Annotated in this window: 109 protein-coding genes and 3 pseudogenes (2 of these 112 running past the window's edge); 65 read left to right on the top strand and 47 right to left on the bottom strand. The window is 70.6% G+C overall.

The features are described 5' to 3' along the window. Positions 1-101, top strand: partial view of a MerR family transcriptional regulator gene (locus tag ACQP09_RS13325; RefSeq protein WP_433398802.1) — the 3' portion only. It extends 631 nt beyond the left edge of the window; the window shows 101 of its 732 coding nt (coding positions 632-732); its start codon lies beyond the left edge, outside the window; the stop codon is at positions 99-101. A 226-nt stretch (positions 102-327) separates the two neighbouring features. Here the strand turns inward: ACQP09_RS13325 and ACQP09_RS13320 are convergent, their stop codons facing one another. The 4 genes from ACQP09_RS13320 to ACQP09_RS13305 form a co-directional block, all read right to left on the bottom strand. Continuing rightward, positions 328-1419, bottom strand: coding sequence for an ImmA/IrrE family metallo-endopeptidase (locus ACQP09_RS13320; protein WP_433398799.1), 1092 nt, complete (start codon positions 1417-1419; stop codon positions 328-330). 69 nt (positions 1420-1488) lie between these two features. Then, a complete protein-coding gene (locus ACQP09_RS13315; RefSeq protein ID WP_433398796.1) occupies positions 1489-2154 on the bottom strand; it encodes a hypothetical protein in 666 nt (221 codons plus the stop codon). A 293-nt stretch (positions 2155-2447) separates the two neighbouring features. Then, positions 2448-3737: an IS256 family transposase gene (locus ACQP09_RS13310; protein ID WP_433398793.1), complete on the bottom strand. Its 1290-nt coding sequence runs from the start codon at positions 3735-3737 to the stop codon at positions 2448-2450. 317 nt (positions 3738-4054) lie between these two features. Then, positions 4055-4288: a sigma-70 family RNA polymerase sigma factor gene (locus ACQP09_RS13305; RefSeq protein WP_433398791.1), complete on the bottom strand. Its 234-nt coding sequence runs from the start codon at positions 4286-4288 to the stop codon at positions 4055-4057. A gap of 239 nt (positions 4289-4527) precedes the next feature. Here ACQP09_RS13305 and ACQP09_RS13300 point away from each other — a divergent pair, with 239 nt between their 5' ends. Beyond that, positions 4528-5277 carry a transposase family protein gene (locus tag ACQP09_RS13300; RefSeq protein WP_433406578.1) on the top strand — a complete coding sequence of 250 codons (750 nt, stop codon included), beginning with the start codon at positions 4528-4530 and terminating at the stop codon, positions 5275-5277. Between the two features lie 183 nt (positions 5278-5460). On the opposite strand, the gene ACQP09_RS13295 is transcribed toward ACQP09_RS13300, so the two are convergent. Continuing rightward, positions 5461-5829, bottom strand: coding sequence for a hypothetical protein (locus tag ACQP09_RS13295; RefSeq protein ID WP_433398788.1), 369 nt, complete (start codon positions 5827-5829; stop codon positions 5461-5463). 26 nt (positions 5830-5855) lie between these two features. Then, positions 5856-6380 carry a hypothetical protein gene (locus ACQP09_RS13290; RefSeq protein WP_433398785.1) on the bottom strand — a complete coding sequence of 175 codons (525 nt, stop codon included), beginning with the start codon at positions 6378-6380 and terminating at the stop codon, positions 5856-5858. 986 nt (positions 6381-7366) lie between these two features. Between ACQP09_RS13290 and ACQP09_RS13285 the strand changes: the two genes are divergently transcribed. From ACQP09_RS13285 to ACQP09_RS13270, 4 genes are all read left to right on the top strand, one after another. Then, a complete protein-coding gene (locus ACQP09_RS13285) occupies positions 7367-7780 on the top strand; it encodes a hypothetical protein (protein ID WP_433398782.1) in 414 nt (137 codons plus the stop codon). After that, positions 7777-8223, top strand: a complete 447-nt coding sequence (locus tag ACQP09_RS13280; protein WP_433398779.1) for a hypothetical protein — start codon at positions 7777-7779, stop codon at positions 8221-8223. Before ACQP09_RS13285 ends, ACQP09_RS13280 begins: the two co-directional genes overlap by 4 nt. Positions 8224-8376: 153 nt before the next feature. Beyond that, the gene (locus ACQP09_RS13275; protein WP_433398776.1) at positions 8377-8943 is read left to right on the top strand and encodes a helix-turn-helix domain-containing protein; all 567 of its coding nucleotides are present in this window, start codon (positions 8377-8379) and stop codon (positions 8941-8943) included. Between the two features lie 75 nt (positions 8944-9018). After that, positions 9019-9153: a hypothetical protein gene (locus ACQP09_RS13270; protein ID WP_433398773.1), complete on the top strand. Its 135-nt coding sequence runs from the start codon at positions 9019-9021 to the stop codon at positions 9151-9153. 27 nt (positions 9154-9180) lie between these two features. Here the strand turns inward: ACQP09_RS13270 and ACQP09_RS13265 are convergent, their stop codons facing one another. Further along, positions 9181-9594, bottom strand: coding sequence for a GNAT family N-acetyltransferase (locus tag ACQP09_RS13265; RefSeq protein ID WP_433398770.1), 414 nt, complete (start codon positions 9592-9594; stop codon positions 9181-9183). A 103-nt stretch (positions 9595-9697) separates the two neighbouring features. Here ACQP09_RS13265 and ACQP09_RS13260 point away from each other — a divergent pair, with 103 nt between their 5' ends. Beyond that, complete coding sequence (locus tag ACQP09_RS13260; RefSeq protein ID WP_433398767.1) at positions 9698-10117, top strand: Imm10 family immunity protein; 420 nt, start codon at positions 9698-9700, stop codon at positions 10115-10117. A gap of 91 nt (positions 10118-10208) precedes the next feature. Here ACQP09_RS13260 and ACQP09_RS13255 read toward each other — a convergent pair whose 3' ends face one another. Then, complete coding sequence (locus ACQP09_RS13255; protein ID WP_433398764.1) at positions 10209-11051, bottom strand: IS5 family transposase; 843 nt, start codon at positions 11049-11051, stop codon at positions 10209-10211. A 455-nt stretch (positions 11052-11506) separates the two neighbouring features. Here ACQP09_RS13255 and ACQP09_RS13250 point away from each other — a divergent pair, with 455 nt between their 5' ends. Then, positions 11507-12376 carry an IS5 family transposase gene (locus ACQP09_RS13250; protein WP_433398761.1) on the top strand — a complete coding sequence of 290 codons (870 nt, stop codon included), beginning with the start codon at positions 11507-11509 and terminating at the stop codon, positions 12374-12376. Positions 12377-12568: 192 nt separating this feature from the next. On the opposite strand, the gene ACQP09_RS13245 is transcribed toward ACQP09_RS13250, so the two are convergent. Next, positions 12569-12724 carry a hypothetical protein gene (locus ACQP09_RS13245; RefSeq protein ID WP_433398758.1) on the bottom strand — a complete coding sequence of 52 codons (156 nt, stop codon included), beginning with the start codon at positions 12722-12724 and terminating at the stop codon, positions 12569-12571. Between the two features lie 581 nt (positions 12725-13305). On the opposite strand from ACQP09_RS13245, the gene ACQP09_RS13240 reads away from it, so the two are divergent. Then, positions 13306-13884, top strand: a complete 579-nt coding sequence (locus tag ACQP09_RS13240; RefSeq protein WP_433398755.1) for a DUF4352 domain-containing protein — start codon at positions 13306-13308, stop codon at positions 13882-13884. Positions 13885-14065: 181 nt separating this feature from the next. Here the strand turns inward: ACQP09_RS13240 and ACQP09_RS13235 are convergent, their stop codons facing one another. After that, positions 14066-14479 carry a hypothetical protein gene (locus ACQP09_RS13235; RefSeq protein ID WP_433398752.1) on the bottom strand — a complete coding sequence of 138 codons (414 nt, stop codon included), beginning with the start codon at positions 14477-14479 and terminating at the stop codon, positions 14066-14068. Between the two features lie 1343 nt (positions 14480-15822). Between ACQP09_RS13235 and ACQP09_RS13230 the strand changes: the two genes are divergently transcribed. Continuing rightward, positions 15823-16047, top strand: a complete 225-nt coding sequence (locus ACQP09_RS13230; protein WP_433398749.1) for an STAS domain-containing protein — start codon at positions 15823-15825, stop codon at positions 16045-16047. 59 nt (positions 16048-16106) lie between these two features. Beyond that, positions 16107-16518: pseudogene (locus tag ACQP09_RS13225) on the top strand (PucR family transcriptional regulator); the annotation flags it as partial. Positions 16519-16664: 146 nt separating this feature from the next. On the opposite strand, the gene ACQP09_RS13220 reads toward ACQP09_RS13225, so the two are convergent. Further along, positions 16665-18317, bottom strand: coding sequence for an ABC transporter permease (locus ACQP09_RS13220; protein ID WP_433398747.1), 1653 nt, complete (start codon positions 18315-18317; stop codon positions 16665-16667). Then, the gene (locus tag ACQP09_RS13215; RefSeq protein ID WP_433398744.1) at positions 18314-19303 is read right to left on the bottom strand and encodes an ABC transporter ATP-binding protein; all 990 of its coding nucleotides are present in this window, start codon (positions 19301-19303) and stop codon (positions 18314-18316) included. The genes ACQP09_RS13220 and ACQP09_RS13215 overlap by 4 nt, the downstream gene beginning before the upstream one ends. Before the next feature lie 123 nt (positions 19304-19426). Between ACQP09_RS13215 and ACQP09_RS13210 the strand changes: the two genes are divergently transcribed. After that, positions 19427-19957, top strand: a complete 531-nt coding sequence (locus ACQP09_RS13210) for a GbsR/MarR family transcriptional regulator (RefSeq protein ID WP_433398741.1) — start codon at positions 19427-19429, stop codon at positions 19955-19957. A 51-nt stretch (positions 19958-20008) separates the two neighbouring features. Here the strand turns inward: ACQP09_RS13210 and ACQP09_RS13205 are convergent. Further along, positions 20009-20490 (bottom strand): annotated as a pseudogene (locus tag ACQP09_RS13205) (HAD-IC family P-type ATPase); the annotation flags it as partial. A gap of 301 nt (positions 20491-20791) precedes the next feature. Further along, a complete protein-coding gene (locus ACQP09_RS13200) occupies positions 20792-22144 on the bottom strand; it encodes an FAD-dependent oxidoreductase (RefSeq protein ID WP_433398738.1) in 1353 nt (450 codons plus the stop codon). Between the two features lie 145 nt (positions 22145-22289). Here ACQP09_RS13200 and ACQP09_RS13195 point away from each other — a divergent pair, with 145 nt between their 5' ends. From ACQP09_RS13195 to ACQP09_RS13185, 3 genes are all read left to right on the top strand, one after another. Beyond that, complete coding sequence (locus ACQP09_RS13195) at positions 22290-22655, top strand: ArsR/SmtB family transcription factor (RefSeq protein WP_151511022.1); 366 nt, start codon at positions 22290-22292, stop codon at positions 22653-22655. Positions 22656-22698: 43 nt separating this feature from the next. Next, positions 22699-23079 (top strand): hypothetical protein, encoded by a 381-nt coding sequence (locus tag ACQP09_RS13190; RefSeq protein ID WP_433398735.1) that lies wholly within the window; start codon positions 22699-22701, stop codon positions 23077-23079. 164 nt (positions 23080-23243) lie between these two features. Beyond that, the gene (locus tag ACQP09_RS13185; protein ID WP_433398732.1) at positions 23244-23552 is read left to right on the top strand and encodes a PadR family transcriptional regulator; all 309 of its coding nucleotides are present in this window, start codon (positions 23244-23246) and stop codon (positions 23550-23552) included. 57 nt (positions 23553-23609) lie between these two features. Here ACQP09_RS13185 and ACQP09_RS13180 read toward each other — a convergent pair whose 3' ends face one another. The 4 genes and pseudogenes from ACQP09_RS13180 to ACQP09_RS13165 all read right to left on the bottom strand — a co-directional run bounded on the left by ACQP09_RS13180 (position 23610) and on the right by ACQP09_RS13165 (position 27183). Further along, positions 23610-24887 carry an APC family permease gene (locus tag ACQP09_RS13180; protein WP_433398729.1) on the bottom strand — a complete coding sequence of 426 codons (1278 nt, stop codon included), beginning with the start codon at positions 24885-24887 and terminating at the stop codon, positions 23610-23612. An 80-nt stretch (positions 24888-24967) separates the two neighbouring features. Beyond that, a pseudogene (locus tag ACQP09_RS13175) lies at positions 24968-25716 on the bottom strand (NAD(P)-binding domain-containing protein). Positions 25717-25789: 73 nt separating this feature from the next. Then, positions 25790-26878 (bottom strand): ACR3 family arsenite efflux transporter, encoded by a 1089-nt coding sequence (gene arsB / locus ACQP09_RS13170; protein WP_433398726.1) that lies wholly within the window; start codon positions 26876-26878, stop codon positions 25790-25792. Then, a complete protein-coding gene (locus ACQP09_RS13165; RefSeq protein ID WP_433398723.1) occupies positions 26875-27183 on the bottom strand; it encodes an ArsR/SmtB family transcription factor in 309 nt (102 codons plus the stop codon). Before ACQP09_RS13165 ends, arsB begins: the two co-directional genes overlap by 4 nt. Before the next feature lie 91 nt (positions 27184-27274). On the opposite strand from ACQP09_RS13165, the gene ACQP09_RS13160 reads away from it, so the two are divergent. Beyond that, complete coding sequence (locus tag ACQP09_RS13160) at positions 27275-27697, top strand: arsenate reductase ArsC (RefSeq protein ID WP_433398720.1); 423 nt, start codon at positions 27275-27277, stop codon at positions 27695-27697. Beyond that, on the top strand, positions 27694-28662 hold the full coding sequence (trxB, locus tag ACQP09_RS13155) for a thioredoxin-disulfide reductase (RefSeq protein ID WP_433398717.1): 969 nt from the start codon (positions 27694-27696) through the stop codon (positions 28660-28662). Before ACQP09_RS13160 ends, trxB begins: the two co-directional genes overlap by 4 nt. Positions 28663-29209: 547 nt before the next feature. On the opposite strand, the gene ACQP09_RS13150 is transcribed toward trxB, so the two are convergent. After that, positions 29210-30076 (bottom strand): YwqG family protein, encoded by an 867-nt coding sequence (locus ACQP09_RS13150; protein ID WP_433398714.1) that lies wholly within the window; start codon positions 30074-30076, stop codon positions 29210-29212. 332 nt (positions 30077-30408) lie between these two features. Between ACQP09_RS13150 and ACQP09_RS13145 the strand changes: the two genes are divergently transcribed. Next, positions 30409-31614, top strand: a complete 1206-nt coding sequence (locus ACQP09_RS13145) for a S1 family peptidase (RefSeq protein WP_433398711.1) — start codon at positions 30409-30411, stop codon at positions 31612-31614. A gap of 99 nt (positions 31615-31713) precedes the next feature. On the opposite strand, the gene ACQP09_RS13140 is transcribed toward ACQP09_RS13145, so the two are convergent. Continuing rightward, on the bottom strand, positions 31714-32856 hold the full coding sequence (locus ACQP09_RS13140; RefSeq protein WP_433398708.1) for a helix-turn-helix domain-containing protein: 1143 nt from the start codon (positions 32854-32856) through the stop codon (positions 31714-31716). Between the two features lie 166 nt (positions 32857-33022). Between ACQP09_RS13140 and ACQP09_RS13135 the strand changes: the two genes are divergently transcribed. Then, the gene (locus tag ACQP09_RS13135; protein ID WP_433398705.1) at positions 33023-34507 is read left to right on the top strand and encodes a sigma-70 family RNA polymerase sigma factor; all 1485 of its coding nucleotides are present in this window, start codon (positions 33023-33025) and stop codon (positions 34505-34507) included. A 26-nt stretch (positions 34508-34533) separates the two neighbouring features. On the opposite strand, the gene ACQP09_RS13130 is transcribed toward ACQP09_RS13135, so the two are convergent. Continuing rightward, positions 34534-35022: a GNAT family N-acetyltransferase gene (locus ACQP09_RS13130; RefSeq protein WP_433398702.1), complete on the bottom strand. Its 489-nt coding sequence runs from the start codon at positions 35020-35022 to the stop codon at positions 34534-34536. Positions 35023-35071: 49 nt separating this feature from the next. Here ACQP09_RS13130 and ACQP09_RS13125 point away from each other — a divergent pair, with 49 nt between their 5' ends. Continuing rightward, positions 35072-35887, top strand: a complete 816-nt coding sequence (locus ACQP09_RS13125; RefSeq protein ID WP_433398699.1) for an exodeoxyribonuclease III — start codon at positions 35072-35074, stop codon at positions 35885-35887. Between the two features lie 18 nt (positions 35888-35905). Here ACQP09_RS13125 and ACQP09_RS13120 read toward each other — a convergent pair whose 3' ends face one another. After that, positions 35906-36547 (bottom strand): MerR family transcriptional regulator, encoded by a 642-nt coding sequence (locus ACQP09_RS13120; protein WP_404069441.1) that lies wholly within the window; start codon positions 36545-36547, stop codon positions 35906-35908. Between the two features lie 168 nt (positions 36548-36715). Between ACQP09_RS13120 and ACQP09_RS13115 the strand changes: the two genes are divergently transcribed. The 7 genes from ACQP09_RS13115 to ACQP09_RS13085 all read left to right on the top strand — a co-directional run bounded on the left by ACQP09_RS13115 (position 36716) and on the right by ACQP09_RS13085 (position 44020). After that, on the top strand, positions 36716-38287 hold the full coding sequence (locus tag ACQP09_RS13115; RefSeq protein ID WP_433398696.1) for a flavin-containing monooxygenase: 1572 nt from the start codon (positions 36716-36718) through the stop codon (positions 38285-38287). Positions 38288-38390: 103 nt separating this feature from the next. Then, on the top strand, positions 38391-39338 hold the full coding sequence (locus ACQP09_RS13110) for an alpha/beta fold hydrolase (protein WP_433398693.1): 948 nt from the start codon (positions 38391-38393) through the stop codon (positions 39336-39338). Further along, positions 39335-40228 (top strand): SDR family oxidoreductase, encoded by an 894-nt coding sequence (locus ACQP09_RS13105; RefSeq protein ID WP_433398690.1) that lies wholly within the window; start codon positions 39335-39337, stop codon positions 40226-40228. The genes ACQP09_RS13110 and ACQP09_RS13105 overlap by 4 nt, the downstream gene beginning before the upstream one ends. A gap of 125 nt (positions 40229-40353) precedes the next feature. Next, complete coding sequence (locus ACQP09_RS13100) at positions 40354-40566, top strand: hypothetical protein (RefSeq protein ID WP_433398688.1); 213 nt, start codon at positions 40354-40356, stop codon at positions 40564-40566. Between the two features lie 235 nt (positions 40567-40801). Further along, entirely contained in the window at positions 40802-42259 is a 1458-nt protein-coding gene (locus ACQP09_RS13095) for a glycosyltransferase family 39 protein (RefSeq protein ID WP_433398685.1), read from the top strand. 170 nt (positions 42260-42429) lie between these two features. Further along, positions 42430-43035, top strand: a complete 606-nt coding sequence (locus tag ACQP09_RS13090; RefSeq protein ID WP_433398682.1) for a cysteine hydrolase family protein — start codon at positions 42430-42432, stop codon at positions 43033-43035. Positions 43036-43111: 76 nt separating this feature from the next. Then, entirely contained in the window at positions 43112-44020 is a 909-nt protein-coding gene (locus tag ACQP09_RS13085; protein WP_433398679.1) for a GlxA family transcriptional regulator, read from the top strand. A gap of 43 nt (positions 44021-44063) precedes the next feature. On the opposite strand, the gene ACQP09_RS13080 is transcribed toward ACQP09_RS13085, so the two are convergent. Beyond that, positions 44064-47447: a S41 family peptidase gene (locus ACQP09_RS13080; protein WP_433398676.1), complete on the bottom strand. Its 3384-nt coding sequence runs from the start codon at positions 47445-47447 to the stop codon at positions 44064-44066. A gap of 171 nt (positions 47448-47618) precedes the next feature. Between ACQP09_RS13080 and ACQP09_RS13075 the strand changes: the two genes are divergently transcribed. Both ACQP09_RS13075 and ACQP09_RS13070 read left to right on the top strand, forming a co-directional pair. Further along, on the top strand, positions 47619-48191 hold the full coding sequence (locus ACQP09_RS13075; protein WP_164240392.1) for a TetR/AcrR family transcriptional regulator: 573 nt from the start codon (positions 47619-47621) through the stop codon (positions 48189-48191). 129 nt (positions 48192-48320) lie between these two features. Beyond that, entirely contained in the window at positions 48321-50546 is a 2226-nt protein-coding gene (locus tag ACQP09_RS13070) for an MMPL family transporter (protein ID WP_433398672.1), read from the top strand. A gap of 218 nt (positions 50547-50764) precedes the next feature. On the opposite strand, the gene ACQP09_RS13065 is transcribed toward ACQP09_RS13070, so the two are convergent. Then, complete coding sequence (locus ACQP09_RS13065; protein WP_433398669.1) at positions 50765-51208, bottom strand: SsgA family sporulation/cell division regulator; 444 nt, start codon at positions 51206-51208, stop codon at positions 50765-50767. Between the two features lie 262 nt (positions 51209-51470). Between ACQP09_RS13065 and ACQP09_RS13060 the strand changes: the two genes are divergently transcribed. The 9 genes from ACQP09_RS13060 to hemC all read left to right on the top strand — a co-directional run bounded on the left by ACQP09_RS13060 (position 51471) and on the right by hemC (position 59310). Then, the gene (locus ACQP09_RS13060) at positions 51471-52541 is read left to right on the top strand and encodes an energy-coupling factor ABC transporter permease (RefSeq protein ID WP_433398666.1); all 1071 of its coding nucleotides are present in this window, start codon (positions 51471-51473) and stop codon (positions 52539-52541) included. 1 nt (position 52542) lies between these two features. Next, entirely contained in the window at positions 52543-53304 is a 762-nt protein-coding gene (gene cbiQ, locus ACQP09_RS13055) for a cobalt ECF transporter T component CbiQ (protein ID WP_433398664.1), read from the top strand. After that, complete coding sequence (locus tag ACQP09_RS13050) at positions 53292-54080, top strand: energy-coupling factor ABC transporter ATP-binding protein (protein WP_433398661.1); 789 nt, start codon at positions 53292-53294, stop codon at positions 54078-54080. Before cbiQ ends, ACQP09_RS13050 begins: the two co-directional genes overlap by 13 nt. 145 nt (positions 54081-54225) lie before the next feature. Further along, positions 54226-55392: a serine hydrolase domain-containing protein gene (locus tag ACQP09_RS13045; protein ID WP_433406577.1), complete on the top strand. Its 1167-nt coding sequence runs from the start codon at positions 54226-54228 to the stop codon at positions 55390-55392. Continuing rightward, entirely contained in the window at positions 55389-56174 is a 786-nt protein-coding gene (locus ACQP09_RS13040; protein ID WP_433398658.1) for an SDR family NAD(P)-dependent oxidoreductase, read from the top strand. The genes ACQP09_RS13045 and ACQP09_RS13040 overlap by 4 nt, the downstream gene beginning before the upstream one ends. Before the next feature lie 41 nt (positions 56175-56215). After that, on the top strand, positions 56216-56689 hold the full coding sequence (locus tag ACQP09_RS13035) for a GNAT family N-acetyltransferase (protein ID WP_433398655.1): 474 nt from the start codon (positions 56216-56218) through the stop codon (positions 56687-56689). A 121-nt stretch (positions 56690-56810) separates the two neighbouring features. After that, positions 56811-57791 carry a hypothetical protein gene (locus ACQP09_RS13030; RefSeq protein WP_433398653.1) on the top strand — a complete coding sequence of 327 codons (981 nt, stop codon included), beginning with the start codon at positions 56811-56813 and terminating at the stop codon, positions 57789-57791. After that, a complete protein-coding gene (locus ACQP09_RS13025) occupies positions 57784-58359 on the top strand; it encodes an O-methyltransferase (RefSeq protein WP_433398650.1) in 576 nt (191 codons plus the stop codon). The genes ACQP09_RS13030 and ACQP09_RS13025 overlap by 8 nt, the downstream gene beginning before the upstream one ends. Positions 58360-58377: 18 nt before the next feature. Further along, entirely contained in the window at positions 58378-59310 is a 933-nt protein-coding gene (gene hemC / locus ACQP09_RS13020; RefSeq protein ID WP_433398647.1) for a hydroxymethylbilane synthase, read from the top strand. 15 nt (positions 59311-59325) lie between these two features. Here the strand turns inward: hemC and ACQP09_RS13015 are convergent, their stop codons facing one another. The 3 genes from ACQP09_RS13015 to ACQP09_RS13005 form a co-directional block, all read right to left on the bottom strand. Then, positions 59326-59763, bottom strand: a complete 438-nt coding sequence (locus ACQP09_RS13015; RefSeq protein ID WP_433398644.1) for a GNAT family N-acetyltransferase — start codon at positions 59761-59763, stop codon at positions 59326-59328. A 31-nt stretch (positions 59764-59794) separates the two neighbouring features. Beyond that, entirely contained in the window at positions 59795-60811 is a 1017-nt protein-coding gene (locus ACQP09_RS13010; protein ID WP_433398641.1) for a hypothetical protein, read from the bottom strand. A gap of 335 nt (positions 60812-61146) precedes the next feature. Beyond that, positions 61147-61584 carry an ATP-binding protein gene (locus ACQP09_RS13005; RefSeq protein WP_433398638.1) on the bottom strand — a complete coding sequence of 146 codons (438 nt, stop codon included), beginning with the start codon at positions 61582-61584 and terminating at the stop codon, positions 61147-61149. A gap of 164 nt (positions 61585-61748) precedes the next feature. On the opposite strand from ACQP09_RS13005, the gene ACQP09_RS13000 reads away from it, so the two are divergent. The 6 genes from ACQP09_RS13000 to ACQP09_RS12975 all read left to right on the top strand — a co-directional run bounded on the left by ACQP09_RS13000 (position 61749) and on the right by ACQP09_RS12975 (position 67636). Continuing rightward, entirely contained in the window at positions 61749-62627 is an 879-nt protein-coding gene (locus ACQP09_RS13000; RefSeq protein ID WP_433398635.1) for a helix-turn-helix domain-containing protein, read from the top strand. Further along, entirely contained in the window at positions 62624-62833 is a 210-nt protein-coding gene (locus tag ACQP09_RS12995; RefSeq protein ID WP_433398632.1) for a DUF397 domain-containing protein, read from the top strand. Before ACQP09_RS13000 ends, ACQP09_RS12995 begins: the two co-directional genes overlap by 4 nt. 305 nt (positions 62834-63138) lie before the next feature. Next, positions 63139-64146, top strand: coding sequence for a PucR family transcriptional regulator (locus tag ACQP09_RS12990; protein WP_433398629.1), 1008 nt, complete (start codon positions 63139-63141; stop codon positions 64144-64146). Between the two features lie 179 nt (positions 64147-64325). Continuing rightward, entirely contained in the window at positions 64326-65072 is a 747-nt protein-coding gene (locus ACQP09_RS12985; protein ID WP_433398627.1) for an alpha/beta fold hydrolase, read from the top strand. Positions 65073-65471: 399 nt separating this feature from the next. Then, entirely contained in the window at positions 65472-67013 is a 1542-nt protein-coding gene (locus ACQP09_RS12980) for an alanine/glycine:cation symporter family protein (protein WP_433398624.1), read from the top strand. A 236-nt stretch (positions 67014-67249) separates the two neighbouring features. Beyond that, the gene (locus ACQP09_RS12975) at positions 67250-67636 is read left to right on the top strand and encodes a hypothetical protein (protein ID WP_433398621.1); all 387 of its coding nucleotides are present in this window, start codon (positions 67250-67252) and stop codon (positions 67634-67636) included. Positions 67637-67673: 37 nt separating this feature from the next. Here ACQP09_RS12975 and ACQP09_RS12970 read toward each other — a convergent pair whose 3' ends face one another. Both ACQP09_RS12970 and ACQP09_RS12965 read right to left on the bottom strand, forming a co-directional pair. Beyond that, positions 67674-68525 (bottom strand): EamA family transporter, encoded by an 852-nt coding sequence (locus ACQP09_RS12970; protein ID WP_433398618.1) that lies wholly within the window; start codon positions 68523-68525, stop codon positions 67674-67676. Beyond that, entirely contained in the window at positions 68522-69043 is a 522-nt protein-coding gene (locus tag ACQP09_RS12965; RefSeq protein WP_433398616.1) for a YbaK/EbsC family protein, read from the bottom strand. Before ACQP09_RS12965 ends, ACQP09_RS12970 begins: the two co-directional genes overlap by 4 nt. Positions 69044-69257: 214 nt before the next feature. Between ACQP09_RS12965 and ACQP09_RS12960 the strand changes: the two genes are divergently transcribed. Together ACQP09_RS12960 and ACQP09_RS12955 are read left to right on the top strand one after the other, a co-directional pair. Further along, positions 69258-70496, top strand: coding sequence for a helix-turn-helix domain-containing protein (locus tag ACQP09_RS12960; protein ID WP_433398613.1), 1239 nt, complete (start codon positions 69258-69260; stop codon positions 70494-70496). A 286-nt stretch (positions 70497-70782) separates the two neighbouring features. Continuing rightward, positions 70783-71172 carry a hypothetical protein gene (locus ACQP09_RS12955; RefSeq protein WP_433398610.1) on the top strand — a complete coding sequence of 130 codons (390 nt, stop codon included), beginning with the start codon at positions 70783-70785 and terminating at the stop codon, positions 71170-71172. A 116-nt stretch (positions 71173-71288) separates the two neighbouring features. Here ACQP09_RS12955 and ACQP09_RS12950 read toward each other — a convergent pair whose 3' ends face one another. Beyond that, complete coding sequence (locus ACQP09_RS12950; protein WP_433398607.1) at positions 71289-72935, bottom strand: penicillin-binding transpeptidase domain-containing protein; 1647 nt, start codon at positions 72933-72935, stop codon at positions 71289-71291. A gap of 361 nt (positions 72936-73296) precedes the next feature. Between ACQP09_RS12950 and ACQP09_RS12945 the strand changes: the two genes are divergently transcribed. Next, complete coding sequence (locus tag ACQP09_RS12945) at positions 73297-73452, top strand: hypothetical protein (protein ID WP_433398604.1); 156 nt, start codon at positions 73297-73299, stop codon at positions 73450-73452. Between the two features lie 217 nt (positions 73453-73669). Here the strand turns inward: ACQP09_RS12945 and ACQP09_RS12940 are convergent, their stop codons facing one another. Beyond that, positions 73670-75175: a Cys-Gln thioester bond-forming surface protein gene (locus ACQP09_RS12940; protein WP_433398601.1), complete on the bottom strand. Its 1506-nt coding sequence runs from the start codon at positions 75173-75175 to the stop codon at positions 73670-73672. Between the two features lie 239 nt (positions 75176-75414). After that, positions 75415-77181: a dolichyl-phosphate-mannose--protein mannosyltransferase gene (locus ACQP09_RS12935; RefSeq protein WP_433398598.1), complete on the bottom strand. Its 1767-nt coding sequence runs from the start codon at positions 77179-77181 to the stop codon at positions 75415-75417. Positions 77182-77234: 53 nt separating this feature from the next. Between ACQP09_RS12935 and rsmI the strand changes: the two genes are divergently transcribed. Beyond that, positions 77235-78125, top strand: a complete 891-nt coding sequence (rsmI, locus tag ACQP09_RS12930; protein WP_432151578.1) for a 16S rRNA (cytidine(1402)-2'-O)-methyltransferase — start codon at positions 77235-77237, stop codon at positions 78123-78125. 128 nt (positions 78126-78253) lie between these two features. Further along, on the top strand, positions 78254-78634 hold the full coding sequence (locus ACQP09_RS12925) for a DUF4267 domain-containing protein (protein ID WP_433398595.1): 381 nt from the start codon (positions 78254-78256) through the stop codon (positions 78632-78634). A gap of 73 nt (positions 78635-78707) precedes the next feature. On the opposite strand, the gene ACQP09_RS12920 is transcribed toward ACQP09_RS12925, so the two are convergent. The 8 genes from ACQP09_RS12920 to ACQP09_RS12885 all read right to left on the bottom strand — a co-directional run bounded on the left by ACQP09_RS12920 (position 78708) and on the right by ACQP09_RS12885 (position 87176). Further along, a complete protein-coding gene (locus ACQP09_RS12920) occupies positions 78708-78896 on the bottom strand; it encodes a hypothetical protein (protein WP_433398592.1) in 189 nt (62 codons plus the stop codon). 62 nt (positions 78897-78958) lie between these two features. Further along, the gene (locus tag ACQP09_RS12915; RefSeq protein WP_433398589.1) at positions 78959-82219 is read right to left on the bottom strand and encodes an RHS repeat-associated core domain-containing protein; all 3261 of its coding nucleotides are present in this window, start codon (positions 82217-82219) and stop codon (positions 78959-78961) included. A 133-nt stretch (positions 82220-82352) separates the two neighbouring features. Then, positions 82353-82871, bottom strand: a complete 519-nt coding sequence (locus tag ACQP09_RS12910) for a hypothetical protein (protein ID WP_433398587.1) — start codon at positions 82869-82871, stop codon at positions 82353-82355. A gap of 392 nt (positions 82872-83263) precedes the next feature. Further along, positions 83264-84319 carry a serine hydrolase domain-containing protein gene (locus tag ACQP09_RS12905; protein WP_433398584.1) on the bottom strand — a complete coding sequence of 352 codons (1056 nt, stop codon included), beginning with the start codon at positions 84317-84319 and terminating at the stop codon, positions 83264-83266. Next, positions 84316-85254 (bottom strand): DUF6895 family protein, encoded by a 939-nt coding sequence (locus ACQP09_RS12900; protein ID WP_433398581.1) that lies wholly within the window; start codon positions 85252-85254, stop codon positions 84316-84318. Before ACQP09_RS12900 ends, ACQP09_RS12905 begins: the two co-directional genes overlap by 4 nt. Continuing rightward, the gene (locus ACQP09_RS12895; protein WP_433398578.1) at positions 85251-86285 is read right to left on the bottom strand and encodes a DUF6895 family protein; all 1035 of its coding nucleotides are present in this window, start codon (positions 86283-86285) and stop codon (positions 85251-85253) included. Before ACQP09_RS12895 ends, ACQP09_RS12900 begins: the two co-directional genes overlap by 4 nt. After that, positions 86282-86989, bottom strand: a complete 708-nt coding sequence (locus ACQP09_RS12890; RefSeq protein ID WP_433398575.1) for a hypothetical protein — start codon at positions 86987-86989, stop codon at positions 86282-86284. The genes ACQP09_RS12895 and ACQP09_RS12890 overlap by 4 nt, the downstream gene beginning before the upstream one ends. 10 nt (positions 86990-86999) lie before the next feature. Then, complete coding sequence (locus ACQP09_RS12885; protein ID WP_404068970.1) at positions 87000-87176, bottom strand: hypothetical protein; 177 nt, start codon at positions 87174-87176, stop codon at positions 87000-87002. 511 nt (positions 87177-87687) lie between these two features. On the opposite strand from ACQP09_RS12885, the gene ACQP09_RS12880 reads away from it, so the two are divergent. The 5 genes from ACQP09_RS12880 to ACQP09_RS12860 all read left to right on the top strand — a co-directional run bounded on the left by ACQP09_RS12880 (position 87688) and on the right by ACQP09_RS12860 (position 92219). Beyond that, positions 87688-88044, top strand: a complete 357-nt coding sequence (locus ACQP09_RS12880) for a hypothetical protein (RefSeq protein WP_433398573.1) — start codon at positions 87688-87690, stop codon at positions 88042-88044. 102 nt (positions 88045-88146) lie between these two features. Next, a complete protein-coding gene (locus tag ACQP09_RS12875; protein WP_433398570.1) occupies positions 88147-89013 on the top strand; it encodes a TatD family hydrolase in 867 nt (288 codons plus the stop codon). A 109-nt stretch (positions 89014-89122) separates the two neighbouring features. Further along, on the top strand, positions 89123-90448 hold the full coding sequence (locus ACQP09_RS12870) for a ubiquitin-like domain-containing protein (RefSeq protein WP_433398567.1): 1326 nt from the start codon (positions 89123-89125) through the stop codon (positions 90446-90448). After that, on the top strand, positions 90445-91317 hold the full coding sequence (gene rsmA / locus ACQP09_RS12865; protein ID WP_432151566.1) for a 16S rRNA (adenine(1518)-N(6)/adenine(1519)-N(6))-dimethyltransferase RsmA: 873 nt from the start codon (positions 90445-90447) through the stop codon (positions 91315-91317). The genes ACQP09_RS12870 and rsmA overlap by 4 nt, the downstream gene beginning before the upstream one ends. After that, entirely contained in the window at positions 91314-92219 is a 906-nt protein-coding gene (locus tag ACQP09_RS12860; RefSeq protein WP_433398563.1) for a 4-(cytidine 5'-diphospho)-2-C-methyl-D-erythritol kinase, read from the top strand. Before rsmA ends, ACQP09_RS12860 begins: the two co-directional genes overlap by 4 nt. A 21-nt stretch (positions 92220-92240) precedes the next feature. On the opposite strand, the gene ACQP09_RS12855 is transcribed toward ACQP09_RS12860, so the two are convergent. From ACQP09_RS12855 to ACQP09_RS12845, 3 genes are all read right to left on the bottom strand, one after another. Continuing rightward, positions 92241-92744 carry a DinB family protein gene (locus tag ACQP09_RS12855; RefSeq protein ID WP_433398560.1) on the bottom strand — a complete coding sequence of 168 codons (504 nt, stop codon included), beginning with the start codon at positions 92742-92744 and terminating at the stop codon, positions 92241-92243. 25 nt (positions 92745-92769) lie between these two features. Beyond that, a complete protein-coding gene (locus ACQP09_RS12850) occupies positions 92770-93417 on the bottom strand; it encodes a class I SAM-dependent methyltransferase (RefSeq protein ID WP_433398557.1) in 648 nt (215 codons plus the stop codon). 112 nt (positions 93418-93529) lie between these two features. Beyond that, positions 93530-93808 carry a PASTA domain-containing protein gene (locus ACQP09_RS12845; RefSeq protein WP_433398554.1) on the bottom strand — a complete coding sequence of 93 codons (279 nt, stop codon included), beginning with the start codon at positions 93806-93808 and terminating at the stop codon, positions 93530-93532. 498 nt (positions 93809-94306) lie between these two features. Between ACQP09_RS12845 and ACQP09_RS12840 the strand changes: the two genes are divergently transcribed. The 6 genes from ACQP09_RS12840 to ACQP09_RS12815 all read left to right on the top strand — a co-directional run bounded on the left by ACQP09_RS12840 (position 94307) and on the right by ACQP09_RS12815 (position 104519). Then, on the top strand, positions 94307-95653 hold the full coding sequence (locus tag ACQP09_RS12840) for an acyltransferase family protein (protein ID WP_433398551.1): 1347 nt from the start codon (positions 94307-94309) through the stop codon (positions 95651-95653). Positions 95654-95742: 89 nt separating this feature from the next. Beyond that, complete coding sequence (locus ACQP09_RS12835) at positions 95743-97560, top strand: ABC-F family ATP-binding cassette domain-containing protein (RefSeq protein WP_433398548.1); 1818 nt, start codon at positions 95743-95745, stop codon at positions 97558-97560. A 45-nt stretch (positions 97561-97605) separates the two neighbouring features. After that, on the top strand, positions 97606-99255 hold the full coding sequence (locus ACQP09_RS12830; protein ID WP_433398545.1) for a PQQ-binding-like beta-propeller repeat protein: 1650 nt from the start codon (positions 97606-97608) through the stop codon (positions 99253-99255). A gap of 237 nt (positions 99256-99492) precedes the next feature. Continuing rightward, entirely contained in the window at positions 99493-101502 is a 2010-nt protein-coding gene (locus tag ACQP09_RS12825) for a PQQ-binding-like beta-propeller repeat protein (protein WP_433398542.1), read from the top strand. A 61-nt stretch (positions 101503-101563) separates the two neighbouring features. After that, positions 101564-103543, top strand: coding sequence for a PQQ-binding-like beta-propeller repeat protein (locus ACQP09_RS12820; protein ID WP_433398539.1), 1980 nt, complete (start codon positions 101564-101566; stop codon positions 103541-103543). Positions 103544-103772: 229 nt separating this feature from the next. Further along, positions 103773-104519: a helix-turn-helix transcriptional regulator gene (locus tag ACQP09_RS12815; protein ID WP_433398536.1), complete on the top strand. Its 747-nt coding sequence runs from the start codon at positions 103773-103775 to the stop codon at positions 104517-104519. Between the two features lie 34 nt (positions 104520-104553). Here ACQP09_RS12815 and ACQP09_RS12810 read toward each other — a convergent pair whose 3' ends face one another. Beyond that, complete coding sequence (locus ACQP09_RS12810) at positions 104554-104844, bottom strand: hypothetical protein (protein WP_433398533.1); 291 nt, start codon at positions 104842-104844, stop codon at positions 104554-104556. A 26-nt stretch (positions 104845-104870) separates the two neighbouring features. Beyond that, a complete protein-coding gene (locus ACQP09_RS12805; RefSeq protein ID WP_433398531.1) occupies positions 104871-106541 on the bottom strand; it encodes a sodium:solute symporter family protein in 1671 nt (556 codons plus the stop codon). Between the two features lie 248 nt (positions 106542-106789). Here ACQP09_RS12805 and galT point away from each other — a divergent pair, with 248 nt between their 5' ends. The 3 genes from galT to galK are packed head-to-tail and all read left to right on the top strand — an operon-like array spanning position 106790 to position 110006. Next, a complete protein-coding gene (gene galT, locus ACQP09_RS12800) occupies positions 106790-107833 on the top strand; it encodes a galactose-1-phosphate uridylyltransferase (protein ID WP_433398528.1) in 1044 nt (347 codons plus the stop codon). Continuing rightward, positions 107830-108807 carry a UDP-glucose 4-epimerase GalE gene (galE, locus tag ACQP09_RS12795; RefSeq protein WP_433398525.1) on the top strand — a complete coding sequence of 326 codons (978 nt, stop codon included), beginning with the start codon at positions 107830-107832 and terminating at the stop codon, positions 108805-108807. Before galT ends, galE begins: the two co-directional genes overlap by 4 nt. Beyond that, positions 108804-110006 (top strand): galactokinase, encoded by a 1203-nt coding sequence (gene galK, locus ACQP09_RS12790; protein WP_433398523.1) that lies wholly within the window; start codon positions 108804-108806, stop codon positions 110004-110006. The genes galE and galK overlap by 4 nt, the downstream gene beginning before the upstream one ends. A gap of 23 nt (positions 110007-110029) precedes the next feature. On the opposite strand, the gene ACQP09_RS12785 is transcribed toward galK, so the two are convergent. Continuing rightward, on the bottom strand, positions 110030-110470 hold the full coding sequence (locus ACQP09_RS12785; RefSeq protein ID WP_433398521.1) for a GNAT family N-acetyltransferase: 441 nt from the start codon (positions 110468-110470) through the stop codon (positions 110030-110032). A gap of 280 nt (positions 110471-110750) precedes the next feature. Here ACQP09_RS12785 and ACQP09_RS12780 point away from each other — a divergent pair, with 280 nt between their 5' ends. Further along, entirely contained in the window at positions 110751-111536 is a 786-nt protein-coding gene (locus tag ACQP09_RS12780) for a LuxR C-terminal-related transcriptional regulator (RefSeq protein WP_433398519.1), read from the top strand. Here ACQP09_RS12780 and ACQP09_RS12775 read toward each other — a convergent pair. Continuing rightward, positions 111495-111992 carry a MarR family winged helix-turn-helix transcriptional regulator gene (locus tag ACQP09_RS12775; RefSeq protein ID WP_404068908.1) on the bottom strand — a complete coding sequence of 166 codons (498 nt, stop codon included), beginning with the start codon at positions 111990-111992 and terminating at the stop codon, positions 111495-111497. The two genes, ACQP09_RS12780 and ACQP09_RS12775, sit on opposite strands and share 42 nt — an antisense overlap. Before the next feature lie 89 nt (positions 111993-112081). On the opposite strand from ACQP09_RS12775, the gene ACQP09_RS12770 reads away from it, so the two are divergent. Further along, positions 112082-112178, top strand: the 5' portion of a protein-coding gene (locus ACQP09_RS12770) for a trans-aconitate 2-methyltransferase (protein ID WP_433398517.1). The gene runs 710 nt beyond the window's last position; 97 of the gene's 807 nt are visible here — the first part of the coding sequence; the start codon lies at positions 112082-112084; the stop codon falls past the right edge of the window.

Genomic DNA, 112178 nt, shown 5'->3' with positions numbered 1-112178 from the left:
CGGCCTCTGATATTCCCGCACTGATACAGGGCACGGTCAGCGCTTCGTCGCCGGCGTGGCAGCGACTCGACGAACTCGTCCGCGCTCAGCTGGCTGAGTGACACGACGCCGCGGGCGGGTGGCCCCTGTGTGCGGACGGCAGCCCAAGGGCGGCCGGCGAACCGCAGGGCAAGCAGGGCTGCTGTGGGGCTGTGTCACCGGTCGTGACTCGGGCCCTCCGCGATCCCCGGGAGGACTTCGAGAGCTTTCACACAGCTTGCCTGCAGGACCGGCGTCGTCCTTCGAGCCCGCCTGGGGCCGAGGCATCGAGCGTGAAGGGAGAGGAGTTCACGGCACGAGCGACAGTGTGCGTCGCTGAGCGTCGCCCTTCCCATGCTTGTCTCCACCGTCGGCGATCGCCGCGGTGAGGCCGAAGAGCATCTTGTTCATCTCCTCGACGGTCAGTCCCAGTTCGGCTGCGACCGCCGACGGGCGTGTGCCGTTGGCCCACAAGGCCTGGAAGACCTTGGTGAGGATCTGGGAGGTCTCCCGCTTCTTCATCCCCTGCGGTTCGCCGGTGCGGTAGCCCCGCTTGCTCAGTTCGGTGCAGGCGGAGCGGTACTGCCAGTCGGTGAGCAGTCCCAGGTCGTGCATCCGGTAGGTCAGAGCCATGGCGGAGACCTTCCAGATGGTTCTTCCCTTGATGATCTGGTCGACGTGGGCGCCGCGCGGCATGTGGCCGAGGACGCCGGCGGCCGGCATGAGGAAGGCGCTGGCGAAGTCGTTGGCCTGGCGCTCGGCCTCGGGGCCCGAGCATTCGCGGTCACTCCCGTGCATGACGAGGTGACCGAGTTCGTGGGCCGCGTCGAACCGGCCGCGCTCAGCGGACTTCATCGTGTTGAGGAAGACGAACGGGGTGCCGTTGCGCCATACGGCGAAGGCGTCCACCTCGGCGTAGTCCGGTGACAGAGAGAAGACGCGGACTCCGTGGGCCTCGAGGAGGTGCACCATGTTGGGGGCGGGCGCGGCCCCGAGGTCCCACCGGGTACGGACCATGCCGGCCACCGTCTCCGGGTCCGGCTTGGTGAACGAGGGGATGTCGGCCGCGGGGAGTCGGAAGCGGCGGTCGATCCAGTCGTAGAGCACGGCCCCGATGGTTCCGGCCGCACGTGCGGCGTCCAGTGTGCGCGCCGATGTCTTGCTGCGCGCCCTCCAGGAGATGCCGTCGGCCGGCAACTCGTCCAGATCCGGTCCTTCGAAGAAGACTTCCGGGTAGCTGAGGGCCTTCGCGATGCGGCCCATCGTGGCCCGCCGGGGCACTGTGCGGCCCGTCTCGTAGTTGGACAGGCTCTGCAGCGAGACCTTGGCGTCCTTGGACAGATCGGCGAGTGTCATGCCCCGGCGCTTGCGGGCGAGCGTGATGCGGGACGGGGTCACCATGGTGAGACTGCCTCGGGATCGGTGGTGCGCGGCGGGGCGGCGTACGGTCCACCGTCCCGGCCGGGAGCGTCAGCGGAAGTCGACGGGGATGTCGATCTCCTCTTGCCCATCTTCGTCCGGAGGCTCGATTCCGTCCATTTCGAGGACGGGCAGAGGAATGCGACGCTTCCACTTGACGACGAACCCGCGCTCCACCCGGGCCGGCAGCGAAAGCTCACTGTGGATGTGTACGGAATCTCCGGTCCGGACGCGGTAAGACACGAGGAACCAGACCTGCAGCGCTTCGGCCTCGTCGTTACTGAGCACTGCCTCGTCCGGCTCCGGCGAGGACAGGAACAGCTCCAGCTGCACGGTGTTGCGCTCGGCGGCCCGGGCCGTCGCGGCGCCCCGCTTGTGCAAGTTGGTGGGGTGGTGACGACGGTTGCCGGTTGCTGCGTCGCCGATCATGACGCCGATCGCGATCGCCTTCTCCGGGTTGTAGACGAGCTCCAGGTGATCGTGCAGGAGCCGCTGCCATCCCTCGTTGCGGATGTGCTCTTCCCGGAGGACCCGAACATGCTCCTGATAGGCCCGGGTGCCCGCCGCGTTCGCCGGGTGATTGGGAGTGGCCGTCCGCCGCGCCGCCTCACCCGCGTACAGGGCGGGGTGCAGGTACTCCCATTTCGTCCCCAGAGCGGCCAGCTGGACGGCTGAGCCTCCGGGTTCAGGAGCAGCCGCGACAAGGGGCGGGGTCATGGAACCTCCGGCGATCGGAAAGAACTTATAAGAACCCTACCGCAAATGCGGCCGGAAAATTATAAGAGACTTGCGAAGGTCGCGACTGGGGTGAGATCCAGGTGCGGCCCTCCTTGTCGGGCGGCTCTGAAGATTTCAGTACCGCAAGATTCATTTCAGTAGAGACTTCAGTAGCGTACGAAAGATTGCAGTGCGATCACTGAGGGTCATGAGCGGGTACCCCCGAGAGCTTGGAGGGTGCTGGCTGTCGTAGGGTGTGTCCAGTAGACGGCTGATCCAGTTCTTGTAAGGGGTCAGTGGGCGGCCGGGGTGAGCCGGCCTTCGAAGGCGATCTGGAAGGCATTCAGGGGTGCCTTCCAGCGCATGGTCCACCGCTTGCGGCCCTTGCCGGTCGGGTCCAGGCTCATCAGCGCCATGTAGACGCACTTGAGGGCCGCGGCCTCGTTGGGGAAGTGCCCGCGGGCCCGGACGGCCTTGCGGATGCGGGCGTTGACGGACTCGATCGCGTTCGTCGAGCAGATGACCTTGCGGATCTCGACGTCGAAGGAGAGGAAGGGAACGAACTCGGCCCAGGCGTTCTCCCAGAGCCGGATGACCGCCGGGTACTTCTTGCCCCAGGCTTCCTGGAACTCGCTGAACCGCTCGGTCGCGGCGGCCTCGTTCGGTGCCGTGTAGACGGGCTTGAGCACCTTGGCGATCTTGTCCCAGTCCTGGCGGGCCGCGTGCCGGAAGCTGTTCCTCAGCAGGTGAACGACACAGGTCTGGACAATCGTTCGAGGCCAGACCGTCTCCACGGCTTCGGGCAGGCCCTTCAGCCCATCGCAGACCAGCATCAGGACATCGTCGACGCCCCGATTCTTGAGATCCGTGAACACGCTCAGCCAGTACTTCGCGCCCTCGCCGCCGTCACCGGCCCAGATCCCCAGGATGTCGCGATGACCCTCGGCGGTCACGGCCATGACGACGTAGACCGGACGGTTTGCCACCTGCCCGTCCCTGATCTTCACGTTGATCGCGTCCACGAACAGCACCGGATAGACGCGGTCCAGCGGGCGGTTGGACCATTCCGCCATCCCGTCCATCACCTTGTCGGTGATCGTGGAGATGGTCGCCTTGGACACGCTCGCGCCGTAGACCTCGGCCAGGTGGGCGGAGATCTCGCCGTGGGTCAGCCCCTTCGCCGACAGCGACAGCACCATTTCGTCCACGCCGGACAGGCGCCGCTGCCGCTTCTTGACGATGGCCGGCTCGAACGTGCCCGCCACGTCGCGGGGGACCTTGACCTCGACCGGGCCGACATCGGTCAGCACCGTCTTCGCCCGCGTCCCGTTGCGGGAGTTGCCACTGCCCCGGCCCTCGGCGTCATGCTTCTCGTATCGGAGGTGATCGGTGATCTCGCCCTCCAGGGCGGACTCCAACACCCGCTTGGTCAGCTGCTGCAGCAGCCCGCCCTCCCCAGTCAGCTGCAGACCCTCCGACCGGGCCCGGTCCACGAGCATCGCGACCAGCTGCTCGTCACTCGCCGCCACCGCCCCCGCCGTCGGCTCGCTGCCCGGTATCTGTTCGATGGTGGTGTCGCTCATCTGGCGTCTCCTTGATCATCGGATCCGCCGATCATTGAACACTCCCCCGCGTCGGGCGGACAGCCATCGACCCCTTCACCGGTCGGAGAACGTGACGGAGCAGGCCTCGCACGTGAACGTGCGCGAACGGGCCGTGAACGGCACGGGCGCATCGTGGGCGCACCGCCGCGTGCGGGCCGGGCCGCAGCGGCGGCAGATCCGGGGGGTGAAGGTGTTGCCGCATCCCAGGCAGGCCCAGTCCCCTCGTCCTGCCTCGCGCATGGTCTCCGGGCTTCCGCACCACGTGCAGAACGCGTCCATAGGTTCCCTGGACGGCATCAGTCGATCACCGTGTGCGTCCGCAGCCGCTGGAGGCCGCGGCGCTGGTGGCTCTTGACGGTTCCCAGCGGCATGCCGAGTTGTTCGGCGATCTGTGTCTGAGTGAGGTCGTGGTGGTAGGCGAGATACAGCACCGTGCGCTGCTCAGGCGGCAGCACGGCCATCGCGCGGCCCAGCTCCAGCCGGTTGGTGACCTGCTCGGTGGACGTGTCCAGCAGGGGACGGGCTGCCATCGCGAAGCTCCTGGCAGACATGGGTGATCTTGGTCGAGAACCCGTCTACCAAGAGCTTCGTCGTCCCGTACAGCCCTTACACGTCAACACCCCGACCCAGCCGTCAGGTTGGAAAGGGCTCAGTGAGCTTCTTCGAGATGGTCACCGATCGGGTGATGGCCTGCGCAGCGCAACGAACACGACCCCCGAGCTGTTGATCGAGATATCTGACGTCTCAACAACACTGCTCGGGGGCCCCGCTGGTCATCTATCCTGCCTCACTCGACCTGCCGCATGCGCTCGTGGAGTGGGTGACCATGCTCGTCGTCACCCGTGAGGGTGACCGGCGCTGCAAACTCCGTCCGTCTCAGCGTGCGATGGCGGCACTGGTGTACCTGCGGGAGCACACCACCCTGGCGAAGATCGCTGCCGGGTTCGGGATCAGCGAGTCCACCGCCCACGCCTACACCAGCGCGGTCATCGACCTGCTCGCCGAACGCGCTCCGGGCCTGCTGAAGGTTCTGCGCGAGACCGATCCCGATTGCGCCCTGCTGGACGGCACGCTCGCCGAGTGCGACCGGGTCGGCGACGGCCGGGCCGACTACTCCCACAAGCACCGCCGCCACGGTGTGAACGTGCAGGTGGCCACCGATCCGCAGGGCCGGCTGCTGTGGCTGTCACCCGCGCTGCCGGGCCGCACCCACGACCTGACCGCCGCCCGCACCCACCGGATCATCCGCATCTGTGAGCGCCAGGGCGTCCCCATCCTGGCCGATCTCGCCTACCAGGGCGGCGGCCCCTGGGTGACCACGGGGATCAAACGCAGACCCCTGCAGGACCTCACCTCCATCGAGAAGACCCTCAACCGGGCCCTGGCCGAAGCACGGGCGCCGGTCGAACGCGGTGTCGCACGACTGAAGTCCTGGCGCATCTTTCGCAGGTCCCGATGCAGCCCGAACCACATGACGTCAATCGCCAAAGCCATCCTCACCCTGGAGCGTCGCCGCTGAAGAAGCTCAGTGAAGGACGTTGCCTTGTCCTCGCGCAAAATGCGGCTGAGCGGGAATGGGCGGAAAAGCACGTGAAGCCCCTGACAGACACGGTGACCTTAGTTTGAGATCCCGGCTGTCAGGAGCTTCATCATTGTGTAGGGCTGTTCCCCCTGCGGCTACCACCGCAAGGTTAGAGAGAGCTCATTGCCCAACCGGGGAAACAGGCTCGACTTCGGCAACCTCGACTTTGTTGCCGTTCTCGTCTACCTCAACCCAGCGCTTCTTGACTCGACCCTCATCACCAGACCTGCCTGATGGCGCGTCCGGATGGAAGTCATTGCGCTCCCGGACCTCGTTTCCGTTCTCATCCAGGACCGGCTTTCCGTCCGATCCCATAACAGGGAAGGAGTCAGGTATTTTGCTCTTGTCAACGCTGCCGTCTGGCTTTACCCACTCCGGGCGCGGCGGAGCGGGTGGTATGTCGCTGTTGCTGGCCGACGCCGTGAGGGCCGTTCCGCCTATCAGTATCGCGCTGGCAAGAACGATCGCACCGGTCACGAGTTTGGACATTTGGACTCCTTCTCCGCAGGTGCGCGTTAGGGCTCGATGTAGTGTTGGCCGGACCAGACTGGAACGTCTCTCGCCAGCCACTCACCACCGTAGAAAGTGCCCGAGTACCCGATCGTGCCGTAGTAGCCCCCACCGCACGGCGGAGCCACCCCAAAGTCCCAGGAAACCGTGTAGATACCTGTCGAGGTCTTACTGAAAACCCCGTCACCACTGAGGAGCATTCGACAGGTGTACCACTTCGCGCCATCCCACTTCTGATAGCGGTAACCTGCGGCAAGTTCGCCAGCCGGACGCACCCACGGGAAGATGCAACCCCCGGGGCCAGTATTTTGACCAGTGTGCGCCTGCGATTTGGTGTATCCGCCACGACTGCCGTGTGAAACCTCGGCATAGTTGTACAGGCACTTACTGCTGTCCGCGTTTGCCCAGACTTCCTCGTTTTCGTACACGTAGTGGGCACTAGCCGAGGTGGTGGTGCTCAGCGCAATAGCCAATGCCGCGGCGACCACTCCGAGCGAGCGCATAATATCCCTTTTGGGTCCGATCTTCAATCAAATCCCCCCTAGTTCCGCAATCTTCGATGAGGCATTTACGCGAGTAAGGCTAGACCGAAGGCCTGCCGCCGACCAAGGCTTTCGCTAAGCGGACCCGCGCCGTAACATCATTTAGTCGTGAAGATGGCCGATATGCGCGCCGATCGAGTCCCGCATAGCCGCTGGTGAGCAGGCCGGACGGCGCCTGAAGATCAGACGGGCACCCTACTTTTAAGCCAACATGGGGGAGTGGGAAGAAGGTGCATTATCGGAAAATATTTGGCTCAAAAACCATCCGTCAGCCCTCGGTCAATTCAGTATCAAGTCTGCAGAAAAACGGACCAAAGGAACGTTAGGTCACCAATCGGCAGAATGGCGGAAATGACCGAAGAGATAGTTCAGGCATTACGGTTCTCGCCTCGATGCGACCAGTGCGAGCGCGGCTGGCAGTGTGAACAAGGCGAGCATGATGGGAGCGCTAGAGCGAGCCGCCGTCAGGGCATGCTCGTAAGATCCGTGGACAATGATCAATGACGTCCCCGCGACCGTCCATGCTGCAGCCATCAGCACTACTACCCAGCACGCGGACCGCAGCGCTCGTGTTCCGCCGTGACGGTACGCCGACCCGAGCATCGTCATTGCGCAAGCGGCGACAGGGGCGGCCATAAAAACTGAACCCCCATTTTCCACCGTCAGTACATACGCGCAAAAAAGGTACCAAGCCCCGGTTGCAGCGGCCACAATTCGCATGGTTTAAATCTCCAAGTCCGGCAATTGTTATGGTCTGTGAGATCGACGCTACCGCGAGGATGCTGGAGCTTCGCTGTAACAGCCGTACTGCGACGCGGAGTTCGGCATCAGCCGCGCCCAGGCGTACCGGCTGTTCAACGTCGCCCGCGCCCTGGCCGCAATCCACGACGCCGTCGCCGCCGGCCCCGGGACGTCTCGCACGCGAGACAGCGGCCCGGCCGCCACGGCCGCGCTCGACTACGGCGTGGTACCAGGTGTGCGCCCGCAGCGCGTTCGGCTTCACCTACACACCCCTGTTCCTCACCGCCCTGAAGAACCCCGACGCCTTCACCCCCGACCGCCTCCTGCGCCTTCCCCACCCCGACGTCGTCGCCCAGCTCCACCAGGCCGCGAACGGCCCCCTGGCAGACCTGCGCGCCCGCACCCGCCCCGCGGACTGCACCCCCGGCCCCACGCTCCCCGGCGCGCGCGTCACCGCCGACGCCGACCTCATCGCCGACGGCCTCCTCATCGACTTCAAGAGCGCCCGCAACCCGCGCGGCCTGCCCCAGGAAGATGCCTGGCAGCTCCTCGACTACCTCCTCCTCGACGACGCCGACCGCTACACGATCGACACCGTCGGCTTCTACCTCACCCGCTCCTTCCACTCGCTGAGCAGGGCTTTGTGATCCGGCTGACGGTCCGGCGCTTCATCTGCGGGTCGGCGCACTGCCCGCGCCGGACGTTTGCCGAGCCGTTCTCTCAGCTGGCCGCTCCGCACGCGCGGTTCACTACTCGGCTCAACCGCGCCCTGGAGCGAGTGGGGCTCGCGCTGGCCGGGCGAGCAGGCGCCCGTCTGGCCGCCCAGTTGGGATTCGGAGCCGACCGGATGACCTTGTTGCGCAGGGTCATGGCATTGCCCGATCCGCAGTTCAGCACGCCACGTGTGCTGGGCGTGTACGACTTCGCGATCCGCCGAGGCCAGACCTACTCCACCGTCCTGACCAGCGTCGAAGACCACCGTGTGGTCGACGTACTCCCGACTCGTGAAGCCGGGCCGCTGGCCGCCTGGCTGATCCGCCACCCCGGCGTGGAGATCATCTGCCGGGACCGGGCCGGCGCCTACGCCTAAGGTGCCCGGCGCGGTGCGCCCGGTGCTCTGCAGGTCGCCGATCGGTTTCATTTGTGGCAGGGCCTCGGCCGAGGCGTGGAGACTTGCGTCGCCGCCCACCGCGACTGCCTGCGCAACCCGTCGCCCACCGGCATACTGTCCGAGGCCACCCGAATGTCTTCCAGTCGGCCGCCGGACGGCGAGGAGCCCGTCGGCCGGCGAGCCGAGCGGAAGAAGGCCGCATATGCCCTGGTCCAAGAGCTCCTTGCCCAAGGCCACTCACGCCGGGCGATCGCCCGGCACCTGGGCTGGGGCCTCAACACCGTGCTCCGGTACGCGAACGCCGGCCGTTGGCAGGACACCATCCGCGAGAACCGGCCCCGTCCCAGCAGGCTGGACCCCTACAAGCCCCACCTGGAGCGGCGATTCGCCGACGGATGCACCAGCGTCACCCGACTGCACAGCGAATTGGTTGCCGAACACGCTCCCGTCACCTACGCCATGGTCCGCGCCTACATCGCCACCCTGCGCGGGGCTCCGCCCGAGGCGCCGCCCCGGCCGCCGACGGTGCGGCAGGTGACCGGCTGGCTCACTCGACACCCCACGGCCCTGACCGAGGAAGACAAGGCCGGCCTGCAGGAGGTGCTGGCCCACTGCCCCGAACTGGACAAGGCCGCCGGACACGTCCGCGACTTCGGCGAGATACTCACCGACCGCCTCGGCTCCACACTCCTTGCCTAGATCGACGCAGTCGACGCCAGCCAGCTACCCGGCCTCACCGGCTTCGCACTCCACCTGCTCCGCGACCTCGACGCCGTGACAGCCGGGCTCACACTCGACTGGAGCTCCGGCAGCATCGAGGGCGCCGTCAACCGCATCAAGAAGATCAGAAGGCAGCTCTACGGCCGGGCCGGATTCGAACTACTCCGCAAGATGATCCTGCTCCAGTAACACTCCGTAGCTCGTCAGGATCTTTGCCTATGGAGCTGTATCGCGCAGGTCGGGGCGGTTCCTTGGCAGTCCGAAGCCTGCCATCTCCTTTTCCTCGTAAGACAGGAAGCCCAGGCTCCGGTAGAACGCGTGGTTGCGGTTGCCCTCGGGTGACGACTCGTGGTCCGTGGACACGAGGAAGAAACGGCAGTGGGAGTAGCGTCGCATCAGGTGCTCGACCAGCGCCCGGCCAACCCCCTGCCTGTGGTTCGCCGGATTGACCACGACGTCCTGGACGTAACAGATGTGCTCGTCGTCGGAGATGGTCCGGGCCAGTCCCAGGAGGGATCCCGATCCGTCTCGTGCCGTGATGACGAGGTGAGAGTTCACGAGACCGCGACAGAGCTTGTCGACGTCGCTGGTATAGCCCACCCACCCGACCGAGTCGTAGAGCTTCAGCACCTCAACAGGATCGAAAACGCCCTCTAAAAGAGCGTTTTATCCTACCGGGAGTGTTTGGTAATGCACCCTGCATCGGCCGCGACGGGTCTGGTAGAACACGTGTGTGGTCTACAGATTCATTGCGAACATCGCCTATGGGTGGCAGGACAAGCGTCCGCCGGACAGTTACGTTCCCACTGCCGGAGTTGCTGAGTCGAAGGACGAGGAAAGTTTCGCGCTCGAGTTCCAGTGTGGCTTCGGGGAACCCGACGAACAGGACATCCGCAACGGCTGCGATTCTTACTGCGTCGTCACTCCCGACCAGAACACCGCGTACGGATGCGTGCGCACCGTGGAGCTGGAAGGCAACCTCCTGCGCGTCACCTTCAACCCCGCGTACCTGCACGATCTGTGCTTGGACGATCCAGTGGTCGAGGCACTCCTGCGGGCGCCGGATGAAGACGTTACTCGTATGCGAGAGGCACTCACGCGCATCCTCACCTACGGTCGCCCTGACGCACTACCGACCTTGATTGCTGTCTGAATCTGCCGACACGGACGTCGTCAGGATCTCGCCGGTATCTTTCGGCGAGGCTCATAGTGCGGACGGGCTGGGGGTGGGCGTGGCTTGACGCCTATGAGTTCTTCCAGTTGGGGGTCGATTCTCGGGTGAGTCTGCGGCTCATGAGGTCGATCATCGCCAGTTGGATCATGGCTTCGGAGCGGTGGGGGTGGGTTTCGTAGTCGCGGGCGAGGCGGCGGTGGTGCATGAGCCAGCCGAAGGTCCGCTCGACGACCCAGCGCCGCGGGATCACCTTGAAGCCCTTCTGGGCGGGGTCGCGGCGGGTGACTTCGACGTCGATGCCCAGGCGGGCGCCGTGGTCGATGGCCTTGGTGCGGTAGCCACTGTCGGCCCACGCCTTCGTGACGCGGGGGTGACCTTCGGCGATGTTCGAGAGCAGGTGGATTCCGCCGGCGTTGTCGGAGACGCTGGCGGCGGTGACCAGCACGGCCAGGAGGAGCCCGGCGGTGTCGACGCCGATGTGGCGTTTGCGGCCCGCGATCTTCTTGCCTGCGTCGATGCCCTGGCCGGCCGAGGGCACGTTGGCAGAGGTCTTGATGCTCTGGGCGTCGAGGATGCAGGCGCTGGGCTCGGCGTCTCGGCCCTCGGCCTTCCGGACAAGCCGTCGCAGGAGTCCGTTGAGCTGGTCGAAGACGCCGTCCTTCTGCCAGGCGGCGAAGTATCCGTAGACGGTTTCCCACGGGGCGAAGTCGTGTGGGAGGTAGCGCCAGGGGATCCCGGTCCGGTCGACGTAGAGGATGGCGTCCATGATCCGGCGCAGGTCGTGTTCGGGCGGCCGCCCGATGTCCAGGCCCTTCCCTCTGCGTTCTGCTCGCCAGGCTGTCAGGGTTGGCTCAAGCAGTTCCCAACGGGCATCGGACAGGTCACTGGGGTACGGCCGTTGTCGGCGAGGCATGTTTCCGTAGTACCGATGGCTACCGTCCGACCACAGGGCGCAAACAGGCGCGACCGGGGGCGTGTTGGGATCAGACAGGAGCGAAGGGACCGAAACGGGCCCTCGAAGGCTGTCACCCGCCCCATCTGCCACAACAAGCGGCTGCCGCCTCAGCCGGCCCGAAGCGGCCTGCCACCTGAACTGCAACTAAGCTCCCCTATCAGGACAAAACGCTCTTTAAGAGGTCGTTTTCATCCATCCCACCCGGATATACGCCTATTCTCGGGGTGCAAGGCTGTGGTGATCATGAGGTAGCTGCTGGGCTTTGGGGCTTGTGAGTTGGATGGGGTGGTGGGAGGGACAGGCTGGCGCCTGTTCCTGTGTCATCCCAGGACGTCCGGTCTTCGCGCCCGTGTGCTTCCGCCATCGCTGCTGTGCGCCTGGGCGCACTCGGTCTGCGGCGGTACGCCGAAAGCATGACGAAGCGACGTCCGTATCCGAGCGATCTGTCCGATGCACGCTGGGAGTTGATCGAGCCGGTTCTCACCGCCTGGCGCTTCGAGCGTCGTGGCCGGGCACTGGATTTCGGCCGGCCGCCCGAGCACGACCTGCGCGACATCATGGACGCGATCTTGTACGTGGACCGGACCGGGGTCCAGTGGCGCTACCTCCCGCACGACTTCCCACACTGGAACACCGTCTACGGCTACTTCGCCAAATGGGCCGATGAGGGCGTGTTCGCCCAGCTCAACGGCCTGCTCCGGCAGCTCTTACGGGAGAAGGAGGGACGGAACGGCGAGCCGTCGGCCTGCGTGATCGACGCTCAGAGCGTCAAGACCTCCACCAGCGTCCACGTCTCCGGTCAGGGCGTCGATGCCGGGAAGAAGATCGTCGGCCGGAAGCGGAGCATCGTCACCGACACGCTCGGACTCCTGCTCGCGGTGCTGGTCACCGCGGCGAGCGTGCAGGACTCCGTCGCCGGCACCACGCTGCTCGACCGGGTCGCCGCCGAGCACCCCGGCATCCGCAAGGTCTGGGTCGACGGCGGCTATCGCCGACACCTCGTCGAGCACGCCGCCACCCTCGGCATCGACATGGAGATCACCACCCGCAAGCCCGGGACCAAGGGGTTCACCCCGATACCGAAGCGGTGGGCGGTCGAGCGGACCTACGGCTGGCTCATGCTCCACCGCCGCCTGGCCCGCGACTACGAAACCCTGCCGACCCGGTCCGAAGCGGTGGTCCACATTGCCATGACGGACCTCATGGCCCGCCGCCTCACCGGCGAGAACACGACCTCCTGGCGCGACCCGAAAAAGAACACAGAACACGCCATTGCAGGATGAAACATCGGACGAAAACGACCTCTAAGTGCCCTCCGCGAGAGCGGGCTCGGCGTCGCCCCACAAGGTATGGAACTTCGCGGCCAAGTCGGCCTCCGGTGGGCGTCAGCTGTCTAGGGCATCGGCTCGGGCGTCAGTTCTGGAGGTCCCGGCCACCTGACATGTCGGTCCAGGCGCCGCCCGCCTCGGCAACGATCAGGGCCGGGCCGCGACGTCCCAGGGCGAGGTGTCGTAGGACAGCGCCGCGTCGACGCTTCCTTCAGCGACCATCATGTGCCCCCAGAAGTTGCCCCATCCCCAAGCGGTTCGGAACCCGCGCATGACGTCGGCGAGGGCATCCCAGGCGGGCACCGGGTATTCGTGCGCTCCGCGATCGTCTCTCTCGGACGGCGGAGGTTTGCAGCCGACCCGAGACGCAGTGGGCACCTTGTCCGGGCGCGGCCCACCAGCGTCGGTCCAGCCTCGACGCGATCCGTCCGGTACCGGCCTCGACCGTTCCGGCGACGCACAGTCCGATGCGCACGACGGTCCGGCCGCCGCTTCGGCGACCAGCCGTTCGCGCAGGTTCCGGACTTGGCCGAGCGCGTCGGACTAGCGCGGCTCGTTGGTCGTCGAACCCACCAGCCGACTGTCTACGGCCACGAGCGCCGCGCGAACGCTGGCACCGCCGACGTTGAACCCCGTGATCAGCGGCTCACGTCCTGGTCCGAAGGATCTCAAGGAACTCTTCCGAACCGCGTCCGAGAATTTGGCTGTGCACCCAGAAAGGGCAGGGCCACGCCGCCCGGGACGGCGGTGGCCCATTGGGCCGGGCCGGCGGCCCTGCCGACGTAGCTCATGCGAGGGAGACCACCGCGACTTCGTGATTCCTTCACGCAGTGACCATCATTCCCTCATGCTGGACTCTTCACATCGCCATCCCTGGGGGGACCATGCGCAACCGCATCGCCTTTGCCGCCGTCGTCAGCGCCGCCTTTCTGCTCGCCCTCACCGGCTGCGGCGGCGACACCGAGAAGGTCAACGTCACCAAGAGCGACGCGAAGCCTGAACCGACGCCCACCCCGACCCCCGAAGCCGATAGCCGGACCACCTTCGCCATCGGTGAGACTGCGGACATCGACGACGAGCCCAACGACATCTCCTTCAGTGCCACCGTCATCGCCTACAGCCAGCCGGTGAAGGGCCCCCAGGCTCCTACCGAAGACCTCGGTGGTGACGTCTGGGCCACTGCGGAGGTCAAGGTTTGCAACGTCGAGGGTGAGACGTTCACCGTCAGCCAGTTCCCTTGGTCCTTGGCCTACGGTGACGGAACCCGTGTGGAAGTTTCCGGCCTCAATGGAGGCGACCTGCCCAAGCCCGAGTTCCCCACGAACGATGTCTCGGTGAAGCCTGACCGCTGTGTGCGCGGGAAGATTCCGTTCCCCGTGCGGAGCGACGCAAGGCCTCAGTACATCGTCTACGCCCCTGACGCCCTGGATGAGCCCCTGGAGTGGACCGTACCCGCCCCGTAGGCGGGAAGGGCACCCCGGCGGCAGCGCGCACCAGACGCACTCGTTCGGCGGAGAAAGCGCAGCCGGCCGTCAGATCGACAACGGCATGTGCGCCGACCGGAAGCGTGGCCACGGCGACTCGGCAGAAGCCTTGGCGGGCGGCGGCCTCCACCGTCGCCCAGCGGGCGAGTCCGTCTTCGGCTCAGTTCAGAGTGATCGGTCCGTCCGGCAGCCAGCCGTCGAGATATCCGTCGACGAGAGTGCTCACGCTCTCAATGTCCGGGAGCCCCAGCCAGAGCCCCAGCACTGCGCGCGGTGCCCATAGAGTGCTCCGCCCCGGGCCCTCGTCGATCGGCTCCGCATCAACCCTGACGATGTAGAAGCGCGTTTCCGCACGCGGCACGAGATGCCCTGGCACCGGAGCCCAGCGGCGACCGCTGACGTCGCCGAGCCGGATCGGGTAGGGGGCCAGCAGCTCTTGGCAGAGGTGGGCTACGGCGCTGTTGTACGTCTCCTCGGGCCGTGTACAGCGCTGGGGCAGCGCCCACGTTCGGTATCCGGCACGGCGGGGGAGCAGAGCGATCCGATGGGCGGAGTCGATCACGATGAGTTTCACAACGCGTCTGAAGCGAGGGCCGGGGAGATGGTGCATGCAGCAAGCTTCACAAGCGGCTAATCAAGCAGCCAGCTCAGCGAGGCGGAGGGGTGAAAAGCCTGTCGTGAGCATGGCTAGGTGGGAAGGGTGTGCTGGCGTCGCGGGAAGGGTGTTCAGAGGGCGCTGCATCGTTGCAGGTCAGACGCACTCGTGAACGCCCCACAACGGGCCGTTCACGAGTTAGCTCGGGATCGGTTCACCAAATCCCGTTCAGTTACTTCAACTGGGCGGGATTTCGTGATTCTCAGGCTTGGTACGACGCGGGGGCTGGTGTCGGCGGAGGCGCACCGGTGGCGTTCCCTGCCGGGGTGTCGGAGGGCTGCTTCAGCGGGAGGACGTAGGAGCCCGCCTCCGGTACGGAGCTTCGTACGTCGTGCAAACGGTTCGCCGACGCACGCGTCACCTCGATGTGCGCGTGGTCCACTTCCGTCAGTCCGAAGTGCTTGAGTCAGGGCTCTCGCAGGCGGAACTGTACGCACTCCCAGGCGTCGTCCACATTGGTCCTGCGCAACTCCCGTGCGGCCAGCACCATGCCGACCAACAGCGGTCTGACAAGCGGATCGTCATGTGATCTTCCAATGTCGCGGGCAATGAGGGCGGGTGGGTGGGGTCACGGTCGCGTGAGGCTTGCAGGCAAGGTCGGTTGCACTTACTGCAGGTCTCCGGATGGCTCATCAGGTCCGTTGTGTATCAGACTGGTTGAGACAGAATTAACCGCTTGGCCGCCTGCTGGAAGGCATTGATTCGGCCTCTGCGGGCCCCGGACCGGGCCTGCGCTTCTCCGGTCTGATCGGTGCTGTTGACCGCTGTTGCTCTCGTGCCGACCCCAGGGCGGTCGGCGCACCATGTTCCCGGTAGGAGCCCGCCACTAGGATGTGTGCAACGCGTCGTCACGGGCGCTGGTGTGCCGGGAAGTCCGGTCGGCGACGGGGGCAGCTGTTCCTCCGTCCGTCGCGACCTCGGAGGGCCGCCCGCCGTGTACGAACAACTGCACAACTGCACGAGATGCCCGGACCTGTCGTCCGGGAGGAGGCACCGGTGCGTCGGTTGCCGGTGAAGCTGTTCCCAGATCGCCGGCAGGTTGCCGTGCTCTGGTCGATTCCCACAGTTCTGGCTCTGGGGGCTGGAACGGTTCTCCAGGACGACATCCTCCGCCTTCCGTGTCTGCTTGCTGCAGCGGTAGGTCTCCGCATGGCCTTGATGAGCCTTCGGCCCCCTCGCCGCTGCGGTCCTGAGCGTCCCGTTCCGCCGTCTACGGCCCGGTACCGCGTGAGTGGGGGGTCACGCCGGACACGGCCGACCGAGTGGCCGCCGTGCTCGGTACGCAGACCGAGCCACTCTGCATCGACCTGAGCGACACCACTGTCCTGACCAGCGCCGGTGTACGAGTGGTGGGAACGGCTATCCGCGCCGCTCGGCACCGCGGCGTCCTGACCCTGATCAGCGGAGCCTCCCCCGCGACTCGCGAGATCCTCCGCCGGGCCGGGGTCGACGAGCTCGTCACCTACGCCGACGACCGCACCACCTGAGCCGGAGAGTCGAGTCCCTGAGGCATCGGCGTACCCGAGGCAGTGCAGGCGGAACCCCTGCCAAACAGGACCACGCCGCGACCGACGGTGGCCGGGCCGCCATCGGACTGCCACCCGGGTGCAGGCGGCGTGGTCCACTCCTACGAGGAGGCCCTCCGGGCCCTGGATCTGGTGGTCCGGCCGGAGCTCGACGACCCGGTGCTGCACGCCGCAGACCTTCTCGTTTATCCGGTGCTGACCCGGGACCGACAAGCCATGGCCGACCTCGTCCGAACCACACTCGGCCCGCTGCTCAGCACCTGCACCGGCCGGCAGCCCCATCTGGACACCCCCACCGCCTACTTCGACGCGGGATGCGTCACCACGCACGCCATGTGGAGCCTCTCCCTGAGCGTCCGCGCACTCACTGACCCGCTGGAACGCATCCACCAGCTCGCCGGATCCGACCCGGTCAACCCCCGGCACCGGTAAGCACTACCCGCCCGCCTCACCCACGAGCGCCGGTCCACGCCCTGGGAGTGGACCGGCGCTCGTGATACCGGATGGCGGGCCCGACACGGGCTGGGTGCCATCGGGTCAGCACGGCCCGCTTCTTGGGGCAGGTCCGGATACCTGCGTCACTTCGTCTCCAGATCCCGGCGGCGGAAGCCCGCCAGCCCCAACAGGACCAGTCCGATCGCGACGGCGGTGAGGACGAGCACGGGAGTCCAGCTCATCTGGTCGGCCGGAAGGCGGGGGACGTGGCCGAAGGGCGAGAGGTTGTTCGTCCAGTCGGGGAAGCGGAGGATCGCGCCGAGGTACCCGACGAGGAACGCGTACACGGGCACGACCCAGGCTGCCGACGCGGCGCGGGGGCACCAGCCGAAGAGCAGGACTGTTACCGCCACGGTTACCCACAGTGCGGGCGCGTACGCGGCAGCGGCCCCGAGCAACTCCCCCATGAGGGCGGTGTCCCCGGTGGATGCGGCGCCCGCAAGACCGAAGCCCAACCCGGCCGCGAGCAGCAGCGCCGTGCCGCCGGCCAGTGCGACGGCGACATGGCTGCCCAGCCAGCGCCGACGTGACAGACCGGTGGCCAACAGCGGTTCGGCGCGGCCGGCGCTCTCCTCGGCTCGCGGTCGTAGGGAGGCCATCACCACGTACACAGCGGCAACGACCGCGATGACGACCATCACCATCGACGCGAACGACTCCGCGACGGAGCTGCCGCCGATCTCCGCCAGCGCTTCCTGGACCTGTTCGATGTCCTTCACCATGTCGGCGGCGTCGCCGAGGATGGATCCGTACATGGCGCCCATCAGGAACAGTCCGGCGCCGAAGCCCAGCAGGGTCGCCCGGTGCAGCCGCAGCGCGAAGCCGAAGGGCCGGGTGAGTGCTTCGGACGCGGTGCGGCGGCCGAGCCGGGCAGGGCGCAGGCCGGCGCCGACGTCGCGTCGGGTGCTCAGCGCGAGGCCGGTGGCGGCGGTGACTGCGGCCGTCGCCAGGCAGAGCAGCAGGGGCCACCAGCGGTTGTCGACGAAGACGTAGGTACGTTGGACCCAGCCGATCGGGCTGAGCCAGGACAGGGCGTCGTTGCCGACGTCGCCGGCGACGCGCAGCACGAAGGCGAGACCGATCAGTGCGAGTGCCATGCCGGAGGCGCCGCGCGCGTGGGCGGTCACCTGTGCGGTGACGGCGGCGACGCCGGCGAAGACCAGGCCGATCGCAGTGTGTGTGAGCCCGTACAGCAGTGCTTCGCCGACGCCGATGCCGTCGATGCGCGTCGAGACGAGGGCCAGGGCCACGAGGACGGCGAGGGCGATGTTGGCGACGGCGGCGACCGCCAGCGCGGAGGCCAGTTGGGCATGGTGCCCGACGACGGTGGAGCGCACCAGCTCGGCCCGGCCCGTCTCCTCCTCGTTCCGTGTGTGCCGGGTGACGATCAGGACGCTCATCAGGCCGACCAGTACGGCCATGAAGCCGAGCAGCTGATGGCCGAGCATCGCGCCGACGTCATAGTCGGAGAGATAGTGGCGCGGACCGGTCATGGCGAGCGCGGCGGGACTGTCCATGGTGGCGGCGACCCCGGCCCGCTTCTCGGCGGTGGCGTACAAGGTCGTGTATTCGCTCGCTGTGGCGAGCGTGCCCAGGGCGAGCGCGAGCAGCCACGCCGTGAGGCGAACACGGTCTCGGCGCAGGGCGAACCGGATGAGGGTTGCGGTGCCCGCGAAAGCGCCTGGACCGGGCCCGGTTGCGCTGCGGGCCCCGGGGGCTGCCGCGGTGGTGGTCATCGGGCCGCCCCGTCGCCGCCGCGGACCGGGGTGATCGCATCGGGGACCGTGTCCCCTGAACCGGCGGTCCTTTCGGTGTGCCCCCGACTGCCGTTGGCGGCGAGCTCCTCACCGTAGTGACGCAGCATCAGCTCCTCCAGCGTCGGCGGATGGCTGATCAGACTGCGGATACCGAAGTCGCCGAGCCGGCGGATGGCGGCGTCGAGGTGTGCTCCGTCGACGGCGAAGGTCACCCTATGTCCCTTCACCCGGACCCCGTGGACGCCGGGCAGGGTGTCGAGTCCGGCGGCCGGGTGCTCGGTCTCGGCCTCAACTGTGGTGCGTGTCAGGTGGCGCATCTCGCTCAGCGTGCCCGACTGCACGTTGCGGCCCTGCCGGATGATGCTCACGCGGTCGCAGAGCTTCTCGACCTGGGCCAGGATGTGGCTGGAGAGCAGCACGGTCCTGCCCGCGGTCTTTGCCTGAAGGATGACGTCCTGGAAGACAACCTCCATGAGCGGGTCGAGGCCTGCCGTGGGCTCGTCCAGGAGCAGCAGTTCGGCGTCGGAGGCGAGCGCGGCGACGATGGCGACCTTCTGCCGGTTGCCCTTGGAGTAGGCGCGACCCTTCTTGGTCGGGTCCAGGTCGAACCGCTCGACGAGCTCGTCGCGCCGCTGCCGGTCGAGGCCGCCGCGCAGTCCGGAGAGCAGGTCGATGGCTTCCCCACCGGTGAGACCCGGCCACAGCTCGACGTCGCCGGGTACGTAGGCGAGTCGCCGGTGCAGTTCGACGGCGTCCTTCCACGGGTCCTTGCCCAGGAGCTGCGCGGAGCCGGAGTCACCGCGCAGCAGCCCGAGCAGGACACGGATGGTGGTGGACTTGCCTGCGCCGTTGGGGCCGAGGAAGCCGTGGACCTCGCCGACGTCGACGCAGAGGTCCAGGCCGTCGAGGGCGTGCGTCCGGCCGAACGACTTGTGGAGTCCAGCGACAGTGATGGCCTTTTTCATGATGCCGAACATACGCTTACTTCAGAAGTGTGTGAAGTTAAGAAAGTGTATGAATCACTCGGTAGACTGCCGCGGGGCTTCGGGATATTTCGGGGCGCCGAATCACAAGAACTGGAGTCGGGCATGAATGAGCGGCGGCGGGGAGACGGCCGTGCGGACTGCGGCCGAGGGGAGGCCGTCGCCGGTGCCGAGGCCGCCGCCTCACGGTTCATCGAGCGCTTCGCCGCCCAGCTCGTCGAATCCGGCATGGCCCGCATGCCGGCCAGGGTCTTCGCGGCGTTGCTCTCCTCCGAGCGGGGGGATCTGACCTCCGCCGAACTGGGCGACCGGCTCAAGATCAGCCCGGCAGCCGTATCGGGAGCCGTTCGCTATCTCGCTCAGGTCAATATGGTCAGCCGTGAGAGGGAGCCGGGTTCGCGGCGTGAGCGCTACCGCGTACAGGGTGATCAGTGGTACAGCGCTCTGACGGAACGCGACACCATGCTGAGAAGCTGGCAGGCGACGTTGCAGGAGGGCGTGAGCCACTTCGGGCTCGAAACCCCTGAGGGGCGCAGGATCAACGACACGCTGGAGTTCTTCCAGTTCCTCGAGAAGGAGTTGGGGTCGCTGATGGAACGCTGGGAGAAGCACCGGGCGCAGCACCACGGCCGCTGAGCGCGAGACCTCGCCCTGGAGGGGAACCGCTGCGCGTGCCCGGTTCAGCGCTCAACGCCGGCCCAGGGTGGTGCGGTTCCGCGCCTCTTCGCGCAGCAGGCGCAGGCCGACGATGACGGTGGAGCCTTCGTGGCCGAGGACGCCGAGCGGCAGGGGCAGATGCCAGGCCAGGTCCCAGATGACCAGAACGCAGATGAACGCGCATGCGATCACCAGGTTCTGCGCCACCAGGCGTCGGGCGGCCCTCGACAGGTTCACCGCCGCGGGTAGCGTGGCGAGTGCGTCCCGGACGATGACGGCGTCGGCTGTTTCCACGGCGAGGTCGGAACCCGCTCGTCCCATGGCGATGCCGGTGTGGGCGGCGGCGAGTGCCGGGGCATCGTTGACACCGCCGCCGATGACCAGCACTCTGCGGCCGGTACTCGCCTCTTCCCGGACGGCGGTGACCTTGTCCCTGGGCAGCAGCGAGGCTCGGACGTCGCTGGTACCGACCTCTTCGGCCACGGGGCGGCGGCCCGCGGATTGTCACCGGTATCTCGGAGTCGGCGGGCCGGCAGCACGTCCACCGGACCTGCCGCCGGGTCGCAGGCGCGCGCCGCGGCGGCGGTGAGGTCGCCCCGGCATCCGCGTGCAAGGTCCTCGAAGAGTTTCTCGCCGCCGAGTCCTCCGGTCGCACTGATCGTCTCGTGCGCTCCTCTCGCTGACGCCACCGTGATCTCCGACGGTGCGGGGGACTCACCGGGAAGCTGAGGCGCTACGAGAGCCCGGCACGTGGCCGCGACCAAACCCCCGTTCCGGTCGCGGCCACCGGGGCCTGGGTGTCGGACACGGTGGTCAGCAGCCCCCGGAGGAGGCGGGCGCTCCGATATCGATGGTCACCGTCGTGGGGGCGGCGCAGCAGCCGTCGCTGTCGGTCTGGTTCGCCTCCGGTTCGTCGAACAGGCCGGCTCCGCCGCAGACGCCTGTTTCGGGCAGCGCGAGTTCGACCCGCTCGGCAGCTTCCCGGTCGCCGGCGATGGCCGCTGCGACGGAGCGGACCTGTTCGTAGCCGGTCATGGCCAGGAAGGTGGGCGCTCGACCGTAGGACTTCATGCCGACGAGGTAGACGTCGTTCTCCGGGTGGGAGAGCTCCGTGACTCCGTGCGGGTAGACGGTGCCGCAGGAGTGCTGGTTCGGGTCGATGAGTGGGGCGAGCCCGACGGGTGCCTGAAGCCGCTCGTCGAGGCCGAGGCGGAGTTCGGAGACGAAAGACAGGTCCGGGCGCAGGCCCGTGAGTACGATGACCTCGTCCACGGGGTCGAGGCGGCGGCCGTCCTCGGCGACCAGGACCACCTGGTCGCCCGCCCTCTCGATCGACCCGGTGCGGAAGCCGGTGACCGCGTCGGCATATCCCTCGTCGACGGCGGCTTTCGCGGCAAGACCGAGGGCCCCGCGGGCAGGCAACTGGTCGGCGGTGCCGCCGCCGAAGGTCGAGCCCGAGATCCCCCGGCGGAGCACCCACACCGCGTGAGTGCCCTCCTCCTGTCGGGCGAGGCCGGCCAGCGACGCCAGGGCTGTGAAGGCGGAGGCCCCTGAGCCGACGACGGCGGTACGCCTGCCGGCATATCGGGCGCGGACGGCCGGGTCCGAGAGGTCGGGGATCCGGTAGGAGATCCGGTCGGCCGACGCCCTCTCACCGACTGCGGGGAGTCCGTCGCCGCCGATGGGGCCGGGGGTGCACCAGGTGCCGGACGCGTCGATGACCGCGCGGGCGGTGAGGCGTTCCTCGGAGCCGTCGGTGTGGCGCACGTGGACGGTGAAGGGCTGCCGCTCCCGGTCGGCGTCCACGACGCGGTCCCGGCCGAGTCGGGACACGCCGGTCACGGTGGTGCCGTAGCGAACCTTGCCGACCAGTGCGTCGGCGAGCGGCTGGAGGTAGCTCTCGGCCCAGTCCGCCCCGGAGGGGTAGGTCGCGCCGTCGGGGGCGGCCCAACCGGTGGGCGCCAGGAGCTTCGCAGCTGCGGGATCGACCAGTTCGGACCAGGTGGAGAACAGGCGTACGTGACCCCAGGAGCGCACCGCGGCGCCGGCTGCGGTCCCGGTCTCCAGGACTGTGGTGTCGATACCACGGGCGGTGAGGTGGGCGGCGGCTGCGAGGCCTACCGGGCCGGCGCCGATGACGACGACGGGAAGCTGCTGTTCGCTCATGGCGGGTGGTCTCCTCGGAACGGGGTGGCGGAGGGCGGCATGCGATCGGCCGGACCGGCGGTGATCGCTTTTGATTCGATGTTCGTCGATATCACTCCAGGCCTGGAAGCTTGCCTCTTGTATCGACGGGTGTCAACATAGGCATATGTCGAATTCGTGGATGGTGGAGCTGCCGGTGACGCCCGTCGGGCGGGTGGAGCCGTGCTGTCCACCGCTCACCTCGGCCGAGCTCTCGCAGGCGGACGCGGAGAAGATGGCCGCGATGTTCAAGGCCCTGGCCGACCCGGTGCGTCTGCGCCTGTTCTCCAAGGTCGCCTCGCACCCGGACGGGGAGGCGTGCGTGTGCGACATCGCCGACGTCGGCGTCTCCCAGCCGACCGTCTCCCACCACCTCAAGAAGCTGCGCGAGGCCGGTCTGCTGGCCTCCGAGCGGCGCGGTACGTGGGTGTACTACTGGGTGGAGCCGGCGGTGATCGCCGGAATGGCCGCTCTCCTCGGCAGCCCCGACTGATCGGGCAGGACCGCGGGGCGCCGGTCAGTCTCCGCGGCCGGGCGTGCCGATCCGCAGGGTGCTGCTCAAGGCTCTGGTCCCGGTTCTCTGCCACGGCAGCCACCGCGCGGCCCTTGAACGGCGCGGCGTCGACCACCGTGAGATGTTCAGCCGTCTCACTCCGGAGGGCGGCCTGTGGACCGATGGCCGGCAGGAGACTGTCGACGCGGTCGTGCTCGCCACCGGATACGGTCCGGAATTCCCCTACCTCCTCGACGGCGGCGTTCTGCATGGGGCCGACCTGCCACCGCATCGCGGCGGCATCGCCACGAGCGCGCCCGGACTCGGCTTCATGGGCATCGAGTTCCAGCGCAGGTTCTCCTCCGAGACGCTGCGCGGCGTGGGCCGCGACGCCGACTTCGTACTTCGCCGTGTGCGCAGGTGACGCCGACGGCGATCTCAGCGGTACGCCACGGCACACAGGTTGAGGGAGGCCGGACGACCCGAGAGGGAGGTGCCTTGTGCCGGGCGGGGGTCACCGCCGGGCGACGTAGACTCGAAGGCCGATATCGGGTGTGTTACTGCCCCTCGGACCTGGAGGTGGACGGAGTGCGGGAGTTCCAGCGGGGCGCGATGCGGCTGCACATCCTGCACCACGCGGCCGAGGGAGAGATCCACGGTGCGTGGATGACCGAGGAACTGGCCCGTCACGGCTACCGGATCAGTCCTGGCACGCTGTACCCGACGCTGCACCGGCTGGAGGCCGACGGACTGCTGGCCTCCGAGCAGCAGGTGGTCGACGGCCGCACGAGGCGGGTCTACCGGGTGACCGGAGCCGGGAGGGCAGCGCTCGCGGAGGACCGCAGGGCGCTCAGGGAGCTGGCTCGCGAAGTTCTCGGTGACGACACCGTGAACTGAACGCAGCACAAGGCGACGTACGGAGCTGAACGCAGCACAAGGCGACGTACGGAGCGCCTAAGGCTTCCGGCGGCCTGCGACGAAGAGCCGGATCCCGTAGGCGGCGGCGCCCAGGGCAAGTACTCCGGTCCCGGTGAGCACGGAGGAGACCGGCAGGGCGAAGGCCAGGACCAGACAGCCGGTCAGCCCGATCACCGGGACGAGGCGGTGCGGGCGCCCCTCGGCCGGGGTCAGCGTCCACGCGGAGGCGTTGGCGACGGCGTAGTAGGCGAGCACGCCGAAGGAGGAGAACCCGATCGCCCCGCGCACGTCCGTCGTCGCGGCGAGGAGCGCCACCACGGCGCCGACCACCAACTCGGCCCGGTGCGGGACCTTGTGGCGGGGATGTACGGCCGCCAGGACGTGCGGCAGGTGCCGGTCGCGAGCCATCGCCAGGGTCGTACGGGAAACGCCGAGGATCAGCGCGAGCAGTGAGCCGAGCGCCGCTACGGCGGCACCGGTACGGACGACCGGGGCCAGCCAGTCGGCGCCCGCGGCCCGGGCGGCGTCCGACAGCGGAGCGGTGGCGTCGGCAAGCCGCTGCGGGCCCAGCACCATGAGGACGCAGACGGCGACGAGGGCGTAGACGGCCAGGGTGATGCCCAGCGCGATCGGGATGGCGCGGGGGATGGTGCGTACGGGGTCGCGGACCTCCTCGCCGAGAGTGGCGATGCGTGCGTACCCGGCGAACGCGAAGAACAGCAGCCCCGCCGCTTGGAGTACACCGCCGAGGTCGGCGTCCGAACCGATGTCCAGGCGAGTGGCATCCGCCTCGCCGGAGGTGAAGCAAGCGACCACCACAGCGGCGAGCACCGCCAGGACCACCGCGACGATGGCCCGGGTCAGCCAGGCGGACTTCTGCAGTCCGGCGTAGTTGACCGCGGTCAGCGCCACCACGCCGGCGACCGCCACCGCGTGCGCCTGCCCCGGCCACACGTACGAGCCCACGGCGATCGCCATGGCCGCACAGGAGGCGGTCTTGCCGACCACGAACGCCCAGCCCGCCAGGTACCCCCAGAAATCACCGAGCCGTTCGCGGCCGTAGACATACGTGCCACCCGAGGCCGGGTAGCGGGCGGCAAGCCGGGCGGAGGAGGTGGCGTTGCAGTACGCCACCACCCCGGCGGCCGCAAGGCCGATCAGCAGCCCGGAACCAGCGGCCTGCGCGGCCGGCGCCAGAGCGACGAAGATTCCCGCGCCGATCATCGATCCCAGACCGATCACCACAGCGTCGGGCACGCCGAGCCGCCTCCGCAACTCCTCCGGCACGCCGTCAGAGATCGGTCGCCTGCTCATGGCCCACTCCTCGTTGGCTCGGGCACACCCATTACGGAATACGATATCGGAAGACGATATATGGCCAGCGGGATGCTTGATCAAGGGAGCCTGAGCAGTTCCACGATGGCTGCCGCGGCGTCGCGTGCAGGGCGGCCGACGCCGATGAGCGTGGCTGAGGCCGGGCCGGTCCAGTCGCCGTAGCCGAGAAGGTGGAGGCGCGGCTCCCCGAGCGCCCGGGTACCCGCGGTGGGGATGTGCCCGCGCGGCCCCCCCCCGCAGACCGAGCGACGCGAGATGGGACAGCGCGGGGCGGAAACCGGTGCACCAGATGATCGTGTCGGCCTGGCGCGGGTGCCGTCCGCCCACTCGAGGCCGGGCGGCGGTGCCCGACGGTGTGGAGCTGTACGCCCTCGAATTCGGAACGCCCGGGAACCGCGGGGAGGAAGGGGCGCCACCACGTTCCGGTGGCGCTGATGACCGCACGCGCCCGCCAGGTTCCGGCGTCGGCCTCGATACGCAGACGGTCGGCGTCGCGGTGGACCGCCTCCACCCGGACGGGGCGGGCGACAGGGAGTTCGTAGCGCCGTTCGTAGTCGGTCAGGTAGCCGACCACGTGCCGCGCCTCCGGGTACGTCTCTCCCGGCTGCCCCGGCATGACGCGGCCCGGCAGAGCGGAGTAGGCGGCAGGGGAGAACAGGTGGAGCGAGTCCCGCGCGTGCTGCCAGGCGTCGCCGGGTGACGCCTGGGCGTCCAGGACGACGAAGTCCAGATCGCGGCGTTGCGGCTGGTATCCGGCGGCGAGTCCGGCCTGGCCGCCGATGACGGCCACGTCGACATGTCTGATCACCACGGTGCCATCCCCTTCCCTCCCGCAGCGCCCCGCCAGGTGAGGCCGGGCAACCGAATCCTGCTGTAACCGGCTACTTGATCTGCGACGGCGTGAACTTCTTGCGCCAGGCGAGCGAGACGTGCACCAGCGCCACCAGCACCGGAACCTCGATCAGCGGACCGACGACACCGGAGAGGGCCTGGCCGGACGTGACGCCGAAGGTGGCGATGGCGACCGCGATGGCGAGCTCGAAGTTGTTGCCGGCGGCGGTGAAGGCGAGCGTGGCGGTGCGGTCGTAGTTCAGGCCGAGCGCCTTGCCGAGCAGGAACGTGCCGAACCACATCACCGCGAAGTAGACGAGCAACGGCACCGCGATCCGTACGACGTCCAGCGGCTGCGAGGTGATGGCCTTCCCCTGGAGGGCGAAGAGGATGACGATCGTGAAGAGCAGGCCGTAGAGGGCCCAGGGGCCGATCTTCGGAAGGAACGTGGTCTCGTAGGACTCGCGGCCCATCTTCTTCTCGCCCAGGCGGCGGGTGAGGAATCCGGCGAGCAGAGGCACGCCGAGGAAGATGACGACGTTCAGCGCGATCTTCCACAGGGAGATGTCGAGCTGCTCACCTTCGCCGAGGCCGAGCCACCCGGGCAGCAGGTCGAGGTAGAACCAGCCCAGGATGCCGAAGGCGATGACCTGGAAGACGGAGTTCAGGGCGACGAGGACGGCTGCGGCTTCGCGGTCGCCGCAGGCGAGGTCGTTCCAGATGATGACCATGGCGATGCAGCGGGCGAGGCCGACGATGATCAGGCCGGTGCGGTACTCGGGCAGGTCCGGCAGGAAGATCCAGGCCAGCGCGAACATGAGCGCCGGACCGAGGACCCAGTTGACGACCAGTGAGGAGGCCATCAGCTTGCGGTCGCCGGTGACGGCGTCGAGCTTGTCGTAGCGGACCTTGGCGAGAACCGGGTACATCATGATCAGCAGGCCCGCGGCGATCGGGAGCGAGACGCCGCCGATCTCCACCTTGGCCAGCACGTCGTTCAGCCCGGGGGTCAACCGGCCCAGACCCAGTCCCAGGCCCATGGCCAGGAGGATCCAGACGGCGAGGAAGCGGTCGAGTGTTGACAGCTTCGCGACGACCGAGGGCTCCTCGGTGGTCGCGGGAGCTTGGGTGGGGCTCATGGACAGGCCCTCTTGTTCTCGGCTGCTGTACGGGCGGATTCGGCCAGGCCGGCGAACTGGCCGGCGAGCTGGGCGATGACGTCCGGGCGGAGCTTGTAGTAGGTGAAGCGGCCGCAGGGCTCGGTCTCCACGACTCCGGCCTCGCGCAGCACTCTCAGATGGTTGGAGAGATTGGTCTGCCGGGCGCCGGTCTCCTCGACGAGGTGGGTGGTGCACAGGGTCTCGCGGGCGAGCAGGGTCACGATCTGCAGACGCAGGGGGTCACCCAGCACCCGGATCAGTTCAGTGTCGACTGACGTCATCATGGACTGATACTCTCACATCAGTGGCGGCTGACGCCATCAGGTGCTGATGTCATTCGCGCCTGAATTCGCCGTGAGGCAAGGGAGATCAGTCGTGTCCGAAAAGCCCTCCGTTCTGTTCATCTGCGTCCACAACGCCGGCCGTTCCCAGATGGCCGCCGCGTGGCTGTCGCACCTGGCCGGGGACCGTGTCGAGGTCCGCTCCGCCGGCTCCGCCCCCGCCGACCAGGTCAACCCCGCGGCCGTCGAGGCCATGCGCGAGGTCGGCATCGACATCACCGCCCAGACCCCCAAGATCCTCACCATCGACGCGGTCAAGGCATCCGACGTCTGCATCACCATGGGCTGCGGCGACACCTGCCCCGTCTTCCCCGGCAAGCGCTACCTCGACTGGGTACTGGACGACCCGGCGGGCCAGGGCGTCGAGGCCGTACGCCCGATCCGCGACGAGATCAGGAAGCTCGTCGAGGGCCTGATCGAGGAGATCGGCCCGGCGGACCCGGAGCGGACCGCATGAGTGAGATCCGCGAGGTCGTCATCATCGGATCCGGGCCCGCCGGATATACCGCCGCTCTCTACGCCGCCCGCGCCCAGTTGAAGCCTCTGTTGTTCGGCAGCTCGATCTTCGTGGGCGGCTCGCTGACCACGACGACCGAGGTCGAGAACTTCCCCGGCTTCCCGGACGGCGTCGACGGCCCGGTTCTCATGGGGAACATGCGAGCCCAAGCCGAGAAGTTCGGCGCCGAGATGATCGACGACGACATCGTCTCCGTCGACCTCACCGGCGAGATCAAGAAGCTCACCGACTCCGAGGGCAGGGTCCGCCGAGCCAAGGCCGTGATCATCGCGACCGGATCCGGTTACCGCAAGCTCGGCCTCCCGAACGAGGAGAAGCTGTCCGGCCGTGGCGTCTCCTGGTGCGCAACCTGCGACGGCTTCTTCTTCCGCGACCGCGACCGCGACATCGTCGTGGTCGGCGGCGGCGACACCGCCATGGAAGAGGCCACCTTCCTCACCCGTTTCGCCCGCTCCGTCACGGTCGTCCACCGCCGCTCCACCCTGCGCGCCTCCCAGGCCATGCGGAACCGTGTCTTCGCCGACGACAAGACCTCCTTCGCGTTCGACAGCGAGATCGCCGAGATAAAGGACGAGAACGGCATGCTCGGCGGAGTGGCCCTGCGTGACACGCTGACAGGCGAGCTCCGTGAGCTGGCGGCCACGGGCCTGTTCATCGCCATCGGCCACGACCCCCGTACCGAACTCTTCACCGGCCAGCTCGACCTGGACGCCGAGGGCTACATCGTGGTGGAGGCCCCCTCCACCCGTACGAAGCTCCCTGGTGTCTTCGCTGCCGGCCATGTCGTCGACCGCACCTACCGTCAGGCCATCACCGCCGCCGGAACCGGCGCCGCGGCAGGACTCGACGCCGAGCGCTACCTCGCCGACCTTGCCGACAAGGCCCCCGCTCCGGTCGCGAGCTGACGCAGAGGCGTGCTTGACCCCGAAGCTCAGGGCGCCTCGAGATCGAGGATGTCCCGGACCGGTGAAGCCCGTCTTGGTCGACCAGAACCAGGGAGACGCCGAGTACGGCGCGCTCGGCGCTCTTCTCTGCCCAGGCTCAGCCACGCCTCCCACCGGTCGCCGCCGTGTCCCAGACCCAGACCAACGCGACGCTGCTGTCGTGCACGGACGCCACACCCGCTGGAGCTCCGGTCCACTCGACCACAGCGCGCAGGACCTCTTCCGGCCTGGCCGGCGAGGTCTCATGGTGGAGCTGCAGCGTCTGCCACCCCACCATGCCTCGGCCACCAAGCGGTCATGCCGCCCTCGTCGTCCTCCTGCGCACCGCCGAAGACCGGGGCTTCAAGCCAGGGGCGCTCACTGCGGCCGAAGACCAACTCGCCTGAGAACGCCACCGTCGCTCCTCCAGCACTGTTTCCCGGACAACTCGGCCGCGGCGGCGAGGGCGGTGTCCTCGCTCGGCAGGCTCAGCGTGTACTGGGCCCCCAGGCGGGAGGTTCGGCGGTCATCAGCTGCACTGCCAGGTGAACATCGCGCGTTCGAAGCGCCGCTCGGCCAGGTCCTCCGGGCGGATCAGCCAGTACAGGACTCCGGCATCGCCCCACATCATGTCCGCGGCGTCCTCGCTGCCGAACTGGGCCAGCAGGACCCAGTCGCCCGCCTCCTCGGCCAGCCGAGGGCCCTCCCAGGACGCCTCGCCGTCCAAGACCGCCTCCGCTATCTCGATCTCGACCGGGTTCTGCACCGAGTGGGCGTGGCCGCCGATCTGGTGCCCCGCCTCGTCGTCGAGCTCCCACAGCGCGTCGAGGAACTCCTGTGAGCAGACGGGGTGGCCGTACCGGTTCCCCAGCGGGGCGTGAGGGGCGAAGGCGGCCCGTACGGACGGATGCCAGGGCTCGGTTGCCGTCGCCTCCACCCGAGCGGTCAGCGGCACCATCGGATAGGGCTTGAGTCCCGCAGGCGTCTCTCGCTCCGCCGCCTCCTGGGTGGGCGCCACGTAGAGCACGCGGGCCCCCGCCCAGCTCTCCGGGTCCTCTGCCAGGACGAGAGCCTCGCCGTCGTCCAGCTGCCCGTCGAAGTAGAAGAACAGCAGCGTTCCCGACTCGGGCAGACGGACGTCCAGCGCGGCCGTCGGCAGCCGGGCGCAGTCGACCGAGGCGATGAGGGAGAGCGGACCGTGCCCCTCCCACACCGGCCACTGAGAGGCGGTCGGCAGAGCGGGCAGGCCGCCGAGCCGGCCCGCCGGGACGTCGGCGCCGGTCGCCACGGCGAGACGCGCACCAGGGCGCAGCAGACCGAGCCACTTCTCGGCGTCGTCGGGCGGGAGATGGCGCAGAGCGAGGGAGCGGAAAGCGTCTCGGGAACCGTGGGTCATATGCCCGATCATCCACCGCACCACTGACAGAGGCCCTGGCAGCCCTGTGGCAGCAGGCGCGGCTACTCAGCGCATGGGTCCCGCCGGCCGGTGGAGCCGCCCGCCCGTGTTTCCGCCGTGTTTCTCTACAGTTCTCGGCCAGTTCTGTAGATAAGAGCCCCATCTCCGGTCCTTGTCCCGGCAGTTCCCTTTACGCGAGAGTTCGAGGCGCGGCGACAGGGACATGTCATCGCCGCCGGGCAGTGTCCATGGAACACATCGCGCGTCCCCAAGCGTGGTGTGGCCACCCCCCCATTGTCTGGACGCTTCGCCCGTGTAGCGGAAGGAATCGCGTGAAGCACGGAAAGAAGAACGCGCGCAGATACATCGTGGCGGCCTCCATCGGCGCCCTCCTGTCGGCCGGAGTCGCCACAGGGGCTTACGCCGGTGCGGCGGAATCCGCGCCGCTGAAGTATCAGCCGGAGATGGTCCAGGCTCTCGCCACCACCCTGGGCGTGAGCGAGCAGGAGGCCGTCGAGCGGCTGGACCGGGAAGCACGGCAGCAGGGCCGGTTCGCGAAGTTGCGGGCCGAGAAGGTCTCCACCCTCGGGGCCTTCTTCGCCAAGGACGGGACGCTCGTCGTCAACGCCGCCGATGCCGAGGCGGCGAAGGAGGTCAAGGCGGCGGGACTCGCAGCACGGGTCCCGGAGCGTGGCGAGAGCGAGCTGAACCGAATAAAGGCGCAGCTCGACGCCAAGGCCCTCAGGAGCGCCCCGGCCGGTGTCTCGGCGTGGTCCGTGGACCTCGCCTCCGACACCGTGACCGTCGAGGTCAACGGGGAGACCGACGCCGCCACCCGTACGTTCCTCAAGGCCGCGAAGAGTAATGGCGACGCCGTACGGGTCGTCCAGGGCCAGGAGAAGCTGGAGACCCAGGCGGTCGTGCCGCCGGGTAGCCGGATGACGTTCAACGGCTACCTCTGCTCGGTCGGCTACGGTGCCAAGGACCGTAACGGCAAGCAGGTGCTCGTGACCGCCGGGCACTGCATCGAAGACCTGCCGGCCCTGGCCTACAACGGGACCCGGTTCGCCAAGGGCACCCACACCCGGTTCGCGCTCGGCACCCGCAGCGTGGACATGGGCATCGCCTCCGTGGACGCCGGCCACTCCATCGGCCTGGACATCACCACGTACGGCAAGGCGGGCACCGTCGCCGTCCGGGGCAGCCAGCGGGCCCCGCAGGGTTCGGCGCTCTGCAAGTCCGGCCAGACCACCGGCTGGACCTGCGGCAAGGTCGGCTCGTACAACGTCAGCGTCACCTACACCGACGAGAACGGCGGGCCCGACACCGTCGTGACCGGTCTCGCCAGCTCCTCCGTCTGCACCCAGGGCGGCGACAGCGGCGGCGCGTACGTCTCCGGCAACCAGGCCCAGGGGATGACCTCCGGCGGGCCGATCGGACAGCGGTGCAACGGCCAGGTGAACTCGCCCGGTTCGTCGTACTTCCAGCCGCTCGACGACGCCCTCAAGTACTACGGGCTGACGCTCAACACCAAGTAGCCCCGGACCGGGGGTGAAGGTGCCGCATACGCGGGAGACCGTCCACTGACCCTGGGCGGTCTCCCGTTTCCATCATTTCCGCCCTTTCCCTCATGTCCGTCATTCCGGCGTGCCGAAATCCCAGGCGACCCCGTGCACACCGGGTTTGCAGCGGGAGGCGAGCACATGGGTGCTGTGGGAATCGTTCATCGAAATGCGTCGCTGCGCGCGGGGCGGGGAGCCCACCTGGTCCCGGAAGTACCGCCGGCAGCCGGAGGGAAGCGCGTCCGGATGAAAGAAGACCTGCTGAAGATATTCGTGCAGATTCGCCCGCGACCAGCGTTCGTAGTGCGTGGCCGGTTCCCGGGACGGGCTCACGTCGACGGCGTAACTCACCACCGTCGTATCCAGTTTGGCGAGTTCGCGGCCGAAGTGGATTTCCAGCACCAGGGATTTCAGTCCCTTGAGGTACGTCGCCTCGCCGAGCCGTCCGCTGGTGACCCGGATGTCGAGCGGCTCCGCCTGCTCGTCGTCGAAGCTGAGCACGAACAGCGCGCGGTCGGCCCCGGCGCGGCTGGCCCGCAGCACGTTCGTCGTGGAGAGGCTGCTCAGCGTTCCGCGCTCGCCCAGCGTCACCACGTCGTGGATCAGCAGCGAGCCGGTCTCCTGGTTGAAGTGGCGGAACCGCTCGCCGAGCGCCTTCTCCACCACCGAGTCCTTGCCGAGCACCTGGAGCGCCGCGCTCTCGCCCCGGGCCGGCGCGACCCGGCCGCGCGGCCGGCGCGGGCCGAGCAGCGAGCGCAGCGCCCCGCCCGGCAGCTCCAGGATCTCCTCCAGCACCTCCACCGCCCGCAGCGACCGGGCCCGCTCCGGCTGGCTGCGGCCGCGCTGCCAGCTGCTCAACGTGGCCTGGCTGACGCCGATCCCGCGTGCCCGCAGCCGTTCGCTGACCCGCTCCAGCGAGAGGCCCCGGCGGCCCAGCGCCTCCCGCAGCGCCGCCGGGAAGGCGTCGGAGGCCAGGGGAGGGGCCTCACTCGCAGGCGACGACGACACCGCCGACGCCGACACTGCCGACGCCGACGACCGGCCGTGGGTGGACCCGTCGTGAGCCGACCCCTCGCGGGCAGGCCCGCCGTGGGGCGGCGTTCCGGATGCCCCGGCCTTCAGCGCCTTCCGCAGATCACGCGCGTTCGTGGCACCCGAGGCGCTCCGCGCGCCCTCCGCGTCCGGCAGACCGACGCCGGCTTCCATCCTGCTCGACATGTCCCTCCCCCATCCCGGCACTCCCGCCGCAGGGCATCCGCACGTCCCCCGCATACTGGTTGACCACCGGAGAGGGACCGGATAACAAAACCCCCGGGAGTGAGCTGTCCCACACTCCCGGGACGCGCTGACCGGCGTCCTCCGCACGGCCCGAGGAAGTGAGCACGTGGTGAACAGCGTGAACGGCGTGGACCCCACCGCTCTGGTCGTCGCGGCCAGGGACGGGGACCAGGCGGCCGGGGAGCGGCTCGCCACCCTCTATCTGCCGCTGGTCTACAACGTCGTGGGCCGCGCCCTCAACGGCCACCCGGACGTGGACGACGTCGTGCAGGAGACCATGCTCCGGGCGCTCTCCGGCCTCTCCTCGCTGCGCGACCCGACCCGGTTCCGGTCCTGGCTGGTGGCGATCGCCATGAACCAGGTCCGCACCCGCTGGGCCGTGCTCGGCCACCGTCCCGCCGCGCTGGAGGAGACCGACGAGCCCGCCGACCCGGCCGCCGACTTCGTCGACCTGACCATCCTGCGCCTGGAACTCTCCGGCCAGCGCCGCGAGACCGCCGAGGCGACCCGGTGGCTGGACGAGGCGGAGCGCGATGTGCTCTCGCTCTGGTGGCTGGAAACCACCGGTGAACTCACCCGTACCGAGCTGGCGGACGCCCTCGGACTGCCGCCGCAGCATGCCGCCGTACGCGTCCAGCGGGTCAAGAACCAGCTCGACATCGGGCGCGCGGTCGTCCGGGCCCTGGCCGCCGAGCCCCGCTGCCCGGCCCTGGACGACCTGGTGGCCGACTGGGACGGCGCGCCCACGCCGCTGTGGCGCAAGCGGATAGCCCGGCACATACGCGGCTGCGCCTCCTGCTCGGCGACCAGCTCGGGGCTCGTACCGCCGGAGGGTCTGCTCTCCGGGCTCGCTCTGGTGGTGCCGTTGTACGAGGGTGGCCAGCACGCCGCCGCCGCGGTCGCCCCGGCCGTGGCCCCGGCGGCGTTCTCGGCCGGGAAGGCGGCGGGGCTCACCGCCGCGGCCGCCGCCGTGACCACCATCGCCGTACTCCTGTGGCCCTCCACGTCCGCTCCGCCCGCGCCGCGCGCCGAAGGCGGTACGACGCAGCTTCCGGTGCCCGCGCCGCCGCCGGTCACCACGGCCGCCCCGCCGTCGGTGTCCCCGACGCCCACCGCCACCCCGTCACCCGCGCCGAGCACCGCCGCCCCGGACGCCTCGCCGTCCACGGTGGTCCCGCCGTCACCGCGCCCGGCGCCCCGCGCGCAGCCGCGTCCCGAGACGCGCCTGGTCGCCGAGGTGAACACCCTGCGCGCCCACAACGACTGCCCGCAGCTGACCACCGATCCCCGGCTCACCGAGGTCGCCCAGCGCCACTCCGAGGACATGGCGGCGTACGGCTATTTCGGCCACACCGACTCCACGGGCCGGAACATGGGCGACCGGGTGACCGGGTCCGGTTACCTGTGGACCGCCGTGGGCGAGACCATCGCCACGGGGAACGCCGACCCGGCGGCCGTCGTCGACGAGTGGCGCCGCAGCTCCGGCCGCGACGATGACATCCTCAACTGCGACTTCACGCACGTGGGCGTCGGCATCGCCGACTCGCCGCGCGGGCCCTACTGGACGCAGGTGCTGGCCACGCCGAGGTAGGGAGCTACGGCAGCCGGAGTAGGGAGCTACGGCAGCCGGAGCGGCTTGGCCATGCAGATGCTGCTCTCGTACTCCCGGTAGTGGCCGAACTTCCGCTCGCAGACCGTGTAGCCGCACGAGGTGTACAGCGCGACCGCCTCCGGCTGCTGGTCACCGGTCTCCAGGACCATCCGGACGCGGCCGGCGGCCCGGGCGTCCTCCTCCAGCGCGGCGAGCATCCGGCGGGCCAGGCCCCGGCCGCGGCCCTCGGGGATCACGAACATCCGCTTGATCTCGGCGTCGCCGTCCCCGTACCCCTCGTCGTTACGGTCCTGCGTCCGCCAGCCACCGGTCGCCACCGGGCGCTCCAGCTCGTCGTAGGCGAGCAGATACAGACCGTGCGGCGGTACGAACATGGCGGGGTCGAGGTGTGTGACATCGCCCTCGTCGCCGTAGCGCTCGGCGTATTCGAGCTGGACCTGGTCGTTGAGTTTGACGGCGTCGGGGTGGTCGAAGCGGGACGGGCGGATGTTCATGCTGATTATCGTATATCTATGAGTGGGGTGGGGTAGGTACTGTTTCTGGATGCTGACTGTTACATCTGTGAATGTTAATGGGCTCCGTGCCGCCGCGAAAAAGGGCTTCGTGGAGTGGCTGGCGGGCACCGACGCCGATGTGGTCTGCCTCCAGGAGGTCCGCGCCGAGCCCGGCCAGCTGGCTGCTGAGGTACGTGACCCCGAGGGCTGGCACACCGTGCACGCGCCCGCCGCCGCCAAGGGCCGCGCCGGGGTCTCGCTCTACTCCCGGCAGGCGCCGGAGCGGGTTCAGACCGGCTTCGGCGGGTTCGACGTGCCCGGGGCGGAGGAGTTCGACGCGAGCGGCCGGTACGTCGAGATCGACCTGCCCGGCGTGACCGTCGCCAGCCTGTACCTGCCCTCCGGTGAGGTCGGCACGGAGCGGCAGGAGGAGAAGGAGCGCTTCATGACGGCCTTCCTGCCCTACCTCCAGGGGCTGAAGACGCGGGCGGCGGCGGACGGGCGCGAGGTCGTGGTCTGCGGTGACTGGAACATCGCCCACCAGGAGGCCGACCTGAAGAACTGGAAGGCCAACCAGAAGAACTCCGGCTTCCTCCCCGAGGAGCGCGCCTGGCTGACCCGGGTCCTGGAGGAGGCCGCGTACGTCGACGTCGTACGGCAGCTGCACCCGGAGGTGGCGGGGCCGTACAGCTGGTGGTCCTACCGTGGGCGCGCCTTCGACAACGACGCGGGCTGGCGCATCGACTACCAGATCGCGACGCCGGGACTGGCCGCGCGTGCGGTCAAGGCATGGGTCGAGCGGGCCGCCACGCACGGCGAGCGGTGGAGCGACCACGCGCCGGTGACGGTCGTCTACGAGCGGTAGGCCCACGGTACGGGGGTATTACGCCTTCGGGGGCTGTGTGCCGTCCTCGCGGCGCAGCCTCCGGTCCAGCGCCATCGACAGCTCCGCGTCCACCACCGCGCGCGCCAGTGGCCGGAGTTGGGCCGGTTCGGTCTCGGTGGCGTGGGCATGCAGTACGCGTACGAAGATTTCGGCGAGGGCGTCCGCGTGCTCGCGGACGCGGCGGCCCGAGGAGAGCACCGTGGCGAGCGGCACCCCTTCCCGTACGAGCTCGGCGGACACCTCCAGGAGGCGGCGGCTGATGTGGACGATCTCGTCGCCGTCGGTGGCGAGATAGCCGAGGTCCAGGGCGGTGGCCAGGTTCTCCGGCGTGACCTCGCCCTCGAAGTAGTCGGCGAGCTGTTCCGGGGTGAGGCGGACCGGGGTCTCCTCGGTCGGTTCGCCGAGCCCGAGCACCTCGGCGACATCGCGTCCGCTCTCGAAGGTGGCGGCCAGGTCCGCGATGCCGTTGAGGGTGTGGCCGCGCTCCAGCAGGCCCGCGATCGTCCGCAGCCGGGCCAGGTGGTGGTCGTCGTACCAGGCGATCCGGCCCTCGCGGCGCGGTGGCGGGATCAGGCCGCGCTCCCGGTAGAAGCGCAGGGTCCGCACGGTGATGCCGGCCTCCTTGGCCAGCTCCTCCATGCGGTATTCGCGGTGCTCGCGTCCTTCAGCCACAGGGGCACCCTATGTTGTACCGCTGGTAACTTTCCTCGGTCCGACCCCTACCCATCAGTACGACCCTGCTCTACTCTCCGAACCATGCCAGTGATTGCTGGCGTAATCGCGTGACGTACCGCGGGAGGCGGCAGCATGGCCCAGCAGGAGCACGTACGTGTGGCGGTGATCGGTACCGGATTCGGGGGCCTGGGGGCCGCCGTCCGGCTGCGCCGCGAAGGCATCACCGATTTCGTCGTCCTGGAGCGCGCCGACTCGGTGGGCGGCACCTGGCGCGACAACAGCTATCCCGGCTGCGCCTGCGACGTACCGTCCCACCTCTACTCCTTCTCCTTCGCGCCCAACCCCGACTGGCCGCGCACCTTCTCCGGCCAGGAGCACATCCGGGCCTACCTGGAGCGCGTGGCCGACACCTTCGGGCTCCGTCTGCACATCCGGCTGAACCACGAGGTGAAGCTGATGAGCTGGGACAAGGAGAACCTGTACTGGGTGATCGAGTCCGCCAACGGGTCGGTGCTCCGCGCGGATGTCGTCATCTCCGCCACCGGACCGCTCTCCGACCCCAAGATGCCCGACATACCCGGGCTCGACTCCTTCCCCGGCAAGGTCTTCCACTCCGCGCGCTGGGACCACGACTACGACCTGGCCGGCAAGCGGGTCGCGATGGTCGGAACCGGCGCCTCCGCCATCCAGATCGTCCCGGCGATCCAGCCGAAGACCGCGAAGCTCACGCTCTTCCAGCGCACGCCTCCGTGGGTCATGCCGCGCGTGGACCGCACCATCAGCAAGGCCGAGCAGGCACTCCACCGCGCGATACCCGCCACCGGCACCGCACGCCGCGGACTGCTGTGGGGCATACGGGAGTTGCAGGTCAGCGCCTTCACCAAGCACCCCGACCAGCTGGGCCTGGTGGAGAAGATAGCCAAGTCCAACATGGCGCGGGCCATCAAGGATCCGGCGCTCCGGGCCAAGCTGACGCCCGACTACCGCATCGGCTGCAAGCGGATCCTGCTCTCCAGCACCTACTACCCGGCCCTCGCCCAGCCCAATGTGGACGTCGTCGCCTCCGGGCTGAGTGAGATACGCGGCTCCACCGTCGTCGCCGCCGACGGCAGCGAGGCCGAGGTCGACGCGATCATCTTCGGCACCGGCTTCCATGTGACGGACATGCCGATCGCGGAACGGGTCGTCGGCGAGGAGGGCATCACGCTCGCCGAGTCCTGGAAGGACGGGATGAACTCGCTGCGCGGCGCGACCGCCGCCGGGTTCCCGAACTGGATGACGATCATCGGCCCCAACACGGGCCTCGGGAACTCCTCGATGATCCTGATGATCGAGTCCCAGCTGAACTACATGGCCGACTATCTGCGCCAGTTGAACGTGCTCGGCGGCCGCGCGGCGCTCGGCGCCCGCTCCACCGCCGTCACCGCGTGGAACCACAAGGTCCAGGAGCGGATGAAGCGCACGGTGTGGAACACCGGCGGCTGCACCAGCTGGTACCTGGACGAGGCCGGCCGCAACACCACCGTCTGGCCGGGCACGACGGGTGAGTTCCGGCGGCAGACGCGGTCGGTGGACCTCGCGGAGTACGACGTCATCCGGGCGGCGGCGAAGCCGGGCGGCGTCCATGTCCCCGCACAGCCGGGGCGCGACGAGCGCGAGACGGTGGCCGCCGGGGACGCGATGACCGAGGAGGCCGCACGATGAGCGCCTTCGCGTACCCGCAGGCCTGGGGAGGCCGCCCGATGAGCGCCTTCGCGTACCGCACGGTGAGCGCCCTCGCCTACCGCACGCCCGAGGAGGCCGCCCGATGAGCCGTCTCCTGCACCGTGACGACCTCCCGCCCGTCCCCGCGAACGAACTCTTCGTCACGTCCGCCGACGGCTCCCGCATCCACGTCGAGCTGCACGGCCCCGAGGACGCGCCGGCCGTCGTCCTCGCCCACGGCTGGACCTGCAACACCCACTTCTGGGCCGCGCAGATCCGGGACCTCGCCGCCGACCACCGCGTCATCGCCTACGACCAGCGCGGCCACGGCCTCACACCCGAACCCGGCCCCGGCGGCTACAGCGTCAACGCGCTCGCCGACGACCTGGAGGCCGTGCTCGCCGCCACCCTCGCGCCCGGCCGGAAAGCGGTGCTGGCCGGGCACTCCATGGGCGGGATGACGCTGATGGCCGCCGCTCGCCGCCCCGGCCTGCGCGAGCACGCGGCGGCGGTCCTGCTCTGCTCGACCGGCAGCGGGCGGCTCACCGCCGAGGCCACCGTCGTACCGCTGCGGGCGAGCGCGTTCCGGACCCGGCTGACGGCCGCGGTCCTGGGCGCCAAGGCGCCGCTCGGGCCGGTCACTCCGGTGTCGAAACGCATCCTCAAGTACGTGACCATGGGCGTCGGTTCGGCCCCGGAGCGGGTCGACGTCTGCGCCAGGATCGTGCACGCCTGCCCGCGCCGCGCGAGGGTGGGATGGGGCGAGGTGCTCGCCGAGCTGGATGTGACGGCGGACGTCCGCGAGCTGCGGGTGCCGACGGCGGTCATCGCCGGTACCGACGACCGGCTCACCCCGCCGGTCCACGCGCGGGCCATCGCGGCGGCGCTGCCGGTCGGCCTCGGGCTCACCGAGCTGGCCGGCATGGGGCACATGACGCCGGTGGAGGCCCCGGAGGCGGTCACGGCGAAGCTCAGGGAACTGACCACGCGGTACGTCGCGAACCGGACGGCCTCGTCGGCCGCCACGTCCGAGAAGGAGGATGTCGCATGAGCAGCAGGCGGAGTCTGGAGGGCCAGGTCGTCGTCGTGACCGGCGCGGCGCGGGGCGTGGGTGAGCTGCTGGCGCGGAAGCTGTCGGCGCGCGGGGCGACGCTGGCGCTGGTCGGGCTGGAGCCGGACGAGCTGAAGAAGGTCTCCGAGCGGCTGCACGGCGAGAGCGACCACTGGTTCGCCGATGTCACCGACCACACGGCGATGGCCCAGGTGGCGCGCGAGGTCAAGGAGCGGTTCGGCAAGGTCGACGTGGTCGTCGCCAACGCGGGCGTCGCCTCCGGCGGCCCGTTCGCCGACTCGGACCCGGACGCCTGGCGGCGGGTCATCGAGGTGAACCTGATCGGCGGCGCGGTCACCGGGCGGGCGTTCCTGCCGGTGCTGATGGAGAGCCGCGGCTACTTCCTCCAGATAGCGTCGCTGGCCGCGATCACTCCGGCGCCGATGATGACGGCGTACTGCGCCTCCAAGTCGGGCGTCGAGGCGTTCGCGCACAGCCTGCGCGCGGAGGTCGGTTACAAGGGCGTGAAGGTCGGGGTCGGTTACCTCTCCTGGACCGACACGGACATGGTGCGCGGCGCCGACCAGGACGACGTGATGCGGGAGTTGCGGCAGCGGCTGCCGTGGCCGATGAACCGTACGTACCCGCTCGGCCCGGCCGTCGAGCGGATCGTCGACGGCATCGCGCGCCGCTCGCCGCACGTGTACGCGCAGTGGTGGCTGCGCGGGATGCAGTCGGTCCGGGGCTATCTGCCCTCCGTCATCGCGATCGGCGGACAGCGTGAGATGCGGCGCTTCGAACCGCGGCTCCACACGGTGTCCAAGGGGCTGGTGGGGGCCGGGGGAGCGGCGGACCAGGACGCGCGTGCGGAGCGTGCCGACCGTACGTGACAGGGGGCCTGTCACCGTCGGTAGCGGTCCGAAATGCGCGGGATGTCGGTGCGTGTAACGCTGAGCACGGCCCCACCGGGGGCCACCCGCACATACACCCCAGGCATCCCACAGGAGTGAACAGCATGGGTATCGCAGACCAGTTCAAGGACAAGGCGCAGGACCTCGCCGACCAGGCCAAGCAGAAGGCCGGCCAGGGCAAGGACCAGGCTCAGGACCGCGCGTCGCAGGGCCGCGACCAGGTCCAGGACCACGAGCACGGCTCCGACGCGTCGACCGGCCTGCGGGACCGGGCTCAGGACGCCAAGGACCAGGCGCGTGAGCGCTTCGACCGTTGACGGTCGCTGAGGTGTGACGCGTACGCGCTGCGCCGAGCGCGTGCGTGCGCGTCGCGTCAGGAGGCGCATCCGGGTGACCGGATGCGCCTCCTTCCTGCTGTCCGGAGCCAGGGCCGTATCGCTTGAGTGATCGATTGCGGAACTGCTGTGCGTACGATGCATGGTCGGTGCGGGGGCCTCGGGGTCTCTGTCGCCCTGCCCTGCACCACAGTCGTTCCGGAAAGCCTCCTCCTCCGTGCCCTCAGCTCGTACTGTCCGTCTCCTCGTCCCGTCCATACCGGCGCTCTGGACGCTCGCCCTCGGCCTGTGGGGACTGTCGCGGCAGGACAGCGTGTGGCGGGACGAGGCCGCGACCTGGCAGGTGGCCCGCCGCTCCACCGCCGAGATAACGGAGCTGCTCGGCAACGTCGATGTCGTGCACGGGCTCTACTACCTGCTGATGCACGGCCTGTTCGAGCTGTTCGGACCCGGCACCGCCGTCCTGCGGCTGCCGTCGGTGGTGGCCATGGCGGTGGCCGCGTCCTGTGTGGCCGCCCTCGGCCACCGGCTGGCCGGCCCGTGGGCCGGGCTCGGGGGCGGGCTGGCGCTCGGGCTGCTTCCGGCGGTGCAGTTCTACCTCCAGGAGGGGCGGCCGTACGCCTTGGTGGCAGCGGCGGCCGGGATCTCCACGCTGCTCCTGGTCACCCTGGTGGAGGGGCGCGGCCGGGCGGTGCACTGGGTCGCGTACGGCGGTACGGTCGCGGTGTCCGGCCTGCTGAACTGGCTCTCGCTCCTGATCCTGCCGGCCCACCTCGTGACCCTGCTCGGGTGCCGGGCGGGCCGTGGGACCGGCAGGCGCTGGACCGCCGCCGCCGTGGCCGCCGTGGCGTGCGTGCTGCCGCTGGTCCTGTTCAGCCGGAGCCAGTCCGCGCAGGTGTCCTGGATACCGCCGTTGACCTGGCACATGCTGATCGGCCCGGCGATCCTGCTGGCCATCGGCGGCGCGGGCGCGCTGCTGGAGCGGCGGTGTCCTCATCCTCGTCCGGGCCGGCTCTCGGCGGCGGCCGTCGGGCTGCCGCTGCTGGCGGTGCCGCAGCTCGGCCTCGTCGGACTCTCGCTGATCCAGCCGCTGTTCCTGGACCGGTACGTCCTCTTCAGCCTGCTGGGCCTGGCGCTGCTGATCGGCGTGGCGATCGGCGCGGCGGTCCGGGCCGTGGCCCGTCGCCGCCCGCGCGCCGCGCCGTGGGTCCTCCCCGTGGTGGTGGCCGTGGCGATGGCGGCCCTGCTGCCGCAGTCGCTCGCCAAGCGCTCCCCGTCGAGCCGGGTCGACGACGTCCTCGCCGTGGCCGCCGACGTACGACGGATGAAGAGTCCCGGAGACGTGGTGCTGTTCATCCCCGCGGCCCGCCGGGACACCGCACTGGTCTCCCCGGACGCCTTCTCCGGCCTCCAGGACATAGCGCTGGCGCGGAGCCCGGAGGAGTCCGCGACCCTGAAGGGCACCGAGGCGCGGCCGGACCGGATACGGTCGGCGATGCTCGCCCACCACCGCATCCTGCTGGTCACGGACGCCCCCGGCGTGGCCCGCCCACCCGCCACCGCTCGGGACAGGATGAAGCGTTCCGTGCTGCGCAACCACTTCCGCATCGCCGCCGACGGCCAGGTCCGAGGCCGCCGGGTGATGGTCTACGAACGGCGTACGACGGCCCGCTGACCCGTCGCCCGCTCCCCGGCGCAGGTCTCCCTTCAGGTATCCCTTCAGGTCTCCCTCACCGGACGGGCTCGGAGCGCGGGTGCCGGGTGCGCCTTGCCGTGACCGGATCGGTCCGCTTCCGGACCCGATGCTGCCTGTCGGCGGCCCGTCCGCGCGGCCAGGCTGGGGGCATGACCCGAGCACTGATCGTCATCGACGTCCAGGAATCCTTCCGCGCCCGTCCGCAGTGGGAGACCATCTCCGATCCGAAGATCGCCGACCAGGTGAACCGCCTGGTCCGGCTCTTCCGGCAGAACGGGGACCAGGTGGTGTGGGTCCTGCACTGCGCGCCCGGTACCGGCACGGTCTTCGACCCGGACCTCGGCCATGTCCGGCTGATGGAGGAGCTGGAGCGGGCGGAGGACGAGCCGCTGATCCACAAGACCTCGCACAACGCCTTCACCACCACCAACCTCCAGCAACTCCTCACCGAGCGCGGTATCCGCGACCTCACCCTCTGCGGCATCCGCACCGAGCAGTGCGTGGAGACCACCGCCCGGGTCGGCAGCGACCTCGGCCACCGGATCACCGTCGCCATCGACGCCACCGCGACCGACCCCATCCCGCACCGCGACGCCCCCGCCGGCCGGAGCATCGCCGAACAGCTCGCCGACCCCCGTACGCTCTCCGCCGAAGAGGTCATCAGGCGCACCGAGTACGCCCTCGCCGGACGCTTCGCCACTATCGCGACCGTCGACGAGCTGGAGGCCGAGGCCGAGGCGGAGGGCCGGGCATGACGACCGGAGACCGCGACAGAGCGTCAGGCATGAGGTCGGGAGGCCGGGGCGCGACGTCAGGCATGATGACCGGATCGTGAGCCACATCGTCTTCTTCCTGGTGCCCGGAGTCCACCTGCTGGACCTCGCCGGTCCCGCGCAGGTCTTCTCCACCGCCGCCGACTTCGGGCACCCCTACACCCTCACCTACGTCGCCGAACGGCCCCAGGTCCCCACCGTCCAGGGCCTGCCGCTGGTCGCCGGGGTCGACTGGCCCGAGCTCGGGCCCGAGGACCTGATCGTGGTGCCGGGCTGGCGGACCCGCACCCCGGCCGGAGAGCCCGTCATCGGCCCCGCCGCGCTGCAGGCCCTCCGGGACCACCACGCGGGCGGCGGGACGGTGGCCAGCGTCTGTGGCGGGGCCGAGGCGCTCGGGCGGGCCGGCCTGCTCGACGGCCGCCGCTGCACCACCCACCACGACGTGCAGGACGAGCTGGCCCTGCGCCACCCCGGGGCGGTGGTCGTCCCGGACGTCCTGTTCACCGTCGACGACCGGGTCATCACCTCGGCCGGGATCGCCAGCGGCATCGATCTGGCCCTCCACCTGATCGCGACCCGGCACGGTCCGGCCGTCGCCGCCCGGGTGGCCCGCGAGATGGTCGTCCACACCCGCCGCAACGGCCACGAGCCGCAGTCCAGCGCGATGCTCCGCCACCGCTCCCACCTCGACGACACCGTGCACCGCGCCCAGAACCTCATCGACGCCCGCTTCGACCGGCCCCTCCCGCTCCCCGCCCTGGCCTCGGCCGTCGGCGTGAGCGAGCGCACCCTGACCCGCCTCTTCAGCCGCGCCACCGGCCTCACCCCGCTGCGCTACCAGCAGACCCTCCGCCTCGAACGCGCCCAGCACCTCATCAGCCACGGTGCGACGGTCGACACCGCCGCCCGCTCGGTCGGCTTCGAGGACGCACGCATGCTGCGCCGCCTCCGCGCCCGTACTACCTGACCGCGACCGCCCGCCGAACCTCCGGCGCGGGCGGTCGCCTTCCCTACCGTGGCGGAAGGGGCGGCCTCCGCAGATCCGGGGCCGTGTCGTACGACGGTGGCGTCGACGCCGGGTGCGCGGCCAGCAGGTCCAGCGCGACCCGGACCGCGTCGTCCAGGACCGCGTACCGGCCCTCCGCCCAGTCCAGCGGGGTGCGGAGCGCCTTCACGTCCGGTTCCACGCCGTGGTTCTCCACCGACCAGCCGTACGCGTCGAACCAGGCCGCGTTCATCGGCACCGTGATCGACGTGCCGTCGCCGAGCCGGTGGCGGCCGGTCATGCCGACCACCCCGCCCCAGGTCCGCTGGCCCACCACCGGGCCGAGCTTCAGCAGCCGGAACGCGGCGGTGATCATGTCGCCGTCGGACGAGGTCGCCTCGTCGGCGAGAGCGACGACCGGGCCGCGCGGCGCGTTGGAGGCGTAGCTCACCGCCTGGGCGTTGCGGGTCAGGTCCCAGCCGAGGATCTTGCGGGTGAGCTTCTCCACCACCAGCTCGCTGATGTGGCCGCCCGCGTTGCCCCGCACGTCCACGATCAGCGCGGGGCGGGACACCTCCAGCCGGAGGTCCCGGTTGAACTGGGCCCAGCCCGAGCCGCCGAGGTCCGGGATGTGCAGGTAGCCGCACTTGCCGCCGCTCAACTCCCGTACGACGTCACGCCGTTTGGCCACCCAGTCCTGGTAGCGCAGCGGGCGCTCGTCGACCAGCGGCAGGATCGCCACCCGGCGCGACGGGCCGCCGCCCGCCGGGGTGAACGTCAGCTCCACCGTCGTCCCGCCCGCCGCCGTGAGCAGCGGGAACGGGCCCGTCACCGGGTCCACCGGGCGGCCGTCCACATGGGTGAGGACCGCGCCCTCGCGGATGCCCGTACCCGCCAGCGGGGAGCGGGCCTTGGAGTCGGAGGAGTCGCCGGGGAGGATGCGCTGGAGGGTCCACGCGCCGTCCCGGCAGACCAGGTTGGCGCCGAGCAGGCCGATCGCGCGCTGGTAGTGCGGCGGGCCCTCGTTGCGGCGGGCCGGCGACACGTAGGCGTGCGAGGTGCCCAGCTCGCCCAGCACCTCGCGCAGCAGGTCCGCGAACTCGTCTGGGGAGGCCACCCGTTGGACGAGCGGACGGTACTGGTCCAGCACCCCGTCCCAGTCGATGCCGCACATGTCCGGCTCCCAGAAGTAGGAGCGGATGATCCGGCCCGCCTCTCCGTACGCCTGCCGCCACTCCGCCCCCGGATCGACCTCGTGCAGGATGCGGCGCAGGTCCAGATAGACCGTGGAGTCGCCGTCGCCCGGTTCCGCAGCCGGTACGGCGCGCAGCTCGCCGTCGTCCATCACCACCAGGCGCGAGCAGTCACCGCTGACCGCGAACCAGTCCAGGTGGTCGACCAGTTCGGTCTTCCGCGCCTTCGCGATGTTGAAGTGCTCCAGCGTCGGCCGCCCCGACATGTCGGCCGGGTTGGCGAACGTCTCGCCCAGCGCGCCGGAGATCGGCCAGCGCAGCCAGACCAGCCCGCCGCCGCTCACCGGCGCCAGCGCCGAGTACTTGGAGGCGGAGACCGGGAACGGCGTCACCCGGCTCTCCAACCCCTCGAACTCCACCATGACCGTCGAACCCTCCGACGTACCGACCCCGTCCGGCACGTCTATCGGGTCCAGACCGCCCGCCGCCGGGCGCCCGTCCGGCGAGAGCGCGAAGGGCGAGGGGGTCGCCGAGGAGAGCGGGACCAGGTACGGGCGGCAGCCGAGCGGGAAGGAGAGGTCGCCGGTGTGGACGTCGTACACCGGGTCGAAGCCCCGCCAGGACAGGAACGCGAGGTAGCGGCCGTCCTCCGTGAAGACCGGGTTCTCGTCCTCGAAGCGGCCGTTGGTGACGTCCACGATCACCGGCGCACCGGGGCCGGAGATCCGGGCCAGCTTGATCTGCCGCAGCGAGCGGCCGATGCCCGGGTGCGACCAGGTCAGCCAGGAGCCGTCGGGCGAGAACGCCAGGTCGCGGACGGGGCCGTTGACCGAGCGGATCAGCTCGGTGAGGCCGGGGTGTTCGTCGACCGGAGCGGTGCTGTCCGGGGCCACCGCGCCCGTCGCCGCGTACAGGTCGGCGCGGGTCGAGCCGCTGGGCGCCCGCTCCGGTACGCCGGCCGGCTCCGGCTCTCCCGTGTCCAGGAGCAGCAGCCGGCCGTCGTTCGACGCGATGGCGAGGCGCTCGCCGTCCGGGTCGGAGACCATCTCCTCTACGCGGCCCAGCTGTCCCGAGGCGAGCCGGCGCGGGGCCCGGTCGCCGCTGGCGCGCGGCAGGTAGGCGATCTCCACCGCGTCCTCGCCGTCCGCGTCGGTGACGTACGCGACCTGGCCTCCGCTGCCCAGCATCTCCGGCAGCCGCACCCGTACGCCCGGGGTGTCGCTGATGGTGCGGGCGGGGCCGTCGCGGTGGGTGAGCCAGTAGAGGCTGCCGCGTACGGTGACGGCGCTGGCCCGGCCCGTCTCGTCGACCGAGAGCGAGTCGACGTTGCTGGCGGCGGGCACCTGGTAGCGGCGCCGGCCGGTGCGCGGGCCGCCGAGCCGCACCTCCAGCTTGCGCGGCGTGGCGTCCGGCGACTCCAGGTCCTCGACCAGCCAGAGGTCGCCGGCGCACTGGTAGACGACGCGGTGGCCGTCGCTCGCGGCGTTGCGGGCGTAGAAGGCGTCGTGGTCGGTGTGGCGGCGCAGGCCGGTGCCGTCGGTGCGGCAGGAGTAGAGGTTGCCGACGCCCTCGTGGTCGGAGAGGAACGCGATGCGCCGGCCGACGAACATCGGGTTGGCGAGGTGCCCGTCGATGTCCGGCAGCAGCCGCTCCCCGTGCAGCCAGAGGCGGCCCATGGCCCCGCCCCGGTAGCGCTTCCAGGCGGCCGGCTCGTGCGGGGGCGTGCCGGTGAGGAGCAGGGTGCGGCGCTCGCCGTCCAGGTCGGCGACCGCGATGTCGGAGACCGGGCCCCAGGGGAGCCGGCCCCCGGGGCTGCCGTCGGTGGGGACGCTGTAGGCCCAGGAGAAGTACGAGAACGGCTGGTTGTGCGAGGAGACGGCGAGGATGTGGGTGGAGTCGGGCGGATCGGGCGTCCAGCCGCAGACCCGGGCGTCGGTCGAGCCCCAGTGGGTGAGCCGGCGGGCCGGGCCGCCGTCGACCGGGGCGAGGTGGATCTCGGGGTCGAGCGTGCGCCAGGTCGTGTAGGCGATGGAGGTGCCGTCGGGCGAGAAGCGGGGATGGCTGACCCGGGTCCGGTCGACGGTCACCCGCCAGGCCCGTCCCGGCCGGTGCCCGGCATCGGCGAGGGGCGCGACCCAGAGGTCGTCCTCGGCCGCGAAGCAGAGCATGTCCTGGTGGAGATGGGGAAACCGGAGGTACGCCGCGTCATCACTCACCCCCCAATGCTTTCCGCGCGAAGGGCCCGGGGCAACTTGTGGTGCAGCCCACAAGCGAAACGATTTCGTTTCGCTGGACGGGAGGGGTACGGTTCAGGTGTACGAAACAGTTTCGTTCGACGGTGAGCGAAACTCCGGAGCGATGGACTGACGTACGAAGGAGGTCGGCGCATGGCACGCACCAGGCTGACCCCCGAGCGTGAGGGCGAACTGTACGAATCCGTGCTCGACCTCCTCCGCGAGGTCGGTTACGACGCCCTGACCATGGACGCCATCGCCGCCCGCACCCGGTCGAGCAAGGCCACCCTCTACCGCCAGTGGGGCTCCAAGCCCGAGCTGGTCGCGAAGGCGCTGCGGCACAACAAGCCGGGGAGCCTCGCGGACATCGACACCGGTTCGCTGCGCGGAGACTTCCATGCCGCGCTGAGCCGGACCGACGACTGCCAGATGGAGAAGGACGCCGCGCTGATGCGGGGTCTGAGCCATGCCGTCCATGAGTACCCCGAGCTGCTCCAGGCCCTGCGCGAGCTGCTGATCGAGCCGGAGATGACCGGCCTCGACCAGCTGCTGCAACGGGCGGTGGAGAGGGGTGAGCTGCGTCCGGACAACCCGGCGCTGAAGTACATCCCGCACATGCTGGTCGGCGCGCTGGCCGCCCGGCAGCTGATCGAGGACCGCCCGCTCGACCAGGCGTTCCTCATCGATTACGTGGACTCCGTGATTCTCCCCGCTCTCGGAGTCTGACGTCCCCGTCCGTCGCACCCGCACGGCCCTCTCCCCGACGTTGCACCTGCCCCTGACACGCCGCTCTCGTCGTCGGGCTGGTTCCTCACGCCCATTCCACTCACACGACCTGACCGGGAGTACGCCCCCGTGGCCACTTTCCTCTACAAGCTCGGACGGCTCACCTTCCGCCGCCGCCGCTATGTCGCCCTGATCTGGGTGGCACTGCTGGCGCTGGCCGGATTCGGTGCGGCCTCCGCGTCCACCGCCGCCTCCAGTTCCTTCTCCATCCCCGGTACGGAGGCGCAGCGCGCCTTCGACCTGCTGGAACAGCGCTTCCCCGGCTCCAGCGCCGACGGGGCCACCGCCCGGGTCGTCTTCAAGGCGCCCGAGGGCGAGAAGGTGACCGACTCGGCCAACAAGAGCGAGATCACCGGCATCGTCGAGGAGCTGCAGTCCGGCTCCGACCAGATCGCCTCGGTCGCCGACCCGTTCCAGGCCAAGGCCGTGAGCGAGGACGGTTCGACGGCGTACATCTCGGTCTCGTACAAGGTCAACTCCATGGAGCTGACCGACGCGACGACGGACTCGCTGAAGGACGCGGGCAAGGACGCGCAGAACAGCGGGATGAAGGTGGAGATCGGCGGTGACGCGCTCCAGGTCATGCCGCACACCGGGACCGCCGAGATCATCGGTGTGGCCATCGCCGCCGTCGTCCTGGTCATCACCTTCGGCTCGCTGGTCGCCGCCGGGCTGCCGCTGGTGACCGCGCTGGTCGGGGTCGGTATCGGGGTCTCCACGATCACCGCGCTGGCCAGTGTGATGGACCTGGGCTCCACCACCTCGATCCTGGCCATGATGATCGGCCTCGCGGTCGGTATCGACTACGCCCTCTTCATCGTCTCCCGTTACCGCGCCGAGCTGGCCGAGGGCCGCGAGCGCGAGGAGGCCGCCGGGCGGGCCGTGGGCACCGCCGGATCCGCGGTCGTCTTCGCGGGCCTGACCGTGGTCATCGCCCTGGCCGGCCTGGCCGTCGTCAACATCCCGATGCTGACGAAGATGGGTCTCGCCGCCGCCGGTACGGTCGCCATCGCCGTCCTCATCGCGCTCACCCTCGTCCCGGCCGCCCTGGGCTTCGCCGGAAAGCGGGTCATGGGCCGCAAGGCGCGCAAGGCCGCCGAGGCGGAGAACCGTCCCGAGGCCAAGCCGAACATGGGCACCCGCTGGGCGCGGTTCGTGCTGCGCAAGCCGGTCTGGGTCATGCTCGTCGGCGTCCTGGGCCTCGGCATCATCGCCGTACCGGCCGCCTCACTGGAGATGGGCCTGCCCGACGACGGAGCCCAGCCGAAGTCGACCACGCAGCGCCAGGCGTACGACACGCTCTCCGACGGCTTCGGCCCCGGCTTCAACGGCCCGCTGATGGTCGTCATGGACGGCAAGGGCAGCTCCGACGCGAAGGCCGCGGCCGAGCGGGTCCGCGAGGAGATCGAGGGGCTCGGCGTCGTCGCCGTCACCCCGGCCACGTTCAACAAGGCCGGCGACACCGCGATGATCACGGTCATCCCGAAGGACCGGCCGTCCTCGCACGCCACGGAGGAGGTCGTCCACGACATCCGTGACGCGGGCCAGGACATCAAGGCGGACACCGGGGCCGAGGTCCTGGTCACCGGCGCCACCGCGATGAACATCGACTTCTCGCAGAAGATGAACGACGCGCTGCTGCCGTACCTCGCGCTCGTCGTCGGCCTCGCGTTCCTGCTGCTGATGCTGGTCTTCCGCTCGATCCTCGTCCCGCTGAAGGCGGCCCTCGGCTTCCTGCTCTCGGTGGTCGCGGCCCTCGGTGCGGTCGTCGCGGTCTTCCAGTGGGGCTGGCTCGGCTCGCTCTTCGGCGTCGAGCAGACCGGTCCGATCATGAGCATGATGCCGATCTTCATGGTCGGTGTGGTCTTCGGTCTCGCGATGGACTACGAGGTCTTCCTCGTCACCCGGATGCGCGAGGCGTACGTCCACGGCGAGAGCCCGGGCCAGGCCATCGTGACCGGCTTCAAGCACGGCGCCCGGGTGGTCACGGCGGCGGCCGTGATCATGATGGCGGTCTTCGCGGGCTTCATCGGCTCCAGCGAGCAGATGATCAAGATGATCGGCTTCTCGCTCGCCATCGCCGTCCTCTTCGACGCGTTCGTGGTGCGCATGGCGATCGTGCCGGCCGTCCTGGCGCTGCTGGGCCGGAAGGCCTGGTGGCTGCCGCGCTGGCTGGACCGGGCGCTGCCCAATGTGGACGTGGAGGGCGAGAAGCTGCAGAAGCAGCTGACCGACGAGCCCGCCTCCTCCGAGGGCGGCGGTGACGGCGGCGAGCGCGAGCTCGTCCGCGTCTGAGCCGCGCCGGCTGTACTACGGGGACTCCGTCGAGCCGTTCGGGTCCTCCATGAACCCCGGGGCCGCGTCTGAGCGGAGCGCGGCCCCGGAAGCGCCGGTTACCTGTGGGGACGGGGGACCGGGGCACGCGGAAGGCCCCCGTGCGTTGAGCACGGGGGCCTTCTGCGTGGGCTTTTCCTGCGGCCGTCTCCCGGCCGTCTCAGCCGCGGGTCGCCGTCTCAGCCGCGGGTCGCCGGCGCGCCGCGCTCCGGACGGGTGGTGGCGCTGGTGGTGCTGGTGGTACGGGACGGTCGCTTCTCCGGGGTGCCGTCCGACGGTGGCGCGGCCGTGGCCGGGGCCTGCGCGCGGGTGCGGGCGAGGAAGCGGATCAGCGTCCTGATCTCGAACTGGAACACCTCGACCCCGTCCGTCGAGTGCAGCTCCACGATCAGCTGCGTACGGCCGCAGGGCCAGACGCGGACGGCGCCGCGCTCGATCGGCGTACGCAGACCGCGTTCCAGCAGATCGCGGCCGAACGCCCAGTCGGTGCCGCCGGGCAGGGTGATGTGGACGGTGCGCGGGTCCTCGGCGGCGTCGTAGCGCAGGTCGACGGGGACCGGACGGGTCAGAGGGCCATCGGTGATGAGCCGGGCGCGTGCGTGTTCTTCGATCACAGGGGACATGGGCCGGCTCCTCCTATATGTGACGTTCCGCCCTCTAATGTCCCATATTCCACGGAAGTGGCGCGGTGGGCGTCCGCTCACCGTGACAGCAGGTGAGGCGCGAGGTCTCACCCGGCGGTGGATGCGGCGCAGATGCCGGGCGCCAGCTCTTGCGTATGGTTCGCAAGAGAGCACTATTATTGATGGGTTCATGACCCCGCCCGCAGAGCCGCGTCCACGCGGACGCGGACATCGTGCGGAACCGCAGGAAGCGGAGCCTCCCATGCATGTACCCGATGGATTCATCGATGCACCTGTCTCCGTCGCGGCCGGGGTGATCGCCGCCGGCGCGGTCGCCGTCAGCCTCCGTGGCGCGCGCCGCGAACTGGACGAGCGCACCGCACCGCTCGCCGGTCTGGTGGCCGCGTTCATCTTCGCCGTGCAGATGCTGAACTTCCCGGTGGCCGCCGGTACCAGCGGCCACCTGATGGGAGGGGCGCTGGCCGCGATCCTTGTCGGGCCGTACACGGCGGTGCTCTGCCTGGCGGTGGTGCTGCTGATGCAGGGGATCTTCTTCGCGGACGGCGGCCTCACCGCGCTCGGCGTGAACATCACTGTCATGGGCGTGGTCACGGTCGTCGTCGCGTACGGCCTGTTCCGCCTGCTCACCGGCCTCCTGCCGCGCACGCGCCGGTCCGCGACCGCCTCGGCGTTCGTCGCCGCGCTGGTCTCCGTACCCGCGTCGGCCGCCGCGTTCACGCTGCTCTACTGGATCGGCGGCACCACGGACATCCCGATCGGCAAGGTGTTCACGGCCATGGTCGGCGTGCACGTCCTGATCGGGATCGGTGAGGCGGTGATCACCGCGCTGACGGTCGGCGCGGTCCTCGCCGTACGCCCCGACCTCGTCCACGGCGTCCAAGGCACCCTGAACGCCCCGCTCAAGCTCCGGGTCGACGGCGAACTGGTCGACGCCCCGGCCGCGACGAACGAACCGGAGCCCGCTTCCGCCCCGGCCCGGTCCACGCGTGGCTTCTGGATCACCGGCCTGGTCTCGGCCTTCGTCCTCGCCGGGTTCGTCTCCTTCTACGCCTCCGCCAACCCGGACGGCCTGGAACGGGTCGCCGCCGACCAGGGCATCGACGAGAAGGTGGAGGAGCACGGCGCGGCCGACTCCCCGCTCGCCGACTACGGGGTCGGCGACATCGCGAACGCCCGGCTCTCCGGCGGCCTCGCCGGGGTGATCGGGGTCAGCGCCACGGTGGTGGTGGGCACGGGCGTGTTCTGGGTGGTGCGCCGGCGCAAGGAGGAGTCCGCCGAGGCGTCCCGCGACCGCGATCACGAGAACGCCTGACATGGGTACGGGCCACGCCCACAAGCTCTACCGGCACGGCCACAGCCCGGTCCACCGGCTGCCCCCGCACTGCAAACTGGCCGCCGTCTTCGGCTTCGTGCTCGTCGTCGTCTCCACTCCGCGCGAGGCGATGTGGGCGTTCGGCCTGTACGCGGCACTGCTCGCGGCCGTCGCGGCGGTGGCGAGGATCCCACCCGGCTTCCTGCTGAGGCGCCTGGTCATCGAGGTGCCGTTCGTCGCGTTCGCGCTGCTCATGCCGTTCGTGGTGCCCGGCGAGCAGACGACCGTGCTCGGCGTCTCCGTCAGTGTCCCCGGCCTCTGGGGCGCCTGGAACGTGCTGGCCAAGGCCACGCTCGGCGTCGCCGCCTCGGTGCTCCTGGCCTCCACCACCGAGCTGCGGGCCGTCCTGCTCGGCCTCCAGCGGCTCAAGCTGCCGCCGCTGCTCGTCCAGATCGCGTCGTTCATGATCCGGTACGGGGACGTCATCACCGACGAGATGCGGCGCATGTCGATCGCCCGCCGCTCGCGCGGGTTCGAGGCGCGCGGCGTACGGCAGTGGGGCGTCCTGGCCACTTCGATGGGCGCGCTATTCATCCGCTCGTACGAACGTGGCGAGCGGGTCCATCTGGCCATGGTGAGCCGGGGGTACGCGGGCACGATGCCGGTGATCGACGAGGTGACGGCGGACCGGACCCAATGGGCGTACGCGGCGGCCCTCCCCGTACTCGCGCTCGCGATCTGTCTGCTGGGATGGACCCTGTGACTCTCTCCTCGAAGGACACCGGGCCCGCCCCGTCGCTCGACGTCCGCGGCCTCGCCTACGCCTACCCCGACGGCCACCAGGCCCTCTTCGGGGTGAACCTCACCGTGGGGCGCGGCGAGCGCGTGGCGGTCCTCGGCCCCAACGGCGCGGGCAAGACCACGCTCGTCCTGCACCTCAACGGCATCCTGGAGGCGGGCTCCGGCACGGTCCACGTCGCCGGACTCCCGGTGGCCAAGCGGAACCTCGCGGAGATCCGCCGCCGGGTCGGCATCGTCTTCCAGGACCCGGACGACCAGCTCTTCATGCCCACGGTCCGCGAGGACGTCGCCTTCGGCCCGGCCGCGGCGGGCCTGCGCGGCCCCGAGCTGGAGGAGCGGGTGGTGCGGGCGCTGAAGCAGGTGGGGATGGAGGAGTACGTGGGCCGCCCGCCGCACCACCTCTCCTTCGGCCAGCGCCGCCGCGTCGCCGTGGCGACCGTCCTCGCGATGGAGCCGGAGATCCTGGTCCTGGACGAGCCGTCCTCCAACCTGGACCCGGCCTCCCGCCGCGAACTGGCCGACATCCTCCGCTCGTTGGACGTCACGGTGCTGATGGTGACGCACGACCTGCCGTACGCGCTGGAGCTCTGCCCGCGCGCGGTGATCCTCAGCGAGGGCGTGATCGCCGCCGACGGCCGGACGCAGGAGCTGCTCTGCGACGAGGAGTTGATGCGGACGCACCGCTTGGAGCTGCCGTTCGGCTTCGACCCGAGGTCGGTGACGGTTCCGTCGCCGTGACCGGTCACCGTTCCGTCGCCGTAAACAGCTCGTGACAGCCTGAAGGGACCGGCGCCCCGCCCACCGCGCACCCCACGCGGCCGTGCACCATGGAGGGATGAGCGAGGGTGTGGGCGCGGCGGCGGGGACAGAGGCAGGCAGGGACGTGGACGTACGGGGCACGGTGGCGCCCGGGTTCGAACCGGTCGCGGACGCCTTCGTCCGCAACTTCGAGCAGCGCGGCGAGCGCGGGGCGGCCGTCGCCGTCTACCGGGACGGACGCAAGGTCGTGGACCTGTGGGCCGGTACGCGGGACGTGGACGGCACCGAGCCGTGGGCCGTCGACACCGTCCAGGTCGTGCGCTCGGCGGGCAAGGGCATCGCGGCCGCCGTGCCGCTCCTGCTCCACCAGCGCGGCCAGGTGGACCTGGACGCGCCGGTCTCCACGTACTGGCCGGAGTTCAAGGCGAACGGTAAGGAACGCGTCCTGGTCCGCGACCTCCTGGCCCACCGCGCCGGCGTCCCGGCCCTGGACCGCCCGCTCACGCCCGCCGAGGCCGCCGACGGGATCTCCGGCCCGGCGGCCGTCGCCGCCCAGCACCCGGAGTGGGAGCCGGGTACGGACCACGGCTACCACGCGCAGACGTACAGCTGGCTCATCGGCGAACTGGTCCGCCGCGCCACCGGCCGCACCATCGGCCGCTGGATTGCGGAGGAGATCGCGCGCCCGCTCGGCCTGGACTTCTGGTTCGGGCTCCCGGCGGACGAGGCGCACCGCATCGGCCGCATCGGTCCGGTGGAGCCCCCGGCCCCGACGGAGCCCTCCGGCGCCCTGCGCGTACGCCCCAAGCGCTCGGTCGTCGAGGCCTACCGCGACCCGGAGTCGCTCACCCGCCGTGCCTTCGGCGCGATCGACCCGTTCCCCGACGAGAACGACGCCGCCTACCGTACGGCGGAACTCCCGGCCTCCAACGGCATCGCGACGGCCCGGGGCCTGGCCCGCTGCTACGCCGCGATGATCGGCCCGGTCGACGGCCACCGCCGCCTCTTCGCCCCCGCGACCCTCACCCTGGCCCGCACCGAGGAGTCATCCGGCCCCGACCGGGTCCTCGTCGTCAACACCCGCTTCGGCCTGGGCTACATGCTGCACGGCCCGGCGGCGCCGCTGCTGGGCCCGGGCTCGTTCGGCCACCCCGGCCGGGGCGGATCGCTCGGCTTCGCCGACCCCGAATCCGGCATCGCGCTGGGTTACGTCACCAACGGCCTCCAGAATGGAGTCACCGCGGACCCCCGTGCCCAGGCACTGGTCAGAGCAGTACGGTCGGCGCTATGACACGAGACCGCTTTGTTGGCTACAGCGTCCTGATCACCGCCGCCGGCCAGGGCATCGGCGCGGCAACGGCCCACCGCCTGGCGGCGGAAGGCGCCAAGGTCCTCGTCACCGACCTGGACGCGAAGCGCGCCTCCGACACGGCGGCGGCGATACGCGAGGCGGGCCACACGGCCGACTCCGTGGCCTGCGACGTGGCGGACCGTACGGCGGTGGAGGCGGCGGTGGCGTACGCGGTCGAGACCTTCGGCGGCCTGGACGTCCTGGTCAACAACGCGTACGCGGCGGGCCAGGATGAGATCCTCTTCGAGGACGAGTCGGACGCGACCTGGGAACGCGACCTGGACATCACCCTCTCCGGCCCGTTCCGCTGCGCCCGCGCCGCGCTGCCGCACCTGGTGGCCTCGGGCCGGGGCGCGATCGTCACCATCGGTTCGGTCAACGGCGAGCAGGACTTCGGCGGCCACGCGTACAGCGCCGCGAAGGCGGGCCTGGCGAGCCTGACCCGTACGCTGGCGGGCCACGCGGGCCCGCGCGGCGTACGGGTCAACCTGGTGGCGCCCGGCACGATCCGCACGGCGGCCTGGTCGGGCCGGGACGCGGAGCTGGAACGAGCAGCCGCGCTCTACCCGCTCGGCCGGGTCGGCACACCGGAGGACATCGCGTCGGCCGTCGCCTTCCTCGCCTCGTCCGACGCGTCGTGGATCACGGGGACGACGCTGCGGGTGGACGGCGGCATCCTGGCGGTGAACACGGGCTTCCGCCAGGCGATGGCGCAGCCGTAATCCCGTAGCCCGGCGCCGCACGGGGGACCTACCCTCCCCGCATGATCATCACGTACGACCACACGGACAAGTCGGGCCGCCCGGTCACCCTCCACGAGGTGGACGCGGACAACTGGCGGGCGGTCGCCGACTGCGCCCCGCACGACGAACAACGCACCTGGGTGGCGCCCCTGGCCGCCCGCTACCTGGTCCTGACGTCCCGCGAGGACACCTGGCACTCCCTGGCGGTCCTGGCCGGAGACGAGGTGACCGGCCACATCATGTGGGCGCGGGACGAGGACGGCTCGCACTGGATAGGCGGCATGCTGATCGACGCCGCCCACCAGTCCCAGGGCATCGGCGCGGCCGCCGTACGCACGCTGACGACCTGGCTGTCGGCCCGTGACGGCTGCACGGCGGTCCGCCTCTCCTACGCCCCGTCCAACGAGGCCGCCGCCCACCTGTACGCGGCACTCGGCTTCCGCCTGACGGGGGTGGAGGAGGACGGGGAGGTGGTGGCGGAGTGGGTGGGGTGAGGGCCATGGGAGGCTCCGGCGCCTGCGTGCTCCGCGGGGAGTGCTCGGGCCCTGCGTGCGCTCCCTCTACTGATTCCGCGCGCTCTATTTTGCCGACATGCTGTCGGTATCTACTGAGCGCATGACCACACTCACCGAACGGCCGTTACCGTCCGCCGGCCCTGACGGCGTCAACCCCTCGCGCGCCCGGTCCGCTGTGCGCGCCCTCTACACTCGCACCGCGCTCACCGCCGGAGACCTCAGCGCTCCGCTCCTGGTCCTCCCGGATGGCCACTCCGGTGCCGGGAGCCTCCCCGGGGCGGTGCACCTTTCGGACGTACGGCGGACCGTGACCCGCTGGACCGGGCTCGGCATCGGCGGCGTCAAGGTGTTCGCCCTCGGTCACGACCGCGACAGCGCCGGGACAGCAGCCATGTCCGCAGACAACCTCATGGTCCAGGCGGTTTCGGCGATCGGAGCAGCCGCACCGGACCTGGCGGTGACCACGGAGGCGTGCGGCTGCTCCTGGACCAGCAGCGGCGAGTGCGTGCTGCGCACCCGCGCCGGAGACATCGACCTCGACGCCACGTACCGGCTGATGGGCGAGATGGCTGTTCAGCACGCCGAGGCTGGAGCTGACGTCGTGTCGCCCACGGCGATGCTCGACGGCTCGGTGCGCGCTGTCCGAACCGCCTTGGACGATGGTGGGTTCCGTGACGTCGGCGTGAACCCGAACCTGGCGATCCACACGACGCTGTACGGGCCCTTCAAGGCTTTGATGGCCACCGACCCTGCCGCCGGTCACCGGCGTGGACTTCAGCTCGAACCGGGCCGAGCGCAGCGCGACACCTTGGTCCAGGCCCGGCGCTGGATCGCCGAGGGTGCGGATTCACTCACCCTCCAGCCGGTCATGACAGCGGTCGATGTCCTCGTGCGGCTCCGGGCCGACCAGGAGGCACCGCTCGTTGCGTACTCCACCTCCGGCGAATGGCCTGCTCTGAGAGAGCTGGGCTCCGAGGGCATGACCGAGTACCTCGCCATGCTCCGCCGCGCGGGCGCGGACCACGTGCTGACGTTCGCCGCCGAGCAGGTGGCCACACACCTGGAGCAGAACCGTGGATGACCGCCCGTACTTCCGTCCGGCTGCCCTGGACGCGATTCTCGTGGACGCGACCCGTCTCGGATTCGCCATGTCGTGCGAGGACCGGACCGGGTCCCTCCTTGCCACGCTCGCCGCTTCCAAGCCCGGTGGGCACATGGTCGAACTGGGAACGGGCGTCGGCGCCGGGGCGTCCTGGCTGCTTCACGGCATGCGCCCCGACGCCCGGCTGATCAGCGTCGAGACGGACCCCGCGCACCAGGCTGTTGCCGTCGGCCACTTGGGCCACGACACCCGCGTGTCCTTCGTGACGGCAGATGCCGACGCCTGGCTCGACAGTTACTCCGGGCCGCCTCTGGACCTCGCCTACGTCGACTGCCGCCCCGGAAAGTTCCACCGTCTGGACGACCTGATCGGACTGCTGGCACCGAGCGGTCTTTACGTCGTCGACGACCTGTTGCCGCAGCCCACCTGGCCCAGCGGCCACCAGGTGCGCGTCGACAACTTTCTCGCACGCCTGCCCGAACGGCCCAACTTGCTGGGAACAGCCGCAACATGGGCATCAGGGCTTCTCGTCGGAACCCGTATCTGACGGTCTATCGTGAATTGCATGTCCGCTGATCTGATCCGCATCGTGTCCCGAGACTCGCCCATGGCACTCGCCCAGGTGGAGCGCGTCTGCGCAGAACTGGCCGTGCTCCACCCCAGCACCCGTACGGAGGTCGTCCCGGTCAAGACGACGGGCGACAAGTGGATGGGCGACCTCAGCGCGGTGGAGGGCAAAGGCGCGTTCACCAAGGAGGTGGACGCCGCCCTCCTGGCCGGGGAGGCGGACCTGGCGGTGCACTGCGTCAAGGACATCCCGGCGGACAGGCCCCTGCCCGCCGGCACCGCCTTCGCCGCCTTCCTGCGGCGCGATGACATCCGTGACGCCCTGATCCACCCCGGCGGCCTGTCCCTCGACGAACTTCCCGCTGGGACACGCATCGGTACGTCATCCGTCCGCCGCGCCGCCCAGCTCGCCGCATCGCACCCGCACCTCCTCTGCGTACCGATGCGCGGCAACGCCAACCGGCGGCTGGAGAAGCTCGCCGCAGGTGAGGCCGACGCGCTGCTGCTGGCCGCATCCGGACTGGAGCGCATCGGCCGCCCCGACGTGATCACCGAGATCCTGTCGCCCGAGGTGATGTGCCCGCCGATCGGCGCGGGGGTTCTCGCCCTGCAGTGCCGCGAGGGCGACAGCGACCTCATCGACGCCGTGAGCGGGCTCGGCGACCCGGCGGCCCACCGTGAGACGACCGCCGAGCGGATGTTCCTGCACGTGTTGCAGGGGCACTGCAACAGCCCCATCGCCGGATACGCCCAGGTGGAACGGAACGGCGACATGTCGCTCCGGGCCAAGGTCTTCACGTCCGACGGCAAGACGGTCCTCAACGCCCACGAATGGGCTGGAGCGCTCGACCCCGCCACACTGGGCACCTCTGTCGCGGTCAGCCTGCTGCGCCAGGGAGCCAGGGAACTGATCGACGGCATCGCCCACTGACGGCTCGCCCGGTGCCTACCGCTCGGGCCGCAGGATCATCAGCCGCTCCGGATCGGGTACGGGGACGAACCCGATCCGGGCGTACAGCTCGTGGGCGTCGAGTGTGGCGAGCATCGTCCGCTTGAGTCCGTACGGGGCGAGGTGGTCGCGGACGGCGGTGGCCAGTCGGGCTCCGAGGCCCCGGCCGCGGTGCTCGGGTGCCACGTAGACGTCGCAGAGCCAGGCGAAGGTGGCCCGGTCCGTGATGACGCGGGCGTAGGCGACCTGGCCCCCGTCGGGGCCGTAGACGCCGAAATTGAGCGACCCGCCTATGGACCGCTCGACGGTGTCCCGGCTGCGGCCGAGCGCCCAGAAGGCGTCCGTGGAGAGCCAGTGGTGCACGAGGCCGACGTCGAGGCGCTCCGGGTCGGTGTCGATCGCGTACCTGTCTTCGCTGCTTTCGGTGGTGGTCATGGCCCGGCAGCGTAGTCGGGGCGGGGAGCGCTCAGGCGGCGGCTCGGGTGTGCCCGTCCGCGGTTCGGCAGTCGCGGCAGTGGCCGGGTGCGGGTGAGCGGAAGGCGCGTTCGCAGCCGTCGCAGGTCTGGAACGGCGTGACGGCGATACGTGGGCGTACGGGGGCGGTGAGGTCGTCGGGGCCGGGGAGGGGCGGGGGGATCAGAGCGGTGAGGCGGTGTTTGAGGAGCTTGGCGGGGTGGCGGAGGGGCTGGGGCAGGTCGTTGGTGAGGGCGTGGCGGATGGTGTCGGGGCGGGTGTCGCGTTCGAGCCAGGCGGCGACTGCGGGGGCGAGTTGGCGAATGTCGTTCTCGGAGAGGACGAGCTGGTGCGCGTGGCGGCGGAGGTCGCCGAGGAGCGCGGTTGCGGCGCGGTGCAGTTCGGCAGTGAGTTCGCGGGGCTGGGGGAGGGGCGGGGACGGCTGCCTGGGTGCGGTGGGCGGCGGGACGAGCACGACGTAGGGGGCGTGATCCTGCGGGGCGGGCGCAGGAGCTTCGGGTGCCTGCTCCTGTGCCTGTTCCTGTTGTACGTCGGGGGGTGCGGGTGTCTGCGGGGCGCCCGGTTCCGGTGCTGCGGGGTCCTGTACCGGCGGCGGGACCTGCGGTTCGGCGGGAGGCCGCGCTGCAACCCGTGGTCGTAGCAGCGCTGTCGGCTGGTTGCAGAAGACCGTGCGGGTGACGATGCGGCCGTTGGGCAGGCGGGTGCGGGTCCGTCGCAGGTAGCCGTGGGCCTCCAGCTCGCGCAGGGCGGCCGCGATGAGCTTCTCGCCTTCGGGGAGGCGGGCGGCGAGGGCCTTGATGCCGATCTCGGTGCCCTGGGGCAGCGACTGGATGCGTACGGCGAGGCCTACGGCGACGGTGCTGAGGCCGGTGTGCTGGGCGAGGTGGTTGCCGACGACGGTGAAGCGGTCGGTGTGGCGGATGGCGATGTGGATCACGCCACGGGCCGGGAGAGGCCCGGGAAGCTCTGTCAGGGCGCGCGCGAGCGCAGTATTCTGCAAGGTATCCATCGGGAAGCGTTCTCTTCCTTGGTGGTCAGGCCCTCGATCGGGATGGCTGTCCCGGCCGGGGGCCGACGTATGTCTGATGTCTGGATGTCTGCTGGTGGCGTGAGCATATGCCTGCCAACCGGTGCGAAATCCAGCTCAGTTGGCAAAACTCACCCGTGTGGGTGACGCGCCCCCGGGATCCGTCAGGTGCAGGACGGGGTGGGTGGGGTCGGGTTATTTCTCCTGGTTCTTTAAGTAGTTGATGTCGCTCGCCACCACGTCGCGGCCGGGCACGATCCGGTGGGCGGTTTGTGCCGGATACCGGATCGCACCCGCGCACGACCCGGTCGGGATCGTCACCGTACGAGGTCGTTCTCGGCCCATACGGTCTTGCGAGGTACGGGCCCGGGAGCGACGCCCCAGTGGTCCGCCAGGGCCTCCACGATGAGGAGCCCGCGCCCGTTCTCCGCGTGGTCGTCCTCGGGCGCTTTCACGGCACCTGGGCCCGGCGGGACGCTGTCGCCCCGGGTGTCGGTGACCTCGATCCGGAGCGTCTGCCCGCTGACGGTGAGGGCGAGTTGGAAGTCCCGGCCCTGTACGCGGCCGTGGACCGAGGCGTTCGCCGCCAGCTCGCCGACGATGTGCGCCGCCGACTCCGAGGGGAGCCCCCAGGCGCCGAGATGGGCCACGGTGAGCAGCCGGGCGAGCCGGGCGCCCCGGCGGGTGGGGGAGAGCAGGGCGGTGAAGGACCGCTCGGTGGTGGGGTGTTGGGCGCGGACGGTTTCTTGGTTCATGTCACTCAGCGTGGCCGTCTCTGCGTACCGTGAACAGTGACGGAGCCCTTGCGTACCGTGAGTGTCCGGGGCTTGTCCCGTGTTGTCTTGGCTGTCTGGCGTGACGTGCCGGGAACGATCGCGGTTGGGGGAAGAACGGCACGCGCGTCGGAAGTGGGGTTCGCATGAGCGGGGTTGGCGACGGTACGGAGCGCAGTGACGCCGGAGTGGACGAGCCCGGCTGGGAGGTCGACCCGGACGATGAGCCGGGCGCTCCGGTGGTCGCCGCCGTGGGCCGCCAGATCAAGGCGTGGCGCGAGGCGGCGGGGATGCGGGCGGCGGAGTTCGGGACGGCGATGGGGTACAGCGAGGACCTCATCTACAAGGTGGAGGGCGGCCGCCGCACCCCCCGCCCGGAGTTCATGGACGGCGCGGACGGGGTGCTGGGAGCGGAGGGCAAGCTCGCGGCGATGAAGGCGGACATCGCCGAGGTGCGGTATCCGAAGAAGATCCGGGAGCTGGCCAAGTTGGAGGCCGCGGCGGTGGAGCTCTCGGCGTACGGCAGTCACAACATCCATGGGCTCTTGCAGACCGAAGAGTATGCGCGGGCGTTGTTCGGGATGCGGAGGCCGGCGTACTCGCAGGACGAGGTGGAGAGGCTGGTGGCCGCTCGCGTGGCCCGGCAGTCCATCTTCAGCCGCTCGCCGGCTCCGGAGCTCAGCTTTGTCCAGGAAGAGGTGACCCTGCGGGGCCACCTCGGGGGCAGAATGGTGTGGCGCCGTCAGCTCGAGCGTCTGCTGGAAGTGAGCGAGTTGCGCAATGTCGAGATCCAGGTGATGCCGACCAGTCGCGACGAGCACGCCGGAATGGGCGGTGAGACGCAGGTGCTGAAGTTCAGGGACGGCTCGGCGGTGGGACGCTCCGAAGGCGACTTCGGCAGTCGGCCGGTCTCCGACCCGAAGTACCTTCGGATCGTTGAGCTGCGGTGTGGCATCATCCGGGCGCAGGCTCTCAACCCTAGGGAGTCGCGGGCCTTCATCGAGCAAGTGCTGGGAGAGACATGAGTGGCGAGACCTCTGCCCGGGATGCTTCTGAGCTGGCGTGGTTCAAGAGCAGCCACAGCGACAGCAGCAACAGCAACGAATGTGTCGAGGTCGCGACCGCCCCGGACGCCGTCCACGTCCGCGACTCGAAGAACGCCTACGGCCCCCGTCTCACCCTCACCCCCGCCGCGTGGACCGGGTTCGTCCCCTACGCAGCAGGGCGCTGATCCTCCGCCCGCCACTATGATGCGGGCAACGCGTCGCGACAGGCGCTGGTGTGCCGGGAAGCCTGGTCGGCGTCGGAGGGACAGCCGTCCCTCCGCCTGCCGATCCCCGGGAAGGCGTCCGTCGTGGCCGAAAGCCCGCACCAGCGCGCGAGACCTCCGCATCCGCCGCCCCTGAAGGGGCCTCGTTCCTGCGGTGGCCGATGAAGCCGCCGCAGAACCGGCGACGGCCTGACGCGCACGCACCGGTGGAAGCGGGGAGCTTCCCTTCGGCCTGTGCCCAGACGTATCCCGGCTACGAAGCCCTGTTGGCCACGGTCGCGGCAACGGGCCAGGAGCCTGACGCGACCGAGGTGGAACGGCTCCGTTCTTTCGGTGAACAGGCTGCCGTCAACGGCACCACGTTGCGGGCCTTGGTCGTGCACCACCTCACCCTGACCCGGGCCGCCTGGCCGACCGGGACCACAGGTGCCGACCGTGTGCTCGGCGCCGTCCAACTGGCCGTCGAAGCGCTCTGCGAGGGCTACGAGCGCGCCCAGCAGCTCGCCGTCCGCGAACAGGAGGCGGCGCGCCGGGAGTTCATCGACGACCTGTTGTACGGGCGCGGCGAGTCGGTGTTTCTGGCCGAACGCGCGGAACAGTTCGGGCTGCGGTTCTCCCACGCCCATGCCGTAGCCGTCGCAGAAGGTCCCGCCCCTTATACCGAGGGGGATCCCGTCCCCCGTCGTGTGGAGAGCGCCGTCAACGGTCGTTTCGGTGAGCGCAGCATCCTCCTCACCACCAAGGACGGCCGGCTGATCTGCATTTCGCCGGGGGACCAGCAGGACGTCCTCACGTACTTCGCCAAACAGGCCTATGCCACCACGGACGGCGGACGGGCCGCGATCGGACGGCCGCACCCCGGTGCGGGGGGCGTCGTCCACTCGTACCAGGAAGCCCTGCAAGCCCTGGACGTGGCAAGCCGCATCGGTCTCGACGACCCGGTGCTGTACGCGGCGGGTCTTCTCGTCTACCCGGTGCTGACGCGGGACCGCCAGGCCATGGCGGATCTGGTCCGGACCACCCTCGGGCCCCTTCTCAAGGCCCGTGGGGGGCCGGAGCACTACCTGGCGACCCTCACCGCCTACTTCGACGCGGGTTGCGTGACCACGCAGGCGGCCGGGCACCTCTCCCTGAGTGTCCGTGCCCTCACGTACCGCCTGGAGCGCATCCACCAGCTCACCGGATCGGACCCGACCGACCCCCGGCACCGCTACACCCTGCAGACAGCAGTCATCGGAGCGCGCATCCTCGACTGGCCCGCGAAGGGCTCGTAGCCGACCGCAAGGTGTGTATCCCCGATGCCCATGACGACAAGGACGCTCACGTGACCTCGGTGTACAGAGACGCGAAGGCACAACGGGAGGTGCGGCGCTGGTGTGAGGGCCGGATCGCGGAGTGGAGCACCCCTCACGTCCGGGGTGAGGTCGTCACTTCGGCAGGGGTCACCAGCTTCGTGACCGCGGGACCGGAGCCGCGTGACGGGGAGCCGGGCGTCGTGCTGCTGCCGGGGACGAACATGAACGCCGCCCTGTGCCTGCCTCTGGTGGGGGCGCTGGCCCGTGGACGGCGCGTGACCGTGCTCGACCTGCCCGGTCAGCCGGGGCTCAGCGCGGGCGGACGGCCTCGCATCCGGCGTATGACCTGGTACGGGCAGTGGCTGAGCGAGGCCCTCGAACGGGCTGCCCCCGGGCCCGCGGTGGCGGTGGGGCATTCCCTGGGCGGCGCGGTCGCGCTCGCCTCCGGCTCCGCGCAGATCGTTGGCCGGGTGCTGCTCTCCAGTGCCGGCATCACGAGGCTGAGGGTTCCTGCCCCCCTCCTGGCCGCCACCGTCCCCTGGCTCCTGCGGCCCTCCGTCCCCCGGTCGACGGCGTTGCTGCGCCGCATGGCGGCTTCGGGCGGGGAGGTGCCCGACCACCTCGGTACGTGGATGGACCTGGTCGCACGCTGCTGCCGCACCAGCCTCGCCCCGTCCCCGTTGCCGTCGGCTCTCCTGGGACAGCGGCGTCCGGTACCTGCGCTGGTCGTCGCAGGGCGGTTCGACCCCTTTCTGCCCCCGCGCGTCCTGGGCCCGTCCGCGCGGCGGCGTCTGGGGGCGGAGTTCGGGGTGGTGGAGGGCGCGGGACACCTTCTGCTCGACGAGGCGCCGGATGCGGTCCTCGCCCTGGTGGAGGAGTTCTGCGCGACTCTGGCCACGAGCTGAGACGCCGCGTCCATGCGTGTGCCCGGCGGCCGAGGCGGCCACGATGGCTCGCATCCGGTGCGGCACACCGATAGGTGTCCGATAAACACATCCAGGGATCCGCATAACGATGACGTCACCCGTGCAGCATCTTCACTCACATAATCATCAATTGTGACCTGCGTCACTAAAGATGCGGTAAACGGCGTGGTACAAATGCCCAACTTCGCAGACGGAACCACCGTCGAAGCGGAGCGCCGGGCCCGCTCCGGCGGCAGGCCAGAGCGATCACCGTCGTAGTCCGCCCCATGGGACGCGCCGGGTCGCCAACCGGACAACGTCGTTCGCTCATCCCCCATCGCACACCGATCGGCGAAGGCACCCCCAGTCCGCCGTCCCCGCGTCATCGAGGTAGCCAACGTGTCACTCGACTCCATCACCCAGAACATCGACGAATCCGTCAGCGGGTTCTTCGAGCCCATAGCCGAGTGGCTGGGCGGCATCGTCTTCTACTCCGTCAACGTCGCCGGGGCGGAGGTGCCGCTCATCGTCACCTGGCTGGTCGTGGCGGGCCTGGTCTTCACCGGCTGGTTCGGCTTTATCCAGGTGCGCAAGTTCCGCCTGGCCGTGGATGTCGTGCGCGGCAAGTACGACGACAAGGACTCCGTCGGCGAGGTCAACCACTTCCAGGCGCTGACCGCCGCCGTCTCCGGCACGGTCGGGCTCGGCAACATCGCGGGTGTAGCCGTCGCGGTCTCCATCGGCGGCGCCGGAGCCACGTTCTGGATGATCCTCTGCGGCCTGCTCGGCATGGCCACCAAGTTCGTCGAGGTCACCCTCGGTGTGAAGTACCGCGAGGTCCACGCAGACGGCACCGTCTCCGGCGGGCCGATGCACTACCTGCCCAAGGGGCTGGCCGAGCGCTTCGGGAAGAACGGCAAGAGCCTCGGCAAGGTGCTCGCCGTCCTCGCCTCGATCATGATCCTGTTCTTCGGCCTCTTCGGCGGCAACCTGTTCCAGGTCAACCAGTCGTACGCGCAGCTCGTGTCCGTCACCGGCGGCGAGAGCGGGGCCATGGGCTCCTCCGCGGGCGCCCTCTTCTTCGGCATCCTCGTCGCCGCGCTCGTCGGCATCGTGCTCCTCGGCGGTATCCGCTCCATCGCCCAGGTCACCAGCCGGCTCATTCCCGCGATGGCCGGGATCTACATCGCCGCCTGCCTCGTCGTCATCCTGGTCAACGTCACCGCCGTGCCCGCCGCGATCGGCGAGATCATTGCGCGCGCGTTCGACCCCCTGGGCGTCGCGGGCGGAATCCTCGGTGCGCTGATCGTCGGCTTCCAGCGCGCCGCGTTCTCCAACGAGGCGGGCATCGGTTCCGCGCCGATCGCCCACTCCGCGGTCAAGACCAAGCACCCCGCCAGCGAGGGCCTGGTCGCCCTGCTGGAGCCGTTCATCGACACGGTCGTCATCTGCACCATGACCGCGCTGACCATCATCATCGCCAACCCGGCGAGTTGGGGCGAGGCCCGCGCCGGTGAGTCCATCGGCGGCGTGACGATCACCTCGGACGCGTTCGCGACCGTGCTGCCCTGGTTCCCCTACGTCCTGACCGTCGCGGTGATCCTCTTCGCCTTCTCCACGGTGCTCACCTGGGGCTACTACGGCCTCAAGGCCTGGACGTACCTCTTCGGCCGCAGCCGTACCAGCGAGACCGTCTACAAGGTCCTCTACACGCTGTTGGCGGTCTCCGGGTCCCTGCTCACCCTGCAGACCCTCATCGACCTGGCCGACGCGGTCCTCTTCACCCTCGCCGTCATCAACATCATCGGCCTCTACCTCCTGGCTCCGGTCGTCAAGCGCGAGCTCAACAACTTCCTGGAGTACGTCCGGGTCCGGAAGGCCGGCGGGGCGGAAGGGGATGACGGAGGGAAGGGCGACGAGTCGGCGAAGGTTTCGGTCTGACCCGGTCGCGTACGTGACCTGATCCCTCGCCTGCACCCGCGGTCGCCCCGGCCCCCTCTCGGAGGGGGCCGGGGCGACCGCCGTCTCCGGCCCGTGAGAGGGCTGCTTCCGCCGACTCCCGGGCCAGGTCCAGCGCCCGCAGGTAGCAGGTCTGCCCGAGCCCGTGAGCCCGCTCGTCCATGGCCATCCATCTGGTGAGGTAGGTGAAGTTCCGGTGCGGTGGATAGCATGTCCCGGTGCACCTCATCCGAGGCGTCGGCGCGCAGAAGCTCGCCGACGCGAAGAGGCAGTTGAGCCTCCCGCAGATCGTCGTGATCTGCGGCTCCACCCGCTTCATGGCCGAGATGAACGAGGCCGATCTGCGGGAGACCGGCGACGGAAAGATCGTCGTCAAACCGGGCTGCGACCTGAAGTCGCCGCACGCACTCTGGTCCGATCCCGGCGAGGCCGAGGCGCTGAAGGCTCGACTCGACGATCTGCACCGGGCGAAGATCCGGCTCGCCGACGAGGTACTCGTCGTCGGCGACTACATCGGAGACAGCACCCGAGCCGAAATCGCCTACGCCCGGTCGCTGGGCAGGCCCGTGCGGTTCACGCACCCCGAGGTCGACCCGGACGCCTGACCACAGGTCAGCCGGTGCAGGGTGATCGGGGTGCGGGTCAACTCGTGTGCAGCATCAGCCCGATACCGACCACCATCAGCCCCGCCGCCGCGATCCTCGGCGCCCCGAAGCGCTCCTTGAAGAACAGCGTGCCGATCGCCGCGCCCACGATGATCGACGACTCCCGCAGCGCCGCGATCGGGGCGAGCGGTGCCCGGGTCTGGGCCCAGAGGACCAGCCCGTACGCGACGACCGAGAGGGCCGCGCCGAGCAGGCCTCGTACGGCGAACGGGCGGAGCTGGGCGGCTAGTTCGGAGCGGCGGCGGTAGTACGCGTACGCCGGGATCGCCAGGCCCTCCAGGATCATCAGCCACGCGACGTAACCGAGCGGTGTGCCGGAGGCCCGTACGCCGACGCCGTCCACCGTCGTGTACCCGGCGATCGCCAGGCCCGTGCCGAGGGCCGCCACGATCGCGGGCCAGTGCGGGCGGGTGCCGGAGCCCCGGATGCCCCAGAGCGCCAGGCCGACCAGGCCCGCCGAGGCGACCGCCACACCCGCCGTCGCCCACGCGTCCGGGCGCTCGCCGACGAAGACCGCCGCCAGGACCGTCACCACCAGCGGGGCCGTACCCCGGGCGATCGGGTACATCTGGCCGAAGTCGCCGAGGGTGAACGAGCGCATCAGCAGCAGCATGTACGCCACGTGCAGCGCGGCCGAAACGCCGAGGTACGGCCACGCCTCCGCCGCCGGGAGCGGGACGAACAGGGCCATCCCCGCGCCGATCAGCAGGCCGCCGCCGGAGATCAGCGTGAAGGAGAGGAGCTGGTCCTTGATGGCGTGGGCGATGGCGTTCCAGCTGGCGTGCGTTATCGCGGCGACGAGCACCGCGAGGGCGACCAGCGGGGTCACTTCGCGGGCTCGCGCACATCCGCAACCGTCGCGCCCGCGTGGGCGATCAGCGTCTTGGGGTCGAGCGGGAAGACCGTGTGCGGGGTGCCCGCAGCCGCCCAGACCACGGGGTGGTCCAGGAGGCGCCGGTCGGCCAGTACGCGGGTGCGGGTCGTGTGGCCGAAGGGTGGTACGCCTCCGATCGCGTACCCGGTGGTCTCCCGGACCAGGTCCGCGTCCGCCCGCTTGACCTCCTGCGCGCCGAGCTCACGCCGTACGAGTTCCACGTCCACCCGCGAGGAGCCGTCCATCAGGACCAGCACCGGGACGCCGTCCGCCGTGAAGACCAGGGACTTGACGATCTCGCTCAGCTCGCAGCCGACCGCCGCCGCGGCCTCCGCCGCCGTACGGGTCGCGTCCGGGAAGCGGCGCACCTCGACCTGGAGGCCAAGTTTGGCGAGCGCCTCGGCGAACCGGGGGTGGGCGGGGGAGACGGGTGCGGCGGGAGGGGTTTCGGGGGTTTCGGGTGTGCTGGGCATGGCTGCACGCTAGCGGTCCGTGCATGGTGCATGCGAGGGGGTTCCGGGGGCGGACCAGTGGCCCTTTCCGTGCGCCCCTGCGCCCTTTCGCCGGGTCATCCGGCCAATCCGAGGCGGTCGTCGGCCGGAAACGGATGCTGTGGATCACGGCTTCGTTCCCGCGCGTCACAGTGGGAGGGGGATATGTGCAGGAAAGTGCGACAAGGGGGAAATCATGTTGCGCATCCATTTCACCGCCCAGGACCTGGAGTACGTCCGCATCGCCCGGAGCCCCGACCCGCTCTGGGAGATCGTGTGCAGCGTCTGCCGGCTCCAGACCGACGAGGGCCGGATCGTGTTCGGGCCGTGGCGGCAGGCGGTGGGGCCGCTGCTGCGCGGCGGGGGAGCGGGGAGAGGCGGGGGAGCAGGGGGAGGCGGGGGAGCGGGGAAAAGCGGGGGCTTCGGGGCTGGCGGGGGCGTGGGACGTGCCGGGGCGGATCGGGCTGTCGCGCTCGCGCTGCGCAGCCTGATGCCGTGCGGGCCGTACATCCCCGACTTCCTGACCCCCGCCGTGGACGGCGGCATCACCGACCTGCGGCAGGGCGTGGACCGGGTACTGGCGACGCCCCGGAGCCGCCTGCGCCGGGAGTTCACGCTGCTCACGGAGTCGGCGGCCCGGGCCCGGCCGCTCGCGGGGGCGGGGGCCCGGCCAGGCGCGCGGGCACAGCTTCGGCCCTTCGCGGCGGAGCGGCTCGCGCGGGGCGACGCGGCGGCGCTCCGGGCGCTCGGCGGGCTGCTCACGGCGTACGACGCGGCGTTCCTCGCCCCGTACCGGCCCTGGATCGACGCGGCGGTGGCCTCGGACGTCGCCTGGCGCTCCCGCGAACTGGCGGCGGGCGGCACCCGGGCGCTGCTGGAGACCTTCCGCCCGATGGCCCGGTGGAGCGCGCCCGTGCTGGAGGTGGCGTACCCGGTCGAGCGCGACCTGCACCTGGCCGGGCGCGGGCTGCTCCTGGTGCCGTCGTACTTCTGCTGGCGCAGGCCGATCACCCTGTTCGACGCGGCGCTGCTGCCGGTGCTGGTCTACCCGGTGGAGAAGCCGGTCCAGCTGCCCGAGGCCACGGCCGCGACGGCCACCACCGCGACGGCCACCGCCAACGCTACGGCCACCCCAGCCTCCGGCGCCTCGCTCGCCCGCCTGCTGGGCCCGACCCGCGCCGCGCTCCTGTACGAGGTGGCGGCCCGCGGCTGCGCCACGACGTCCGAGCTGGCCCACGCCGTCGGCTGCTCGCTCCCCAACACCAGCCAGCAGCTGGCGATCCTGCGCGAGGCGGGCCTCGCCGCCTGCCGCAAGGAGGGCCGGTGCGTGCTCCACCACCCCACGCCGCTCGGGCGGCAGCTGCTGGAGACGACGGGGGCCGGACCGTCGGAGCGGCCTCTGCCGACGCTTCGGCCCACGACGGTTTCACCCTGATGACCCGCGACGGTTTCACCCTGATGACCCGCGACGGTTTCACCCTGATGAAAGGGTGCGGCGCGAGCGGCCGGACCCCTGCCACGCTTCTGTCATCCGGACGGTGGGCCGCACGGAGGGAACGCCACGCGGCCACCGGCCGGATGACCGTCCGGGCGCCTGCCCGGAAGACCGTCGGGCTGACCGGCCTGGAGGACCGTCGGGGCCGACCGGCCCGGATGACCGGAACCACTCGTCCCACAGGGGAGCCCAGGGGCCCATGGCCCGGGGCAGGGAGGGAAACGACATGCGCAGTTTCGTACGAGCGGCAGTGACGCTCATGTTCACGGCGGGGGCCGTGCTGGCGACGGGAGCGGGGGCGCAGGCCGGCGCGTCCGACACCCGGGACGCCCTGGACGCCCAGGACACCTACGCCGGATGCCGCTCCGGATACGTCTGTATCTACCCGGGCGCGTCCTGGAACGGCAACCGGCCGGAGGCGACGTACTTCCGGTACGGCGTCTACAACCTCAACAACCAGACCGGCACCCACCGGGTGTTCAACAACCAGACGGACGGGGCGACCGTGCAGCTGTGCACGGGGTACGACGGGGTCGGCTGCGGCGCGAAGATGCCCACGTGGACCTACTGGGACGTGAACCTGACCCCGATCAACTCGATCAAGCTCGCGCCCTAGCCAGGCCCGGGCCGATACCCGGGTGACGTGGGGCGAGGGCCCTCCTACCCTCGCCCCATGGACGCGGACTTGGGCATGGGCATGGGCGAGCAGCTGCTGCGCCATCACCCAACGCCTCAGCCGCCCGCGCGCAGCACCTCCGCCACCACCGGGCCCGCCGCTTCGCCGCCGTGGCCGCCTTCCTGGACGACCGCCGCCGCGGCGAGGTCGTTGCTGAAGCCGGTGAACCAGCTGTTGGACGTCTGGCCGTCGACCTCCGCCGAACCGGTCTTGGCACCCTTGTCGCCGCCGACGCTCGCCATGGGCTTGGTGCCGGTGCCGTAGGTACTGGTCGCGGTGTACCGCATCATCTGCCGCAGTTGCTCGGCCACGTTGGCCGGCAGCGGACGAGCCTCGGCGAACGGCCGGTCGTCCAGGTCGCGGGCGATCAGGTACGGCTGCTTGAAGCCGCCGTTCTTCACCGTGGCACTGACCGAGGCCATGTTCAGCGGGCTCATGAGCACCTTGCCCTGCCCGATGTACGAGGCCGCCGTCTCGGCCCCCGAGGACTCCGGGATCCTGCCGTCGAAGGAGGGAACGCCGGTCTGCCAGTTGTCCTGGCCGAGGCCGAAGTAGTCACGGGCCTCCTGGCCCAGGGCCGATCCGGCCCGGTCGCCGAGCGGCTTGATCGGCTTGATGAAGGTGCTGTTGCAGGACCGCGCGAACGCCTCGCGCAGGGTGGCGTTGCTGACGGAGAAGTCCTTGAGGTTGTGGAAGGTCACCCCGTCCCACGACACCGTGGACGGGCACTCCACCGCCGCGTCGATGCTCCCGAGACCGTTCTGGATGATCATCGCCGCGGTCACGATCTTCATCGTGGACCCGGGCGCCAACTGGCCGCTCATGGCCGCGTTGTAGCCGTCCTTGCGGTTGTTGGCGATGGCCCGGATCGCGCCCGTGGACGGCTGGACCGCCGCCACCGAGGACTCGCCGTACCGCTTCACCGCCTTCTCGGCCGCCGCCTGCACGTTCGCGTCGAGCGTCGTCCGCACCTTGCCGGGCTTGCCCTTGGCGAGGGTCAGCAGGTTGATGTCGGCCTGGCCGTCCTCGGCGGGCTCGATCCAGGTCTCGATGCCGGGCGTACCGCCGGCGGAGTCACCGTACTTCTGCCGCAGGGTGTCCAGGATCGTCCCGAGCGAGGGGTACTTCTCCTTGGTGAGCACGATCCCGTTGCGGTCGACGGCCTCGATGGCCGCCGTCGGCGACTCTCCGGTCCTCAGCGTCGCGCCCTCGGTCAACCGCGGGTGGACGACGGTGGGTTCCCAGTCGACCAGGGCCTTCCCGGTCGTCAGTCCGCGGACGACGGTGAGCTCGGAGGCGTACGACAGGGGCCTGGTCTTCCCGCCGTAGGAGACGGTGGCCTTGACGGTGTACGGCACCTTCCTGCCGACGGCCGGGCCCGGCGTGATCTTCACGTTGCCGATGTGGGCGGCCCCGCCGTACGAGGCGAGTACGGGCTCCGCGCCGGCCTCGTTGTTGGTGAGCAGGGCCGCGCTCGCCGCGTCCCCGGCCGCCCAGGCGTCGAAGAAGGACTTCGACGTCTCGGATATCTCCGCCGCACTCGGCGGCCCGGTCTTCACCTCCGGTGTGGCGTTCCGGGAGCCGACGTTGCCGCTGTCTCCGCCCCCGTCGCTCCCGAGCACGCTGTATGCCCCGTAGCCGACCCCGCCGGCCACCAGGACGAACACTCCGCCGACCACGGCGACCTTCGCTCCACTGCGCATCAGTGCAGTCCCCCTCCCCAGGAGAGCCCCTTGAGCACGTTCCATGTTCAAGGGGCAACTGTGAGGAACCCTAAGGGGTTGCCGTGCCGGCTGAGGGCGTTGTTACCGGACCGGAACGCTCGGCCGGAGGGGGCCGGGTGAGGGGACGGATGGGGGCCGGTGCCCCGCCGATGAGGGCTCCCAGCAGACCTGGGAACAAATTTTCGCCAAGGTGCGTGAACGCCGGGTTGCCGGGCACAAGGACCAACGCAACGAGGTCCTGGCGACATTCGGAGCCGGGACAACCGGTGGGGTGAACTGAGGCCGTTGTGAAGTAAGGCGCGCAAGCGCCTAAACCGGACTTGACGATGGGAAATGAAAAATGATCCTCCTTGGACTTCTTCTGCTGATTATCGGCCTGCTTGTCGGCATGTCCCTGCTGACGACCATCGGTGGAATCCTCATCGTGGTGGGTGCCATCCTGTGGATCCTGGGCGCGACCGGCCGCGCGGTCGGTGGCCGAAAGCATTTCTTCTAACCTGCGGGGTTGGAAGCGGCCGGGAATTCTGCTGATCCAGCAGATTCCCGCAGATGCGGGCGGGCCACGACGGAATGCGTCGTGGCCCGCCCGCATGGTGTGTGGCCTATGGCTGTGCCTCGCAGGAGGCCGGCGTATGACGTGACGGGCCCGGCGCGCATGCAGCGTGCCGGGCCCGTCCGTTACTTACGTGTACTTACGTGCACCTACGTGCGAGTCAGTGACCCGCGGCCTTCTTCCGGCGCAGGAAGAACATCGCCGCGCCACCCGCCGCGAGGAGGGCCACCGCGATACCCGCGATCATCGGCGTGGCGCTGGAGCTGCCGGTGACCGCGAGGTCACCGCCGCCGGTGGAGCCGCCGGTCGTGTCACCGGTGGTGCCGCCGGTGGTCTCGCCGGTCGTGCCGCCGGTGGTGTCACCCGTGGTGCCGCCGGCCGTGTCCTCGGACGGGCTGGGCTCCGGGGTCGACGGCGGGGTCTCGCCGCCACCGCTCGTGGCGGGGGGCGGGGTGCCCTGGGTCTCGCAGTCCAGGACGCCCTGGAAGCGCTCCGTGAAGCCGTCCGGACCGGTGACGGTGATGTCGTACGCCTCGTCCTCGCCGACCGGGACGGTCACGGTCTTGCTGTCGCCACCGGCGACGGTGTGCTCGGCACCGGCGAGCTCGAAGGTGAAGTCGCTGTCACCGGCGTTGCTGACCTTGACGTCGACGCCGCCGGCGGTGCAGTTCTTCTCCGCGGTGACCGAGGGGATGGCACCCTTCTTGGCCCAGTTCGCGGTCGCGTTCGCGACCACCGTGGACTCGGTGGAGCCGGCCAGGATCTGCGTCTGGCTCTTGCTGGCGCTCGCGAAGGCCCGGCCGACCGGAACCTGCGTGGTCGTCTTGGCCGTGAGCGAGGCGGTGCCGTCGGCGGTGCCGGCGGGCACGTCGAAGTACAGCTCGGTGCCGTTGACGGCCGACGTGACGGGCTGGCCGTTCTTGTCGGTCACCTTGACGCCGGCCGCCGTGGCGTCGGCGTTGGCGGCGACGGAGACCTGGTCGGCGTCGGTGCGCACGGTCACCGGACCGAGCTTGTCGCCCGACTTGCCGGACACCGCGTTCGGGTCCAGGGTCAGGGAGGTCTTCGGCTCCTGGAGGTTCTGGGCCTGCGCCTCCAGCCAGTCGGCGAGCTTCTCGGCCTGCGGGTTGTCCGCCTCGACCTTCGCTCCGTCCGAGAACCGCCAGATGGCGACCTGCGTACCAGCTGCGGCCGTCGAGGGCGTCAGCTGTCCGGCGCCGGCCTTCTGGGCGAGCGCGTTCAGGTCGCCGGCCTGCGGGTAGGAGTTCCGGAGGATCCAGAGGATCTTCCCGGCGTCATTATTGGTGCCGAGCGAGGTCTGGGCCCAGGGGGTCTCCAGGTACTTCGCTTCCTTCAGCGTCGGGTTGTGGATGTCGATGCAGTACGTCTGCAGTCGGCCGCCGCCCTCGACCTTCATCTCGAACAGGCCCGCGTCGACGCTCTTGGTCTTGCCGTCGCGGGTATGGATGGTGGCGTCGTCATACGTCTTCAGCCCGTCCAGCGTGGCGATCGCGCCACCCTGGTGGTGAACGTTGTCGTCGGCCGCGGCGGTGCCGGCCCCGGCGAGCGAGCCCAGGACCAGCACGCCGACCGTGGCGGCCGTGGTGGCTATCCGGCGGCCCGCGGCCCCGCGGCGGGTCGCGGCGGAAGCTGAGAAGGTTGTCAACACAGAAGTCCCCTCCGGTGCGACCCGTCCGTACTTAAGGCGCGTCAGATGCGCCACACGAGATACGTGGTGGGAGAGTCGCGAACACAGTCTCAAGTGCCCAGTGAGCACGTGGAGATAGTATGAAGAGAAGAAGGGTGGGTAACCTTCATGGCCACCTTTTGAGTCTTCCGAATCGGAATCGTTACCTCCGACGATCGGTCAGCTCCTCCCGGCGGCGCGTCCGGAGGGCACCGCTCCTACACCCACGTGTCCAGCCACATCCGGTCCCGCCACAGGTCCTCCGGGATCGACGTGCCGGTGTAGAGCGGCCAGAAGTAGATGAAGTTCCAGATGATCAGGAGCACCAGCACGCCCGCCGCGATCGCGCCCAGCGTGCGGCGGCGTTCGCCGGTCGGGTCGTTGCCCGTGAGGCCCAACTGCGCGCGGGCGCCCGTGCCCGCCGCCGGGCCCACGATCGCACCCAGCAGCATCGTGACCGCCAGGCAGAGGAACGGGACGAACACCACCGCGTAGAAGAGGAAGATGGTGCGCTCCTGGTAGAAGAACCAGGGCACCCACCCCGCCGCCACGCCGCACGCGATCGCACCGGCCCGCCAGTCGCGGCGGAAGAGCCAGCGCCACACCACGTACGCGAGGGCGAAGCACGCCAGCCACCAGAGCAGCGGGGTGCCGATGGCCAGGACCTCGGCGGCGCACTTGCCCGTCGAGGACTCCTTGCAGCCCGTCTGCTCCTCGTAGAAGTACGAGACGGGGCGGCCCAGGACCAGCCAGCTCCAGGGGTTCGACTCGTAGGTGTGGCCCGAGGTCAGGCCGACGTGGAAGTCGTACACCTGGGTCTCGTAGTGCCACAGGCTCCGCAGCCAGTCCGGGAGCCAGCTCCAGGACGAGCCCTTGCCTTCCGTGGCCGCCCAGTTGCGGTAGTAGCCCTTGTCCGTGACGATCCAGCCGGTCCAGGAGACGACGTACGTGACGATCGCCACCGGGACCGTGGAGAAGAACGCGGGGACCAGGTCCCGGCGCAGCACCGCCGTGTACGGGCGCACCGCGCCTGCCGTGCGGCGCGCGCCCACGTCCCACAACACCGTCATCAGCCCGAACGCGGCCAGCACGTACAGGCCGTTCCACTTCGTCGCGAACGCCAGGCCCAGCATCACGCCCGCGCCCAGCCGCCACGGCCGCCACCCCAGCCGCAAGGTCTCCGCGATCCGGGCGTCCGGGCGCAGCACCCCGTCCTCGTCCACCGGCAGCGCGTCGGCCAGGCGGCGGCGGGAACGGTCCCGGTCCACCACCAGGCAGCCGAACGCCGCCAGCACGAAGAACATCACGATCAGGTCCAGCAGCGCGGTCCGGCTCATCACGAAGTGCAGCCCGTCCACCGCCAGCAGCAGCCCCGCCAGGCAGCCCAGAAACGTCGAACGGAACAGCCGCCGGCCGATCCGGCAGAGCAGCAGCACCGAGATCGTGCCCAGCACCGCCACCATGAAGCGCCAGCCGAACGGCGTGAAGCCGAACAGCTGCTCACCGAAGCCGATGATCCACTTGCCGACCGGCGGGTGCACCACATAGCCCGGGTCTGTCGGGATCGGGACCGAGGACGGGTCCTTCAGGATCAGCTTGTCGACGTCCTTGGGCCACGAGCCCTCGTATCCCTGGTTGACCAGCGCCCACGCGTCCTTCGCGTAATACGTCTCGTCGAATATCACCGCGTTCGGCTGGTCCAGCCGCCAGAAGCGGAGCAGGCCCGCGACCAGGGTGACCAGGAGCGGGCCGCCCCAGCCGGACCAGCGCACCAGGCGGTCGGCCACGTGCGGCGGGATCGCGAGCACCGACCACACCTGCCGTCCCGGCCGGGTGTACGGCGGGTCCAGGCGGTCGCGGAGCGGGGTCTCCGGGCGCGGGACATGGCCGAAGCGGCGCAGCCGCCGTTGCCAGGAGGTCGGCTGTTCGCCGAGCGGGTCCCCGGCGTCTTGGCCCCGCTGGGTCTCGGGTGCGGTACTCGTCACCGCGCCATCGTAGGGAACGCATCTGTGCGAAGGGTGCTGCCCGTGCTGCGAGGATGGCTGATGTGACTGGAACGACTGGAACGCTCGTGCTCGCAGGGACCCCCATCGGTGACGTGGCGGACGCCCCGCCACGCCTGGCCGCCGAACTGGAGCGGGCCGACGTCGTGGCCGCCGAGGACACCCGGCGGCTGCGCCGGCTCACCCAGGCGCTCGGCATCCACACCTCGGGGCGTGTCGTCTCCTACTTCGAGGGCAACGAGTCCGCCCGTACGCCGGAGCTGGTCGAGGCTCTGGTCGGTGGTGCTCGGGTGCTGCTCGTGACGGATGCGGGGATGCCGTCCGTCTCCGACCCGGGCTACCGGCTCGTCGCCGCCGCTGTGGAGCGGGACATCCGCGTCACCGCCGTGCCGGGGCCCTCCGCCGTCCTCACCGCGCTTGCCCTCTCCGGGCTGCCCGTCGACCGCTTCTGCTTCGAGGGGTTCCTGCCGCGCAAGGCCGGTGAGCGGCTCTCCAAGCTCCGCGAGAACGCCGACGAGCGGCGCACCATGGTCTTCTTCGAGGCGCCCCACCGGCTCGACGACACCCTCGCCGCCATGGCTGAGGTCTTCGGCGCCGAGCGGCGCGCCGCCGTCTGCCGGGAGCTGACCAAGACGTACGAGGAGGTCAAGCGCGGTCCGCTCGGTGAGCTGGCCGTGTGGGCCGCCGACGGCGTACGGGGCGAGATCACCGTCGTGGTCGAAGGCGCCACCGACTCCGGTGACGAAGGCCTGGACGCCGAAGAGCTCGTCCGGCGCGTGCGCGTGCGCGAGGAGGCGGGGGAGCGGCGCAAGGAGGCCATCGCCGCTGTCGCCGCCGCGGCCGGGCTGCCCAAACGGGAGGTGTTCGACGCGGTGGTGGCCGCCAAGAACGCGGAGAAGGACGCGGGTGAAGCCACCAAGCCGTAGGCGTCGCGCGTCAGAGTGCGCCTGCACCGGAGCCCACCCGTACCGGAGCGGTCAGCTGCCGAGGTGTCGGATGGGACCCGGCCGGGAACTCGTGATCCGTTGAGCACACAAACCAACAGGAGGATGCTGTGGAAGCTGGTCCGGTGCGATGGGCGGGCGCGGTGACCGCTGCCTACGGTCTGGGTGTCCTCGTACGTCCGGCGTTGATGGCGCGCCCGTGCGGCCTGGAGGACGAGGACGGGTCCGTTCCGGCTTCGGCCGCTCTGCTCATCCGGGCCATGGGTGTCCGGGACGCGGCGATCGGCATCGTCATGCTGGTCGCGAAGGACCGTTCCGTGTGGCAGGCGGCTACCGCGTGCCGGGTCGTGGCCGACCTCGGTGACGCGGCGCTTTTCGGCACGCAACTTCCCGATCCGGCGGCGCGCCGCAAGGCTGCCGCGGTCGCAGGAGCATGGGGAGTGTTGTGCGCGGTGGCAGGTCTGGCGGCGGACCGGGGCCGTGGCGCGTAGGTCGGTCGTGCTCCGCCGGCACACTTCTGCCAGCCACGCCCTCAATGCCGTAACCGGATCAAGGCCGGGAGTATCACCTGTCTCGATTCACCATCATCCGCTGAACGGCGTACGAAGCAGCCACCAGCGCGGCGACTCCCGCCATCCAGAGAACGGTCGCCGCCGTCTCGAAATCGTAAAGCCAAGGAATCATGAGTGTCATGACAACGGCAAACACTGAAATGTACCAAGTGACTTTCGCGAAACGCTTGTTGGTCGCCATGTGATCTCCCATCAGGCCGGCCACCGCGAAAGCGGTGGCCGGCCGTACGCTGTTTCCAGGACCTACTTCGGCCCGAATCCCGGGATGAAGGGGCCGAGAAGGCCACCCGCGACTCCCGACATCACTGCTGATTCCGTATCGGTGCCGAGCGCCGCAGCCGTTCCTCCGGCCGCTGCTCCGCCCCAGAGTCCTGCGGTGACCGAACCGGCGACGGCACAGCCGATGCCGGCAGTACCGGCACAGCCGACGGCGACCACTCCCGCGGCGAGACCGATCGCCGCTGTCGTCACAGCTCCGACGGCAAAGGACTTCCAGTCCAGAAGACCGGTCGGGTCCATCCCGTTGACCGGGTCGCCGTTCGTGTAGAGGTACGGGTTGCTCTCCTGGCCACTGGGGTCGGGCTGGTTGAAGCGGCCGAGATGGGGGTCGTAGTAGCGGTGGCCCATCTTGTACAGCCCCGACGGGTCGAGGTAGGCGCTCGTATAGCGGAAGGGCTGGTCGGTGCCGCTGTTCGCGCGCGTCTCGCCGTAGGGGCCGTAGGAGTAGGTGGCGGTGCGCTTGCCGGACGTGTCGACCAGACCGACGACGGAGGTCTGGGCGTCCGTGAGGTAGTACTGGCTGCTCCCGCCGCTCCTCATGGCGATCAGCGTGCCCGAGGGCTCGCGCACGAAACCGGTCGCGGCACCGGAGGCGTTCTGTCCGGTGAGGCCGACCGCGGCGTTGGTGAAGGTGGTCGTACCGGACGTGAGGCGCTGGGTGTTGTCGGTTCCGGCGTAGGTGTGTCCGGTGGTGGTGCCGGACTGGGTGGCGGAGCCGAGTTGGGTGAACGGCGTCCAGGATTCGGCGGTGCGGATTCCGGTGGGGCCGGCGGCGCTGGTTTCGTTGCCGGCGCCGTCGTAGGTGAAGGCGGAGTTGCCGTCGTACGAGGTCAGCTGCCCGGCATCGTTGTACACGGCCTTCTGCTGCGCGTCGTCGCAGTGGGACGGCAGTGACGTGCCCGAGGAGCGGCCCGTGCGGTTGCCGGCCTTGTCGTAGCAGTAGGACCAGCCGGCCGTGGTGCTGCCGCTCCTGGTCTCGACTGCCTTGGTCAGGCGGCCGAGGGTGTCGTAGGTGAAGGTGGTCGCGGCGCCGTCGGTGGTGCGCTTGCGGACCTTGTCGGTGTCCTTGCCCGCGTCGGCGTAGTCGTAGGAGATCGTCGACAGCGTGGTGGAGCCCGCTTTGACCTCGATCTTGGTGGGACGGCCGGAGTCGTCGGGGGTGACGCTTTGGGTCGTTCCGCCAGGGAACGTGGTCTTGATGCGTTCGCCGTTGTTGTTGTAGTCGAAACCGGTCCTGGCGCCACCGGGCTCGGTGACGGAGGTCAGTTCGTTGGCGTCGTCGTAGCCGTACGTCACGGTGCCGGCGGCGTCGGTCGCGGTGGCGACGTTGCCGGTGGCGTCGTAGGTGATCGAGGTGACCGGTGTGCCGGGCAGGGCGCGGGTGCGCTCGCGGTTCTGCTCGTCGTAGGTGAACGTCGACGTACCGCCGGGAGCGGTACGGGTCTTGAGGTTGCCGTCACCGTCGTAGGTGAACGTCGCGTTCGCCGAACCGGCGGTCTGGGTCTTGATCCGGTCCCGGTTGTCGTAGACGTAGGTGGTGGTGGTTCCTCGTCCGTCGGTCATCGTCTTCTGCCGGCCGAGGTCGTCGTAGGTGTAGGTGACCGGCTTGAGCGGGGACGGCGGGGTGACCTTGGTCAGGTTGCCCTGCGAATCGTAGGTGTACGACGTCTTCTTGTCCCGCGGGTCGGTCGCGCTGCAGCGCTGGCCGGGCAGGCCGCCGCAGTCCATGGTTCCCGACCTGGGGTTGTAGTCGTAGGTCCACTTGGCGCTGGTGCCGCCGGAGGTGGAGTCGGTCGACGTCAGCAGGTTGCCGGAGGTGTCGTAGCCGTTGGCGGTCTTCTCGGCCGAGGCGGTGGTGGAGGTCTCGGGGAAGTAGCCGCTGCCCTTCTTCACCCACGTCGCCGTGGCGGAGGCGCCGGTGGGGATGGTGACGGTGGTGGGGTTGAAGGCGCTGTCGTACGTGTAGCTGGTGACGTTGCCGTCCTCCGGTGAGGCGCCCATCGCGTCCGTCGCGGTGGCGATGTCGTTGTCCGGTCCCCAGGACCTCGACCGCTTGTGACCGAGGGGGTCCTCGGTGTTCTTCGTCCGCCAGTACCCGTCGACCGTCTTGACCGTGTTCTTGCCGCGGGGATCGGTGATCCGTACGACACCTTCGGCGTCGGTGTTGTCGGCGGGAAGGATCCAGCGGAAGGCGGTGGTGTTGCCGGCGCCGGTGCTGTTGGTGACCACGCGGGTCAGGGAGGCGACCTTGTCACTGTCCCAGCTGAACTTCGTCTGCCGGCCCTCAGCCGTCACCACCTTGACCAGGCGGTTCGAGGCGTCGTAGTCGAAGACCGTGGTCTTGCCGTCGGTGTCGGTGAACGTCTTGATCAGGTCACCGCTGTAGGTGTAGCCGATCGACCGGCCGGTGTTGTCCGTGACCTTGGTGATGTGCGTGCCGTTGTTCGTGAAGGTCAGCGCGCGCCCGGACGCAGAGGTGATCTTCGAGGTGAAGCCGCCCGAGTAACTGATGGTGGTGGCGTTGCCGTTCTTGTCCTCCACCTTCGACACCTTGGCGCTGCCGGTGGTGCCGGAGCGGGTGAACGTCGTCTTCTCACCGGTGCGACGGCTGGTGAGGGTGAAGGACTTCTTGTCCGAAGCCTCGGTCAGGTCCTGCTTGTAGCCCTTGGCCGGAGTGAGGGACGATCCGGAGCGGGTGAAGACGCCGACCGTGCCGGTGGGGCCTTCTACCGATACGCCGGTAGGGGTGGGCTCCTCGACGTGGTGGTCAGATCCGCTGGTGGCGTTCCAGCCGACGCTGTTGAGGCTGTTGAAGGTGTTGCCGTAGGCCAGTCCCGGGCCGGCGTCGGCGATATCGAACCCGTCGACCGTCAGCAGCAGGTTTCCGTTTCCGTAGTTGACCTGCGCGCTGACGCCGTCGGACAGCTGGGCGCTGAAGAACTCCGACCACGGGACCTGGCCGACACCCAGGGCGCGGAAGCCCGGGTCGGCCGCGGCTGACTTCACCAGCGGCGTGCCTGCCTGCCCGGTCACGCGGAGCGGCGTGCTCGCGGGAGCCACGGTCGCGCCGAGCGGAGTCGGGCCGGGCTTCGCCGGTACCGCGGCGCGGACGGTCGTGGCCGGCTGGGCGTTGGCCGGGACCACGGCGGCCAGGGTCACCGTCGCGGTGGCGGCGGCGAGAACGGACAGCGGCAGCCGGTGTCTGCGGCGGTGCGCCGCGGGCATGCGAGGATCCACGAAGGTCTCTCCGTTGGGTTCAGAAGCCGAGGGAGCAGGACCTGGGGACGGCACCCCTGCACGGGTGCCGTCCCGCCTGCTCACGGGAGGAAGGGTGTCCGAGGCGGTCCGCCCCGACGCGTCAGCAGCGCTTGGACGTGCGCGTGCTGTGCGCCTTGGGATCGCCGACGATGCTGATGATGCCGTCGGCCGAGGTGCATTCGTCCACCGTCTTGGCGGCGTTGCTCCAGAACTCCTGCTGGCTGGTGCCGAATACGTCCTTGCGTCCCACCAGGGCGTTGCGCTCGTAGGCCCACACACCGACGGTCAGATCGAAGGTGACCTTCTGGTCCAGGAAGGACTTCCAGGCCCACACATAGGCGTAGTTCTCGTCACAGCCGGGCGAATAGAACTGCTTGACCGAGGCGATCGTCTCCGTGCCCCGGTAGATGTACTCCGTCGTCCCGATCTGCGCGGCATCCGCACACACCCCCGCCGCACCAGCCGCGGTGCTGAGGGGGTTCCCCGCCTCCGAGCCGGCCGCCCCCGCCGCCTCGTTCGAAGCTCGCTGCTGCGGCGTCTGCGACGGACCGGTACCCGCCGCGGCCACGCCGCCACCCAGTACTGACAACGCTGTCGCGGCGACCGCCACGACCGTCATACGCGCACGTCTCACGTGCCCAACCCCCTCGTTGGAACGCGCGGCCCCGGCCGTCCGAACAGGCCGGGGTGTCTTACGCGCTGAAGAGCGCACCGCTGTGCGCCTCCCCATCCTCACCACACACTGCTGCGGAATTGCATATTCCATCCGCATAATGACAGACGGTTATTGAATGACGCAGGGTGAATGAGAGGATTTTGACCCCTTCCGCCTTTCATTCAATGGTGTGACGGGAGCCTTCTGTGCTTCGCCGGAGGTGCAGGCGTACGGGGTACGCCTTTTCCAAGGAGCGTATGTGATGTGTGACGTGGACTACACACATGGTCGTGATCGACACGGGCAGGAGAAACCGCTTACCCCCTCTCGCGGCGAGTCGGAAACGCTGGCGCCGCTCACGGCGTCTCCGTCAACAGCTCGTACGCCGTCGCCACGAACGTGTCCGCCCGGTGCACCCGCCGCGTCGCCGTCGCCGCCACCGCCAGGCCCGTCCCGGGGCGGAAGCCGAGGAACGCCTGCTGGCCCAGGGTCGCTCCGGCGTGGAAGAGGACCGGACCGTACGGGGTCGGGTGCTGGAACCACGTCAGCGTGTGGGTGTGCGCGTGCCGCAGGCCGCGCCGCAGCACCGGCCGGGTCACCTCGGTGAGCGCGGTGGCGAGGGCGGGGTCCGGGAGCTCGGCGCCCCCCACGTGCGCCTCCAGGAACGTCAGCAGGTCCAGCGGCGTCGACCGCAGCGCCCCCGCCGCCGTGAAGCCTCCCGTGTCCAGCCCCGGCAGCGGGGTTCCGTCGCGGCGGTGGCCGATCGCGTCGGTCCCCTCCGGGCCCGGGCGCAGCAGCGTGGCCTCCAGGGCCAGCGGGGCCAGTACCTGTTGGTGCAGCAGCACCTCCCACGGGGTTCCGGTGGCGGCGGCCAGCGTGTGGCCGAGGACGGAGACCGCGAAGTTCGAGTAGTGCCAGCGGGTTCCGGGGCGGTGGCGCGGGCGGGCGCGGAGGAAGGCCCGGACCACCCGGTCCGCCGGGTAGTTGCCGTACGGGTCGCTCGACCAGCGCGGCACCGCCTGCGGGTAGAAGTCAGCGGGCAGGCCGGGCAGTCCCGAGGTGTGGGTGAGCAGATGGCGCAGCGTGATCCGGCGGACCGATGGGTGCACCGGGAGGCCCGGGGCCAGCAGGTCCGCCGCCCGGTCCTCGTACCGCACCCGCCCCTGCGCCACCAGCCGGGCCAGCAGCAGACCCGCGAACGGCTTGGAGGCCGAGCCCAGTTCGTAGTGCAGCCGCTCGCGAGGGACCGGGCCCGGCGCCGCGCTGCCGCCGGTGTGGACCGTACGTACTCCGCCCCGGCTCATCGCGAGCACCACGTCCGGCGCGTCGATCCGCCCGGCCGCCTCGGCCAGGAGGCGGGCGGTGGCCGGCGAATCCGGGGCGTCCACCGGCGGGACGGAAAGGTCCGTCATGCCGGAGCCGGTGCGGCGCTCAGGTCCGACAGCGCCCGGCTCATCGCCAGCGCCGAGGCGAACGCGGCGACCAGCGTCGGGTGGTAGACCAGGTCGAACACCGACTCCTCGTCGCCTTCCGGCATTCCGTCCACCACCGGCATCGCGCCGTCCGGCTGCTGCGCCTGCGCGAACCCCTGCCAGGCCGCCGCGTCCAGCGTCGGTTCCGGAAGGCAGGCGTCCACGACCAGCAGTTCGCCCAGCAGGTCCCAGCGTTTCAGGTCCAGCCAGTCGTCCAGCCAGGCCGGCAGCCAGAGTTGCAGGTACTCGGCGATGTCGGCCGGGAGGTCCGCGGGCTTCTCGCCCCAGTCCGTCAGGTGGAAGACCGTGTGCGTGATGTCGTAGCCGATGTGGCCCTCCACCGTCCACGGTTCGGGCCGCCGCGCCAGCCAGGTGTGCGCCAGCGCCGCCGTCTCCGGAACGCTCGGCTCCACGCCGAACCGCCGCTCGATCGCGCTCAGTCCCAGCCGCCGCACCGGCAGCACCTCCAGCCCCGCCCAGCTGGCCAGCCGGTGGTTGAGCCGAATCGCGGACTCCAGGTCGGGCTGCCGGAAGCCCAGCTCCCGGAACGGTACGTAGACCTCCAGCGGCACCGGCGAGAGCGGTTCGCGCCGCTGGCCCTCCAGCAGCCGCGCCCCGGAGTCCAGCAGCTCGTGCCAGGCGTGGTCCAGCAGCTTGTGCGCGAGCGCCGACTGCTGCGAACCCGCCACGCCCTCGCGGAAGATGACCTTCCCGATCAGCGCCAGCTCGCCCAGCGGCTTGAACCGGTCCAGCATCCCCGCCTCCGGCGACGGATCCGCCTCCAGCCGGAACCCTTCGCGGTGCTCGTACAGCCAGCCCAGGGCCCTCGCCCCGACGTCGTGGATCTGCTGGATGCCGGTGTTTCCGCTGCTCATGGGGTGTGCCTTTCCCGGGAGGGCCCGGACCCGTCCGTCAGCGACCTGAGCGACAGGGCCGCCGCGAACGCCGTGACGAGGGTGGAGTGGTAGCAGTCGATGAAGGGGTACGGGTCCGGCGCGTCCTCGTGCACCCGTACGGCGGTCGGCGCGTCCTCGTGCACCGGTACGCCGGTCTCCGGGACGCAGCCCGTCGCGTGCTGGACGTCCGCCAGCACCGGCCACACCGCGTCCAGCAGCTCCCCGGCCGCCGGTCCCGGCAGCGAGGCGGCGACCGCCAGCAGCTCGCCGGTCAGGTCCCACTGGCCGCTCTCCACACAGCCGTCGGCCCACGCGGGCAGCCAGGTCCGCAGGTACGCGTCCGTCTTCTCCGGCACCCGGTCGGGCATCCGGCCCCAGTCGGTGAGGTGGAAGACGGTGTGGGTCAGCGCGTAGCCGGACGGGCCCTCGAACGTCCAGGGCTCCGCGAACCCGCCCAGCCAGGTCCGGGACAGGACGGCACCCGCGTCGGTGTGGGTCACCACCCCCACCCGCCGCTCGGAGTTGATCAGCCCGAGCTGCCGGTTGGCGTGCTGCTCGGTGTGGGCCCAGGCGCGGGTCGCGGTGAGCGGCCGGGCCAGCGCCTCGAACCCGCCGTGGCGCAGCCCGTACGCGGCGAAGGCGGCGTAGATCTCGTACGGGTAGGCCGCGAAGGGCTCCGTACGTAGCAGATCGAGCAGCAGGTCGCCCTCGTCGAGCTGCTCCCAGGCGTACGTGACGAGGTCGCCGGCCACCTCGTGTTCCGGGGTGCCGGGGGCGGTGGCGGCGCGGACCGTGGAGCAGAGCTGGGCCAGTTCGCCGAGGGGTTTGAGCGTGGCGTTGACCTGGGTGCGGGCGTCCAGGACGTCGTCGGGGAGCGCGAACTCGGCCCGGTGCGCGTCGGTCCAGGCGAGGGCCCCGCGCAGGACGTGCGGGAGGACGGCGAGCGCGGCGCCGGGGGCGGTCCGGCCCGGGTGCGCCCCGGGGTGCCGGGGCGTCGCGGTCGTCGTCATCGCGCCCTCGCCTCGGCCATCAGCCGGGCCGCCCGGACGTGCAGGGTGACGCGGGGGTCGTGGCCGCCCATCAGCTCGACGAACTCCAGGCCGCGCTCCAGGCCCAGGGTGGCCGGTTCGCCGCCGGTCGCCGCGAGCCAGCGGCCCGCGCCCGCCGCCTGGAGCCAGTCGCGCCGCCGCACCGCACGGACGAAGCCGCGCGCCAGGTCGACGGCCCGCGCCGCCGCCGCCCGCTGCACGGCCGAAGGCGCGGCCGGTACGGCGAGGGGTGCGAGGACCGAGAGCTGGTGGGTGAAGGACTGCCACGGCGCCTGCTCCAGCCAGGCGGCGTCGGGCTCCTCGAAGGAGCCGGTCGCCCCGGTCGTGCCCGGGGGCTGCGCCATGCGCTGGAGCGTGGAGATCATGTGCCAGTGGCTCCAGGCCGTCGCGGCCGGAGCGTCGGGCTTGGGTGGGAATTCCCGTACCGCCCGGTCGAGCACGGCGACGTCTCCCGGATGCGGATGACGTCCGTACAGCACACTCGGCAGCAGCAGATCGGCGCCGATGACCCGCACGGCCGCGATTCCGGTCCGGTTCTCCTCGTCGATTCCCGCAGCGCCGCATACCGTGGCGAGGTGGTCCCCGCTCCGAAGAGCGAGGACCACCTCTGTTGCCAGGTCATGCACGGCACCCGCGAGCGGGGACGGAGCATGTGTCTGGTCCATGTTCCGACGTTCAGCCCTTCTTCGGGCGCGGGGTCGGAGGCGAAAGCAGCAGGGCGCCGCCGCCGGCGAGAAGCGCGAGGTAGGCGCACTCGCGGGTGTCGCGGTAGACGCCGTCGATCTCGCCCGGGTTGAGCGCCGCGTCGAGGTCGAGGTCGATGTCGGTGGCAGTGGTGTCCGTGGTGTACATGGGTGCTCCCCATCCTGTGGGAAATCGGGTTGATGTACGTACCGAGTCACGCTTGACGTACGTTCCGAGTGAAAGGGAGGAATGCGGGCGCCGCAAATCGGGGCCGGACAACCGTGGTAATAGGGGATTCAATTGAATGATGAATTCATGCGGCGAATGGGTGAGGAAAGGCCGGGAATTCGGGGAATTCCGGGGGGTGTGCGGGGGGTGGTGCGCGGGCGCATTCGGATCCGGTGGTGAGCGCGTACGGGGGCGCGCGGTGGTTCGCCGTCATCGGCGGTCCCGCCCCCCGGTCCGGGTTCTTCCGCGTGCCGGTCACGGGCCGCCCTGTCGCGGGCCATGCGACGGCAAAGGGCGGCAAAAGGAGGCCAAGAACGCATCAACAACAGCTCTGAGCTGGTGCGTCCGTCCCCGCACGGGTGTCCACTGGAAGGGACGGGCCACCTGTTCGAAACCCTCGGGCGGGCCGGCCGTCCCCGGAGTGCCTGACCGGCGGACAAGAGGAGCGGGTATGAGCGAGATCGCAGCGACCACCGTCCATGAGGCGTACGCCTTCGCCTGCATGCGGTGCGGGTACGGCTGGGAGCAGGCCTACGAGATAGAGCACCACGTGGACGCCCACGGCCACGAGTTCGTCGTCTACACGGCCGACGGTGAGCGCGTGCCGTCCCCGCTCTCCACGCCCACCTGCACCAATTGCGGCGGACACGTGGTGCGCATCATGCGGGCCGGGCGGGTGGCCGGTGCGCAGCAGCTCCTGCACACGTCGAGGAGCGCCAAGCGCGACCCGGAGAAGGTCCCGGCGGCCCGCACCGCCGACCGCCACTGGCGGCTCTCGGACCTGCTGCACCCGTTCCACCGCAGGTGACACGCGCATGAGAGCCGGGCCCGGCGCCACCGGCGTGCGCCTCCCCGCGTGAGGGCCCGGCCCTCGTACGCCGGTGCACCGGGCCCTCGTAGAGTCGTCCGCATGAGCCGTACCGAAGCCCCGCCGCTGCCCGAACCCCTCCGGGTCCCGGTCGCCGACTCCCACACCCACCTGGACATGCAGGACACCACCGTGGAGGAGGCCCTCGCCCGGGCCGCCGCGGTGAACGTCACGACGGTGGTCCAGGTGGGCTGCGACGTGGCCGGCTCCCGGTGGGCCGCCGAGACCGCCGCCGCCCACCCGGCCGTCCACGCCTCGGTGGCCCTGCACCCGAACGAGGCCCCGCGCATCGTCCACGGCGATCCGGACGGCACCGCGCGGCAGGGGGCCCGCGAGCCCGGGGGCAAGGCGGCGCTGGACGACGCGCTGGCGGAGATCGACGCGCTGGCCGCCCTGGACCACGTGCGCGGGGTCGGCGAGACAGGCCTGGACTTCTTCCGTACGGGCCCCGAGGGCGTCGCCGCCCAGGAGGAGTCGTTCCGGGCGCACATCGAGATCGCCAAGCGGCACGGCAAGGCCCTGGTCATCCACGACCGGGACGCGCACGCCGACGTCCTGCGGGTCCTGGCCGACGCGGGCGCGCCCGAGCGGACCGTGTTCCACTGCTACTCCGGCGACGCCGAGATGGCCGCGATCTGCGCGCGGGCCGGGTACTTCATGTCCTTCGCCGGCAACGTGACCTTCAAGAACGCCCAGCCGCTGCGCGACGCGCTCGCCGTCGCCCCGGCCGAGCTGGTCCTGGTCGAGACGGACGCGCCCTTCCTCACCCCCGCCCCGTACCGCGGACGGCCCAACGCCCCCTACCTCATCCCGGTCACGCTCCGTGCGATGGCCGAGGTGAAGGGGGTGGACGAGGACACGCTGGCCGCCGCGATCTACGACAACACGGCACGCGCGTTCGACTTCTGAGCCCGGACGTGCACGTTGCGTAGTGGTGTCGCTTTGGAGAGTCACCAGGGCTCCGCTATCGTCCCCGCGCACGACGGGGCGGCAGCAGGCGGATCTCTTCAGGAGCGGCGTGAACGGCGTGAACACTTCGCAGGACAGGCGTCTCGGCGCGTTCCACGAGCAGCTGACGCTGGCCGACGGGGTGTGGACGGCGGGCCCCGCCGCCCACGCCCCGACCGTCGTCGACACCCCGCTCACCGAACCACCGCCGCCGCCGCCGTCCGACGTGCCCCGGCAGGGCCCCACCCGCGCCGAAGCCCGGCGGGCCGCCAAGCGCCGCCGCACCCTCGTCGCCGACCCGGAGAACCTCAAGCTGAGACGGCTCGTGCCCCGGGCCCTCGTCGTCGCTTTCCTGGCCGGCGGCGCCACCGCGTTCGTCGCGCACGACAAGGCGGTCCGGCTGGACGTCGACGGCACGCCCCGCACCCTGCACACCTTCGCCGACGACGTCACCGAGCTCCTGGCGGACGAAGGTGTCACCGTCGGCGCCCACGACCGCGTCTCCCCGGCCCCCGGCACCGAACTCGACCACGGCGACCAGGTCACCGTCCGCTACGGCCGCCCGGTCGACCTCACCCTCGACGGCCACCATCGCCGCATCTGGACGACCGCCGACACCGTGGCCGGGGCCCTGCGCGAGTTCGGGATCCGTGCCGAAGGCGCGTACCTCTCAGCCTCCCGGTCCGCCCCGATCGCCCGCACCGGCCTGATCCTCACCGTCCGCACCGAACGCACCGTGACCTTCATGGCCGACGGCCAGGAACGCACCCTGCGCACCAACGCCGCCACCGTCCACGAGGCCCTCGCCCAGGCGGGCATCACCCTGGAGGGCCTGGACGCCACCTCCGTGGACCCCGCGAGCTTTCCGCGCGACGGCCAGACGGTCTCCGTGCTGCGGATCACCGACACCCGCGAGGTGCACGAGGAGAGCGTCCCGTACGCCGTGGAGCGGAGCGAGGACCCCGAGCTGTTCCGGGGGATCGAGCGGGTGGAGCGGGCCGGGCGCAACGGCGTGCGCCGGGTCACGTACGCCGTCCGGACCGTCAACGGCGTACGGCAGACGCCCCGCAGGACCGGAGAGGAGCTGGTCCACCGGCCGGTCAGCCGCGTCGTCCGCACCGGCACCCGGCAGCGGCCCGCGGCCGTCACCGGGGCGGACGGGCTGAACTGGTCCGCGCTCGCCGCCTGCGAGTCCGGCGGGCGGGCGGGAGCGGTGGACCCGAGCGGGACGTACGGCGGGCTGTACCAGTTCGACACCCAGACCTGGCAGTCGCTCGGCGGCAGCGGCCGGCCCCAGCACGCGCCCGCCGCCGAGCAGACGTACCGGGCGAAGAAGCTCTACGTGCAGCGGGGGGCGAGTCCGTGGCCGCACTGCGGCCGTAGGCTTACCGGGTGAGCAGCACAGAGCCCGACGCCCTCCTGGGCCCCGCAGACATCCGCGACCTGGCAGCGAAACTGGGCGTACGCCCGACCAAGCAGCGCGGTCAGAACTTCGTCATCGACGCCAACACGGTCCGCCGCATCGTGCGCACCGCCGAGGTCCGCCCGGACGACGTGGTCGTCGAGGTCGGCCCCGGGCTCGGCTCGCTGACCCTGGCGCTGCTGGAGGCGGCGGACCGGGTGGTCGCGGTCGAGATCGACGACGTGCTCGCGGCCGCGCTGCCCGCCACGGTCCAGGCCCGGATGCCGGAGCGCGCCGACCGGTTCGCGCTGGTCCACTCCGACGCGATGCTGGTCACCGAGCTGCCGGGCCCCGCGCCCACCGCGCTCGTCGCGAACCTCCCGTACAACGTGGCGGTCCCCGTCCTGCTCACCATGCTGGAGCGCTTCCCGAGCATCGAGCGGACCCTGGTCATGGTCCAGGCCGAGGTGGCCGACCGGCTGGCCGCCCGCCCTGGCAACAAGGTCTACGGCGTGCCGTCGGTGAAGGCCAACTGGTACGCGGAGGTCAAGCGCGCCGGCTCCATCGGCCGTACGGTCTTCTGGCCCGCGCCGAACGTCGACTCCGGCCTCGTCTCGCTCGTCCGCCGCACGGAGCCGATCGCGACCACCGCATCCCGCGCCGAGGTCTTCGCCGTCGTCGACGCGGCCTTCGCCCAGCGCCGCAAGACGCTCCGGGCGGCCCTCTCCGGCTGGGCCGGCTCCGCGCCCGCCGCCGAGGCCGCGCTGGTCGCCGCCGGGATCTCGCCGCAGGCGCGCGGGGAGGCGCTGACGGTGGAGGAGTTCGCGGCGATCGCGGAGAACAAGCCGGAGGTGTCCGCATGAGCTCCGCCGTCACGGTCCGGGTGCCCGCCAAAGTCAACGTGCAGCTCGCCGTGGGCGCCGCCCGCGCCGACGGCTTCCACGACCTGGCCAATGTCTTCCTCGCCGTCGGCCTGTACGACGAGGTCACCGCCACCCCCGCCGACGAGCTACGCATCAGCTGCTCAGGACCGGACGCCGCCCAGGTCCCGCTGGACGCCACCAACCTCGCCGCCCGCGCCGCCGTCGCGCTGGCCGAGCGGTACGGCATCGAACCCGCCGTCCACCTCCACATCGCCAAGGACATCCCGGTCGCGGGCGGCATGGCGGGCGGCAGCGCCGACGGGGCCGCCGCGCTGGTCGCGTGCGACGCCCTGTGGGGGACCGGCGCGAGCCGGGACGAGCTGCTGGCCATCTGCGCCGAGCTGGGCAGCGATGTGCCGTTCAGCCTGGTCGGCGGGGCCGCGCTCGGCACCGGACGCGGCGAGAAGCTGACCCCGATCGAGGTCGGCGGGGCGTTCCACTGGGTCTTCGCGGTGGCGGACGGCGGGCTGTCGACGCCTGCGGTGTACGGGGAGTTCGACCGGCTCACGGCCGAGGCGGACGTCCCCGAGCCGACCGCCTCGCCCGCGCTGCTTGCCGCCCTGCGCGCCGGCGACGCCGGCGTACTCGCGGGCGCCCTGAGCAACGGCCTCCAGCCCGCCGCGCTCTCCCTGCGCCCCTCGCTCGCGGACACGCTGGCGGCGGGCACGGAGGCGGGGGCGCTGGCCGCGCTGGTCTCCGGGTCCGGGCCGACGACGGCGTTCCTGGTCGCGGACGAGCCGGCGGCCCGCAAGGTGGCCGACGCGCTGCTGGCGTCCGGGACCTGCCGGAACGCCCGGGTGGCGCCGGCGCCTGCGCGGGGCGCCCACGTGGTGACGGCGTAGGCCTTCGGGGGAACGGCGGGCTCAGCGGCCCGTCGAACCGTCGATCAGTTCGCGCAGGATGTCCGCGTGCCCGGCGTGTCGGCCGGTCTCCTCGATCATGTGGGCGAGCGCCCACCGGACGCTGGGCGCGGGCTTCCCCGGCCGTGACCCCGACCCCGGCCGGGGGACCGGGGCGGCCAGGTCGGTGCACCCGTCGAGGACGGCGTTCGCGCGCTCGACCGCCGTACGGTAGCGGGCGACGACCTCGGCCACGCTGTCGGTCGGTGCCGCCGAGAACGTGGCCTGCCAGTCGGTGACCTGGTCCCCGAGGAAGATCGCGCGCTCGACGTACGTCAGGTGGTTGAGCAGGCCGAGCAGGTTCGTGCCGGACCGCACGGCCGCCGTCCGGACCTCCGGTTCCGGTGCGCCGTCGACCTTCGCGGCGACCGAGGTCCGCAGGTAGTCGAGGAAGCCGCGCAGGGTCTCGGCCTCGCTGCCGCCGGTCCGGGGCGGCGGGGTGTCGCGGCGGCGGTCACGGGTGGCCATGGCGGGTCTCCAGGGTGCGGGCGGGTCAGGCGGTGCGGCGGACGACGATCAGGACGTGGTCGGTGACCTCGGCGGTGGTGCCGTCCGGGCCGGTCGCGATGCGGCGCGGCGCGTCGGCGCGCTCGACCGTCCAGGTGGCCGGGTCGAGACCGAGGCCGTCGGCGACCTCCTGCGGGCTCGGGAAGTACGCGTCGGGGTCCTGGTTCCACGACCAGGGGGCGGTCGAACCGTGGTCGACGACCAGCAGCCGCCCGCCCGGCCGCAGCGCGTGGGCGGCCCGGCGCAGGACAACCGCCCGGTCCAGCTCGTGCGGGGTGTGCAGGTAGTGGGCGGTGACCAGGTCGAACCCGCCCTCGGGGCCGTCCGGGCTCTCCGGGAAGGTCGCGCCCAGGTCGTGCCGCTCGACGGTGACCCGGTCGCCCAGGCCGAGCGAGCGGGCCAGGGTGGTGAGGCGCTCGACCGCCACGGCCGAGACGTCGGCGGCGGTGACGCGCCATCCGCGGCGCGCGAGCCACAGCGTGTCGCCGCCCTCGCCGCAGCCCAGCTCCAGCGCGTCGCCGGGCGGCAGGTCGGAGACCGTCTCGGTGAGCCGGACGTTCGGCCGGGGGTCGGTGGCGACGGGCCGGGCGGCGTAGATGCCGTCCCAGGAGGTGCGGGCGTCGTCGGTGGTCAACGGGGGCTCCTTCGGCCGGGACGCGCGCGGCGGGGCGCGCTGTCGGGTGCCCGTCCAGTGTGGCCACCGGCTGCCGCGATCCGCACGAGAAGTTGCCGTACCGGCAAACCGCTCAGCGTGCGGAGGCCGGGTCGTTCTCCTCGTACAGGTAGCCGTTGAAGCTCGTCGTGCAGTCGCTGAAGTCCCGCGCGAGCTTGACGGTGACCGTGGTGGTGGCCGGGAGCGGGTCGCCGGGGCGTGGACTGGTGTCGCAGATGTACCAGGCGTCGTGGTCCCGGGGGAGGGTGACGTCCTTGTGCTGGGCGGCGGCGGTCAGGCGTGCGGGGGAGAGGTCCTGGCGGGTGAACTCCGCCTGCGCCTGCTCGTAGGTCTTGCTGTGCAGGGCGGGCATGACCGGATCGGGCGTGGGCGCGGGGGCGGGAGTAGTCGAAGCGGTGGCTGTGGGCGGGGGCGTGGGCGTGGGTGTGGGTGTGGGTGTGGGTGTGGGTGTGGGTGTGGGTGTGAGTGTCTCGACGGTGGTGGGCGCGGTGACCGGAGGGCTGTCGTCGGGCTGCGTACCGCCCGAGCATCCAGCCAGGGCGAGCACGCCGACGAGGGCTGACAGGGCGAGACGGCGGGGATTCCGCACCATGGTGGTACTCCGATCCGGGGAGCGGGGAGCGGGGAGCGGGGAGCGGGGAGCTGGGAACGGGGAACTGGGAACGGGGAAGCGGTGAACGACATCCGCACGCAACGGTGTTGACCGATCTGCGGCCTGCCCTGCCCTTGTCTCCTACCCCGTACCGCGAAGGCCAACTTGGCGCACTGCGGCGCCATCCGGCGTACTCAGGCGCAGAATTGAGTACCCGTACCCTCCCGCCGCACCCCCGTCCGCCGGGAACGTATGCGCATGGGATCACCAGTTCGTGTACTCGCCGAGGCCACGCCCGCCACCCGGGACCGCTACGTCGACCTCCTCCGGGTCGCCTCGCTCGCCGCGGTCGTGCTCGGGCACTGGATGATGGCGGCCGTCACCCCGGACGGGGTCGGCAACCTGCTCGCCGTCGTGCCGGAGCTCCAGCCGCTGACCTGGCTGCTCCAGGTCATGCCGGTGTTCTTCTTCGTCGGCGGGTTCGCCCACGCGCTGTCGTACCGCTCGCTCCTCCGCAAACGCCCCGAAGGCGCCACGGACTCCGTCTACGCGGCCTTTCTGCGGGCCCGGCTCCAGCGGCTGCTGCGCCCCACCATGGTCTTCGTGCTGGTCTGGGGCGTGGCCGCGCTCCTCATCCAGCTGCTCGGCGGAGGCGGCGGGCTGACCGGTGTCACGCTGCGGCTGGTGACCCAGCCGCTCTGGTTCATCGGGATCTACCTGGCGATGGTGGCGTTCACCCCGCCGCTGCTGCGGCTGCACGAGCGGTACGGCTGGGGCGCCTTCGCCGGGCTGGCGGGTGCGGCGGCGGCCGTGGACGTGCTGCGGTTCGCGGCCGGAGTGCCGTACGTCGAGTTCCTCAACTTCGCCTTCGTCTGGCTCGCGGTGCACCAGCTCGGCTTCCTGCGCGCCGACGGCCGCCTCGGCGTCGGCCCGGGCCTCGGCTCCCTCCGCCGGCCCGCTCTGCTCGCAGGGGCCGGGCTGGTCACCGCCGTGGCCCTGGTGGCGTTCGGGCCCTACCCGCTCTCCATGGTCGGGATGCCCGGCGAGAAGGTCAGCAACATGGCCCCGCCGACCCTCGCCCTGCTCTGCCACGGCCTCTGGCTGGTCGGCGCGGTCGAGCTGCTCCGCGCCCCCGCCGCCCGGCTCCTGGCCCGCCCGCGCGCCTGGCGCACGGTGGTGGCCGCCAACGGGGTGGCGATGACCGCGTTCCTCTGGCACCTCACGGCGATGCTCGGCGTGTACGGGGCGATGCTCGCCCTGGACGTCCCGCTCCCCGAACCCGCCACCGCCGCCTGGTGGGCCCAGACCCCGCTGCGCCTGGTGGCCGCCGCCGCGCTCACCGCGGCCCTGGTCGCCACGTTCCGCACCTTCGAACGCCCGGCCCCCACGCCCCTCCGCACCGGCTCCGGCCCGCTCGCGGCCCTCGGCGTGACGCTCTGCCTCCTCGGCGTCCTCGGCCTCTCCATGGTCGGCCTGGCCGGCCTGCTGGAGGGCCGCACGGCCCTGCTGATAGCGATCCCGGTCTCCGCCCCGGCGGCCGTCGCGATGACCTTGAGCGGCTGGCTGCTGGTGGAGCGGGCGGGCCGGGGGCGGGGCGTGCGGTGAATGGTGCGTGCCGCGCTCCACCCGTCGACCGGCGGCATCCGGCGCGCCGTACCCTGGGAAGGTCGATCAACCCCCCGGGCAGGAGTGAAATGGCCGTCAATCTGGTCAATGTCGAGCAGGTCAGCAAGGTGTACGGCACCCGTGCCCTGCTCGACGGTGTATCCCTCGGGGTCTCCGAGGGCGACCGGATCGGTGTCGTGGGCCGCAACGGCGACGGCAAGACCACCCTCATCCGGATGCTCGCCAAGCTGGAGGAGGCGGACACCGGCCGCGTCACCCACAACGGCGGGCTGCGGCTCGGCGTGCTCACGCAGCACGACTCCCTGGACCCGGCGAAGACCATCCGCCAGGAGGTCATCGGCGACCTCGCCGACCACGAGTGGGCGGGCAGCGCCAAGATCCGGGACGTGCTCACCGGGCTCTTCGGCGGCCTCGCGCTCCCCGGCTTCGAGCACGGGCTCGACACCGTCATCGCCCCGCTCTCCGGCGGCGAGCGCCGCCGTATCGCGCTGGCGAAGCTCCTCATCGACGAGCAGGACCTGATCGTCCTCGACGAGCCGACCAACCACCTCGACGTCGAAGGCATCTCCTGGCTCGCCGGCCACCTGCGGACCCGGCGCTCGGCGCTCGTCTGCGTCACCCACGACCGGTGGTTCCTGGACCAGGTCTGCACCCGCATGTGGGACGTCCAGCGCGGCACGGTCCACGAGTACGAGGGCGGCTACAGCGACTACGTCTTCGCCCGCGCCGAGCGCGAACGCATCGCCGCCACCGAGGAGTCCAAGCGGCAGAACCTCATGCGCAAGGAGCTGGCCTGGCTGCGCCGCGGCGCCCCGGCCCGTACCTCCAAGCCGCGCTACCGCATCGAGGCCGCCAACGAGCTCATCGCCGACGTGCCGCCGCCGCGCGACACCAGCGAGCTGATGAAGTTCGCCAACGCCCGCCTCGGCAAGACCGTCTTCGACCTGGAGGACGTGACCGTCCAGGCCGGACCCAAGACCCTCCTCACCCACCTCACCTGGCAGCTCGGCCCCGGCGACCGCGTCGGCCTGGTCGGCGTCAACGGCGCGGGCAAGACCTCGCTGCTGCGCGCGCTGGCCGAGGCCGCCCGCACCCAGGGCGACGAGCAGCCGGCCGCCGGGAAGGTCGTCGTCGGCAAGACCGTCAAGCTCGCCTACCTCTCCCAGGAGGTCTCCGAGCTGAACCCGAACCTCCGGGTCCTGGAGGCCGTCCAGCAGGTCCGCGACCGGGTCGACCTCGGCAAGGGCCGCGAGATGACGGCGGGCCAGCTCTGCGAGCAGTTCGGCTTCACCAAGGAGAAGCAGTGGACGCCCGTCGGCGACCTCTCCGGCGGTGAGCGCCGCCGCCTCCAGATCCTGCGGCTGCTGATGGACGAGCCCAACGTCCTCTTCCTCGACGAGCCCACCAACGACCTGGACATCGAGACCCTCACCCAGCTGGAGGACCTCCTCGACGGCTGGCCCGGATCGATGATCGTGATCTCCCACGACCGGTTCTTCATCGAGCGGACCACGGACAAGGTCATGGCCCTGCTCGGCGACCGCGCCCTGCGGATGCTGCCGCGCGGCATCGACGAGTACCTGGAGCGCAGGCAGCGTATGGAGGAGGCCGCCACCCCCTCCGCCGCCCCCGCGCCCCGCCCGTCCGGAGCCCCCGCCGCCCCCGCCGTCTCCGCGCAGGAGGCCCGCGCCGCGAAGAAGGAGCTGCAGAAGGTCGAGCGCCAGCTCGACAAGCTCTCGACCCGGGAGACCGCGCTGCACAAGCAGATCGCGGAGAACGCCACCGACTTCGAGAAGGTCGCGGGGCTCGACGCCGAACTCCGCGAACTCGTCACCGAGCGCGACGAGCTGGAGATGCGCTGGCTGGAACTGGCCGAGGACGCCTGAGACCCGGCTTGAGGACGTAGGACCGTACGAGGGGGAGACGTACCGATGTCGCATGTGCCCGGCCTGCCCGGTCAGCCACCACACGGGGAGGGCCGGGCGGACCCGGGTGTCTTCGGCGCGCCTTTCGAGCCGCGGCCCGGGGTGTATGGGGAGCAGTACGCCGCTCCGTACGGGCCGCCCGCGCCGCATCCCCCGCACGGCCACGGCCACCCGCAGCCTCCCGGTGGTGGCCGCAAGGCCCGGCGGCGTACCGGCGCCGTCGTCGCCGCCGTGCTCGCCGGGGTCCTGGTGATCGGTGCCGGGGCCTGGTACGCCACCGGTGACGGCGGCAGCGGCGACAGCAAGCCGCCCGTCGCCCAGGGGAGCGCAAGCGCCGCCCCGGAGCAGACCGACGACACCCCGCCCGGCCGGACCCGCACCCCCGCCCCGACCCCCGCCGACCTCAACGCCGCACGCAAGGACGGCGAGAGCAAGGTCCTCTGGGTCCAGGCGAACACCGTGGACCTGCCCGGCCGCGGGGGCTCGCAGTTCGGGCCCTGGTTCGCCGGGGACATCGTGGCCAAGGCCATGCACCGTACGGTGTCGGGCTACTCGGCCGCCGATGGGACGCCGAAGTGGAGCGTCGACCTCCGGGCGCGGGTCTGCTCGGCGCCCACCCTGCCCAGCACGGACGGGAAGATCGTCGTCGCGCTGGAGAGCGGCCCGCCGGACTCGGCACAGTGCGACCGGCTCCTGATGATCGACCTGCGGACCGGCACGGAGGGATGGAAGGCCACGTTCGAGCGGGTGGGCGTCTGGGACGGGCTCTCCGACATCGCCATGGCCGTCAACGGTGACGTGGTGACCGTCGGCCGGACCAGCCGCACCGACGCCTACCGGATCAGCGACGGCAAGCACCTCTGGGACGAAGTGCCGGGCAACTGCCAGCCGTACGGCTTCGCCGGCGGCGCCGTACCCCTCGCCGCCACCAGCTGCCAGACCGCGGCCGACGACCACGCGATCCAGCACGTACGGCGCATCGACCCGGCCACCGGCAAGGAGGTCTGGTCCTACCCGGTCAAGAAGGGCTTCAAGGTCGACCAGTTCTACTCGACCGATCCGCCGGTCATCTCGCTGCGCCAGGGCAAGGAGAGGTGGGGGATCGTGATCCTCAACGCCGACGGCACCTACCGCTCCCAACTGGTCGGCAACGACGGTGAGAACTACGCGCCCCGCTGCGGCAAGGATCTGCGCGCCCAGAACCCGAACCTCGACAACTGCCTGGGCGTCGCGGCCGACACGGACACGCTCTACCTGGCGACCGAGCCCGTCAGCGCGGGCAGGAAGACCCTGCCCACCAACGCCGTCGTCGCCTTCGACCTCGCCACCGGCAGGTCCCGGTGGCGGACCGACGCCCCCGCCGAGCAGAACCTGATGCCGCTGCGGGTCGAGGACGGCCGGGTGCTGATGTACCTGGACGCGATGCGCCATTACGGCCGGAACAAGGGCGGCGGCATCTACGCCCTCCCGCCCACCGGCGGCGCTCTGCAGCCCGTCCTGCGCCACCCGGAATCGGCGACCGGTGTGGAGGCCTCCTTCTCCACCGCCCACATCGCCTACTCCGGCGGACGCGCGGTGCTCACACAGCCGTACATCAGCGGGGGCGACGACCAGCAGGAGAAGGACATCGTGTCCATGCTCGCCTTCGGTGACTGACCGTCACCTTCCGGCGGTCGTAACGAGGGCATCACAACGCGGTTCTCCCTTGGGAACAGGGGGTGGCCCGATCCGGTCCCCGATGGCTGGTGGGTGGTACAAAGAAGCCCCGCTCGACTGTCGTGACACTGCGGAAGCCATGCCCGATTCGCTCCTTTCCGGGGGGAATTGACCCCTCCTGGAATCGCGGGGGAGACCGGATCGGGCACCGGACCGCACGAAGGGGGACGTGCTGATATGAGCCAGCCGCCCAGCCAGCAACCGCCGCAGGGAGGCTTCGGGGCTCCGCAGGAGCCGCCGCAGGGGACTCCTCAGCCGCCGCAGGACCAGCCGCAGCAGCCGCAGGACCAGCCGCCGTCGCCGGCCGGGCAGCCCGAGCAGCCGCCGCAGGCACCGGCGACCCCGCCGCAGACGCCTACGCCCCGCGACCAGGCGTACGGCTATCCGCAGACGCCCCCGGCCCAGCAGCCCGGCTACGGCTACCCGCAGGCCCCGGGCCAGGCACCCGGACAGGCCCCGAACCAGGCCCCCGGCCCGTACGGCCAGCAGGCCCCCGGCCAGCAGCCTCCCGGCCAGGCGCCCGGCCCTTACGGTCAGCAGCCCTCCGGCCCGTACGGCCAGCAGCCCGGCCCTTACGGCCAGCCGGCCGCCGGCGGCTACGGCCAGCCCGCTCCTGGCCCCTACGGCCAGCCCGCGCAGCCCGGTTACGGCTACCCGCAGCAGCAGTACCCCGGCGCACCGGCCCCAGGTGGGCCCACCGGGAGCGGCGGATCCGGCGGTCCCTTCGCCGGGAAGACCGGCATCCTCGCCGCGGCGGCCGTCGCCGTCGTCCTCCTCGTCGGCGCGGGCGCCTGGTACGTGGTGAGCGACAGCGGCGACGACCCCAAGAAGCCGGTCGCGGGCCCCAGCAACGGCACCGGCGACCCCAAGGCGCCCGAGACGCCCAGCGCGTCCCCCTCGGTCGACGAGGGCGACGGCACCGGCGGCGGCCGGGAGGGCAACGACGACCTCAACGCCGGGCGCAAGCCGGGTGAGGCCAAGGTCGCCTGGCTCCAGACGAACGACGTCGACCTCCCGCGTAACGGTGGCGAGATCCGCGGCCCCTGGTTCGTCGGCGACACGATGATCACGGCCCTGTACCGCGGGGTCTCCGGCTACTCGGTCGCCGACGGCAAGAAGAAGTGGACCGTGGAACTCCCCGCGGACGTCTGCGCCACGCCCAACACGGCCTCGCCCGACGGCAAGCTCGTCATCGCCATCGAGAACGGCACCACGGACCGGTCCACCTGCTCCGTGATGCAGATGATCGACCTCACCACCGGCAAGGCCGGCTGGAAGTCCGAGGTCAAGAAGGCCGGCGCCTTCGACCTGATCTCCGACATCTCCCTCGCGATCAGCGGGAACACGGTCACCGCCGGGCGGACCAGCTACTCCAGCGCGTACCGCGTGAGCGACGGCAAGGAGCTGTTCGGCACCCCGACGGACAACTGCCGGACCTTCTCCTTCGCCGGCGGCCCGAAGCTGATCGCCGCCGCCAACTGCCGTAACGACGACATCGACAACCCGCAGCACCAGCTGCAGGAGCTGGACCCGACCACCGGCAAGGCCAGGTGGACCTACCGGCCGCCGCGCGGCTGGGAGATCAAGAAGGTCTACTCGGTGAGCCCGCTCATCGTCTCGCTCGACAACAAGAAGAAGAAGCAGTGGTCGATCGCCGCGTTCACCGACAACGGCAAGCTCCGCTCGCAGATGAGCCCGGCCAAGGGTGACAAGGTCGTCGCCAACTGCGGCGGCACGTTCGCCATCTTCGGCCAGAACCTCGAAGGCTGCTCCGGTGTCGTCGCCGACGCCGACACCTTCTACATGGCCACCGAGGCCGACTCCACCGGCTCCGCGCGGACGAACAAGGTCGTCGCCTTCGACCTGAACACGGGCAAGCCCAAGTGGACCGCGCCCGCACCGGCCGAGCGCACCGTGACCCCGGTCCGGATGGACGGCGGCAAGCTGGTGCTCTACATGGAGCCGAGGTACGACAAGGCCGGCGCCATGCTCACGCTTCCGCCGACCGGTGGCTCCACCAGCGTCCTGCTCCAGCACCCGGAGGGGACGAACCGGATCGAGAACAGCCTCTTCGGCGGGCTGTCCGCCCGGTACGAGGACGGCCGCTCCTACCTCCTCCCCAAGCGGCTCAGCGGCCGTGACGACGGGGAGATGGAGCAGGCGACGGCGCTGGTGTTCTCCAAGTGACCGCCGCCCCGACGGCATCCGAAACCCCCGCACATCTCCTGTCTTCCGAGGTACGAACGCGATGACCCAGCCGCCGCCGCAGCCACCCAACGAGCCCCCGAACCAGCCGCCCGGCCAGTCCTCGGGTCAGCCTGCCGACCAGCCCCCGGCAGGCCCGCCCGCCCAGGCTCCCGCCACCCCGCCCGCCGGCGGCTTCGGCGCTCCGCAGGACCCGCCGCCCGGCGGATTCGGTGAGCCGACCCAGCCGCCCGCGGACCCCTTCGCCAAGCAGCCCCCGCCCGCGGGCCCGCCGACCCCGCCCGCCGGCGGCTACGGCACCCCGCCCACACCTCCCGGCGGCTACGGCACCCCGCAGCCCGGCTACCCCACCCCGCCGGCCCCGCAGCCCAACGGCTACGGCTACCCGCAGGGACCGCAGCCCGGCTACGGCTACCCGCAGGGCGCACCCGGCCAGCCCGGCTACCCGGGCGGTCAGCCCGGTATGCCGCAGCAGGGCTACGGCTACCCCACCCAGCCGATGTACGGCGCCCCGCAGCCCGGCCCGGCCGGCAACGGCGGCGGCAAGAAGTTCAGCACCCAGCTGCAGATCATCGTCGCCGCGGCCGTCGCCGTGGTGCTGATCATCGGCGCGGCCGTCGTCTACTCCGCCACCAAGGACGACGGCGACCAGGGCAGCCAGGCCTCCACGTCCGGCTCCACCGGCGGCGGCGAAGGCAAGGGCGGCGAAGGCGAGGGCAAGGGCGGCGAAGGCGGCGGCCTGGCCGGCGGCGACGAGAAGGCGCCCGGCAACACCGCCTCCAAGGTCGCCTTCCAGCTCCCGCAGCCCGAGGTCACCGGCGTCACCACGGTCAAGGGCTCCTGGCTCACCGACAAGGCGTACGTGAAGTCCGGCGTCAGCGAGGTCGTGGCCTACGACCGCGACAAGGGCACCAAGCTCTGGTCCGTGCCGGTCCCCGGCGAGGTCTGCGGCGCCTCCCGCCACATGACCGAGGACTACCGGACGGCGATCCTCTTCAAGGAGAGCAAGCCGACCAAGGAGAAGAAGTACCCCGCGTGCAACCAGGTCGGCGCCGTCGACCTGGCCGCCGGCAAGCTGCTCTGGAGCAAGTCCGTCACCTCCGCCACCGGCGGCGACCGGCCGGTCGCGTTCGACGAGGTCACGCTCAGCGGGACCACCGTCGCGGCGGGCGGCACCTCGGGCGGCGCGGCCTTCAAGCTGGAGAACGGCGCCGAGCTCTGGAAGCCGAAGGTCTCCGCCGACCGCTGCTACGACACCGGGTACGCCGGTGGCGAGGCCCTCGCCGTGGTGCGCAAGTGCGGTTCGTACGACAGCCCGCAGCTCACGATCCAGTCGCTCAACCCGGCGACCGGCGCACCGCTCTCCTCGTTCGAGATGCCCGCGGGCGTCGACTTCGCGTCCATCGTCTCCACCAAGCCGCTGGTGGTCGCGGCCAACGTCGGCGACACCGCCGGCGACGGCAGCGGCATCTCCGACTTCTTCTCGGTCGACGCGGCCACCGGCAAGCTGATCGTGCGGATCTCCGCCGACGCCGAGAAGTACGCGGCGCGCTGCGGCTCCACCGACGTGGAGAGCTGCCGGGCGGCGGTCGTCGGCAACAACCGGCTCTACCTGCCGACCGAGGACCACGACGGTACGAGCGAGTACGGCGACACCAACGAGGTCGTCGCCTTCGACCTCACCACCGGCAAGCTGCTCGGCGGACGGGCGGACGCGGGCGACCGCTACAGCCTGGTCCCGCTCCGGATGGACGGCACCAACGTCATCGCGTACAAGCGGCCTCCCTACGACAAGGGTGGCCAGATCGTCTCCATCGACGGTGAGACCTTCAAGCAGACGCTGCTGATGGAGAACCCGAGCGACGAGTCGGTACGGGAGGCGGAGACCCGGTTCACCATCGACCACTCCGAAATCCTCTACTCCGAGGGCCGCTTCTTCCTCTCGAAGGAGCTGATCAGCGAGCGCCGCGACAGCCAGGCGGACGAGAAGCTCCACCTCGCGGTGGGCTTCCGCACCGACTGACACCCCAACTCCTGGACCAGCCCTGCCCGTTGATCACCGACTGGCAGGGCTGGTCGTTTTCCGCACGGCGTGCGACCCTCAAGCGGCCCTTGATGACGCAGAATTCGGCACTTCGGGAAGCTTCTCCCTCGTAAGGGGCACATGGCGTCGAACAAGCGTGTACGTTGCCGGGTCAGGAGCGGGGGTGTCCGGTATCCATCGCGCAAACGGGCACTTGGGAGCTTGATCGATGAGCGTGCGGCTCATGGTGGTCGATGACCACCGCCTGCTCGCCGAGGCACTCGCCTCGGCGCTGAAACTGCGCGGGCACCGGGTGCTCGCGGCGGCCGCCCCGACGTCCGGGTCGGCGGAGCTGGTGGTCGGCCGGGCGCCGGAGGTCTGCCTCTTCGGTACGGCCTCGCCCGCCGCGCCGGGCGTCTTCGACCCGATCGTGCGCATCGGCCAGGAGCGGCCGCAGGTGGCGGTGGTGGTGCTGGGGCCGGTGCCGAGTCCGCGCGGGATCGCCGCGGCCTTCGCGGCCGGGGCGGCGGGGTACGTCCGGCACGACGAGCGCATCGAGGGCGTGGAGCGGGCCATGCTGAAGGCGCGGGCGGGGGAGTGCGCCGTCGCCCCGCAGCTGTTGCGCGGCGCCTTCGCCGAGCTGCTCAACCCGGCCGCCCAGCCTGACGACGAGGGCCGCCGGCTGCTCCAGATGCTGACCCCGCGCGAGGCGGAGGTCCTGGTCCGGGTCGCCGAGGGTGAGGACACCCGGCTCATCGCGGCCGGGATGCGCATCGCGCCGAGCACCGCCCGTACGCACGTCCAGCGGGTCCTGATGAAGCTCGGCGTCGGCTCCCGGCTGGAGGCGGCCGCCCTCGCGGCCCGTACCGGACTGCTGGACCGCGCGGCGAGCGGCAGGAACGGCATGGGCGGCAACGGCACGGGCAGCAACGGCAGTACGCCGCAGGGGCCGTACGCCACCGGGCCGGGCGGGTGACGTAGGGCCCCTGCGGGCACGGGCGGCCGGGTTCTCAGCCCGCCTCGGTCTCCTGGTCAGGGGCGGCCGGCGCCTGGGCCGGGCGGAGCTTCATCCAGACCAGGAAGAACAGGCCGAGCGCCAGCATCGCGAGCCCGGTCCACAGGTTGATGTGGACGCCCTCGGCCTTCTCCAGGTCGGCGTCGGACGGGCTGATCCCGGCGAGCGTGACGATCACGCCGTAGACGACGAACAGGCCGCCGATGATCCGCCGGATGTCGAAGAGTCGCGCCGCGGTCGCGGACTTGCGCTCCAGTTCGGAGACTTCCTTGTGCAGGTCGGACATGGTGGTTCCTCCGATCGGAACGGGTGTCAGAACGAGTACGGGACGTAGCACAGGGCCGCGAGCACGATCGCGCCCCAGCCGAGCAGCGCGGGCTTGCGGTACCAGGCCTTGTCGGCCTCCTCCAGCGCCTCGTCGGGGTCCGGGGACTCGGTCCCGTACACCAGACCGGCCAGCTCCGCCTCGGGCTTCGGCGCGGTGAAGAGCGTGACGACGACCATGACGACGGCACCGGCGACGAAGCCGACGATCGCGGAGACGAAGTTGGCGCCCTGGTCGGACGGGATGTCGATGACGCCGCCCTTGTAGATCCAGAAGTAGTTGACCATCGCGGCGCCGGTACCCGCGATCAGCCCCCAGACACCGGACTTCATGGAAGCCCGCTTCCAGAACATGCCGATGATGAAGACGACGAACATGGGCACGTTGAAGAACGAGAACAGCGTCTGCAGGTAGCTCATGATGTTCGAGAAGCTCGCCGCGATGAACGCCGTGCCGATCGAGGCCAGCACCCCGATCGCCGTGATCAGCCGGCCGAACTTCAGGTAGTACGTGTCCGGCTTGCCCTTCACCACGTACCGCTGCCAGATGTCCGTCGTGAACACCGTGTTGAACGAGGACACGTTGGCCGCCATGCCCGCCATGAACGCGGCGAGCAGACCGGTCACCGCGATGCCGAGCACGCCGTTGGGCAGCAGCTCCTGCATCAGCAGCGGGATCGCGTCGTTGTACGTGAGGTCCGAGTCCGGCGTGCCGATCTGCGGCACGATCACCGCGGCGACCAGGCCCGGGATCATCACCGCGAAGACGATGAAGATCTTCGGGAAGGCGGCGATCAGCGGCGTGCGCTTGGCGGCGGAGAGGTTCTTCGCGGAGAGTGCGCGCTGCACCTCGGCGAAGTTCGTCGTCCAGTAGCCGAAGGAGAGCACGAAGCCGAGGCCGAGGATGATCGTCAGCCAGTTGGCGCCCAGCGGGTTGGCGTCACCGATGCCGGTGCCGCCCCAGGCCGTCATGAAGTCGCCGCCGTGCTGCTTGGTCAGCGAGTCGCTCATGGCGTCCCAGCCGCCGACCCGCTTGAGGCCGAGCACGGTGATCGGGATCAGCGCGGCGAGGATGACGAAGAACTGGAGCACCTCGTTGTAGATCGCCGAGGAGAGGCCGCCGATGGTGATGTAGACCAGCACGAAGAGGCCCGCGACGACGATCGCGACCCACTGCGGCCAGCCGAGGAGCGCCTCCACGACGATCGACAGGGCGTAGAGGTTGACGCCCGCGATCAGGATCGCCGCGAAGGCGAAGAGTATGGAGCTCAGCAGGTGGGCGGACTTGTCGAACCGCTGGAGCAGGAACTCCGGTACGGAGCGCACCTTGGAGCGGTAGTAGAACGGCATCATCACCAGGCCGAGGAAGACCATGGCCGGGATGGCGCCGATCCAGTACCAGTGGACCACCGCGACGCCGTACTGCGCGCCGGTCGCCGCCATGCCGAGGATCTCGGTGGCCCCGAGATTCGCCGCGACGAAGGCGAGACCGGTCACCCAGGCGGGCAGGGACCGTCCGGAGAGGAAGAAGTCGAGGCTCGTCTTCACACTCGCACGGGCCGCGAAGCCGATGCCGAGGACGACGACGAAGTAGATCGCCAGGATGGCGTAGTCGAGCCCGTTCGTGGGGAGACGGAGCCCTTCGGCCAGTGTCTGCATGGGGGTACTCGCTTCGTTGCGCGAACTGAACCCGAGGGAACTTACGCCTCTGTGTTCGTTAAATGAACAGTTTCGTTGGTGTTCTTTGTTCGATCGTGATCGAGTGCGGTGAAGTGTGGCGGAATGTCCGCATCCGCTGGCGTGAGGCGGTGCGAGGCGGTGCGGTGGTGACGGCCATTGACTGACGTGTTCGCTTGTGATTTGTTATGTGCGTTTATGTTGGTTGGGGGAACGGGTGGAGGACCCTGGTGAAGAAGACGGTTACGCGCCTGGCCGACGGCCGTGAGCTGATCTACTACGACGCCGTCGACGGCACCGTCCGCGACGCCGTCGACCGGCGCCCGCTGGACGCCGTGTCCACCTCGTCGGAGATCCGCCGCGACCCGCTGCTCGGTGACGCGGTCGCCATCGCCTCGCACCGCCAGGCCCGCACCTACCACCCGCCGGCCGACGCCTGCCCGCTCTGCCCCACCCGCGAGGGCCGCCTCAGCGAGATCCCCGACAGCCACTACGACGTCGCCGTCTTCGAGAACCGCTTCCCCTCCCTCGCCGGCGACTCCGGCCGCTGCGAGGTCGTCTGCTTCACCTCCGACCACGACGCGTCCTTCGCCGACCTCACCGAGGAGCAGGCCGCACTCGTCCTCGCCGCCTGGACCGACCGCACCGCCGCGCTCTCCGCACTCGACCAGGTCACCCAGGTCTTCTGCTTCGAGAACCGCGGCGCCGAGATCGGCGTCACCCTCGGCCACCCGCACGGCCAGATCTACGGCTACCCCTTCGTCACCCCGCGCACCGAGCTGATGCTCGCCTCGGCCGCCCGCCACCGCGAGGAGACCGGCGCCAACCTCTTCGACGACGTGGTCGCCGGCGAGGAGAAGGACGGCACCCGGATCGTCCTCGCCACCGACCACTGGATCGCCTACGTCCCGTACGCGGCGCACTGGCCCTACGAGGTCCACCTCCACCCCCGCCGCCGCGTCCCCGACCTGACCGCGCTCGACGAGGCGGCGCGGACGGAGTTCCCACAGGTCTATCTGGAACTCTTGAGGCGCTTCGACCGGATCTTCGGGCCCGGCGAGCCGCCGACCCCGTACATCTCCGCCTGGCACCAGGCACCGTTCGGGACCGACGGCCGGGAGGAGTTCGCGCTGCATCTGGAGCTTTTCACCATTCGCCGTACCTCCGGCAAGCTGAAGTTCCTCGCGGGTTCCGAATCCGGCATGAGCGTGTTCATCAACGACGTGCCGCCGGAAGCCGCGGCCCAGCGACTGCGAGAGGTAGCGAGCGAATGAGCAACGCGAAGAAGTACCTGGTCACCGGCGGCGCCGGATACGTCGGCAGTGTCGTGGCCCAGCACCTGCTGGAGGCCGGCCACGACGTGACCGTCCTGGACGACCTCTCCACCGGCTTCCGCGCCGGCGTCCCGGCCGGCGCCACCTTCGTCGAGGGCCGGATCCAGGACGCCGCCCGCCACCTGGACCCGTCCTTCGACGGCGTCCTGCACTTCGCCGCGTACTCCCAGGTCGGCGAGTCCGTCGTGAACCCGGAGAAGTACTGGGTCAACAACGTCGGCGGCACCACCGCCCTCCTCGCCGCCATGCGCGAACACGGCGTGCGCACGCTCGTCTTCTCCTCCACCGCCGCCACCTACGGCGAACCGGTCTCCACCCCCATCACCGAGGCCGACCCCACCGCCCCCACCAGCCCGTACGGAGCCTCCAAGCTCGCCGTCGACCACATGATCAGCGGTGAGGCGACGGCCCACGGCCTGGCCGCCGTCTCGCTGCGCTACTTCAACGTGGCCGGTGCGTACGGCAGGTGCGGCGAGCGCCACACGCCCGAGTCCCACCTCATCCCGCTCGTCCTCCAAGTGGCCCTGGGCAAGCGCGAGTCGATCTCCGTCTACGGCGACGACTACCCGACCCCCGACGGCACCTGCGTCCGCGACTACATCCACGTCGCCGACCTCGCCGAGGCCCACCTCCTCGCCCTGGACGCGGCCGTCTCCGGCGAGCACCTGATCTGCAACCTCGGCAACGGCAACGGGTTCTCGGTCCGCGAGGTCATCGAGACCGTCCGCAAGGTCACCGGCCACGCCGTCCCCGAGACCCCGGCCCCGCGCCGCGGCGGCGACCCGGCCGTCCTCGTCGCCTCCGCCGCCACCGCCATCGAACGCCTCGGCTGGCAGCCGTCCCGCGCCGACCTGGCCGGAATCGTCGCCGACGCCTGGGAGTTCGCCCGCCGAGAGGAGACCACCACCCCATGACCGAGAGCACCGAGCAGACCGGCCCCGACCCCGCCGCCACCTCCACCGAGCTGTACGGGACCTTCGCCGAGCTGTACGGGGGAGAGCCCCACGGCGTATGGGCGGCACCCGGACGGGTGAACCTCATCGGCGAGTACACCGACTTCAACGACGGCTTCGTCATGCCGCTCGCCCTCCCGCACACCGCCGTCGCCGCCGTCTCGCCGCGCACCGACGGCGTCCTGCGGCTGCACTCCTCCGACGTACCCGGCGGCGTCGTCTCGCTCCGCGTGGCGGAGCTGACCCCGCACTCCGGCCACGGCTGGGCCGCCTACCCGGCGGGCGTGGTCTGGGCGCTGCGCGAGGCCGGCCACCCGGTCACCGGCGCCGACATCGCGCTGACCTCCACCGTCCCCACCGGCGCCGGACTCTCCTCCTCCGCCGCCCTGGAGACCGTCACCGCGCTCGCGCTCAACGACCTGTTCCACCTCGGCCTGACCGGTCCCGAACTGGCCGTCATCGGCCGCCGCGCCGAGAACGACTTCGTCGGCGTGCCCTGCGGGATCATGGACCAGATGGCCTCGGCCTGCTGCACCGAGGGCCACGCCCTCCACCTGGACACCCGCGACCTCACCCTGCGCCAGGTCCCGTTCGACCTGGCCGCCCAGGGCCTCACGCTCCTGGTCGTCGACACCCGGGTCAAGCACGCGCTCGGCGACGGGGCGTACGCGGAGCGCCGGGCCGGCTGCGAGGAGGGCGCCCGGCTCCTCGGCATACCCACGCTGCGCGACCTCCCGTACGACGGTCTCGACGCGGCCCTGACGGCGCTCGGGGACGCCGGGGCGGACGAGTCCGTGATCCGGTACGTCACCCATGTCGTCGGCGACAACCGCCGGGTCGAGCAGGTCATCGCGCTGCTGGACGCGGGCGACGTACGGGCGGCGGGCCCGGTCCTGGATGAGGGCCACCGCTCGCTCCGCGACGATCTGCGGGTCTCCTGCCCGGAGTTGGACCTCGCGGTCGCGGCCGCGCGGGAGGCGGGCGCGCTCGGGGCGCGGATGACCGGCGGCGGCTTCGGCGGCTCGGCGATCGTGCTGGCGGAGGCGGCGGAGGCCGACGCGGTCGCGGAGGCCGTCACGAAGGCGTTCGCCGGGGCCGGACACGCGGCGCCGGGCATCTTCACCGCCGTCCCGTCGGCGGGAGCACGCCGGCTGAGCTGAACCGCCTTACGGGCAGGGGCTGTTCAGAGCTGCTTGGTGAGGATGAACTCGGTGACGCCGGGCGGGTAGTCCTCGACCCGGCCGATCTCCTCGTACCCCTGCTTCCGGTAGAAGTCCGGGGCCTGGAAGTCCCAGGTCTCCAGCCGGGAGCGGGTGCAGGCCCGCTCCGTGCGGGCCACCCGCTCGGCCTCGGCGAGCAGGTGGGAGCCGAGGCCGGAGCCGCGGTGGCGGGCGTCCACCCAGAGCAGTTCGACATGGAGCCAGTACGCCCAGGTCCGCCCGGTCAGCCCGCCGGCGACCGCGCCGTGCTCGTCCAACGCCCATACCTCCAGCGGGACTTCGTGCTCGGCGGAGGTGGAGAGCAGTGCGCGCAGACCGGGCGACGCCGCGACGTTGTCCTCGTGGAGACGCTTGCTCAGCAGGCGGTGACGTTCTTTGTCCACTTCTGTCTCAAGACGGAACATGAACCCCACCCTAAACACCACGGGATTCCCCTGGCTCATCAGTTCCGCGAATCGCCTTCCCCCTCCGGCCCCCGCCCGTACGCTGATCCCAGCACCGGTGGGGGCCGGTGCCGAATCAGGGGGCGAGAGAGTCGGGTACGGCGCCCGGAGCGGGGTGGCAGGCGGTGCGGACGACGGCGGTCGGCCCACCACGGTCCACCCGGAAGGCAGGCCACGGGCCCGCCGGATGTTCCGGACGCCGTACCCGCAGCTGTCCGCCCCCGCTGATGGGGGTCTCTCTGTGGCTCGAATCCGGGTTCTGGTGGTCGACGACCACCGCATCTTCGCCGAATCGCTCGCGGCGGCCCTCGCGGCCGAACCGGACGTGGACGTGGCGGCGGCGGGCAGCGGCCCGGCCGCGCTGCGCGCCCTGGAGCGCGCGGCCGGCGAGGCGCGACCGTACGACGTGATCCTGGTCGACGCCGAGCTCGGCGCCCTCGCCACCGGCGGCGGTGCTCCGGTGGTCCCGGCGCCCCGGCCGGAGGAGCCGGTGGCCGTCGATGGCATCGCGCTGGTCGCCCAGGTCCGCGCGGCCCGGCCCGGCGTCCGCTCGGTGGTGCTCGCGGAGAAGGACGACCCGCGGTCCGCCGCCCGGGCGCTCCAGGCCGGCGCCTCGGGCTGGGTGGCGAAGGACTGCTCGCTGCAGCGGCTGCTCACGGTGATCCGGGGGGTGCTGCGCGACGAGACGCATCTGCCGCCGGCGCTGCTGACCGGGGTCCTGCGGGAGCTGACGGCGACCCGTAAGCACCGCACCGAGAGCGAGCAGCTGGTGGAGTCGCTGACGCCGCGCGAGCGCGAGGTGCTGCGCTGCATGGTGGCGGGTCTTGGCCGGAAGGCGGTGGCGGAGCGGCTGTTCCTCTCGCCGCACACGGTCCGTACGCACATGCAGAACGTGCTCGGCAAGCTCGGGGTGCACTCGACGCTGGCCGCCGTGGCGCTCGCCCGGCGGGCCGGGGTCGGCCCGGCAGAGCCCGTAACGCCTCGGTCAGCCGGGGATGTTGTCGAACGGGGCAGTCAACTGGCGTAGCAGATCGGCCAGTTCGCCGCGCTGGCGGCGGGAGAGCTCGCCGAGGATGGCCCGCTCCTGGTCGAGCAGCCCGGCCAGCGACTGGTCCGCCTTGTCGCGGCCCTCGGCGGTGAGGCGGACGAGGACGCCGCGCCGGTCGCTGGGGTCGGGGAGGCGCTCGACGAGGTTCTTCTTGGTGAGCCGGTCGATCCGGTTGGTCATCGTGCCGGAGGTGACCAGGGTCTGGGTCAGCAGCTGTCCGGGGGAGAGCTGGTACGGAGGGCCGGCCCGGCGCAGCGAGGTGAGCACGTCGAACTCCCACGGCTCCAGATGGTGCTCGGCGAACGCTATGCGGCGGGCCCGGTCGAGGTGGCGTGCCAGGCGGGAGACGCGACTGAGCACCTCGAGTGGTTCCACGTCGAGGTCGGGGCGCTCGCGGCGCCATGCAGCGACCAGTCGGTCGACCTCGTCCTCCATGTGGATCAGTGTAGAGGGTCTGTCGACATGAAGTCTCTTGAATTCAAGTGTCTTGACATCAAGATAGTCTCGGCGTGATCCTGATGCCCATGACGCCCCCTCCCGAACCGACCTGGGATCCGCGGCAGTACCTGCGCCACGCGGACCACCGCACCCGCCCCTTCCACGACCTCCTGGCCCGGATCG

The sequence above is a fragment of the Streptomyces sp. CA-146814 genome (assembly GCF_050942385.1).
Classification (GTDB): Bacteria; Actinomycetota; Actinomycetes; order Streptomycetales; family Streptomycetaceae; genus Streptomyces.
Note: the sequence above shows the minus strand (reverse complement) of the source record. Positions and strands in the feature narration are given on the sequence as shown.

Bases quoted from the DNA above. Each gene is read 5' to 3' on its own strand.
- ACQP09_RS13320 (WP_433398799.1), bottom strand. From the start codon at position 1,419: ATGGTGACCCCGTCCCGCATCACGCTCGCCCGCAAGCGCCGGGGCATG.
- ACQP09_RS13315 (WP_433398796.1), bottom strand. From the start codon at position 2,154: ATGACCCCGCCCCTTGTCGCGGCTGCTCCTGAACCCGGAGGCTCAGCC.
- ACQP09_RS13310 (WP_433398793.1), bottom strand. From the start codon at position 3,737: ATGAGCGACACCACCATCGAACAGATACCGGGCAGCGAGCCGACGGCG.
- ACQP09_RS13305 (WP_433398791.1), bottom strand. From the start codon at position 4,288: ATGGCAGCCCGTCCCCTGCTGGACACGTCCACCGAGCAGGTCACCAAC.
- ACQP09_RS13295 (WP_433398788.1), bottom strand. From the start codon at position 5,829: ATGTCCAAACTCGTGACCGGTGCGATCGTTCTTGCCAGCGCGATACTG.
- ACQP09_RS13275 (WP_433398776.1), top strand. From the start codon at position 8,377: ATGTCTTCCAGTCGGCCGCCGGACGGCGAGGAGCCCGTCGGCCGGCGA.
- ACQP09_RS13255 (WP_433398764.1), bottom strand. From the start codon at position 11,051: ATGCCTCGCCGACAACGGCCGTACCCCAGTGACCTGTCCGATGCCCGT.
- ACQP09_RS13250 (WP_433398761.1), top strand. From the start codon at position 11,507: ATGACGAAGCGACGTCCGTATCCGAGCGATCTGTCCGATGCACGCTGG.
- ACQP09_RS13240 (WP_433398755.1), top strand. From the start codon at position 13,306: ATGCGCAACCGCATCGCCTTTGCCGCCGTCGTCAGCGCCGCCTTTCTG.
- ACQP09_RS13220 (WP_433398747.1), bottom strand. From the start codon at position 18,317: ATGACCACCACCGCGGCAGCCCCCGGGGCCCGCAGCGCAACCGGGCCC.
- ACQP09_RS13215 (WP_433398744.1), bottom strand. From the start codon at position 19,303: ATGAAAAAGGCCATCACTGTCGCTGGACTCCACAAGTCGTTCGGCCGG.
- ACQP09_RS13210 (WP_433398741.1), top strand. From the start codon at position 19,427: ATGAATGAGCGGCGGCGGGGAGACGGCCGTGCGGACTGCGGCCGAGGG.
- ACQP09_RS13200 (WP_433398738.1), bottom strand. From the start codon at position 22,144: ATGAGCGAACAGCAGCTTCCCGTCGTCGTCATCGGCGCCGGCCCGGTA.
- ACQP09_RS13195 (WP_151511022.1), top strand. From the start codon at position 22,290: ATGTCGAATTCGTGGATGGTGGAGCTGCCGGTGACGCCCGTCGGGCGG.
- ACQP09_RS13180 (WP_433398729.1), bottom strand. From the start codon at position 24,887: ATGAGCAGGCGACCGATCTCTGACGGCGTGCCGGAGGAGTTGCGGAGG.
- arsB (WP_433398726.1), bottom strand. From the start codon at position 26,878: ATGAGCCCCACCCAAGCTCCCGCGACCACCGAGGAGCCCTCGGTCGTC.
- ACQP09_RS13165 (WP_433398723.1), bottom strand. From the start codon at position 27,183: ATGATGACGTCAGTCGACACTGAACTGATCCGGGTGCTGGGTGACCCC.
- trxB (WP_433398717.1), top strand. From the start codon at position 27,694: ATGAGTGAGATCCGCGAGGTCGTCATCATCGGATCCGGGCCCGCCGGA.
- ACQP09_RS13150 (WP_433398714.1), bottom strand. From the start codon at position 30,076: ATGACCCACGGTTCCCGAGACGCTTTCCGCTCCCTCGCTCTGCGCCAT.
- ACQP09_RS13140 (WP_433398708.1), bottom strand. From the start codon at position 32,856: ATGTCGAGCAGGATGGAAGCCGGCGTCGGTCTGCCGGACGCGGAGGGC.
- ACQP09_RS13130 (WP_433398702.1), bottom strand. From the start codon at position 35,022: ATGAACATCCGCCCGTCCCGCTTCGACCACCCCGACGCCGTCAAACTC.
- ACQP09_RS13125 (WP_433398699.1), top strand. From the start codon at position 35,072: ATGCTGACTGTTACATCTGTGAATGTTAATGGGCTCCGTGCCGCCGCG.
- ACQP09_RS13120 (WP_404069441.1), bottom strand. From the start codon at position 36,547: ATGGAGGAGCTGGCCAAGGAGGCCGGCATCACCGTGCGGACCCTGCGC.
- ACQP09_RS13115 (WP_433398696.1), top strand. From the start codon at position 36,716: ATGGCCCAGCAGGAGCACGTACGTGTGGCGGTGATCGGTACCGGATTC.
- ACQP09_RS13110 (WP_433398693.1), top strand. From the start codon at position 38,391: ATGAGCCGTCTCCTGCACCGTGACGACCTCCCGCCCGTCCCCGCGAAC.
- ACQP09_RS13105 (WP_433398690.1), top strand. From the start codon at position 39,335: ATGAGCAGCAGGCGGAGTCTGGAGGGCCAGGTCGTCGTCGTGACCGGC.
- ACQP09_RS13100 (WP_433398688.1), top strand. From the start codon at position 40,354: ATGGGTATCGCAGACCAGTTCAAGGACAAGGCGCAGGACCTCGCCGAC.
- ACQP09_RS13090 (WP_433398682.1), top strand. From the start codon at position 42,430: ATGACCCGAGCACTGATCGTCATCGACGTCCAGGAATCCTTCCGCGCC.
- ACQP09_RS13075 (WP_164240392.1), top strand. From the start codon at position 47,619: ATGGCACGCACCAGGCTGACCCCCGAGCGTGAGGGCGAACTGTACGAA.
- ACQP09_RS13065 (WP_433398669.1), bottom strand. From the start codon at position 51,208: ATGTCCCCTGTGATCGAAGAACACGCACGCGCCCGGCTCATCACCGAT.
- ACQP09_RS13060 (WP_433398666.1), top strand. From the start codon at position 51,471: ATGCATGTACCCGATGGATTCATCGATGCACCTGTCTCCGTCGCGGCC.
- cbiQ (WP_433398664.1), top strand. From the start codon at position 52,543: ATGGGTACGGGCCACGCCCACAAGCTCTACCGGCACGGCCACAGCCCG.
- ACQP09_RS13050 (WP_433398661.1), top strand. From the start codon at position 53,292: ATGGACCCTGTGACTCTCTCCTCGAAGGACACCGGGCCCGCCCCGTCG.
- ACQP09_RS13040 (WP_433398658.1), top strand. From the start codon at position 55,389: ATGACACGAGACCGCTTTGTTGGCTACAGCGTCCTGATCACCGCCGCC.
- ACQP09_RS13035 (WP_433398655.1), top strand. From the start codon at position 56,216: ATGATCATCACGTACGACCACACGGACAAGTCGGGCCGCCCGGTCACC.
- ACQP09_RS13030 (WP_433398653.1), top strand. From the start codon at position 56,811: ATGACCACACTCACCGAACGGCCGTTACCGTCCGCCGGCCCTGACGGC.
- hemC (WP_433398647.1), top strand. From the start codon at position 58,378: ATGTCCGCTGATCTGATCCGCATCGTGTCCCGAGACTCGCCCATGGCA.
- ACQP09_RS13015 (WP_433398644.1), bottom strand. From the start codon at position 59,763: ATGACCACCACCGAAAGCAGCGAAGACAGGTACGCGATCGACACCGAC.
- ACQP09_RS13010 (WP_433398641.1), bottom strand. From the start codon at position 60,811: ATGGATACCTTGCAGAATACTGCGCTCGCGCGCGCCCTGACAGAGCTT.
- ACQP09_RS13005 (WP_433398638.1), bottom strand. From the start codon at position 61,584: ATGAACCAAGAAACCGTCCGCGCCCAACACCCCACCACCGAGCGGTCC.
- ACQP09_RS13000 (WP_433398635.1), top strand. From the start codon at position 61,749: ATGAGCGGGGTTGGCGACGGTACGGAGCGCAGTGACGCCGGAGTGGAC.
- ACQP09_RS12995 (WP_433398632.1), top strand. From the start codon at position 62,624: ATGAGTGGCGAGACCTCTGCCCGGGATGCTTCTGAGCTGGCGTGGTTC.
- ACQP09_RS12965 (WP_433398616.1), bottom strand. From the start codon at position 69,043: ATGCCCAGCACACCCGAAACCCCCGAAACCCCTCCCGCCGCACCCGTC.
- ACQP09_RS12960 (WP_433398613.1), top strand. From the start codon at position 69,258: ATGTTGCGCATCCATTTCACCGCCCAGGACCTGGAGTACGTCCGCATC.
- ACQP09_RS12955 (WP_433398610.1), top strand. From the start codon at position 70,783: ATGCGCAGTTTCGTACGAGCGGCAGTGACGCTCATGTTCACGGCGGGG.
- ACQP09_RS12950 (WP_433398607.1), bottom strand. From the start codon at position 72,935: ATGCGCAGTGGAGCGAAGGTCGCCGTGGTCGGCGGAGTGTTCGTCCTG.
- ACQP09_RS12945 (WP_433398604.1), top strand. From the start codon at position 73,297: ATGATCCTCCTTGGACTTCTTCTGCTGATTATCGGCCTGCTTGTCGGC.
- rsmI (WP_432151578.1), top strand. From the start codon at position 77,235: ATGGCTGATGTGACTGGAACGACTGGAACGCTCGTGCTCGCAGGGACC.
- ACQP09_RS12920 (WP_433398592.1), bottom strand. From the start codon at position 78,896: ATGGCGACCAACAAGCGTTTCGCGAAAGTCACTTGGTACATTTCAGTG.
- ACQP09_RS12915 (WP_433398589.1), bottom strand. From the start codon at position 82,219: ATGCCCGCGGCGCACCGCCGCAGACACCGGCTGCCGCTGTCCGTTCTC.
- ACQP09_RS12910 (WP_433398587.1), bottom strand. From the start codon at position 82,871: ATGACGGTCGTGGCGGTCGCCGCGACAGCGTTGTCAGTACTGGGTGGC.
- ACQP09_RS12905 (WP_433398584.1), bottom strand. From the start codon at position 84,319: ATGACGGACCTTTCCGTCCCGCCGGTGGACGCCCCGGATTCGCCGGCC.
- ACQP09_RS12900 (WP_433398581.1), bottom strand. From the start codon at position 85,254: ATGAGCAGCGGAAACACCGGCATCCAGCAGATCCACGACGTCGGGGCG.
- ACQP09_RS12895 (WP_433398578.1), bottom strand. From the start codon at position 86,285: ATGACGACGACCGCGACGCCCCGGCACCCCGGGGCGCACCCGGGCCGG.
- ACQP09_RS12890 (WP_433398575.1), bottom strand. From the start codon at position 86,989: ATGGACCAGACACATGCTCCGTCCCCGCTCGCGGGTGCCGTGCATGAC.
- ACQP09_RS12885 (WP_404068970.1), bottom strand. From the start codon at position 87,176: ATGTACACCACGGACACCACTGCCACCGACATCGACCTCGACCTCGAC.
- ACQP09_RS12880 (WP_433398573.1), top strand. From the start codon at position 87,688: ATGAGCGAGATCGCAGCGACCACCGTCCATGAGGCGTACGCCTTCGCC.
- ACQP09_RS12875 (WP_433398570.1), top strand. From the start codon at position 88,147: ATGAGCCGTACCGAAGCCCCGCCGCTGCCCGAACCCCTCCGGGTCCCG.
- ACQP09_RS12860 (WP_433398563.1), top strand. From the start codon at position 91,314: ATGAGCTCCGCCGTCACGGTCCGGGTGCCCGCCAAAGTCAACGTGCAG.
- ACQP09_RS12855 (WP_433398560.1), bottom strand. From the start codon at position 92,744: ATGGCCACCCGTGACCGCCGCCGCGACACCCCGCCGCCCCGGACCGGC.
- ACQP09_RS12845 (WP_433398554.1), bottom strand. From the start codon at position 93,808: ATGCCCGCCCTGCACAGCAAGACCTACGAGCAGGCGCAGGCGGAGTTC.
- ACQP09_RS12840 (WP_433398551.1), top strand. From the start codon at position 94,307: ATGGGATCACCAGTTCGTGTACTCGCCGAGGCCACGCCCGCCACCCGG.
- ACQP09_RS12835 (WP_433398548.1), top strand. From the start codon at position 95,743: ATGGCCGTCAATCTGGTCAATGTCGAGCAGGTCAGCAAGGTGTACGGC.
- ACQP09_RS12830 (WP_433398545.1), top strand. From the start codon at position 97,606: ATGTCGCATGTGCCCGGCCTGCCCGGTCAGCCACCACACGGGGAGGGC.
- ACQP09_RS12825 (WP_433398542.1), top strand. From the start codon at position 99,493: ATGAGCCAGCCGCCCAGCCAGCAACCGCCGCAGGGAGGCTTCGGGGCT.
- ACQP09_RS12820 (WP_433398539.1), top strand. From the start codon at position 101,564: ATGACCCAGCCGCCGCCGCAGCCACCCAACGAGCCCCCGAACCAGCCG.
- ACQP09_RS12815 (WP_433398536.1), top strand. From the start codon at position 103,773: ATGAGCGTGCGGCTCATGGTGGTCGATGACCACCGCCTGCTCGCCGAG.
- ACQP09_RS12810 (WP_433398533.1), bottom strand. From the start codon at position 104,844: ATGTCCGACCTGCACAAGGAAGTCTCCGAACTGGAGCGCAAGTCCGCG.
- ACQP09_RS12805 (WP_433398531.1), bottom strand. From the start codon at position 106,541: ATGCAGACACTGGCCGAAGGGCTCCGTCTCCCCACGAACGGGCTCGAC.
- galE (WP_433398525.1), top strand. From the start codon at position 107,830: ATGAGCAACGCGAAGAAGTACCTGGTCACCGGCGGCGCCGGATACGTC.
- galK (WP_433398523.1), top strand. From the start codon at position 108,804: ATGACCGAGAGCACCGAGCAGACCGGCCCCGACCCCGCCGCCACCTCC.
- ACQP09_RS12785 (WP_433398521.1), bottom strand. From the start codon at position 110,470: ATGTTCCGTCTTGAGACAGAAGTGGACAAAGAACGTCACCGCCTGCTG.
- ACQP09_RS12775 (WP_404068908.1), bottom strand. From the start codon at position 111,992: ATGGAGGACGAGGTCGACCGACTGGTCGCTGCATGGCGCCGCGAGCGC.